This window comes from Plantactinospora sp. DSM 117369, from assembly GCF_053764795.1.
Map to the genome: position 1 here is coordinate 5775526 of NZ_CM132446.1, position 115343 is coordinate 5890868.

The window sequence follows — 115343 nt, forward strand, 5'->3', positions numbered from 1 at the left end:
CGGCGACCGTGGCGACGCCCTGCCGGAACCGATGGCCGCCACGAGCGCGACCGGGCGGATGCCGCCGGTCGGTGGCGGTCGTACCAGCGCGTCCACGCTGACGGGCGGTCCGAACGGCCGGTACCAGGCCCAGCGCCAAGCCCAGTACCGGCAACGCCCACAACAGCAGCCCCCAGCCCCGTACCGGCGGCGCAGCCAGCACCTCCGGCCCGTAGCGGTCGACCAGATAGGACCTGATTTCGTCCGGATCGCGGCCCTGGCGGAGTTGGGTGCCGATCACCTCGCGCATCGCGGCGGCGATCGGCGAACGCGAGTCCGCCACCGACTCGCCCTGACAGGCCGGGCAGCGCAGTTCGGCGGCGAGTCGCCGGGCCGGATCACCGTCGCCCCCCGTTGGGGTCACGGAGCGCCAGACGCCGAGCAGTGCGGCGACGACCAGAAAGGTCAGGCTGGCTGTGACGGCGAGCCGACGGAGGTTCATGATTCCAGCAACGGCGTCAGCCGCTCGTCGAGCCACCGAGCGGTGACCGGCCCGATCATCCGGTCGGCGATCCGTCCGGCGCGGTCCAGCAGGAACGTCTCCGGTACCCCGCGTACCCCCCAGTCCACCGCCGTGGTGCCGGCCGGATCGGGCAGCACGGGCAGGTCCCGGGCACCTGTCCGGTCGAGCAGCGCGCGGACGGCCACCTCGCTGTCCCGGACGGCTAGTCCGACCATCCGCAGGTCCCGCCCGGACCACCGGCGTTCTGCGTCGACCAGCAGCGGCAGTTCGTGCTGGCACGGGCCGCACCAGGACGCGAAGATGTTCACCAGCACCACCTGTCCCCGCAGCCCGGCGAGGTCGAACGGGGCGCCGGCCAGGGTCCGTCCGGCGAGTGCCGGTGCCGTCGTACCCGGGGTGCCCGGCGCGGCGGCCGGGCCACCGCCACGGGTGGCGGCCAACCCGACCGCCCCGAGCATCGTCACCAGGCCGAGCACCAACGTCAGGGTCAGCCTCCGCCGTCCGGGGCGAAAGAGCGGGAACGCCGGTCGTCGCCGGCGAACGAATGCGATCACGACGCATTCCCCGGACCGTCCGGTACCGCCGCGCCGGAGCGGCTGACCGGCGCCGGCGGCCCCGACCGGTCGCTGCGGGCACGTCTTCCGGTGACGGATCGGCGGCGCCCGAGCGGCCGGGCCAGGGCGAGCAGCCCGCCGAGTGCGCACAGCGATCCGCCGGCCCAGATCAGCGCGACCATCGGGTTGACCGCCAGCCGGATGGTGGCGGACCGGCCGTCGGTCGAGACGGCCAGCAGGGTGGTGTAGGTGTCCCGCAGCGGTCCCGACCGTACGGCGGGAAGACTCACCGTGGTGTCGTGGTGCGGGTGGTACGTCAGCTCCGGTACCAGCGTCCCGTCGGGGCGGCCCGGCGGTCCGAGCGTCAGCCGGGCCCGGACCGTCATGCCGGCGTCGGTACGGGCCCGATCAACCGCGGTCAGCCGTACCGTCGCACCCGGCACCCGCAGCGCCTCACCGACCGCCAGTTGCCGTTCCGTGGCGACGGTGTAGGCGGAGGAGGCGGCGACACCGACGGCGACGAGCGCGATCCCGAGATGGGCCGTCGTCCCGCCGACCCTCCCCCACCGGATGCTCCGGCGTCTGTCGTCGGGTGACCGGCGGCACAGTTCGGCCACGGTGGCGGCCAGGGAGAAGCCGGCACAGCCGAAGGCGGCCAAGGCCGTCGGCCCGGGACGGCTCGACAGGCCGGTCACCGCGACGACGGCCAGTCCGACAGCGGCTGGACCGACGGCGCGACGGGCGGTCTCCCGGGGTGACGTGCCGCTCGACGGCAGCAGGGCAGCCAGCCCCATCAGGGCCAGTACGGCGATTGCCAGCGGCACCGCTGTGCGGTGGTAATAGACCGGACCGACCGCGACGGCGGTGCCGGAGACGGCTTCGGCGACCGCTGGCAGGACGGTGCCGACCAGCACCACGGCGGCGACGGTGGTCAGCAGGATCCGGTTGCCGACCAGGGCGGTGGCCCGGGACAGCGGCGGCGCCGCGGGCGACGTGACCTGGGGATCGGCACCGCCTCCGGACCCACCCCGCCAACCGACCAGGACCACGGTGCCGATCGCCACCAGAAGGAGGAACCCGAGAAGCAGGGGGCCGAGCGTCGACTCGGTGAAGGCATGCACGCTGGCCACCACCCCGGACCGGGTGAGGAACGTGCCGACCAGGACGAGCAGGAAGCTGGCGCAGGCCAGCGCGATCGACCAGCCGGCCCGGGACGCGCCGCGACGGGTGAACACCGTGTGCAGGAAAGCCGTGGCGGTCAACCAGGGCAGCAACGAGGCGTTCTCCACCGGGTCCCAGGCCCAGTAGCCGCCCCAGCCGAGGACCGCGTACGACCACCAGGCGCCAAGTGCGATTCCGGCGGTGAGCAGCGCCCAGGCGGCCAGGGCCCACCGCCGGGCCGCACTGATCCAGTGCCGTCCCGCATCCCCGACCAGCAGCCCGGCGAGGGCGTAGCCGAACGGCACCACGAGTCCGACGTAGCCGGCGTACAGCAGCGGTGGATGCAGCCCCATCGCCGGGTGCACGCGCAGCAGCGGGTTGGGCCCCGGCCCGTCGGCCGGCACGGGCTCGACCGGCTGGAAGGGGTTGGCGGCGAAGTACGACAGGGCGAAGAAGAAGACCGCGACGAGGCTGACGACGGCCATCGCCCAGTGGTGCAGTCGCCGGTCCCCGGTCGGTACGGTGCGGGCGAGCAGGCCGGCGTAGCCAGCGAGGATCAGCAACCAGAGCAGCAGCGAACCGTCCAGCGCCGACCACAGACTGGTGACCGTGTAGTACAGCGGCACCTGCCGGCCGCCGTTTTCGGCGACGAACCGGACGCTGAAGTCGGGCCGCAGCAACGCCCACTCCAGTGCGCCGCAGGCGACGGCGGCGGCCAGCAGACCGGCCCCGCTGGCGGTCCGGGCCGGTCCGAGTGGCGCGTCCGGCTTCAGCGCGAGGCGCAGCCAGAGCAGGGTCGCCGCGACCGAGGCGGCGAGGCCGGCGCCGAGTGCCCAGGTGCCGAGCTGACCGGTCACCGGGCCGTCCGGGACGGTGCCGGTGACGGTGGCCGGTAGTCGTTGCCGTGCTTGACGAGCACCTGCTCGGCGTAGAAGACGCCGTCGGATCCCAGGACGCCCTCCACCACGGCGTCCTGACCAGCGCGGAAGGTGTCCGGCGGCACACCGGTCTGCCGTACGGTGATCTCGTGGCCGTCCGCGGCGAGCCGGAACACGGTCTGGCCGCCGTCCTGCTCGACAGAGCCGGGTACGACGGCGCCGCCCAGCCGGGTCCGGGTGGTTTGGGCGTCCGGATCGCCGGCCAGTTCGGTCGGGGTTCGGTAGTAGCTGAGCGTGCCCTGGAGACCGGCGTGGACCAGCAGTGCGGTGCCGGCAAGGACCACCGCGGCCAGGGCGAGCCGAGGGCGGCCCGGTCGGCTCATCGCCGGGTCCCGGCTGGTGGTGAGGCGGGAGCAGGGTACGGCGCGGTGCCGGCGCGGGATGTCGGGGTTGTCCGGGGACGGAAACCGCTCCACCGGACCGCCCAGGCGGTGGCGGCAGCGGTCAGGACGAGCCCGGTGCACACCGCCGGCCAGCCGTTCACCGCGCCTCCAGAAGCTCCGGTGTCGCCGCCGGAGCCGGACGGGCGACGGTGCGCTCAACGGCGTCCAGCCGGCGCAGGAAGATCCACATCGCGGTGGCGGTGAACGCAGCGACGCTCAGCAACAGCGCGGCCGCCATCAGCGGGTCGATCGGGGGACGCTGCGGGGCGAGGATCGTCGCGGGCTGGTGCAGGGACCGCCACCAGACGACGGAGAAGTGCACCAGCGGCACCAGCGCGAAGCCGGCCATTCCGACCAGCGCGGCGACCCGGGCGGCCCGGTGCGCGATCCGGATCTCACCGCCTCCGTCGGTCGGATCGAGGGCACGCCGCAGCGCCAGGTAACCGGCGTAGACGACGAGCAGCAGGGCGGTGCTGACCAGTCGCGGATCCCAGACCCACCAGGCGCCCCAGACCGCCCGTCCCCAGAGCGCGCCCAGACTGATGGTCAGCCCGGTCAGCCCGACGCCGAGTTCCGCGGCGACCCGCGCGCACCGGTCCCAGCGGAGGTCGCGGGTGGCAAGGTAGCCGAGACTGGCGGCGAGGACCGAGGCGAACGCCAGGTAGGCGGTCCAGGCGGCCGGCACATGCAGGTACATCAGTCGCTGGGCGTCGCCCTGGAGCGCGTCGGGTGGTGCGATCAGCAGGCCGGTCGCGGTGGCGGCGGCGGCCAGGCCGGCAGCCAGCCAGCCCAGGCTCCGCCGGTCGCCGCCCGCACGCCGTCCGCTGGTCAGCGGCGTACGAAGAGCGGCGGCCTGGTCGTTCTCGGATCTCGGTCTAGGAAGGCCCACGGTGTTGATGATGCAGGAGTGAGAGGAGATTACCGGATTGAATCCGCAAACGAGCTAATAATCTCCTTTGTCTGGTTAGCCTGGTTCGACGGACCGGGCGAGCGAGAGGTGGTGACGCGGTGGTGAGCGGGCACCGGGCGGGCCACCGACGCCGCCGCCTCGTCCTACTCGCCGGCTCCGGGCTCGTGCTGCTGGCGTCCGGCTGCGCCGCCGGCGCGCCCTCCACACTGGATCCGGCCGGCGCGGGTGCCCGGCGGGTGGAGGGCTTCTGGTGGCTGCTGTTCTGGATATCGGTCGCGGTGTTCGCCGAGGTCATGGCGCTGCTGGCCTGGGCACTGGTGTTCCGCCGCCGGCCGGACCGCCGGATCAACCACTCCGATCCGATCCGATTTGTCGTCGTCGCCGGCGCCGGCCTGCCCTTTGTGGTGCTGGTGGCGGTCTTCGGAGTCGGCCTGCGGGACCTGGCGGCGCTGGGTAAGCCGGACAGACCACCGGCGGCCACCATCGAGGTGACCGGGCACAAGTGGTGGTGGGAGGTGCGCTACCCGGGGGTTGACGGGGCGACCGCGAACGAAATCCACATCCCCGTGGGCGAACCGGTGCTGGTCCGGCTGCGCACCGTCGATGTCCTGCACAGCTTCTGGGTGCCGCAACTGATGCCGAAGACCGACCTCATCGCCGGCAAGGTACGGGAGACCTGGCTGCACGCCCAGCGGCCGGGCGAGTACCGAGGCCAGTGCGCCGAGTACTGCGGCCTGCAGCACGCACACATGGCGTTCCTGGTGGTGGCCCACCCCCGGGCCGACTTCGACGCCTGGCTGGGCCGGCTCGCCGCGCCGGCCCCGGTACCGGACAGCGACGCCGAGCGCCGCGGCCAGCAGGCGTTCCTCCAGAATGCCTGCGTCGCCTGCCACACCGTCCGGGGTACCGCCGCCGACGGCACCGTCGGACCGGACCTTTCCACGATCGGCTCCCGGTGGAGCCTCGGCGCGGGCGCGGTGCCGAACGACGGCGGACACCTGGGCGGCTGGATCGCCAACTCCCAGACGATCAAGCCGGGCAACGCCATGCCGCCGCAGCCGGTCGACGCGGCGGCCCTGCCCGACCTCATCGCCTACCTGCAATCACTGCGGTAGGAGCCGGATGCCATGTCGTCCAGCACCGCACAACACGACGCCGCGACCCAGGCGCGCGAGTCGCTGGCCCGACACTGGGCGGAGCCGGCCACCCTGCCCGCCTGGTTCACCACCGTCGACCATAAGAGGATCGGGCGCCGGTATCTGGTCACCGCGGCGGTGTTCTTCGCGTTCGCCGGGATCAGCGCGCTCGCCATGCGGACCCAGCTGGCCGGACCGGAGGCGCAACTGCTGTCGCCAGGCGAGTACAACCAGCTGTTCAGCATGCACGGCACGGCGATGATCTTCCTGTTCTCGACGCCGATGCTGTTCGGGTTCGGCAACTTCCTGATGCCGCTGATGCTCGGCACCCGGGACATGGCCTTTCCCCGGCTGAACGCCTTCGGCTACTGGGTGTTTCTGTTCGCCGGGCTGTTCATGTGGGCCAGCGTGCCGGCCGGCGCCGCGCCGAACGGCGGCTGGTTCGCGTACGTGCCGCTGACCGACGAGCGGAACACCCCCGGCCTGCACCTGGACGTCTACACCCTCGGTCTGCTCTTCCTCGGCATCTCCACCACGGCCGGCGCGATCAATTTCATCGTCACCGCGCTGAAGCTGCGCGCTCCCGGAATGTCGCTGAACCGGGTGCCGATCTTCGTCTGGGCGATCGTCGCCACCTCCTTCATGGTCATCTTCGCGCTCCCGGTGCTGAACCTGGACAACGCCCTGCTCTTCCTCGACCGCCGCTTCGACACCCGCTTCTTCGAACCGGAGCGGGGCGGGAACGTCCTACTCTGGCAGCATCTGTTCTGGATCTTCGGCCATCCGGACGTCTACATCATCGTGATGCCCGCCCTCGGCATCGTCTCGGCGGTGCTGCCGGTCTTCTGCCGGCGCGGCATCGTCGGCTACCCGCTGATCGTGTTCTCGATCGTCGCCATCGCGATCATCTCGTTCGGTGTGTGGGTGCACCACATGTTCGCCACCGGCCTGCCGCAGCTGTCGTACGGCTTCTTCAGCGCCGCCAGCACCATCATCACCATCCCGTCCGGTCTACAGATCTTCGCCTGGCTGGCCACCATGCTGCTCGGTCGCATCGTGCTGAGCGTGCCGTTCCTGTTTGTCCTCGGCTTCCTGGTCACCTTTGTCATCGGCGGCTTCACCGGCGTGATGTTCGCGTTCACCGCCTTCGACCAGCAGACCACCGACAGCTACTTCGTGGTGGCGCACTTCCACTACGTCCTGTTCGGCGGGGCGGTCTTCCCCATCCTCGCCGGGATCTACTACTGGCTGCCCAAGATGACCGGCCGGATGTTCAGCGAGCCGCTCGGCCGGTGGGCGTTCTGGCTGGTCTTCGTCGGCATGAACCTCACCTTCTTCCCGATGCACCTGTCCGGGCTGCTCGGCATGCCCCGGCGGGTCTACACCTATCCCGGCGATCTCGGCTGGGACCCGTGGAACCTGGCCGCCACCATCGGGGCGTACCTGCTGGGGGTCGGGTTGCTGCTGGTGGCGCTCGGCGTGGTACACGCGTTGCGCCGCGGCCGGCCGGCGCCGGACGACCCGTGGGACGGCGACAGCCTGGAGTGGACCACCAGCTCGCCGCCGCCGGCGTACAACTTCCCGGTCCTGCCCCGGGTCCACAGCCTGCATCCGGCCTGGGATCCGCGGACCGCCGAGTCGACCGGCGCGGGCGCGACCGAGGACCGGATCCTGGCCGACGGCCACCAGGCCGTGTTCACCAGTGAATTCGACGGCCACTACGAGCGGGCGGTGGAGATGCCGGAGCCGACGTTGCGACCGCTGGTCACCGCCGTCGGCCTGCTAGTCGTCTTCGTCGGTCTGCTCTTCGCCTGGTACTGGGTCGCCGCCGCCGGCGGTCTCCTCGCCGCCGGCACGCTGGCCGCCTGGCTCTGGCCGCCCCGGCGCACGCCGGAAGAGGCAGGGGTGCCGGCATGACCACCCGGAGCATGCACCTGGCCCTCGGCCCGCACGGGCTCGCCACCGAGGAGCCGGTCGGCCGGTCGACCGCGTGGTGGGGGGTGATGCTCTTCATCACCACCGAGAGCACCCTCTTCGCCGCCCTGTTCGGCAGCTACTTCTACCTGCGCTTCCAGCACGGGGCGCCATGGCCGCCGGACGGGATCGCGGAGCCGGAACTGTTCCTGCCGCTGATCATGACCGGGGTGCTGGTGCCCAGCAGCCTGCCGTTGCTCTGGGCCGAGGCCGGCATCCGACGGGGTCGCCGCTGGCAGCTGCGGGCCGGTCTGCTCGCCACCCTGGTCATGGGTGGCACGTTCCTCGGCCTGCAGGGTATGGAGTACTCCGAGATCCTGCGGGAGTACACCTTCACCAGCAACGCGTACGGGTCGTTGTTCTACACGATCACCACCTTCCACGGTGCGCACGTCACGATCGGCCTGCTCATGGTCGGCTGGCTGCTGATCGCGTCGATGCAGGGCAGTTTCGGCGCCTTACACGAACGAGTCCGGATCGTCGCCTACTACTGGCACTTCGTCGACGTGGTCTGGGTGGCGATTCTCTGCACTGTCTACCTCTCGCCGAGGCTGTGATGACCGAGCGACTGTCGCCCCGTACCGCCCTGTCCGGCGGGCTGCTGCTCTGGTTCGCCGTACTCGGCGGCGTGCTCTCCTGGACCGTGCACTCGTTGGCCGCCTGGAGCATCGACGAACTCACCTGCGAGGCCGGGCACGACGACCTGGCCGGGTTTCCGCTGACCGGCGCGATCGCCCTGACCGTGCTCGTCCCGGCGGCCGGTGCCGTGGCCGCGCTCGCCCTCTCGGTCCTCGCCTGGCGGCGCACCCGGGCCGACCTGCCGTCCGGCGGCGAGCGGTCGGTGGGCCGGACGCACCTGCTCGCCTTCGTCGGACTCTGGCTCAACCTGCTGGCGCTGTCCATGATCGTACTCGGCGGCGTGGCCGCCCTGGTGCTGCCGCCATGCCAGCGGTGACCGGTTGGCCCGCCCCGGGCACGCCGCTGGCCCACGGCGGCGCGACGGAGCAGGCGTGGACGAACCTGGGGCTGGTCACCGTGCTCGCGCTGGTCAGCGCCGGGTACGGCCGGGGGCTGCACGAGCTGTGGAGCCGACGCGGCCCCGGCGCGGTCGTCGCCCGGTGGCGCGCCGGGGCCTTCGTCCTCGGCGTCGGTGCGCTGCTGACCGCCTCGACCGGGCCGATCCACGAGGTGGCCGAGCGCTCCTTCGCCGGACACATGGCGCAGCACATGGTGCTGCTGGTGGTGGCCGGCCCGGCGCTGGGCGCCGCGGCGGTCGGGCTGCCCCTGGCGCTGGCCGCGCCCCGGCGGCTGCGTCGGTACTGGGCCCGGTGGCGTGCCTCGACCGTCGGCACGTGGCTGCGCCGGCCCGGCGGCCTGGCCGTGCTGGCCGGTGTCCTGCACGGCGCCGTGCTCTGGGGCTGGCACCTGCCCACCCCCTACCGGCTGGCGACCGAGAACGGGTTTGTCCACCTGGTCGAGCACGCCTCGTTCGTCGTGGCGGCGGCGCTGCTCTGGTCGGTGGTGCTCGGCACCGGCCGACACCGGGTTGAAGCCCCGGTCGCCGTGTTGCTACTGGTTGCCACGATGCTGGTGGCCTCCGCCCTTGGTGCGGCCCTCACCCTCGCGCCGGTTGCCGTCTATCCGGTCGGCACCCTGGCGCCCGGAGGTGGGGATCCGCTCATCGACCAGCAGCTCGCCGGCCTGCTGATGTGGATTCCGATGGACGTGGTTGTGCTGGTGGCGGCGGCGATGGTGTTCCTGCGCTGGTTCACCGGCCTGGACCGGGTCTCGCCACGCACCACCGGACTGTCACCCGGTGACCGGTTCGACGGGGACGGGCCGGAGCCGGCCGGTCGGGGCGGAACGACCGACGGGCCGCCGGTGGGTCCGGCGGTCGGGAGGGAGACTCGATGAACCGGAGCCTTCCGGGCTGGTCCCGGTCACCGTTGCTCGTGGTGCTCACTGCGCTGGCCGCCCTGGCCGCGTGCGCCCGGGTGCCGCCGCCACCGCCGCCGGAACTGCGTGAGGGACACCCCGACCGGGGGGCACGCCTCATCCAGCAGTACGGCTGCGGCGGTTGCCACGCCGTGCCCGGAGTGGATCGGGCGGACGGGCTGGTGGGGCCGCCGCTGGACCGGTTCGGCTCCCGGTCGTACATCGCCGGCGCGTTACCGAACAGCGCGGAGAACCTGATGCGGTGGATCCAGGACCCGCAGTCGGTGGAACCGGGTACCGCGATGCCCGATCTTGGGGTCACCGCGACCGATGCCCGAGACATCACCGCGTACCTGTTCACGCTGGAGTGAGGCGAGCACGGGTGAGTTGGCGAACGACAACAGCGCCGGGGCCCGTGGCGGGCGCTGCGGGCGGCCCACGTACCCGGGTGCCCGGCCCTGCTTCGGCATCCGGCCGCCGACTGCCCGGCCGACGCCGCCTGGTGATCGCGACCGTACTGGGCCTCGCCGCCGGGCCGGTGCCACTCACCGGACACGCGGCGCCGGCCCCCACCCCGACTCCCGGCGCCACCCCGACCTCCGCCGGCCCGGCGTCACCGGGCCCGACCAGCGCCGCGCCGGCTCCGCCGGCAGACCCGGCGACCGCCGGGGGCACCGATCTCTACCTGCGCAGCTGCGCGAGCTGCCACGGCCCCACCGGCCAGGGCAGCCAGCGCGGACCGGCCCTGGTCGGCGTCGGCCCGGCGTCGGTGGACTTCCAACTCAACACCGGCCGGATGCCGCTGGAAAAGGAGGCAGCCCAGCCGCCGCACCGCCGGCCCGCCTTCTCGGCAGACGAGATCCGGGCCATCGTCGCGCACGTGCGCAGCTTCGGCGGCGGCGGTCCGGAGATACCGTCGGTGGCTCCCGGCGACCTGCGTGACGGCCGGGAGCTGTACCTCGCCACCTGCGCCGCCTGCCACTCCGCCACCGGAATCGGCGCGACCCTGACCAACGGGTTCGTCGCCCCGTCGCTGGAGGGGTCCAGCCCGATCCAGGTGGCCGAGGCGGTCCGGGTCGGCCCTGGGCTGATGCCCGCATTCCCGGAGGGTGTGCTCAGCCAGGAGCAGGTCAACGCGCTGGCCAGCTACGTCCAGGAGCTGCGGGGCGACAAGCTGGACGAGGGCGGGGCGCCGTTGGGTCGGCTGGGTCCCACCACGGAGGGGCTGGTGGCCTGGGGGATCGGACTGGTGCTGCTGGTCCTGGTCGCCCGCTGGCTCGGTAGCAGGGCGGGCGAATGACGACCGAACGGGGACAACCGTGGTGAGCCGGGTGGACGGGCCACGTCCCGGCGAGCGGACCGCGTCCCGGGTCATCGGCGTCGCGTTTGGCATCAGCACGCTCGGGGCGGCCGGCTTCGCCATCGTGTACGCCACCGGTGGGCAGACCCAGCTGGAGGGGATCTGCCTGGCGGTCGCGTTCGCCGGGCTCGCCGCCGGACTCGGCGTGTGGTCCCGTCGGCTCCTGCCCACCGGCGGCTACGTCGAGGAACACGAACCGTTCGACTCGCCCCCGGCGGAACGGCACCTCGCCGACGAGGCGCTGCTCGGACCGGAGAGCCCGGCCCGGCGTGGTGGGCTGCTGGCCATGCTCACGCTGGCCCTCGGTGCGTTGGGCGGGGCGGCGCTGTTTCCGCTGCGTTCGTTGCTGCCGTTCGACCGTGGCCGGCCGGTCCACGAGTTGCGGACCACGCCGTGGGCCGCCGGTGTCCGGCTGGTCCGCTCCGACGGCACTCCGGTACGGCCCGACGACGTGCCGGGCGGCACGATGCTGCCGGTCTTTCCGGAGGGGCACCGGAACCGGGGCGATGTGCCGGCCTTCGCCGTCCGGCTGGACCCGGCCCGGTTCACCGTGCCGCCACCAGGCGGGGACGTCGGCGGCATCGTCGTCTACTCCCTGCTCTGCACCCACGCCGGCTGCCCGGTCGCCGTCTACATCCAGGGGACCGCCCGGATGCTCTGCCCGTGCCACCAGTCGAACTTCGACCTGCTCGCTGGTGCCCGACCGATCGCCGGCCCGGCCGCCCGGCCGCTGCCCGGCCTGCCGATCACTGTGGACGCTGCCGGTTTCCTCACCGCCACCGGCGACTTTACCGCTCCGCCCGGGCCTGGATTCTGGAGCCTGAAGTGATCACCCGCTGGTTGCTCCGCCGGCTGGCCCGCACCGTCGACGACCGGCTGCGCACCGCGCCGGTGCTGCGCAAGGCGCTCGCCAAGGTCTTCCCCGACCACTGGTCGTTCATGCTCGGGGAGATCGCCCTCTACTCGTTCGTCGTGTTGGTGCTGACCGGGGTCTTCCTGACCCTGTTCTTCGAACCGAGCACCGCGGAGACGGTCTACACCGGCTCGTACGAGCCTCTGGACGGCTCCCGCACCTCCTCCGCGTACGCCTCGACGGTGCGGCTCAGCTTCGACATCCGGGCCGGCCTGCTGATGCGGCAGACTCACCACTGGGCCGCGCTGCTCTTCGTCGGCGCGATCGTGCTCCACCTGCTACGGATCTTCTTCACCGGGGCCTTCCGCAAACCCCGCGAACTCAACTGGGTCATCGGGGTCACCATGTTGGCCCTCGCCCTGTTCAACGGCTTCACCGGCTACTCCATCCCGGACGACCTGCTCTCCGGCACTGGGCTGCGGATCCTCTACTCGGTGGCTCAGTCGATCCCGCTGGTGGGCGAGTGGCTGGTATTCCTCGCCTTCGGCGGAGAGTTCCCGACCGAGCAGATGGTGCCGCGGATGTTCGTCGCCCACGTGCTGCTCGTTCCCGCCGTGCTGGCCGCGCTGATCGCCGCACACCTCGGCATCCTGATCCGGCAGAAGCACAGCCAGTTCCCCGGTCCCGGACGGACCGAGAACAACGTGGTGGGTTCGCGGTTCTGGCCCAGCTACACCCTCCGTACCCTCGCGTTGTTCGCCTGGGTCCTCGCGGTGACCTTCGCCCTCGGCGGCCTGGCCCAGATCAACCCCGTCTGGATCTACGGACCGTTCGAGCCGGACCAGGTGACCTCACCCGCCCAACCCGACTGGTACATCGCCTGGGGTGACGGGGTGCTGCGACTCTTTCCAGCCGTCGAGTTCCGGGTCTTCGGGCATCTCGTCCCGTCGCCTTTCCTCCCCGGAGTGCTGTTCGGCGGCCTCACCTTCCTCGGCCTCTACCTCTGGCCGTTCCTCGAACGCCGGCACGGTGGCGACCGGCTGTCGCACCAACTGCTCGACCCGCCCCGCGACCACCCGGCCCGGCTCGGCGTCGGCGTCGGCGTACTGACCCTCTTCACCGTGCTGCTCGCTGCGGCCGCCGACGACATCATTGCCAAGATCCTCAAGGTTCCCGTGCTGGACGTGCTCTCGATCCTGCGGGTGCTCGCGCTGGCGCTGCCAGTGCCCGTCGGTGTGATGGCGTATCTGGTCGCCCGGACGCTGCCGGTCAGCGGTGGTCGAGAGCGCGGCGAGCTGAGCCGAGCGGACGTGCCGCGGGTGCGGCGGTCGAGCGGTGTGGGAAGTCGGACAGACAAGGTGGCAACGGGCGAAAAGCTGAGGTCACCCCCGGAAAAAGTGAAGCCTGCTGGACACGTTGGTCTCGACGACGAGACACGACCGGCCGGTGGTGGCGGCGGGGGCGCCCGGATCGAACTGTGGCAGGAACAGTCCGGCGTCTGGCGGTGGCGATACCGCGAGGAGAAGGTATCGCTCGTCGGCAACCAGGCCCACCTGTCCCGGCCGGAGGCGGAGCAGGCGGCGGAAACAGCCTACGGGAATCTGCCGGTGCTGCAGGTGGAAGCGCCCGGTCGACTGGTCGCCGCAGCGATCGGGGCAGCGGAACGGGCAGGACGCACGGTTGGTCGTACCGGCGGATTTCTAGCCCTGGCAGTCTTCACCTACTGGCGAAACCGCCGCTCTCGACGTGGCTGACCTCGACTGAGCGCCTCCACGTCGTCCGTAAGCGTCGTCAAGTATCCGGCGGCGTAGCGTTCAAGGGCATGTGGCTCCGTACGGTGCTGGGCGCGGTGTACACCGCGATGGCGGTGGGGCAGATGGTCTCGTGGTCGCGGATGCCGGACATGCTGCTGGGGTACGCCGCGCTGTTGGTCCGCGTGGCGCGCCGCGCTCGCGCCCGACCGGCGGCGCAGCCCGTCCCGGGGTGACTGAACGGCCTCTCCCAATTCAACACAACCAGGGGCCGCAGCCCGGAGAATCGGACACGTCAACACATTCGTCGACCAGGCCGGGGCCGTGGCAGGACGGTGCCGGCGACACCCGTCACCGCGAGGAGTCCCATGACCGCCGTCGAACCCGCTCCCGCAACCTCCGCCCGGCCGCTGAAGCGGGACCGAGACGAGATCTTCATCGAGTACACCAAGTCCATCTGCCCGGTCTGCAAGTTCGTCGTCGACGGCCAGGTCAACATCCGCGACGACAAGGTGTACCTGCGCAAGCGCTGCCGTGAACACGGCGAGTTCGAGGCGCTGGTCTACGGCGACGCGCAGATGTACCTGGACTCCGCTCGGTTCAACAAGCCAGGCACGATCCCGCTGACGTTCCAGACCGAGGTCCGGGACGGCTGCCCGTCGGACTGCGGGCTGTGCCCGGAGCACAAGCAGCACGCCTGCCTGGGCATCATCGAGGTGAACACCGGCTGCAACCTGGACTGCCCGATCTGTTTCGCCGACTCGGGCCACCAACCCGACGGATACTCCATCGACCTGGAGCAGTGCGAGCGGATGCTCGACACGTTTGTCGCCAGTGAGGGCGAGGCGGAGGTGGTGATGTTCTCGGGCGGCGAACCGACCATCCACAAGCAGATCCTGACCTTCATCGACGCCGCGCAGGCCCGCCCGATCAAGGCGGTCAACCTCAACACCAACGGCATCCGGCTGGCCTCCGACCGGCTGTTCGTCGCCGAGTTGGGGGCGCGCAACCGGCCCGGCCGGGCGGTGAACGTCTACCTGCAGTTCGACGGCTTCGACGAGCGCACCCACCGCGAGATCCGAGGCCGCGACCTGCGCGAGATCAAACAACGGGCGTTGGACAACTGCGCCGAGGTCGGACTCACCGTCACCCTCGTCGCTGCGGTCGAGCGTGGCCTCAACGACCACGAACTCGGCGCGATCGTCGAGTACGGCCTCGGCCACCCGGCGGTGCGCAGCGTGTCGTTCCAGCCCGTCACCCACTCCGGCCGGCACGTCGAGTTCGACCCGCTGACCCGGCTGACGAACTCCGACATTATCCACGGCATCGCCGCGCAGCGCCCCGACTGGTTCCGCGCCAGCGACTTCTTCCCCGTGCCATGCTGCTTCCCCACCTGCCGGTCGATCACCTATCTACTGACCGAAGGCACCCCGGGCATGCCCGGGTTCGGCCTGGTGGCGATCCCCCGGCTACTCAACGTCGCCGACCACCTCGACTACGTTGCCAACCGGGTCATGCCGGACAGTGCTGTGCGAGAGGCCCTCGAAAAACTGTGGTCCGCGTCGGCGTTCATGGGCACCGACTCCACCAGCGAGCAACTCTCCGCCGCGGCGGCCGCGCTGGACTGCGCCGACGCCTGCGGGATCAACCTGCCCGAGGCGATCGCCGACCTCGATGAGCGCGCCTTCATGATCGTTATTCAGGACTTTCAGGACCCCTACACGCTCAACGTCAAACAGTTGATGAAGTGCTGCGTGGAGGAGATCACCCCGGACGGGCGGCTGATCCCGTTCTGCGCGTACAACTCCGTCGGCTACCGGGAGCAGGTCCGCGAACAGATGTCCGGGGTACCAGTCGCCGACGTGGTGCCCAACGCGCTGCCCCTGCGGGCGGTGCTGGCCGACTCGCCGTACGGATCGAAGGTCGCCGCCACCACCGACGGCGCCGGCGCGGCGGGCAGTCGGCCGATCGCGGCGGACAGCACCAATGTCGGCGGGCGGCTCCGATGAACCAGCCGATGCCGGCGCTCCCCGCCGCCGAAACCAAGGCCTGTTGCGCCGCCGCCTACGGCTCGGACCTGGTAGCCCTGCTGCTCGGCGACTCCTACCATCCGGGCGGCCTCGTGCTGACCCGGCGCCTGGTCGACCGGCTCGCCCCGCGCCCCGGGGCGGCGGTGCTCGACGTGGCCGCCGGGCGGGGCGCCACCGCCCTGATGCTGGCCGCCCAGTACGGGGCAGAGGTCACCGGCGTCGACCTGTCCGAGGCGAACGTGACCGCGGCGGGCGCGGCAGCCCGGGACGCCGGGCTGGCCGACCGGGTCCGCTTCACCCACGGCGACGCCGAACGCCTCCCGACCGGCGACGGCGCGTTCGACGCGGTCGTGTGTGAGTGCGCCTTCTGCACCTTCCCCGACAAGCCGACCGCCGCCGCGGAACTCGCCCGGGTGCTGCGCCCCGGCGGGCGGCTCGGCATCACTGACGTCACCGTCGATTCCGGCCGGCTCCCGTCGGAGCTGACCGGCCTCGGCGGCTGGATCGCCTGCATCGCCGACGCCCGCCCCCTCGATGAGTACGCACGGATCCTCACCGCCGCCGGCTTACGGATCACCGGCACCGAACGCCACGACGCCGCAGTGACCACCATGCTCGACCAGATCGAAGCCCGCCTCACGCTGGTCCGGATGACCGCCCGTAACCAGGCCGAAGCGGCCGGCCTGGACTTCGACCGGGTTCCCGACGTGCTGGCCGCCACCCGCGCGGCGGTCGGTGACGGGATCATCGGCTACGGGTTGATCGTGGCGGAGAAGCCGTGACCGAGGGCTACGACCTTGTCGTCATCGGCGGCGGCGCCGCCGGCCTCGGAGCCGCTCGGGCCGGCGCGGGTGCTGGTGCCCGGACACTCTTGGTCAACGATGGCCCACCCGGCGGAGACTGCACCTTCACCGGCTGTGTCCCGTCGAAGGCGCTGATCGAAGCCGCCGCCCAACGGCTCACCTTCCCGGCCGCCGCGCAACGGGTCCGCGACGCGGTCGCCACCATCGCCGCTACGGAAGACGAGGCCGCGCTACGTGCCGAGGGCGTCGACGTCCGGCGCGGCCGGGCAAGGTTCACCGCGCCGAACCGCCTTGACATCGACGGCATCAACCTGCCGGCTCGCCGGATCGTCATCGCCACCGGCGCGTCCCCTGCCATCCCCCCGTTTCCCGACCTCTCCCACGTGCCGTACCTGACCACCGAAACCGTCTTCGACCTGACCGACCTGCCCCGCTCTCTGGCGGTGCTCGGCGGCGGCTCGGTCGGCTGTGAACTCGCCCAGGCGTTCGCCCGCCTCGGCAGCCGGGTCACCCTTGTCGAACCGGCCGACCGGCTCCTCGCGGCCGAGGAACCGCACGCCTCCCGCGTCATCGCCGACGTGTTCGCCCGCGAAGGCATCGACGTACGTGTCGGCACCCGTGCGCTCGACGCCGCCACAGGTCCGGCCGGGGGCGTCCGGCTCACCCTCGACAACGGCTCCGACGTCACGGCCGACGGACTCCTCGTCGCCACCGGCCGCCGCCCGACCATCGCCGGGCTTGACCTAGAGCGGGCCGGCGTCGCGGTCGACGAGCACGGCCACATAGTCACCGACCACCACCTCGCCACCACCACATCCGGGATCTACGCCGCCGGTGACGTCACCGGCCTCTTGCCGTTCACCCACGCCGCGTTCGCGATGGGGCGTCTCGCCGCCGGCAACGCCCTGTCCCGGCGCCGCCACCGCTACGACCCGCGCGCCACTCCCCGGATCACATTCACCGATCCCGAGGTCGCCCACGTCGGCATGACCAAAGCCGAGGCCGCCGCCCACGGTGCCCGGGTGGCGTACCTACCGATGAACGAGATGGACCGTGCCATCACCGCAGCCGCGACCGACGGCTTCATCCAACTGATCGCCGGACCACACCGTCTGCTCCGCAACCTCGGCGGCGGACGCGTCCTCGGCGCCACCATCGTCGCCACCCGCGCCGGCGAGATGATCCACGAACCAGCCCTGGCCATGGCCACCGGCATGTTCACCGGCCGCCTTGCCCAGGCCACCCACGCCTACCCCACCTGGTCCTACGGCATCCAACTAGCCACGGCCCAGTTCTTCACCACCATCGGCGGACGCAGCGCGAGACCGGCCCGAGCCGGCGACCGCCCTTCCCGGTTCTGACGGCCTCGCTCCGCCCCACCCCGGACGGTTTGTGTCCCGTCTCGGTGGAAGTGGTCCGACGCTTCACCGGGTCCTTCGCGGTCCGGCTGATCCGCTGCAACACGTTGAGGCGACCGTACTCCGGAAGCGCCCTGGTAGGACGCTTCCGGAGCATTTCGTGCCCGTCAGCCGGTCAGGTCGTGGTGCACAACTGGCCGTTCAGTCTGAACGCCGTCGGGTCGGCGTTAGTGCCGGAGTAGTTGGCGTTGAAGAAGGTTTGCACGCTCGCTCCGACGCCGAGGAAACCCGGCGTGCCCGCGTTCAGCGTGACGTTCTGCCCGGTCTGGGTGAACGAGCCCGGCCAACTGCTGTTGATTTGCTGGGTGCCGGGGAACGAGAACGTCAGTTGCCAGGTCGACAGGGCCGGACCGCTGGTGTTCGTGATGGTCAGGTCGGCGTTGAAGTTGTTGCCCCAGTCGCTCTTCGTGTACGCCACTGTGCACGAGGGGGCGGGGGGCGCGGTCTTGATGAGGAAGGCGCTGTTCGCGATGTTCCAGTGGGTGTCCAGGTAGCTGCCGGCGGGCGGGCTGACGTTGAAGTAGTCGTCGCCGTTGCAGTCGATCTGGTGCGGGACGCCCCCCAGGCAGGTGTCCACCGGAACGGTCAAGGGGTCCTCGTCGTCGTAGCACATCATGTCGTATTGGTCCCAGCAGTGGCTGGTGGCAGTGGCGTGCGGGGCGCTGCTCTGCACCGCCCCCAGGGTGTGCAGCAGCTCGTGGGCCATGGTGCTCCATGAGAAACAGCCGGCGTTGCGGAGGCCGACGAACGCGTGCCCGTAGAGATTGGTGTTGTTGTTGTGCAGGTTCGACGGGCCGGGCGAGTCGTCGTCTTCGCGGCCCCAGGCGTCGCCGCACCCGGTGCCCTCGTACCAGATGGCGTACTTACGGTCCACGCTGTTGTATCCGTTGGCCCTCAGCGAGTCCAGCACGCCGAACAGGTTGCCCATGATGGACTGCGGGACAACGACGCTGGTGATCGTGGGAAGGCAGTTGGCGTCGGTCACCCATCGCACCGCGCGGTACGCGTCCGGTCCGCCGGTGCGCCGCGCCGCCTCCAGGAACTGCTCGTCGATCCGGGCCGGGATGTCGAGCAGCGTGGAGCGCAAGTTGGGCAGGTCGTCCGGAGTCGCGTCGCCACGTACGTAGAGCATCTGGACGCGCTTGCCGGAGACGCCGTCGCCGTCGCAGTTCACCGTCGCGGCGGACGCCGGTGCGGCGAGGGTGCCGACGGCGCCCGTCGTGACCAGCGAACCGCCGGCGACGAGGCCCAGGATGAGCAACGCGCGCAGCCCTGCGCGGCGTCGGGATGTTGGGGTCAGCGATCGTGATCGCACGTTGGTGTCCCCTTCGTGAGATGCCACGCACTGGGTTGTGTGCGGCCCGGCCGGACTGGCCAGGTCGCACGGTACGAACAGGATGAATACGGAACCGATATTTTTCGTACAGCTATCGCGCTGGTCGCAGGCCGACGTCGCCGGCTGGCCGTCCCGCGGTCGCGACGCCGTCGACCCAGGATCGTGCGCGCGCCAGCGGCGCTCGTCCACACGCACATAGGCGACTTCCACCGATGCGAACGCGCCGCCACTGATGCGACCTTGGTCATGTCCGGTCCCACTGACCTGAAGGAGACATCTCTCGATGAGGACCATGGACAACACAGTTCCGATCACAGGCGGCACCTCGGGCATCGGGCTCGCCTGGGGCTGCGCCGTCGTGTGGGCGGCGACAAGGTGATCATCGCTGAACGGAACGTGGAGCTGTCCGACCAGTTCACGACCGACCACCCGGGAGTCGAGACGCTCGTCCTCGACGTCGCCGATCCCACGTCGATCACCTCCGTCAGGCGTCGTTCGTACCAATCGCCCCGACTCACAACGTCGCCAAGACGGCAACCCACAGTCGAAACGTTCGGTAAATGTTCCTTCGCTACTGTCGGATGCGGTGGGGAAAAGTTTCGCGGGACTGGGGAGCGGTAGTGAATGTCCACGTCCGTCTGCTTGGCCCGGTCGAGATAGTTCGGGACGGTGTCGCGGCCACACTCGGCCCGCCAAAGCAGCGCACGGCGGCGGTGATGCTCCTCGTGCACGCCAACCAGCCGGTCTCCATCGGCCGACTCGTCAACGAGGTCTGGCCCGACGAGCCGCCGCCCTCGGCGGTGGCCAACATCCGTACGTACCTCAACCGGCTCCGGGCGCTCTGCCGCGACTCACCGGCACTCTCCGTACGTCGATGTACGGGCGGGTACGCGCTTGACGCGGTACCCGATGCGGTCGATCTGGATCTCTTCGCGACGCGGACCGCGTGTGGCGATGTTGCCTTGGACAAGGGCGACATCGCCGCCGCCGCGACGCAGTACGCGGCGGCGCTGGACCTGTGGCGGGGCGAGCCGTTCGAGGGGGTGCCGCTCGGACCGGTCCTCGACGCGGCCCGGGCCGAGCTGAGCGAGCGTCGTAACGCGGTCGTCGAGCGGCACGCCGAACTGCGGCTGCGGCTGGGCGATGCCGCCAGCATCGTGGCTCCGCTGCGCCGGCAGGTCGTGGCGGAGCCGTTACGCGAGTCTGGGTGGCGGCTGCTCGCCATCGCGCTGTGGCTGAGCGGCAACCCGGCGGCGGCCTTGGAGACGCTCGGTGACGCCCGCGCCGTGCTCGCCGAGGAGCTCGGCGTCTCGCCCGGGCCGGCCCTGCGCGAGCTGTACCGCGCGGTTGTGAGCGGCGACGACGCCGCGGTGCGGGCGAATGTCGGGCCGGCCTCGCCGGGCATGGTGGAGCACGAGGCGGATCCCATCCGCGCACTCGTCGCCCAGCTCGCCCACGAGCTGGGTATGCTGCCTTTGCCTGGAATTCTCATCGCCAACAGCGGGCGACAAGGATCCTCCGGCGTTTCCCATCCGCACGGGCGGGGACGTGTGCCAGGCAGGGCTTCCGCCGCAACGCGGTCCTGCGATGCTCGACAGGCTCGCCGACCAGATCATCGTCCAGTTGCCGACGGGGCCGAGTCGGGATGCTCTCGGGATTCGTCGCCGGCTCGAAGGGGATGTTGAGGCGGGGGGCGTACCGGTTGCGCAGATAGCTAGTAGTGCTTTGTCCCGTTTTGCATAGGTCGCTGTCTGTTGCTGTGGCGACTCGTCGGCTCCAGTGTGGATCTGCGGGCAGTGGGACAGCCAACGCCATCACCATGGCGGACGGCAACAATCTTCGGACCCGCACGTACCGGACCTCCAGCTTGACGATGGGTTCAACCCATCTATGTGTCGGCGACCGCCGGATGGTTACCGCGAAAAGCCGCTCCTGTCTCAAACACGGTGGCGGCGGTGGACGCGGACGGGCCTTGTGGTCGGGCGTAGGGCTGTCAAGACCATCCCAGGGCTGGGAGCCGGTGAAGGGCGGCCTCGACGTCGGGGGCGGCCGCGCCGTCCGCGTCGATCCACGGCGACCAGTTCTGCGTAGCGGAGAGGTCCAGACGCGCCACCATCTCGCCTTCGCCGTGTCAGCTCCATGCTGGTTGGTGGCCAGCGGGTCCGTAGCCGGCAGGTGCCGGAAGACGTAGATGTCCGACGGGAGCACGTCCGGCAGGTGGGTCGCGTCGCCGGCCAGGACCATGCCCTGCACGGTCCCACCGGCCGGTTCGCGCGTTGCAGGTTCGCCTGGGCCAGCCGCACCCGGTGCGGTGAAAGGATGATCAGGGACCCGGAGTTTCCCGACCCGAGCCGTCCGGCGCGGAACACCGGACCGGTCATCGCTTGTAGATCATCATTGGCCGCACAGCGCGGCCACTCATGTGCTTCTTCCTGGTTGTGTGGCTAGCGTGCACAGGCACCCCGGGATCAAAGCCCATGGAGGAGTGTCCATGCCGCGACGTCGGTTCAACACCCACCTGCCAGCCGCCGGGTGCGCTGCCCTGGCACTCGTCGCGGCAACCGTTGCCGCCCCCGACGTCGCTGCCGCTGAACCAACCACCAGCGACGTCCGGTCCACGTCCTGCGACGCCGAGGCCGCGGGTTACCGGCCGGTACGCGGGCTCGACCTGCCCACCGCCGCGAACTGGCAGGAGGCGACACCGCCGTACACATTCGACGAGACCGCAAGCGTCGCCGGTGGTTTCGACCGGGTCGGCTACTGCCTGGAACTCACCACCGAAGCGGGTACGAATTGGGTGTGGACGTCGATGGAGGCGCTGAGCGGCAACCCCGACGACGTCGGCCTGCCGACCCGGATGGAACGGTCGCGGCACCAGTTCGTCGACGACCTGACGGTCGCCTCCAACGTGCCCGGCGTACCGGAGGTCGACGGCGGCTCCGGCTGGGTCGAGATGTGGCCCAACCAGTACGACGCGACGGGTTCGCGGCAGGTACCGGGAGCCTCCGAGACCGTCCGCGATGCCGACGACGCAGTCCTGTGGGCGAACGGGTACGGCTCGTTCCAGGTGCACGCGTTCGCCGACGCGGGCGACGCCCGTGGCCCGCGGACCGCCTACGCTGCGACCGCGACTCCGGTGCTGGCCGTCAATGCCTTCACCACCGCCGGTCCTCAGACGATGGACGTCGGCATCGGCGCCAGCCCGGGCGGAAACCCCGACTGGACGTTCGCCAGGAACGCCGGCGACTACACCGCCCGGCGGCTCACCTTCTACGCCCGGCCCTCGCTGGCCCGGGTGGACGCTGCCCCGATTTCGCGGCAGGTGGTCCCGCGCCCGGGCCGAACCGCCACCAGCGTGCCGGTGCGGGTCAGCGGGGTGGCACTCGACCCGGACGTCACCGCGGTCGAGCTGCGGACCACCCGCGGCGGCCGGCAGACGACCCGGCGGGCCGCCGTGTCGCCGGCGGCACCCCGGTTCTCGTTCACCGTCTCGCTGCCGGTGGCGCTGACGTCGACCGATCTGGAACTTGTCGCGCTCACCGCCGACGGCCGCAGCCACCGCTTCGGCCGCGCGGTCGACGTCGTCGCCGGTGACGTCATCGTGGTGCAGGGACAGTCGAACGCGCAGGCCGGCCAGCAGCCGAACTCGACGTCGTCGGAGGCGGACCGGTCCCGGTGGGTGCGTACCTTCGGTACTTCCAACAACAACAACTCGCGGCTGGCGGCCGCCATCGGCGGCTGGACCTACGCCATGGGCGACAACGTCCAGCGGGTAGGGGCGATCGGACAGTGGGCGGTCCGGATGGGACAGCTCATGTCGGCCGAACTCGGCATCCCGATCGCCATCGTCAACGGTGCCCGTGGTGGCCAGCCGATCAGCTACTTCGCGCGCAACGACAACGCTCCCACCGATGGTGCGACCAGCTACGGGATGCTGCTGCAACGCCTCGCCCGGGCCGGCCTGGCCGGGCCGGACGCCATCGACGTCATGCTGTGGTACCAGGGTGAGGCCGACCGCGACGACGCAGAGGTACACGTTGCCGGGTTCACCGAGCTGGTCGCGGACTGGCGCCAGGACTATGGTGCCAAGCTGCCGGTCTACGTCCACCAGGTCCGCAGCTCCCCCTGCGACCAGGCGACCCCGGTGGCGCTGCGGGACGCCCAACGGCGGCTGCCGGACACGATCGACAACCTGCGGGTGCAGTCGACGACCGGCCTCAACGGCCACGACGGTTGCCACTTCGACTACATCGACGGCTACCGCACTCTCGGTGAGCACAACGCCACCATGCTCCTCGACGACCTGTACCGTCCGGGCGCCCCGAGGGTGGCGCCACCGAACCCCAGAGCGGCACACCGGATCGACGACAACCCGAATCGGCTGGTGGTGAACCTCCGCTCCCCCGCGCGCCCGCTGACCGTCGAGGATGGTGCGGCCGCGGACTTCCGAGTACCGGGCACCGTCGTGGAATCCGTGCGCTGGCAACCCGGCCTTGGCCTGGTACTGACGCTGGACCGGCCGGTACCCGCCGACGCCACCGTGGCGTACCTCGCCCACCGTCGCGCCGGTCCCCGTGTCATCGATGGCCTCGGTATGGGGCTGCTCGCCTTCCAGCTCCCCGTCGAATAGCACCATGACCGTCGTCATGCCGGGTTTCACGTGTGGTGCCCGGCATGACGACAGTCAGTCGTCCCGACGACCACCGGGTGGGTCGGCAGCAGGTGCCGGACCAACCCGCACACCAGGACCGCGCCGGCCAACGCCGTCCGCGACCAGGCCAACGCGGTCCGCTCCGGCTGAACCTCCGGGCTCCACACCCGGGCGTCGGCATCCCGCCTCACCTGAGGACCGCCAACACCAGCACTACACCGGCCAGGCTCAATCCGGCCGCCATCGCGATGCCGAACACCATCGCCGGCAACGGCCGACCATGCCGCAACGCCCGCTCGCTGAGCGCCCACCGCAGGAACGCGAAAGCGGGCACGACGGCACCCGCTCCCACCGACACGACGGCGGCCACACCAACCGCTCCCGGGCCGTCCAGGCACCAGCCCGCGCAGCCCCGGGTTCATTCCGCAGGCCGGCTCTCCCTCAGCGTCAACGCAATGCCTGCCAGGTGTCGCGCAACGGCCGCTGCCCGACTCCGGGCTTCGTCCAGTCACACACGCCCGATGGGAAGATCTCCAACAGTCGAGCGCGCTCCTCCGGGCTGAAGCTGACCACATAGTCACGCCAGTCGATGGCCTTCCGGTGGCAGGTCACCACGTCGTCGGTCAGCGGAGCGCCGGCTACCAGCCGTGGGGTGGAGTAGGCGGGGAACAGCTGCCCGCACTCCCCGGCATTGTCCACGGTGAGCCGTTGCACGATCTTGCGGGGCGTGGCGTCGCGGCTCCAGCACGCGTCGGTGAGACCGGCCGGCTTGTTCCGCACCACCTTCTGGTGTGCGGGCACCGGCGCGTCATCGGCCACGAGCGCGGTCAGCCACTCCTCCATGCTGGTCAGGGCGTACCGCAGGGTTGGGCTGGTCAGACTGAAGCCGCCGAAACGGCTGTCCTCCACGAGGATCACCTGGTTGTCCGCGTCACCGTTCGCCGCCTCCAGCCGCGCCCGGGTGGCGTAGCCGTGAATCGTCATGTGGATGTCGCCGTTCGCGGCGTCCTCGGAGTACGACCGGTAGTCGATGATCGGTGTGCCGGCGAGGCCCGCCCCGCCGAAGAGAATGCGCCCGGTGCGGTAGGCGGCGTTCCTCGCGATCGGGTCCGCCGCGGTGCGTCGCGGCACCGGCCTGGCATCGAGGTCCAGACCCCCGATGCGCTCGTTGAGGTCGAGGAACTGCTGTGTGGTGATCGCGCCCGAGTGGAGCGCGGCCAGCCCGTACTGCACCCCCACGTTGTCCAGCGGCCGCCGGGCGAATCCGGTGGCCGGGTCACGCCCGTAGACGTTCACAGTGTGGTCGTAGACGTCCGCGCGTGCTCCGCCGGGGTTGGTCTGCGGGTGGTAGCGCAGTTCGGCGGGCAACTCGTCGGGGAACTCAGCGACCGGGTCCAGCCGTTTCGCCCCGTCGCTGAGGTTGCGGATGCTCTCCCACCGCAGGAAGCCGGCGACCTGGCGCTGCTCCTCGCGGCTGAACGTGCCCGGCGCGACCTCGGTGAAATAGTGCTCAAGCAGCCGGGTGTCGAACAGCGTGATGTTCGTCGCGGACGCGACGTCGGGAAACGTCCGCCCGACCACGATGCCGTCCAGCAGGCCCGGGTAGTTGTCCGCGATCTGGTGGCCCTGGTAGGAGCCTCCCGAAGAACCCCAGCCGATGGTGAACAGCGGATCGCCGTAGTGCTCAACGAACCGTTCCTTGACCATCATCATCGTCTCGGCCGCGAGCAGGTCGTTGCAGTTGTTGCCGAAGACGTTCAGCGACGCCGACGCGACCGCGTAGCCGCGGGCGAGCATCTGCGGGTCCAGGACACCGCCGGTTTCCGTGCCCTGGGTGTACCAGCCGCGCCGGCAGCCGCCGCCGAAGGTGTAGATGAGCCGGTCGTTCCAGCCGGGGCTGTGCCGGTGGAACGTGGGTTGTTCCGTTGCCGGGTCGTGCAGCATGGAGATCTGGTAGATCGACCGGTTGAGCGTGCCGGTCTCGATCCGGATGAGAAACGGGACCGTCTCGCCGGTGATGGTGGTCGTCCAGGCGAGGTCGTCGGGTCTGGCCGCCGGATCCGGCAGTGGCCTGGTCCTGCCGGCGGTGGATCGGTACGCGTAGTCGACCCGAGTAGCCACCGAGCAGTCGGCGTCGAGCGGATCGCCGAGCGGATCGCCGTCAACCAGACGGAACAGGTCGGTGGTGCAGACGTACGGCGTCTGGTGCGGACCGCTGATCACCGGCCCGGTGGCCGGATGGTTCGTCAGGACGAGGTGGTCGCGCAGCGGCCCGGCGATCGCGACGAGGTGGTTGCGCCCGGGGCGGACCCGATCGACCAGGCCGGTCAGGGCGTGTGCGTTCGCGTCGGCCCGGAAGGAGCCGGTGATGTCCGTGCCGTTGAGCGTGAGGCGTACCCCGTCCAACGGCCTGGCGCGCGGCACCACCGCGGTGACGAGCACGTCGTCCGCGGTCACCAGTTCGGGCCGGGCCGACAACGCCACCAGTCGCAGGCGTTCGTTGTCGGCCGCCGTTGCCGGTGCGGTGTGGGGTACGACGAGTGTGGCCGCGGCGACAACGGCCACGGCCGAGACCGCGGCGAGGACGGATCGTGGCGGGTGGTGCCTGGTGACAGGGCGCATCGCAGACCTCCGCTCTCAGACGCCGCCGGAGTAGACGGCGAACTCGGCCAACTGGGTGTTGTGACCCGGCGATGTGGGGTACCACCCCTCGGTGATGCGCAGCCGCACGTGGCGCGCCTGCGTCGGCGTGACCGCCGTGGTGGTCGCCGCATTCCCGGCGTCGTCCGTGACCGACAGCACGGTCGTCCACCGCTCGCCGTCCAGGGACGTCTGCACGTCGTACGACCGCGGGGCCCAGTTCTCCCGACCGCTCAACCGCACCGCACGCACCACCGTGGCGAGTCCGAGGTCGACGCCGATGAACTCCGGGGCCTCGGGCGTTGGGGCCTGTCCGGGCGTGTGACCGCCGGACACCCAGTACGTCGACGCCAACCCGTCGGTCAGGAACGACGGCGGCTGCTGGTACTGGTAGCTGGATGCCCAGACGCGCGGATACGGGCTGCCCGTCGCGTTGACCGCCAGGTTGTCGGAGTGTCGAAGCGTGACGTGCGCCTGCCCCCTCGCTCCGTTGGCCGCCACCGCGTCGATGACGAGGTCGGACGAGCCGGAGTCGCGCTGACCGCTCAGGCGTACCAGCGCTGTCGCCGACGACCGGCCGGGAATCCGCAACGTCGGCCGGTCCAACGTCGCCTCGACTCCGTCGTCGGTCGTCACGTCAACCGACACCGACACCGGTCTGGGTGAGTTGTTGGCGACCCGCACCCGTGCCTGGTTGGTGCCGCCGGCGGCCAACGGCAGTTCCCGTTCGAGGGCCTCCACCGCCAGGGTCGGCTGTCGGCTATCGCGCGGAATCAGGCGTACCGGCCCGAACAACCCGTAGTCCATGCGTGGCCGGTCGGCCGCGCCGGTGCCGGGTGCGACCCGGACCGCGTTGACGAGGGTCGACGCGACGCGCACCGTCAGGGCGTTGTCACCGGCCCGCAGATAGCGCCCCACCTCGATGTGCCGGAGATCCTGCGGGCTCCGCGCCGGGATGCGGGCGCCGTTCAGCGTCACGGTGACGGTGTCGACGGCGGTTCCCAGGTCCAGGTACGCCGTGCGGACCCCGTCCCACGAGTCGTCGAGGGTGAACGTCGAGGTGTAGGTCCCGACCCCGGACACGTCGCCAAGGTCGATGTCGTATCCGTTCGCCGGGGTGATCGCCGACCACGGTGGCAGCGCGCCACGCTCATCACCGGCCGGTTCAACGGCCGGAAGAGTGGTCTTGGCGGTGTCACCGGGCAGCCCCGATTCACCCCGGGTCCAGCTCTCCACCTGGAGAGTCCAATCGTCGAGAAGCACAGGACCCAACCCGGTATTGCGAGCGGTGGTCGGACCCTGTTCGACCGGGGTCGACCACCGGAACGTCTCGTCGCGGCGCGTCGACAGCGCGATGACCGCGGTGTCGGACGCCTCCAGGGCGACATCGACGACCACACCGCCCGAGGTCTGCCGGTAGTCGGTGAGCGGTGTGATCTCGCCGGTCCAGGTATCCAGCTTGTACGGTCGTCCCTCGCCGGTGAGCGTCAGCCGCTGTTCGGTCGCCCACGACCGCTGGTTGAACAGGTAGTAGTAGTCGGTGGTCGCGTCGGAGCGGCGGACACTCAACACGTCGGCGGACGGCGTCGCGTGCGCGGCGGACGGCGCTATCCCGAGCCGGGCGAGCAGCTCCGGCACGGCGGCGAGGTCGGCGACCCGGTGCACGTCACGCCGTGCGGTGAGCTGGGCGACCAGCCGACGCAGCTCGGCATCCTGCGCGGCCGCGTCGTGGAAGCCCGGGGTCGCCGAGGGCAGCTCACCGACGAAGACGACCGGCAGTCCGTCCCGGGCCAGGGCGAGCAACCGACGCGCGGTGTCGACCGCCATCGTCTGCTGATCCGCGAGGATGATCGCCTGGTGTGCGCCGGCCCTGGGGAACAGCCGCCCGTCCGACACCTTCGCCGAAGGCATCCGCAGGTGCGCCGGACTGAGGTACTCGTAGGTGTAGCCACGTTCGGCCAGCGGCGAGTCGCTCTCCAGGAGCGTCTCCGGTCCGGTGAGCGTGGTGGCCGGCGACCGCAGGCCGAAGTCCTGTAGGTACAGGGCCACGTCGAAGGTCGGCCTGCCCTGCCGGAGCACCAGTTGCAGCCGGGCGAGGTGGTCGTTGATCGCCCGGTAGTCCGCCCAGTTGGGTCCGCCCTTGGCACCCCACGCCTCGGCGAACGAGGTGTTGCCCCCGTACGACATGCCCGGCCACACCGCCTGGTCGGACGTCCCCTCCCCCTTGGTCAGGTACGGGTAGCCGTGCCAGACCACCTGCGTCACTCCACCCGCGTATCCGCGGTACACCGAGCGCAGGTTGGCCGACTCCTGCCAGCCTCCGGCGGTCGTCGCCCAGACGTCCGCCCGCGCCGCGCAACACTCGCTGGACACCACCGGGCTGCCGTTCAGATGCGCGCCGACCGACACCAACCGGTACGGCTCGATGTTGTCGTAGAACACCAGTGACTCGCCCTCGGGCACGTCGACATGGGTGGCCGCCTGCGGCGTGTCGACGGGTCCGCCGTACGGCTGGCTCCGCAGCGCCATGCCGCGTTCGTTCGCCCAGCGGCGCAACGGCACCAGCCGGGAGTCGATGTACAGGTCGTTCCAGGTCTGCCGGTAGTCCGTCCGGATGCGCGCGCCGCTGCCGTCGGTGAAGTCGAAGAAGGGTGCCGTGGTGAGGCCCCCGGATCCGGCGTCGGTGAGCGCCGGGAGTACCCGGATCGGCGAGTAGCCCCGCCGGCGCTCCCACTGGTCGGCGAAGTCCCACGTCCACTTCTGCGAGGCCCCGAGTTCGAGCGAATCCTCGAAGAGGTCGACCCTGCCGACGGCGTCGAGCGCCTCCCGCACCGGCGGGGTGAGAATCGACGAGTCGTAGAACTGCGTCGTCGCCCGGACTCCCTGTTCGCTGAGGTGGTCGAGGAAGTAGTTCGGTTTGGTCGTGGTGAAGTTGTTGCGAAGCTGGCCGTCGCCGGTCTGGAAGAAGCCGATCAGCGCATAGGTGTCGTCGGCGTCGCCCGGCACGTCGAGGCGCAGCGTGCCGTCGCCGCCGACGCTGCCGGTGAGGTCCCGCACGCTGTCGCGGTGGAGCATTCGTGGACCGCCGCCCGGGCGGTCACAGGCCGCGTCCGCGCACCGGGCGAGCAACACGGCGATCGGGGTGCGCCGCGCACCGACCGGGGGTTGCGGGCGGTAGTTGGTCGGCAAGGCGCCGCTGTATCTCGTACCGCCTTTGACGAAGGCGTGCGAGAACACCAACTGTTGCGACGCCCGCGGATCGTTGACATCGGTAACCGTGGGTACGATCGCCGGCCATCGCGGACTGATGGTGAAGTCCAGGGCCAGGTCGAACTCGGCCGCACTCTCCGACATCGTCTGGACCTTCCGCGCCCAGCGTGGTGAGCCCCAGCCGTACTCCGCCAGGAACTCGGGGTCGAAGGCCCGCGGGCCGACGGCGGTGGTCGTGGCGACCTCCGCGCCGCCGGCGCCGATGGCCTTCATGTCGGCGAGCTCCGCGCGTAGCTGCTCGTCCTCCGTGAAAGCCATCGGCATCCACCAGCGGTACTTCGGACGCACCGTCGAGGGCGGATCGGCGAATGTCCCCGCGGTCAACGTCGGGACGGATCCGGCAGGCGCCGCCGACGCCGACGCGGAGTGCAAGTCCGAGGCGGCAGTCGGTGCGATCGCGACAGGGGTGCCGGCGAGCGCCGCCGCGAGGAGCGGAACAGCGACGAGGCGGCTGCGGCGCTTACGGGACATCGCCAGTCTCCGATCTACTCGCCGGCCGGGATGAGGGCGTTCATCGGCAGGCGGGCGGTGAGGCCCGGGATGCCGGCGGTGTTGCTGGTGCCCAGCCGGGACACCTCGGTATTGGTCAGCGCGCGGTCGTAGACCCGGAACTCGTCCATGCTGCCGTGGAACCGGCTCGCCCCGTCGAGCCGCTGCCCGAGGTAGATGGGCGTGGGATCGTCGCCGTTGACCGCCCCGCCGGCACCGGATGCGGTGCCGACCTGGACACCGTCCACGAACAACGCCACGTTGCCCGCCTGGCGACGCAGCACGACGTGGTGCCAGGCACCATCGGCGTACGCGCCGGTGGAGGTGACGTTCGCCGAACCCGTGGCGGTGGTCACCGTGCCACGGATCCGGTTGTTGCCGGGTTCGGCGCGCAGCCACACCTCGGGCGCGCCGTTGACGCCGTACGCCCAGAACAGTGCCTGGTCCCTGCTGGTGTCGCGGTACCTGATCCAGGTCGACACGGTGAAGTCACCAGTGCCCAGGACCGGTGCGGTCCGGAAGGGCAGTTGTACCCGGCCGCGCTCCCCATCGAAGCTGAACGCCCGGCCGTACCGGCCCGCGGTGGTGGTGACGCCGTCGAACACCAGCGCCGACCGGCCCCGCACGTCCGGAGTGGTGGCCGGGGTGTGCAGGTCGCGGTCGTCGAGCCGGACGAAGGCGATCTCCGAGCGGTAGTCGGTGGTACCGCGCTCGTAGAGCAACCCGACGTCACCGCCCGGCAGTTCCACCATGTCGGAATAGCCGCCATAGCAAGCGCACTCCTGCACCGGGACGCTCCGGTCGTTGGTGCCGTACACCTGCACACCCTCGTCGGTGGAGTCCAGCGGCGTATCCACGCCCTGCCAGGTACGACCCTCGTCGAACGACGACCGGACCGTCGGCCGGATCCGCGGCTCCACGTTCACCGACGGCGCCATGGTCAGGATCAGGTTGTAGGCGTCACCCTCGTCGGTGGCCCGCAGCCGCAGCGACGACGACTGGATGTTCGGCGCCTCGAACCCGGGCAGCAGCGTGAAGTCGCTGTGGTACGTCGCCCCGCCGTCCTTGCTGGTCGCGACCGCCCGGTGTGGACGGATGTTCGGGTCGGCCTCCTCCTCGGGAGTACCTCCGACCCAGTTCTGCCGGGCCCACACCATGACGTCGCCGTTGGCCAGTTCCACCAGGCTGAGCTCCTGTGGGATCAGCCGGCGGTCGGCCGGGTAGTGCGCCCGGGCGCCCCGGTGCCAGGTGAGGCCGGCGTCGTCGCTGTAGACGAGCATGGCGCCGAATCCCCCGCCGTCGTAGTTGACGCCCGCGATGAGCCGGCCGGCGTGCGCGCCGCGGGTGAGCTGGATGGCGTGCACCGGCCCGGTCGCGTAGTGGCCCCAGGACGGGTCGTCCAGCTCGGTCAGCGTGCGCGGTGGAGCCCAGGTCACCCCGTTGTCGTCGCTGTGCACTACGTACGGGGTGCGCGGCGCGGTCCGGTGGTTGCTTCCGGGGGTGGCCGGGTTCACCGGGTTGTGCGTGCCCAGCAGCACGATCCGGCCGTCCGGCGCGTCGGCCGGCGGAGCGCCTGGCAGTCGCCGGTACACCACCGGGCCGGGGTTGCCGCGGGTCGCCGGCGCCACCGGGTCGCCCGGTTCGCCCCGCACCACCGTCTGCACCGGCAGCCATCGGCTGGCGCCGGCGGGCAGCCGCCGGACCACCGTCTCGATGTTGGACTTGTCGGCACACGTGTGGAACCGGTGCTCGGCGAAGGCCAGCAACGAACCGTCCACCGCCCTGATGATCGCCGGAATCCGGTAACACCCGGACGGCACGTTCGGGCTGGAAAACAGCACGGTGGTCCTCGCGGCGAACGGGTCGACCGGGGCTGCGGTGACGTCCGCCGCCGCGCCCTGGACCGGTACCAGCGCCGCCGCCGCGCTGACCCCGACGGCGAGCAGCGCCGCCTGGTACCTAGGTCTGCGATGAACGCGCCTGCTACGAACTTTCACGGTCGTCGCTCCTCTTTCTGGTGGGAAATGAGGGTTTCTCGGGATGACGAGGGTTCGCGTGGAGACGAGGATCAGGCGCCCGGTCGGACGATGGCGTTCATCGGACGACGGCGTTCATCGGACGACGGCGTTCATCGGACGACGGCGTTCATCGGACGATGACGCTCATCGGCAGGTGTGCGGTGCGGCCGGGGATGCCGTTGGTGTTGCTGATGCGCAACCAGGTCAGCTCGGCGGTGCTCAGCGCGCGGTCGTAGATCCGGAACTCGTCCATGCTGCCGTGGAACCGGTTCGCCCCGTCGGGGCGCTGCCCGAGGTAGATCGGGGTCGGATCGTCCCCGTGGACAGCACCGGCGGCGCCGGACCCGGAGCCGACCCGCACGCCGTCGACGAACAGGGCGACCGTGCCGCGTTGCCGGCGCAGCGCCACGTGGTGCCACGCCCCGTCGGCGTACGCGCCGGTGGATGTGACGGCCACCGATCCGGCAGCGGTGGTGACCATGCCACGGATGCGATCACTGCCCGGCTCGGCCCGCAACCACACCTGCGGCTCGCCATCCTGGCCGTACGCCCAGAAGATGGCCTGGTCCCTGGTGTCGTCGTCGTACCTGAGCCAGGTCGACACGGTGAAGTCACCAGTGCCCAGCACCGGTGCGGTCCGGTACGGCAACTGGACCCGGCCCCGCTGCCCGTCGAACGCGAACGCCCGGCCGTACACACCACGGGTGGTGGTGACGCCGTCGAACACCAGCGCCGACCGGCCCCGCACGTCCGGAGTGGTGGCCGGGGTGTGCAGGTCGCGGTCGTCGAGCCGGACGAAGGCGATCTCCGAGCGGTAGTCGGTGGTACCGCGCTCGTAGAGCAACCCGACGTCACCGCCCGGCAGTTCCACCATGTCGGAATAGCCGCCATAGCAAGCGCACTCCTGCACCGGGACGCTCCGGTCGTTGGTGCCGTACACCTGCACACCCTCGTCGGTGGAGTCCAGCGGCGTATCCACGCCCTGCCAGGTACGACCCTCGTCGAACGACGACCGCACCGTCGGCCGGATCCGCGGCTCCTGGTTCACCGACGGCGATGAGACGAGGATCCGGTTGTACGCGTCGCCCTCGTCGGTCGCGTCCGTCCGCAACGACGCCGACTGGATCGGGGGCGCCTCGAACCCGGGCAGGTTGGTGTAACCGCTGTGGTAGGTCTCGCCGCCGTCCTTGCTGATCGCGATCGACCGGTGCGGCACCACGTTGGGGTCGGCCAGCTCCTCCGGGGTTCCCGTGTTGGTGTTCTGCCGACCCCACACGAGAATGTCGCCGTTGGCCAGCTCGACCAGGCTCAGCTCCCCGACGTTCTGCCGGGCGGCGGGCGGGTACTCGACCTGGGCGCCCTTGTGCCACGTGGTGCCGGCGTCGTCGCTGTAGGCGATCATGAGGCCGAACATCGAGCCGACGCGGTAGTTGACGCCGACCGCCAGCCGGCCGGCGTGCGCGCCACGGGTGAGCTGGATGCCGTGCACCGGCGCGGTCTGCATGTGGCCCCAGGACGGGTCGTCCAGCTCCTCGTACAGGCTGCGCGCCGGACTCCAGGTCACCCCGTTGTCGTCGCTGTGCAGCACGTACGGGGTGCGCGGGTAGCCGTCGTGGTTCCTGCCGGGGGTGGCCGGGTCCACCGGATTGTGCGTACTCATCAGCACGATCCGGCCGTCCGGGACGCTGGTGGCCGGGGCGCCGGGCAGCTTCCGGTACACCACCGGTCCCGGGTTGCCCCAGGTCGCCGGCGCCTCCAGCGTGGACCCCTGCACGGTCTCCATCGGCAGCCACCGTGTGGCGCCGGGCGGCAGCCGCCGCACCACGAGGTCCATGTGGGACTTGTCGGCGCAGGTGTGGATCCTGCGCTCGGCGAAGGCCAGCAACGAGCCGTCCACGGCCCGCACGATGGCCGGGATCCGGTAGCACCCGGCGGGCACGTACGGGGTGGAGAACAGCACGGTGGTCTTCGCCTCCAACGGGTCGGCCGCCGCCGCCACGGCATCGGCCGCCGCCTGGGCCGGGATCAGCGCTGCCGCGGCGATCAGCCCGGCGGCGAGCAGCGCCGCCTGGTATCGGGGTCTGCGAAGAAGGCGCCTGGCAGGGATGGTCACGATCGTCACTCTCCTCGTGGGGATGAGGGTGTTCGTGCGGATCGCGCGTCAGGGACGGTGCCGTGCGACCGCGGTAGCGAACAGTTCCCGCCGCGCGGCCCGGTCGTCGTCAGTGACCTGGACGCGCGACGGAGCGGCGGGATCCAGATAGGTCGGTGGAGTCGCCTCGTGCAGCGCCCACCGCGCCACGGTCTCGCGCAACCGCCGGAGCGCGTCGGCGTGCGCCGGGTCGTCGACGAGGTTGGTCAGCTCGTACGGATCGGTGGCCAGGTCGAACAGGGCTTCCCCGGCGGCGTCGGACCACAGCAGCTTGTACCGGCCGGTGCGGGCCATGCCGGCGGCCTCCTGCCTGCGGTCCTCAGCGAAGACGCAATCGTGCCCGGCGGCCGGGTCGGTCAGGTCCTGGCCCGGCAGCGGCGTCGCCGGTGACACTCCGCAGGTCGCCAGGACCGTCGGGGCGACGTCGATCAGTGAGACCAGCCCGTCGGCGGTCTCGCCGCCACGCTGGCACCCCGGGAACTTGACCAGCAGCGGCACCTTCACCACCGGGTCGTACATCGGCCCGTCCTTGAGCAGCAGGTGGTGGAAGCCGAGGTACTCGCCGTGGTCAGCGGTGAAGACGATCAGCGTGTCGTCGTACAGCCCGCGCTGTCGCAGCGTGTCGAGCAGGAGTCCGACCTGGTGGTCCAGGTGCGAGATGGTGGCGTAGTAGTGCGCCATCACCCGCCGCAGCAGTGGCAGGGTCAGCGGCTCGTAGTCGAAGTACCGCTGCCGGTACCGCTGGTCGGCGGGCGGGATGGCGTCCGTCCATCCTGGCAACGGTGTCAGTGCCGCCGGGTCGTACATCGTGTCCCAGCCGGCCGGTGGGTCGAACGGGTGGTGTGGCTTGACGAACGACACGTGCAGCAGGTCGCCACCGCCGCCGGACCAGCCGGCCACGACCTTCCGCGCCCGCTCGCCGATCCAGGTGGTGGAGTGCCACTCCTCCGGCAGGTCCGACCGGCCGCTGCCGTACGTCTCCCAGTACGACCGTGGTGCCGTCGCGCGGAACTCCTGCTCCTGGTCGACGAGGTCGGCCACCGGCGCCAGCCCAGCCGCCGCCAGCTCCCGGTGGTAGTCGTCGTCGTACCGGCCGGGCCCGTCCTGCTCCGCCAGCTCGAGATGGTCGTAACCGACGTCGAGGTACGTCGGCGTGAAGTGCATCTTGCCGACCGCCGCCGTCCGGTACCCGGCCCGGCGCAACGCCCGGGGAAAGGTGTCGATACCAGGCGCGAGCGTGCATCGGTTCGTCCAGCCGGCATGCTGGCGGACATGCAGGCCGGAGAGGAGCGAGTACCGGGACGGGGTGCAGACCGGGAACGGGCAGTACGCGTTGCGGTACCGGACCCCGTCACCGGCCAACCGATCCAGGTGCGGGGTACGCACGTCCGGGTTGCCGGCCGCACCGAGGCAGTCCGCCCGGAACTGATCGGCCTGGATGACCAGTACATTCGGTGCCATCAGCAGCCGCCGACACCGAATCCGAGCCCGGTCACCTCGGCTCGCAGCGCGGCCAGCTGCTCCGGGTCGAGTGACGGCAACGGCGGCCGGCATGGTCCGCAGTCGACGCCGAAGACCGACCCCAGTGCCTTGAATCCGGGCAGCTCGCCGCCCGACCGCGCCGCCGCATCGATGACCTGCTGTGCGCGGAGCTGACACTCCTGCGCCCTAGCCAACTCGCCGCGGGCCGCGTGGGCGAGCATCTGCTGGAACAGCGGACTGGCGAAGTTGTACACCGAGCCGATCGCGGCCCGTGCCCCCCACTGCCAGGCGGCGAGCACCAGCTTGGCGACACCGACATAGACCTCCTGCTCGCCGGCCAGGTGCAGGCAGCGCTGGAGGTCCACCATGTCGTTGGCGGCGAACTTGACACCGGCGAACGACGGGATCCGTTCCCGCGCCGCCAGCAGCACGTCGCTGGCCCGCAGGTTCACCCCGGTGATCGAGGGGATGTGGTAGTAGGTGAACGGCAGTGTCGGGGCGGCCTCGGCGATGGCCGCGCAGGCGTCCACCAGCGCGTCCACCGTCTCGGGGCGGTGGAAGTACGGGGAGACCGCGGAGATCGCCTTCGCCCCCACCTGCTCGGCGTGGCCGGCGAGCCGGCGCGCTTCGGTGAGACTCGCGTGTCCGACATGGACGATGACGTCCAGTCGGCCGGCCGCGACCTCGCACCACCGCTCGACCAGCGCCATCCGCTCGGCCGTCGACAGCGCCGCGCCCTCTCCGGCGGTACCGCCGACGAACGCCGCCGGTGACCCCCACGCGAGCAGCGCGTCCGCCTGCTTCGCGACGGTGTCGAGGGCCAGCTCGCCGGCCTCGTCGAACGGCGTGAACACGGCGGTCAGCAGCGCCATTCCCGGTCCGTCGGTGGAGTAGCGCAACGCTGTCATGGGGTTCCTTTCGATTGGCCGGTGGGGCGGGTCAGGCCCTCGTGTTGACGAGGGTGACGAAGTCGCGAGGATCGGTGGCCAGGCCGGTGACTCGCTTGTGCAGCGCGAAGAGCGACGGCTGGGTGGAGATCCCGATCGCCCAGGACTCGTCGGCCAGTACCTTGTTCAGCGCCGCGTACGCGGCCTTCTGGTCCGCCGGCGTGATCGCGGAGCCGGCCGCGGCCACCGCGTCGACGTACGCGGGTGGCACCCTGTCGCGGAACGTCGTGTTCTCCTTGCCCGGCAGCATCTGCCGGCCTCGGGCGATCAGCGACGGGCTTTGCAGGTTGTTTGGCTGGTTGGCGACCGTGCACTGCAGTTTGCTGGCGAACAACGCCTCGAGGTACGCGGCCTCCTCCTGCGGGGCGATCTCCAACTCGAACCCGATCTTCTTCAGGTCCGCCTGGATGATCTGAAGCGCCTCCACCGCGACGGTCCCCGAAGCGACGCCCGCGACCGCCTTGCGCGCGCCACCGGACTGCGCCAGCATCGCGGCCGCGGCGTCCAGGTCGAACCCGTGCGAGTCAAGGTAGGCCCGGTCGAACGCGGGCGACGGCGGCATGAACGCCGTGTAGATGGGGTCGCCGATGCCGAAGTTGACCTGCTTGATGATCCGCTCGCGGTCGATGGCCCGCGCCAATGCCTGCCGCAGCAGCTTGTTGTCGAAGGGCGGGATGGTGGCGTTCATGAAGAACAGGGTCATCCGGCCGCCGCCCTCCACCAGGGTGAACCGACCCTTGAGCCGCTCGGAGTGCCGGAACCCGATGTATGCGGCGCCGTCGACGGACCCCGACTCCAGCGCGGCCACCAACGCGTCCTCGTCGGTGAAGAACCGGTACTCGACCTCGTCGAGGTACGGCTTGCCCGCATCGTAGAAGTCGGGGTTCTTCGTCAGCTTCAGGCGCTGGTTGCGCTGGAACTCCCCGAGCCGGAACGCCCCGGAGCCGGCCGGCTCGTGTTCCAGCTGGGTCGGGGTGTTCTTGTCCGCCGGAATCAGCGGGAACGCGAACATCCAGTCGATGACGAGCGACTCCGGGGTGGGCGCCTTGAAGGTGACGCGTACGGTGCGGTCGTCGACCGCGGTGGCCGTGGCGATGAACGCGGACGGCTGCGCGAGGGTGAATGCGGTGTCGGGGTTCTGCGCCCGCTTGATGCCGGCGACGACATCCGCTGCGCTGACCGCCGCACCGGAGTGGTACCTCGCCTCCCGCAGGGTGACGGTGACCGACGCGTGGTCGGCGGCGAACTCCCACTTCTCGGCTCCGGCGGGAATGGCCTGGTACGTGCCGTCGGTCGGGTAGTCGACCAGGTACGTGTAGAAGGCATGGATATGGATGTCGGTGTTGGTCAGGTACGGGTCGAACTGCATGATCTTCGTCGTACCGAGCGTGAGCTTGCCGGTGCCGGCACCGGTGCTCCCGTTGTCGCCGGAACCGCAGGCGCTCAGCAGCGGCGCGGTGGCGAGCGCGCCGGTGGCCGCCAGGCCGGTCCGTAGCAGCGCGCGGCGGGAAACGAGGCGGGACTGTCGCGGAGAAATGCCCATGGGGATGCCCTCTGAAGTGGGGTGGGGTGGATGTCAGGTGAGTCGGATACGCGGATCGAGGACGCCGTAGGCCACGTCCACCAGGAGATTCAGCAGCAGGAACGTGGCGACGACGAACAGCACCCCGCCCTGGACCAGGGCGTAGTCGCGTTCCCCGATAGCGGTGTAGAGCAGCCGCCCGAGTCCGGGGTAGTTGAAGACGGCCTCGATGACGACGGTGCCGCCGAGAAAGCTGCCGAGTTGGAGCCCGACGACGGTGACGGTCGGCAGTGCGGCGTTCCGCACGGCGTGCCGGCGGATCACGTCCCGTTCCGGCACGCCCTTGGCACGGGCGGTACGGATGTAGTCCTTGCCCATCACCTCGCCCAGCGAGTTCGCGAGGAACCGGGCGGTGACGCTGGAGGTGTGCACGGCGATGGCGGCCGCCGGCAGGATGGTGCTGCGCAGCGCGGCACCGGGGTTCTGCCACACCGGCACGAAATCGCTGGAGGCGGGCAGCCATCGCAACTGCACGGCGAGCACGATGATGAGCAGCAGACCGAGCCAGAACGCCGGCACCGCCAGGCCCACCGTGAGGTAGCCCTGGAGGACCCGGCCGACGACCGAGTACGGCCGCAGCGCCACCACGATGCCGACCGGCACCGCGATGAGCAGCGTGAGCACCAGCGTGAAACCGGCCAGCTGCACCGTCGCCGGGATCCGGTCCATCAGCTCGGTGAGCACCGGCTGGCCCGAGTAGTACGACGTGCCGAGGTCACCGGTGAGCGCGTGGCCCAGCCAGACCCCGTACTGCGCCAGGAAGGGCTGGTCCAACCCCATCCGGGCGCGGATCGCGGCCAACTCGGCATCACTCGCGTCCGGGCCGATCAACACCGTCGCCGGGTCGCCGGGCAGCAGGAACACGAAGGCCCACACCGCGACCGAGCCGAGCAGCAGCACCACCGCGAACTGCAACAGCCGACGAACCAGGTAGCCGTACATCTACACCGCTCCTCTGCCGATCCCGCGCTCCGCCGAGCGCGGCCCGCCGCCACCGACCGCACGTTGCAGGCCACGCCCGATCCGTTCCAGGAAGAACACGGTGGCGGCCAGGCAGATCCCCGGGAACAGTCCATAGGTCGGGCTCTGGTACAGGTACGAACGGGCGTCCTGGAGCATGCCGCCCCACGACGGCGCCGGCGGTGGGGTACCGAGCCCGAGGAAGCTCAGCCCCGCCTCGATCACGATCGCCATCGACGCGGTGATGACGAACTGGACCACGACCGGACCGAGCACGTTCGGCAGTACCGTGCGGGTCATCGTGTCCGGCGTGCTCGCGCCCATCCCACGGGCCGCCAGCACGAAGTCGCGCTCGCGCACCTCCAGGGTCGCCACCCGGGTCAGCCGGGCGAACTCCGGTATCGCGCCGATCCCGATCGCCAGGATCAGGTTGAGCCGGCCCGGCCCCAGCACCGCGATGATGACCAGCGAGAGCAGGATCCCGGGCACCGCCAGCAGCAGGTCGACCACCCGCATCGCGACCGCGTCGGCCCACCGCCCCAGGTACCCGGCGACAAGCCCCAGCGGGACCCCGACGCCCGCGCCGACCGCGGCGGCACCGGCCGCGACGAGCAGTGAGGCGCGAGCACCGTAGATCATCCGGGAGACGATGTCCCGGCCGAGCTGATCGGTGCCGAGCAGGTGCGTCCCGGACGGGCCGAGCAACGGCTCGCCGCCCTGCGCGGCCGGGTCGAACGGCGCGACGATCGGCGCGAGCAGCGCCATCACCGCGAGCGTGGCCAACCCGACCGCACCGACGACGGCGGACCGGGACCGGGCGAACCGGCGCGCCGCCGCCAGCCGGCGCCGTTGCGGCGCGACCATGGAAGCCTCGGCGGCTGGCGCGCTCATGCGCTCACCTGCGGTACGAGATCGGGAACTTCGTCGGCGTAGTGGCAGGCCGTGTGTCCACCGGCGACGGGACGGAGCAACGGTTCCTCCTCGGCGCAACGGGCCGCCGCGATCGGGCACCGGGTCCGGAAGCGGCACCCCGACGGCGGGCTCACCGGACTGGGGACGTCACCGCCCAACGGCACCCGGCGCCGGGTCTCGCGACCGACCGGATCCGGTACCGGCACCGACGCCAGCAGCGAACGGGTGTACGGGTGGCGCGGGTCGTCGTACACCCGGGTCACCGACCCGGACTCGACGACCTTCCCGAGGTACATGACCGCGACCTGGTCGGCGACCTGGCGGATGACCGAAAGATCGTGGCTGACGAACAGGTACGCCATCCCGGACTCCCGCTGCAGGTCCGCCAGCAGGTTCAGCACCTGCGCCTGCACCGACACGTCCAGGGCGGACACCGGCTCGTCGAGGATCAGCAGCCGGGGGCGAGATGCCAGGGCGCGCGCGATCGCCACCCGCTGCCGCTGGCCGCCGGAGAACTCCGCCGGGAACCGGTCGACGTGCTCCGGCCGCAGGCCCACGCGGCTGAACAGCTCGCGTACGTCTTCCCGGCGCCGCGCGCGGGGCAGGCGCTGTAGCCGCAGCGGCTCGGCAACGTTGTCACCGACGGTCAGGCGCGGGTTCAGCGACGCGTACGGATCCTGGAAGACCATTTGCGCGCGCCGCCGGATCCGCCGCAGGCCGGCCCGGCCCGCCCGCCCGACGTCGTCGCCCTCCACGAGGACCTGCCCACCGGTCGGATCCACCAGCCGCAGGACGAGCCGCGCAAGAGTTGTCTTGCCACAGCCGGACTCGCCGACCAGGCCAAGCGTTCCCCCGGCCGGGATACGCAGCGAAACCCCGTCGACCGCGTGCACCCAGGCGGTCGCCCGCGCGAAGACCCCGGATCGCACCGGGAACCAGCTCACCGCGTCCCGGACCTCCAGGACCGGCACCGCCGACTCCGGTGCTGCCTCGCCGGCACCGACCGGCGCGGCCACCGGCTGCGCCACGTCGCTGCCCAGTGCCGCCGCGCCGTCTCCCGTGCCGGGCCGCGCCGCCGCCTCGTCCGGGAAGTGACAGGCGCTCGCGCCGGTACCGGCATCGTCGGCCCGCAACTCCGGCCGGGTCTGTACGCAGACACTGCGGCCGCGAGTAGTCGGGCAGCGCGGCGCGAACGCACACCCCGGCGGTATCTCGGTGAGGTCGGGCGGCTGTCCCGGGATCGGGAGCAGCCGTTCCGCCGTGCTGTCGAGCCGGGGCAGCGCGCGCATCAGGGCGGCGGTGTAGGGGTGTCGCGGCCGACTGAAGATCGATGTGACCTCGCCGGTCTCCACGATCCGACCGCCGTAGGTCACGGCGACCCGGTCGGCGGTCTCGGCGACCACTCCGAGGTCGTGGGTGATCAGTACGACGCCGGCGCCGGTCTCCTCCCGCGCCAGCCGGAGTACGTCGAGGATCTGCGCCTGGACGCTCACGTCCAGCGCCGTGGTGGGCTCGTCCGCGATCAGGACCGTCGGGCGGTTGGCGATCGCCATGGCGATCATCACCCGCTGGCACATCCCCCCGGAGAACTGGTGGGGGTATTGGTCGTAGCGGGCCCGCGGATGAGGCACGCCCACCATCTCGAGCAGTTCCACGACGCGCTCCCGCGCCGTGTTGGCCGGCAGGGCCCGGTCATGCACCCGCAGCGCCTCGGCGATCTGGTCGCCGACCCGCTGGACCGGGTTGAGGGCGGAGATGGCGTCCTGGAAGATCATCGCCACGTCACGTCCGAGCCGCCGCCGGAGCGCCGCCTCCGGCAGGCTCAGCAGATCCACGCCGGCGAGCATCACCTCGCCGGAGACCCGCCGCAGGTTCGGCGCCTGGAGCAGGCCCAGCGCGGCGAGCACCGAGACGCTCTTGCCCGAACCGGTCTCCCCCACCACACTGAGCGTCTCGCCGCCGTAGACGTCGTAGCTCATCCCGTCGACCGCGCGCACCACACCCGCCGGCGTCGAGAACTCGACGACCAGGTTGCGCACGCTCAGCACCGGCTGGCCGGCACCGCGATCCGGCACGACGGGCGTGGTGCCGCTGTGGGCGATCACGTCTCGGACCACGCCATCCAGGGCTCCACCTGACACCGACGACCTCCTCGCACCGGGGATGCCAGCACGTTGCTGCAAGATGTCCTACAGATTTCGTTACCGTAGGCGGCACCCGATCATGGTGTCAAGGGTGGCAAGATATCCTACAAGTTGGCGCGAACGGGAGGTCGATCGACAGCGTGGCAACTCGGCAGAACGACGTGCAGCCGGAGTTCCGGCGGCTTGGCAACACCCCTCCGCTGCACCAGGTCGTGCAGCAGGAGATCAGGAACTACATCCTCAAACAGCGGCTGCGCCCCGGTGACCCGCTCAAGCCCGAGTCCGAGCTTGCCCGGCTGTTCGGGGTCAGTCGCAACTCGGTCCGCGAGGCGGTCAAGGCGCTGGAGTCCACCGGTGTGCTGGAGACGCGACGCGGCAGCGGCGTCTACGTATGCGACTTCTCCTTCACTCCGCTGCTCGAGCACCTCCCCTACGGCCTCATGCAGGACTATCGGGCCCTGCGGGAGTTGGTCGCGTTGCGGAAGACCCTCGAGGCCAACCTGGTCGCCGACGCGATGCGGGCCATGTCGCCCACGAGCGTCGCCGCGCTGCGGGAAAACCTGGAGACGATGCGCAGGCTCGCCGAACAGGGGGAGGGCTTCGCCGAGCAGGACCGCCAGTTCCACCAGCTGCTGTTCCGCGATCTCGGCAACGGGATGCTGCTGAGGCTGTTCGACCAGTTCTGGCTCGCCTTCCACGCCGCGGCGCCACCGTCACGCGGTCGCACGCCGATGGATGCCTACCACGGTCACGCCGCCATCTTCGACGCGATCCTCAGCGGCGACCCGGACCAGGCGCGTACGGCGATCCAGGACCACTACATCGGCATCGAGTCCAAACTCACCGAGGACCCGCCGGCGAAGACGCCGCCGCCCACAGAGACACCCACGGAATCAGGTTCCGCCCCGACATTGGAGGTTTGACCGTGAGATCCCGCGCGCTGTGGAGCAGACTGTCCGTACTGCTGCTGATGGCCAGCACGTTGCTGGTGGTTGCGCCGCCGGCATCGTCCGATGCGGCGATCCCCAACCCGACGGTGCTGTTCACCCGGGGCATGGGGGGATACGACTGCATCCGGGGTGCCAAGCTGGTGCCCGCCCGTGACGGCACTCTCATCGCCATCGGCAGTGCGAAGTACCGGAACGAAACAGGCGAGTGCCCGGACCTGACCCACACCGACATCGTGATGCGGCGGCGGGCCCTGGACGGCACCTGGGGTCCGCTGGTGAAGATCCGCTCCAACCCCAAGGGCGACGGCAGGATGCTCTCCGCGACTCCCGTCGTCGACCAGCGCACCGGCAACATCATGCTGTTCGTCCGCGACGGTTCGGACACCGACTTCGACGAGTCCGTATCGTACGTGCTGACCAGCGACGACAACGGCCAGACATGGCCGGAGACCGCCAGGTACCCGTGGGTGACCCGCCCCGGCCCCAGCCACGGCATCCAACTGGAGCACGGACCACATGCCAGGCGGCTGGTCGTCGCCATGTGGCTCGACACGACACCGCAGAAGACCCAGTTGATCTACAGCGACGACGGCGGCGTGAGCTGGACTCGTGGCGCCACGTCCACCGGGGAGTGGTCGGGCGAACCGAGCATCTTCGAGCGCAACGACGGCGCCATCTACGTCATGGCGCGCAACCAGGGCGCCGAGGACCTGGGCGACACCAAGACCTTCGGCATCAGCGCCGACGGCGGCGAGACGTTCACCGGCCCGTTCCAGGTCGTCGACAACCTGGTGGCGCCGAAGGTGTACGGCACCGTACTGCGCCTGCGGTCCACCTTGGACGGTGACAAGTACGACCGCGTGCTGTTCTCCTCCCCCGCCGAATACCGGGAACGGGCCGGGAGCAACACGAAGGACCGCCATCGGATGGTGATCCGGTCGAGCTACACCGAGGGCCGCACATGGCAGGGCGTCAACGACTCCGACAGCCAGACGATCCACACCGGTCCCGCCAGCTATACCAGCATGGCGGAGCTGCCCGACGGCAGGATCGCCCTGGCCTTCGAAGCGGGCGACGAGGGACAGGTGTCCCACCACGAGGTCCGGTTCACTACGTTCACCGAAGCGGACCTCGGCCTGCCGGACGACTACTCGGGCGGCACCGGCACCCCGGACACGTCCGGGCTGGGCAACACTGCCCGCATCCGGGGCACGACGCACGGCGGCGACGGCCGGTTCGACGGAGGCGTGACCCTCGACGGTGTCGACGACCACGTGCAGGTCCCGTTCGCGGAGTCGCTCGCGGTCGACGACGCCGACTTCACCACGATGGCGTGGCTGAAGTACAACGCCACCACAGGCAACCACCCGATCTTCTGGGCGTACGGCGTCGGCGACGACCGCTCCCAGATGTGGCTGCGGGCCGAACCGGGGAGCAACCGCATCCAGGGCCGCGTCCAGAGTGGCGCCAACGGCGGCTCGGTCATGTCGAGCAGCGCGTACAACGACGGCACGTGGCACCACATCGCGTTCCAGCGACAGGGCACCACATTGCGATTGTTCGTCGACGGCACGCTCACCGGCACAGCCACCGGTCCGACCAGTACGGTCAGCCCTGGCCGACCGTTCCAGATGGACATCGGACAGCGAATCGACGGTGCCCAGCACCTCGCCGGGTCACTGGATGAGGTTCGGCTCTACCAGAGGGCGCTCACCGAAGCCGAGATCGACCGCATCCACGCCAACAACGCCGTCAACGTCCCCGGCGCACTGTTGCGGCTGCCGTTCCACCCGAACTTCAAGACCACCGACGACACCTCGGCCAACAACAACGACGGTTTCGTCCGGCAGGCGGTGCCCGGTCCCGGCAGGTTCGGCAACGCGATGACCTTCGACGGCGTCGAGGACCGGGTCCACATCCCGTACAGCAACGCGACAAACCTCGGATCATCCCAGTTCACCATCACCACCTGGGTCAAGTACTCCGGCGGCACCGCCAGGCAGACACTGTTGTGGGCCTACGGCGTCAACGAGTCGAACAGCCAGTTGTGGATCCGCGCCGATCCCGCCAACAACACGATCACCACATCCGCCAGAACCCCCACCGGCGTCGTCCGCATCGACACCGACAAGGCATACGCCGACAACGCCTGGCATTTCCTCGCCCTGCGCCGTACCGACAGCCAACTGATCCTCTCCATCGACGGGGAAAACGTCGGCACTGCACCAGCCCCAACGGGATCGCTCACCGCCGGCCACACAGACGGCGTTCAGGGCATCCACCTCGGCGAAAAGCTTGACGGCACCGACACGTTCACCGGTGCCCTCGACGAGTTGCACCTGTACAGCCGGGCGCTGTCGGACGCCGAACTCGACGCGATGCGCGCCGACAACACCACACCTACCAACGGACTAGCCCTGCACCTTCCGCTGAACGACACCAACGTCCCGGCACCCTGACCCGAGCCACGTCGTTCGGGAACCGCGAGCGCGCTTCGAGTGGATACGGTCGTACCTGCACTGAACCTTTTTCAACCTGAACTGCGCGGCGCTCACACACCGCGGCGGACCTCGCCTCCGACGGACCGCAAGGGGAGGTTGAAAAAGGTTCACTGGACGTGGAGGTACGACCGCCCTCGGTCGCCAGTCCTGACGACCGGGCCGACCTGGCCGCCGAGCGATCCGAGGTCGGCACCCGAACGCACGAGCTGCTGGTGCGCTGGCTCGACAACACCAAGCCGCTGGCGCCCGAGGCCAACCGGCAACCGGAAGCTTCATGGTGGACTGGCCGGCCACGGCGATGGTGACGTCGGCGACGGGGTTGCCCTGACAGGTAACCGCTCCGGCGAGCGTGCCGGTGCCGGGCGGGTTGGGCGCGAAGGGCACGCCCTGGCCGCTGGCCAGTGCCTGCTCGTTGAAGGCGTACTGGAAGCCGATGGTTCCCGGGTGACCCCCAGCTCAGCGCCAGTTGGCCACACCGTCCCCGTTGAAAGGGAACCCGGACCGCAGGGCAGGCAAGTGGATCCGTCACCGTACTGGGCGGGCGGCTCGATCCCGCACCAGTGTGAACAGCTTTTCGTGCTCGTCCAGGCTTCGCTCGGCCGCGAAGAGTTCCCGCGCCTCGCGGGACTTGGCCTCCCGCCAGTCCGCCGGGGTGGCCGCCTGCTCCAGGATCGCCCGGTGCAGCGCGTCCGGGTCGCGGAGCGGGACCATCGAGCCGAACTGCGTCGCCTGGACGGGATACCGCCCGCCGGGCAGGTCGGTGGTCACCGACGGTACGCCGCACATCATCGCCTCGGCCTGCACGATACCGAACGACTCTGCGTTGGACGGCAGTGCGAACACGTCGATCGAGGCGTAGAAGTCATCGATCTCCTGGCCTCGTAGCTCGCCGAGCACCTTGACGCGGTTGTCCGCGCCGATCTCCGCCCTGATGTCCGCGAGGTTGTTGCCGCCCATCACGGTCTGGTAGTTGCCACCGATCAGCAGCCGGGCGTCGGGGTCGGCGATCCGGCGGAAGGCCCGGACGAGGTAGGGAATCCCTTTGTCCTCGACGATGCGGCCGAGGAAGCCGATGTGCAGCCCGCCGGTGCGGCGGTAACGCGGCTGGCCGCCACGGCGGTCGAGACATGGTGCGGCAATAGCGCGGAACTCCCGCCCCTTCATCAGCGGCCAGAACTTCGACGCATGGGCCTGGTCCTCGCTGTAGGCGACCACCGCCGCGGAACGGCGGATCGCGGCTCGGGTCGTCAGGTCAGACACGGCGACCGCGATCCGGCTCAGCCCGCCAGGAGGCAGGTACAGGTCGATGTGCAACATGCTCACAATCGGGGTGGGCCCGGCGAGTCTGGCCACCAGCGCGGCCTCGGCCATCGGCAGGTTTAGGTGGAGCAGGTCGGAGCGGCGGACGATCCGGGCTACCTCGAACGGGTACGCCGGGCTGATCTGCGTCCGGGAGATCCGGCCGAGCACCGGTGACCGGTAGACATCCACCCCATTGATGGTCTCCCGGCGCGGGGTGGACCGGTCGTGCTGGCTGGCCACCACCGCCACCCGCCAGCCACGCGCCGCCATCCCCTCGGCGACGGTACTAGCCGTATGGGTCAGGCCGCTCATGTACGGCAGGTAGTAGGTCAGGGCGACGGTGAGATCGTACCGTTGGTCTGAGTTGTTCATCGACGAGACGTCCTTTCTCGACAGTCTGGGATCGACACGACGACGAGCTTCCCGCTGAGGTCCGAAAGGCTGCCCTGGGACACCGCGGGAACCGCCCGAAGGTGGATGGTCAGCCGGCTGCGGTCGACGCGCTGATCTCCCACGACCAGCACGTGTCCGGCCCGGTGGCTACCAGCTCGGGTATGACCCGCGCCGGGTGGGTGGCCTGACGGCCGCGGTTTCCGGACCTCACGGTGTTCGCCCAAGATCCGGTACATGGTCGACACCGAGGCCACTTCGTCCATCGACCGCTCTGCGCCCTACTGGCCTGTCCCCCTCTCAGCCACGTGGCCCCGAGCCCAGGATGTGGTTCGCGCGATTCTTCAGGGCTCACCGCCGGACCACCTCCGCGTACGCCTGCAGCGTGCGGGCGGCCGCCGTATCCCAGGAATGGCGGCCGAGGATGTACCGGCGGGCACGGTCACCCAGCCCTGGGTCGTCGTCGCTCAGCACCCGGAGCAGCGCGGCCGCCAGTTCGTCTGGATCAAGTGTCTCGGTCCGCACGCACGCCCCCTCGGCGCTACCGACCACGTCCGGGTCGAAGCCGGGGCCGACCACCGCGCGGGCCCGCAGCGCCATCGCCTCCACGGCGGCGAACCCGAACGGCTCGTACGTCGACGGGAAGACGCAGGCGTCGGCCGCCACCACGTGGGCACGGAGCTCGTCGGTGTCCAGGTACCGCCCGAGTACGTGCACGCGCCCGGCCAGCCCTGCCTCCTCGACCCGCTCGCGCAGCCGCTGGTCGATGGAGGTGTCGTCGGGCCAGCCGGTGCCGGCCAGGATCAAGGTGACGTCGGCGCCATCGGCGAGCATCCGACGGACCGCCTCGATCAGCTCGTTCACCCCCTTGTGTGCCCCGTACCGGCCGGCGAACATGATCATCCGTCGTTTGTCCGGGATCCCGTACAGCGCCCGGATCTTGTCCCTTACGGCGCCGCGTTCGATGTCGTCCGGGCATTCCATCCGCCATGCCTTCCCGGGGCCGTGTGAGACCACGGCGATGTCGTCACGGCCGGCCAGGTGGGGGATGCCAGCTACGGTGTGCGTCGACGGGACCATGATCAACCGAGCTCGACGACTCAGCGCCCGGTTCAGTGTCCGTCCGAGCGCGGCGACCAGGCCCCGATCCCGGAGAAAGATCTCGGCTGAGTGCACGTGATAACAGACGGGCATCCGAAACAGGACGGCACAGATCAGCCCGGCTGGCGCACACATCCAGTCGTGCACCGCGACCAGGTCGACCTTCTCCCGGGCGTGCAGCCGGCGGGCGTACCAAGCCCCGACCATGTTCAGCCGGGCGACCGCGGCCATCATCCCGATTCGGGACCGCGGCAGTGAGGTTCGGGCCCATGGCGGCGTGACCAACACCCGGCGGATGGTCGCCTCGTGGTACTGGAACACGCGCTTCAGGCGGTGGTGCCGGGACGCACCTACCAGATGGACCTCGGCATCCTGGGAGGCCAGGGCACCGAGCAGCCCCTCTATGTAGGTACCGATCCCGCCAAATGGATCGGGCGGCGCGCCGGTGGAGACGATGACGATCCTCACGTCACCCTGCCTTTCTGATCATCCGGAACGACCACCCGGAACACCTGGGCCGCATGGTCGGAGAAGGCCTCACCGCCGCTGCCGAGCCGATAGTCGAGCGCGGTCAGGTCTCCGGTCGTGAACAGCCAGTCGAGCCGCCACAGCCGAGGCAGTGGATAGTCGGAGGCGGGCCACGTGCCGGGCGGCGCGAGAGACCCCGTGGGGACATGCACCCGGATATCGGCGCCGGGCGGGGACAACTCCATCCAGGGCGAGTTGAAATCACCGGCCAACACGGCCGCGTGGGGGTTTCCAGCCAGATCGGCGCGCAGCTTGCGTAGCTCGCGGAGCCGCCAGACGCCCTGCTCCTTGAGTGCCCGATAGAAACCGCCGCTCAAGGGGTTGCCGTTGATCCGGAAGGGCACCGGGAGGTGCACATTGTAGAAGGAGACTATGCGCCCCCCGACTTGGATGTCGGTACGTTGCGCCTTGGTCCCCTTTCTGAACCATTCCATGCCCGTACCGGGAACTGGATGGTGGTACGCCGCGACGATGGGCAATCGGGACAGCGTGACCAACTCGCCCTCGACCGACATCTGGTAGCCAGGGAACTCCGTGCGGAGCCGGGCCGAGTCGTCGATACGGACCGGCTCCCCCCGCCGATACACGTATTCCTGCAAGAGATAGATATCGGCGTCCTGCTGGCGCAGGAAGGCGTAGAAGGCGTCCTCGTCGTTCACCATCTCCCAGTAGTCCGTGTTCCAGGCGAAGACCTTGACCGTCCTACCTCCGGGACCGCCGGTAGCGGTGTCCGCACACGCCGGGCCATAGCCTGCCAACTGAGTCCCGGAAAGCAGCACAAGAACCAGGACCACGGAAAGCCGACAGCGCATCTGCCGCGCGAACGGCACCAGCGTGAGAAAGAGCAGTGGCACCGTCACCACGGCAAGCGGTGGGGTGGCCTCGAAGATGAACCATGGCCACCAGCGGCCGACGAGCAGAACATGTAAGAGGAGGAACGTGATCCATGCCGCGGTGGCCGCGACGAGGAGCCGTGTTCCCCTGCCCCAGAGGCCGGTCACCGTGTCCGGGTCAGGAACCGCAACAGTGCCTCTCTTCCGAAGCCACGGCCACGGCCGCTGGCGATCTCCACTGTGGTGCTCTTCAGGGGGAACGGCTCCGCCGGCACCGGGACACCGAGAAACTCGCACAGTGGTCCCCATTCATCACGGATATCATAAATGAGCAGGCGACCAGCGGGGACAGTCTCGATGACCTGATCCGTGTGTGCCTGAAATTGCTCGACGGCGCGTTCTGGTTTCCCTTCGGCCACCAGTTTCAGGGCCTGGCCTTCGAGCGTACGCTGAAACAGCTCAATCAGTGGGGCAAGGTCCGTACCGAGCGTCGACGACACTCGTATGGCGCCCCTGCCGTACCACGTGTTTATGTGCCGTCGCCGCTTGAGTAGTGTCCTTTGGATGCTGCTTATCCATTGCTCCGGGTCGCGTACCGTGTGGACGACTTTCACCTCCGGGCAATACTCGACAAGTCTCCGCCAGCAGGGCGTGACCGGCTCGCACACGATTGATCTATAACCAGCGAATATCTCCTCCCAGGCCGACGCCTTGCCTTCAACGGCCCCGAGCAATGGCCGGATCAGCCGGGGATTCCTGAATACCTCCCCGGCCTCAAGACACGGCCCGAAGCCGAGTTGCACCAGCGCGGCAGTGAGGGATGTCGTCCCCGTCCGGCCGTACCCGGTACCTATGACGTGCATCATTGCCTACTCCCTAGTAAGCGATTGGGCAGGTGACGCTTGAGCTGCCCCTCGTCTGGCTGTCACGAAGCGAGTCCCGGCCAGCACTCCCAGCACTCCGAGGGTCGCGATCACATGCCCCAAAGTGGTGACGAACCGGCTCAGCAGCAGCAGTACGATGAGGTCCGGGCCACTGACCAGGACGCCGAGCGTGAGGCCGAGCACGACCTCACGCACGCCGAGGCCGGCAGGTGCCTGCGACAGCGCTCCGGCGATCGCGCTGAGGACGAAACCGCCTAGGCCAAGTGTCATCGCGGATGCGGGAGGTGCGCCGAGGGCGACCGCGAGGATCACCGCGTGCGTGCCGTTGCAGCACCACCCGAGGACGTTGAGTGCGACCACCCCCATAGTGGTCCTACCGCTGGGCAGCACGATCTCGTGTTCACCACGTCGCAAGATGCGTTGTCCGAGGCCGAGCAGTCTGGTGAGCAGGCGTGGCACCAGGATGACCGCGCCGGCGGCGGAGAGCACGAGCGGCACCGACAGCCACCACATTGGATCGTCCGTCGCCAGGTGCGGAACCGCCACCAAGCCGACGATGCCCCCGCTGAGCATGGTCATAACGAGCGTGATCAGACCAGCCGCCATGAGCCGGGACGCTGGCGCTCCGACCCTCCTCGCGAGCGCGGCCTGCACGATCGGGGGCCAGATCCCGCCGGGAAGATAGACCGTCACTCCAGACAGGAAGTACACCCAGGCCGCATCGGAAATCGTGAGTCGTACACCGGTGCCGGCGACCAGCAGTCTCCACCCGAAGAATCCCGGAGCGGTTCCCACCACGGTGAATCCGACCGCGAGACCGACGGCGCTCCAGCCCACAGAACTCAGACTGTCGCCGAGCCCATTTCGTACACGCCAGATCTGCCAAGACAGAAATACGACGATGATCGAATAGACGATGGTTCGGAGGACCTTGAGCAGACACCGACGGCCGTTCGGTGAATTCGTCACTACCGCACCAGCGTCCCCGGCAGCCGGGCACCGATCGCCGGCGAGTAATCCTCCATCGGGGGCGGCCACTTCGGCTCCTCACGGTAGACGGATTGCATTGATGGAGGGGACGTTGATCACGAGTACGAGTGCGCCGATCGCGCAGACCCAGCTCCCGATGGACACGATGAGGGCACGGTCCCGCAGGAGCAACCGGACCGGGTCACCGCCTTCCTTCAGCACCAGGACCACCTGGAGGTACCGGAAGAGCGTGTACAGCACGAAAGGCAAGGAGATCAGCAGCACCTCCTGTCTGTACGGTGCGATCGGCGCCTCGGTGGCCAGGTACGTCAACGTGGCGGCGAGACAGAGCACGCTGGCGAGCAGCAGCAGATGGTTCAGGAATTCCACCGAGTAGCCACGGAGCGAGGGGCGGTGCTCAACTCCCACCTCCACCAGTTCGTACCGGCGTTTTCCGAGGATCAGCAGGAGCGATCCGGAGAAGACAGCAATGAGCATCCAACTGGATGCCGCGACGCCGGTGGCCAGGTATCCCTGAACGACCCGCAACACGAACCCACCGGAGATCGCGCCCATTTCGATCAACGGCACATGCTTGAGGCCGGCGGTGTAGACGAGGTTCAGACCCAGATATCCGAGTATCGGCCAGGAACTGCCGTGCGGAGCGAACGCGAACAGCAGGCCCAGACCGCCGGTCAGCACTGCGCCGTACAGGACGAGCGCGGTGACGGAGAGCCGGCCAGCGGCGATCGGACGCCGGCTCTTTCCCGAGTGCAGTCGGTCGAGGCGCCGGTCGACCACGTCGTTGACGAGGTAGACCACGGCGGCGGCGAGGATGAACGCCACGATGGACCAGGCCACGCGCTCGAGAGCGGGCCACGACCACACCTCCAGGTCCACCAGCGCAATCGGCACCACCAGCACGTTCTTGATCCAGTGCGCCGGCCGGGCCAGCAGGAAGAGGTCCATGACCTGCCGCCGTACACCGGCCCGTTCCCGCTTGGTGGGTTGTTCCCGCTTGGTGGGTTGTTCCCACACGACATTGACGCTGTCCACGCGGCCCCCTGCCTGCCTTAGAAGAAGACTCTCGCCAACGACAGGGCTCCCTGGCGCCAGGCGTCCCGGCTGGTTCGGCCTACACCCGCCGGGCGCTGTTGGCACCACCAGTCATAAGAGCGCAGAATCGCGTCCTCATTGGAGAACCGTGGCGAGAATCCGAGTCGTTCACGTGCCTTGTCGATGGACACGTACGAGTCAATCAGCAGTTTGTGTGTCAGCCGGCGATAGACCGGCGAGAGGTGGCTACGCTCCAGCAGCCGCAGAAGCGGCAGGGCAGGCCATACCGGCAGCGATACGACACGCTTACCGTGCCCCGCGGCATCGAGTACCGACTGAAATGCGGCGCGCAGCGTTCCGAACTCGGCGGCACCTAGATTGTACGTATCGCTGGCGGCCTCGTCGGGTGCCGACAGCAGCAGCATGATGAACTCGACGAGGTCCTCCACGGCGAGCATCTGACTCAGAATGTCGCCGCGCCCGAGAACGGGAAAGTTGCGGCCGTCCGCGGCCCATTCGAAAAGCATCGCGAACAGGCCCATGCGGCCGGGGCCGAGAAAGGTCTTCGGGCGAACAATCGACACGCACATTCCATTGTCGCGAAATTCCTCCGCGATCTCCTCCGCCTCCGCCTTGGCCCGGCTGTAGGCGTCCACCGGCCGGCGCGGATGGGTCTCCGAAGTCGGCACCTCTAACGGCAGGCCGTACACCGCGGCCGAGGAGACATGGATGACACGAGGCACATCGGCGGCCCGGGCGGTCTCGAAGACATTGCGGGTGCCGTCGACGCTGATTTCCCGGAGCCGTCCCTTCGAATAGCTCGGCAATCCGCTCGCACAGTGCACGACGGCGGCGGCACCGGAGAACAGGTCGGTCAGGAACACCTTATCGCCGATGTCTCCGATCGTGTGCTCCACGCCGTTCGTCGGCTCCACGGGCGGGCGTAGGTCGACGCTGTGAACCACATATCCCGCACGCGCCAACCGGCGAACCAGGTTGTCCCCCAGCATTCCGGATCCGCCTGTCACCACGATCCGATCGCCCACCGAATCGCCCCCTTCTTACGCTGAACTGAGTTGTTTTGCTCGCGGTGGCGCAGTCCCACGTCCTGAACGATTCCCGAAAAGCCGCCGGACGTCTCTGGCGGGCCGAACAAATGCCCTGAGATAGCCACGCATCGCGGCGGCTACGTCAGCTCGGATCACATTAAGACCGATGAACGACGGATCGATCTTCCCCGGGACACTGGTTTCCTGGTGTCCACGGGCATAGCTTGCGTCTCGGCCGAGTTCTCGCAGGACGGCCGCGGTCGCGGTGACGGATGCCCTGTACTGTGCATCGGTCACGGCCTGGCCGGCGCCGGATTTGCGGGGCTCGAATACCGCCGCAGTGTGATGCATAGGACGCCGATGGGGTTAAACGGCCCGCTCGCACCTCGTACTGTTGTCTGACCTTCGCGGGGATGATCGGTTTTGGTCGAATCTCATCAAACCGTCTCCTTATATCCAAGATCTTTGGTGCGCGAGAGTCGCATGCGCCAACCCGATGAACCGAGCACATTGAAGCACACCACACGGCTGTTTCAATCTGGCTTCACCCCGGAAAGTAGTCGTCTGGTCTCTGTCTCTAACCGGGAAAAGACCCTCCCGACTTGGCTCATTTAGTGCGTGCCGTGGATGTCATCGAGGGCGGTGCGGAGGTCGTCGGGTACTGGGTCGGCTGCCGGTGAGGGTGTGGTCGCCGGTCCGGATTTTCGATGGTGCGGTAGCGGCGGGCGGTGGTGACGAAGCGCCTGATCGATGTGCTGCGGGACGCGGAGCCGGAACACCTCGGCCTCTGCGAAGGCCGCCGAGGCGGCCCGGGCGCACTCGATGTTGCCCACCTGGCCGGCCTCCTGCCGGTACACCCCGGAGACGGCTACCCCGACGCTGGTGCGACGCTGCGGCGTCGCCCCGCGCTTGTGGCTGGCGCCGCCCGTGCCCCTGCGGTCGGTCAGCATCGCTTCCCGCGATGCCTGGACCCTCTGTTGCCATGCCGGACCTGGGGATCGAACCTCGATGCCTGCCAGCACAGCCCACACGTCACGGGTGTGGGCTGGGTTACGAGCCCCAGATGGTCGGGACGACGGCATCGCACGTGGTCGCGTGGCGACGCATTGACTGTCTCCTATTCGGTCGGCTAACGTATGACGTCTGATGAATGTTGGACACAGTGACACCCTCGAAGGATTCCCGCGATGTCCTCGTCAACGTTTCGGTTCTCCTGCCGTGCGACCGTCACGACCGGGGCGGCTGGGGCCGCCGCTGCCACTGGACTGTGGACGGTAGGCGCGGCCGCTGCCACCGACGGTCCGAGCAGCTACCCGGCGATGAGGGCGTCGGTTGACCAGCATCCACCGGCCCCCGCGTGGTTTCCGGATGCCAGGTTCGGCATCTACTACCACTGGCGCTTGTAGGGCCAACCACTGACGGCCACGCTGAGCCCCGTCCTGCGCCAGCTAGCGGCCGTTTCAGTCCTCCCCCGGTAGGGGCGTGTGTGGGTCCGCTCGATGGCAAGGCGGACCCGGGCCCTGATCCCGAAGTACCCGTATGCCCGAGCAAAAGCCGACGACCAAGGGTGTGACCGTCCTATGAAAACACGCGCGATCGCCGCGACAGCCGCCGCTGTCCTCCTCGCCGCCGGCACGGCGGCGGCCATTGTCAACCCCGGGTCACCGGCCGCCGCGCACCCGGTGAACTCGGCCGACTTCCAGCAGGTCGAGCTCGCCCGGGGGGTGGCCGAGCTGGGTGAGCCGATGTCCATGGCGGTACTGCCGGACCGCTCGGTGCTGCACACCGCCCGTAATGGGGTGCTGCGTCGAACCACTGCCACCGGGGTCACCAACGTGATCGGCACCCTGCAGGTCTACACGCACGACGAGGAGGGCCTGCAGGGCGTGGCGGTGGACCCGGGTTTTTCCAGCAACCGGTTCATCTACCTCTACTACGCACCGCCACTGTCCACTCCGGGCGGCGACGCGCCGGCCACCGGGACGGACTTCTCGGCGTGGAACGGGGTGAACCGGCTGGCCAGGTTCACGCTCAACGCTGACTTCACACTCAACACGGCCAGCCAGGTGACCGTGTTGGAGGTCTCGACCAACCGCGGCATGTGCTGCCATGTCGGCGGCGACATCGACTTTGACGCGGCCGGCAACCTGTATCTGTCCACAGGGGATGACTCGAACCCCTTCGACTCGGGCGGTTACACCCCCATCGACGAACGCACCAACCGCAACCCGGTCTACGACGCGCAGCGCAGCGCGGGCAACACCAACGACCTGCGTGGCAAGGTACTGCGGATCAAGGTAAACCCGAACGGGACGTACTCCATTCCGGCCGGCAACCTGTTCCCGCCCGGCACCGCCGGCACCCGGCCGGAAATCTACGCGATGGGCCTCCGCAACCCGTTCCGGCTCAGCGTGGACAAGTCGACCGGCGCGGTGTACGTCAGCGACTACGGACCCGATGCCGGCACGACCAGCGCCACCCGTGGCCCGGCGGGCCAGGTCGAGTTCAACCGGATCACGTCGGCCGGCAACTACGGCTGGCCCTACTGCACCGGGTCGAACACCACGTCCGAGACCTATGTGGACTACGTGTTTCCGAACGGGCCGTCCGGAAACAGGTTCAACTGCGCCGCGCCGGTAAACAACTCTCCGCGCAACACGGGGCTGACCAACCTGCCGGCCGCGCGCCCGGCGTGGATCAAGTACGACAACTGTTCGCTGGCCGCGTTCGGCTGCGGCTCGGAATCACCGATGGGCGGCGTGGTGTACCGCTACGACGCGGCCAACCCGTCCGCGGTCAAGTTCCCGGCCTCCCTCGACGGGCACTACTTCGCCATGGAGTTCGGTCGGCGCTGGATCAAGACCATCGACGTCAACGCCGACGGGTCGGCCGGGCAGATCAGCGAGTTCCCGTGGCGCGGCACGCAGATCATTGACAGCGACTTCGGCCCCGACGGAGCGCTGTACGTGTTGGACTACGGCACCGGCTGGGGCAGCGGCGACGCCAGCTCCGCGCTGTACCGCATCGAGTACAACCCGGCCGGCAACCAGGCGCCGGTCGCCCGCGCCAGCGCCAACCGCACGTCCGGCATCGCGCCGCTGACCGTCGACTTCTCCTCGGCCGGATCCTCGGACCCCGAGGGCGGTGCGCTGACCTACTCGTGGAACTTCGGTGACGGCGGCACCTCCACGGCGGCCAACCCCAGTCACACCTTCACCGGCGACGGCCAGCGTACGGTCACGCTGACCGTGACCGATCCCGCGGGTCGCACCGGCGCCGCGTCGGTGGTGATCACGGTCGGCAACACCGCACCCACGGTCACGATGAGTACGCCGATCGACGGAAGCCTGTTCAACTTCGGCGACAACGTGCCGTACACCATCACGGTGTCGGACCCCGAGGACGGCACGGTCGACTGCGAGCGGGTGAAGCTGACCTATTTCCTCGGGCACGACGATCACGGGCATTCGATCACCTCGCGTACCGGGTGCTCGGGAACGCTGCAGATCCCGGTGGACGGTGAGCACGACACGGCGGCCAACCTGTTCGCGGTGTTCGACGCCGAGTACACCGACGGAGGTGCAAACGGTCAGCCGGCGCTGACCACGCACCAGCAGCACGTCCTTCAGCCACGGCACCGGCAGGCCGAGCACCGTGACACCCAGTCGGGTACCGGGCTGTTCAACAAGGCGACCGCGGAGGGCGGGCAGACCGTCGGCGACATCAGCAACGGCGACTGGATCGCGTTCCAGCGCTACGGGCTCGCGGGAGAGACCCAATTTACCGCCCGGGTGTCCTCCGGCGGCTCGGGTGGCACGCTCTCGGTCCGCGCCGGCTCGCCGACCGGCACGGTGCTCGGCTCGGTCACCGTGCCGGCCACGGGCGGTTGGGACATCTTCACCGAGGTTTCCACGGCGCTCTCCGCGGTTCCGGCCGGCACCACCACGTTGTACCTGACCTTCCACGGCGGCACCGGAACGCTGTTCGACGTGGACGCCTTCACGTTCGGCACGGCCCCCAGTGGCGGCGGCACCGGACGGATCGTCGGCGCCGGCGGCGCATGCGTCGACGTCAACGGGGGCAGCACCGCCGACGGCGCCAAGATCCAGCTGTGGGCCTGCAACGGCGGCACGAACCAGCAATGGACCCGCAACGGCAACACCTGGCGGTCACTCGGCAAGTGCATGGGCGTGGCCGGCGGCGCCACCGCCGACGGCAGCCTGGTGCAGCTGTCGACCTGCAACGGCGCCGGCGGGCAGAACTGGACGGCGGGAGCCAACGGCTCCCTGGTCAACGCTCAGTCAGGCAAATGTCTCGACGCCAACGGCGGCAGCTCCGCCAACGGCACCCAGCTCATCATCTGGAGCTGCCACGGCGGCACCAACCAACGCTGGACCCTGCCATGAGAGGAATCCCAGCCATGCGACCAACAACACGTAACATCCTCGGCGTCGCGGCGGCGGCGTTGGTGATCCTGGCGAGTACCGGCAACACGCCGGCGAATGCCGCGGACGCGCCGTACGACGTGCTGGTGTTCTCCAAGACCGCCGGCTTCCGGCACGACTCGATCCCGGCCGGCATCCAGCTGATCCGAGACCTGGGCACCGCCAACAACTTCACGGTGACCGCGACGGAGGACTCGAACCAGTTCAACGCCACCAACCTCGCCCAGTTCGAGGCCGTTGTCTTCCTCAACACCACCGGTGACGTGCTGAACGCCACCCAGCAAACCGCCTTCGAGAACTACATCCGGGCCGGCGGCGGGTACGTGGGCGTGCATTCAGCCTCGGACACCGAGTACGACTGGCCGTTCTACGGCGAGCTGGTCGGCGCGTATTTCGCCTCGCACCCGGCGATCCAGCAGGCCACCGTCCGAGTGGAGAACCGGGCGCATGCGGCGACGGCCGGGCTGAGCCCGACCTGGGTGCGTACCGACGAGTGGTACAACTTCCGGACCAACCCCCGGTCGTCGGCCCGGGTGCTGTCCACCCTCGACGAGTCGAGCTACTCCGGCGGCGGGATGGGGGCCGACCACCCGCACACCTGGTGCAAGACTCTCCAGGGCGGACGCTCGTTCTACACCGGAAGCGGCCACACCCAGGCCAGCTACACCGAGGCGGGCTTCCGGTCGCTGGTGCTCGGCGGCATCAGGTACGCAGCCAACCGGACCAGGGCGGACTGCCGCGCGGAAACCGGCTACACCACCCTCTACGACGGCGCCACCACCGGCTGGTCCCAGGCAGGGCCGGGCGGGTTCAGCAACAGCAACGGCACGCTGACGTCTTCCGGCGGGCTGGGCATGCTGTGGTACAGCACCAAGGAGTTTCGCTCCTACTCCCTGAAGCTCGACTGGATGATGCCGGGCGACGACAACTCCGGCGTGCTCGTCGGATTTCCGGCGAGCAGCGACCCGAACTCGGCCATGAGCAACGGGTACGAGGTGCAGGTCGATGCCACCGACACCGCGGACAGGACCACTGGCGCGGTGTACGGGGTCAAGTCGGCGGACATCGCCGCCCGCGACGCCGCGCTGAACCCACCCGGCGAGTGGAACACCTACGAGCTGCTGGTGGAGGGAGAGCGGCTGCAGGTCTTCCTGAACGGCGTCAAGATCAACGATTTCACCAACACGGATCCGGCGCGATCGCTGACATCCGGCTACATCGGCATCCAGAACCACGGCACCGGCGATGACGTGTCGTTCCGCAACATCCGGATCAAGGAGTTGGGCGGCACCGCGCCCCGGGTCGGCCCGATCACCAGCGCCACCGGCAAGTGCGTCGACGTCAGCGGTTCCAGCTCCGCCGACGGCGCGAAGATCCAGCTCTGGAGCTGCCACGGCGGCACCAACCAGCAATGGACGGTCAACGGGGACACGCTGCGCGCGTCCAACAAGTGCATGGGCGTCGCCGGCGGCGGCACGGCGAACGGCGGCCTGGTCCAGCTGTCGACCTGCAACGGTAGCGGTGCGCAGAACTGGACCCCCGGAGCCAACGGCGCCCTGGTGAACTCGCAGTCGGGCAGATGCCTGGACGCCAACGGCGGCAGCTCCGCCGACGGTACCCAGCTGATCATCTGGACCTGCCACGGCGGCACCAACCAGCGCTGGACCCTTCCGTAACGGCATCGCTCGGCTGCTTGGAGGAGACAAGATGCCTGAAGTGACACGAAGGAAACTACTCGGAGTCGGGGCGGCGGGGGCTGGCGTCATGCTGCTGCCGGCGGGTTGGACCGCAGCCGCTCGGGCCGGGTCGATTGCACCGCCACAGGTGCTGGCAGCCAATGACATGGCGTTGTGGTACGACGAGCCGGCGGGTTCGGATTGGTTGCGGGCCCTGCCGATCGGTAACGGCCGGTTGGGCGCGATGGTGTTCGGGAATGTCGACACCGATCGGCTTCAGCTGAACGAGGACACTGTGTGGGCCGGTGGCCCGTACGACTCGGCCAACACCCGTGGTGCGGCCAACCTGGCGGAAATCCGGCGGCGGGTCTTCGCCGATCAGTGGACGCAGGCGCAGGATCTGATCAACCAGGCGATGCTGGGCAGCCCCGCCGGGCAGTTGGCCTATCAGCCGGTCGGCGACCTGCGGCTGGCCTTCGGTAGTGCCAGCGGGGCGTCGCAGTACCAGCGGACCCTCGATCTGACCACGGCCACCGCGACCACCAGCTACGTGCTCAACGGGGTGCGGTTTCAGCGCGAGGTGTTCGCGAGCGCACCGGACCAGGTGATCGTGATCCGGTTGACCGCTGACCGGGCCAACGCGATCACCTTCACCGCCACGTTCGGCAGCCCGCAACGGACGACCGTGTCCAGCCCGGACGCCGCCACGATCGGCCTCGACGGTGTCTCCGGCAGCATGGAGGGGATCAACGGGCAGGTCCGGTTCCTCGCTCTGGCCAATGCCGCCGTGAGCGGCGGTACGGTCAGCAGTTCTGGTGGCACGCTGCGGGTCTCCGGCGCGACCAGCGTCACCGTGTTGGTGTCGATCGGATCCAGTTACGTCAACTACCGGACGGTCAACGGCGACTACCAGGGCATCGCGCGCCGGCACCTCGACGCGGCCCGCAACATCGGCTTCGACCAGCTGCGCGGCCGGCATGTGGCCGACTATCAGGCGCTGTTCAACCGGGTGTCGATCGACCTGGGACGCACGGCGGCGGCCGACCAGACCACCGACGTGCGGATCGCACAGCACGCGAGCGTCAACGATCCGCAGTTTTCCGCGCTGCTGTTCCAGTACGGCCGCTACCTGCTGATCTCCTCCTCGCGGCCGGGCAGCCAGCCGGCGAACTTGCAGGGGATCTGGAATGACCAGATGGCCCCGTCCTGGGATTCGAAGTACACCATCAACGCGAACCTGCCGATGAACTACTGGCCGGCCGACACCACCAACCTGTCCGAGTGTTACCTACCGGTCTTCGACATGATCAAAGACTTGACGGTGACCGGCGCCCGCACCGCTCAGGCGCAGTACGGCGCCGGGGGTTGGGTCACCCACCACAACACCGACGCGTGGCGCGGCTCGTCGGTGGTCGACGGTGCCCTGTGGGGGATGTGGCAGACCGGGGGCGCCTGGCTGGCCACCATGATCTGGGACCACTACCAGTTCACCGGAGACGTCGAGTTCCTGCGCGCCAACTACCCGGCCATGAAAGGCGCTGCCCAGTTCTTCCTCGACACGCTGGTCACCCACCCGACGCTCGGCTACCTGGTCACCAATCCGTCGAACTCGCCGGAGCTGCCTCATCACGCGAATGCCAGCGTGTGCGCGGGGCCGACGATGGACAACCAGATCCTGCGTGACCTCTTCAACGGCGTCGCACGGGCCGCCGAAGTCCTCAATGTGGATGCCAGCTACCGCACCCAGGTACTGGCTGCCCGGGACCGGCTGCCACCGACGCGGGTCGGGTCCCGCGGCAACATCCAGGAATGGCTCGCCGACTGGGTGGAGACCGAGCGGACTCACCGGCACGTTTCCCACCTGTACGGGCTGCACCCCAGCAACCAGATCACCAAACGCGGCACCCCACAACTGCACCAGGCCGCACGTCAAACCCTGGAACTGCGGGGCGACGACGGCACCGGCTGGTCACTCGCCTGGAAGATCAACTACTGGGCTCGGCTGGAAGACGCCGCACGCGCCCATAAGCTCCTCGGCGACCTGGTACGCACCGACCGGCTCGCACCGAACATGTTCGACCTGCACCCGCCTTTCCAGATCGACGGCAACTTCGGCGCTACCTCCGGCATCGCCGAAATGCTGCTGCAAAGCCACAACAACGAACTACACCTACTACCCGCCCTACCATCCGCCTGGCCGACCGGGCAGGTTGCCGGGCTCCGGGGCCGCGGCGGATACACCGTCGGCGCCGCTTGGAGCAGCAGCCGGATCGAGCTCGTCGTCACTCCCGACCGCACCGGGCCCGTACGCGTTCGCAGCCGGATCTTCGCCGGCACCTTCGAACTGCGCGACGAGACGAGCGGCGCCGCCGTCCAGCCGACGCGGATCGAGGCCGATCTCGTCGAGTTCGCCGGCCAGGCCGGCCACACCTACCGCGCGTCCGGGGTCATGTCGGGACCGGTCGAGGCTGGTGTGCACTACCGGCTCGTGGCCCAGCACAGCGGCAAGGCCGCCGACATCAACGGTGCGTCCACCGCCGCCGGTGCGTCGCTCATCCAGTGGCAGGCCGGCAGCGGACAGAACCAGCAGTTCGAGTTTCTGCCGGCGGACGGCGGCCACTTCCGGATCAGGGCGCGGCACAGCGGTCTGTTCCTGCAGGTCGCCAGCAACAGCACTGGCGCCGACATCACTCAGCAACCCGACACCCCCAACGCCGCCAGCCAGCAATGGCGAGTAGACGACCAGGGCGGCGGGGTGGCCAGACTGATCAACCGGCAAAGCGGTCTGGCGATGGACGTTTGGCAGGCCTCGACCGCCGACGGTGGCCGCATCTCCCAGTGGACACCCGGCACGGGCGCCAACCAGCGATTCCAACTTCAACGAATCTAGCTCGCGAAAGGAGTCACGTGATGACAGGCCGTCGATCAATTCTCGGATTTTCCGCAGTAGTGGCACTGATCGTCCTGGCAGCGGGTGGCGCGGCGCACGGCGGCGCTGTCGGCGGGCGCTCGTCACCTACCGATATCGTGGTAGCTGCGGCAACCGCCGGTTGCGGGAAGGCCCCGACACTGACGAGCGGCACGCATACGATCCAGAGTAGCGGTAAGAACCGATCCTTCATCCTGAGCATTCCCACCAACTACGACAACAACCGTCAATATCGGTTGATATTCGGGTTTCACTGGTGGGGTGGCACCGCCGAGGCGGTCGCCTCGGGCGGAAGCGATGGGGACGTCTACGCCCACTACGGACTGCGGCGCCTTGCGAACGACAGCGCGATCTTCGTCGCGCCCCAGGGCATCGGCAACGGCTGGGCCAACTCCGGCAGCGAAGACGTGACCTTCGTCGACGACATGATCCAACGGATCGACGCAGCCCTTTGCATCGACACGACGCAGCGCTTCTCCCTGGGCTTCAGCTACGGCGGCGCCATGAGCTACGCACTCGCATGTGCCCGACCGACGGTTTTCCGCGCGGTCGCGGCCATAGCCGCCCCCGGACCCATCAGCGGGTGCAGCGGCGGTACCCAGCCCTTCGCGTACATGGGTATCCACGGCATCGGCGACAACATCGGTGCCGGACGGGCGCTGCGGGACAGGTTCGTGAACAACAACGGCTGCACTCCCCAGAACCCGCCAGAGCCGGCCGCGGGTAGCCGTACTCACATCACCACCGCCTACAGCGGGTGCCGGGAGGGGTACCCGGTTGTCTGGGCCGCCTTCGACGGAGGGCACCAGCAAGGCCCCGTGGACGGGTGCGCCGGCTGTGAGAGCGGCGCCAGGAGCTGGGTCAAGGACGAGGTGTGGAAGTTCTTCACGGGCGAGACGAACCCCAACCCGAACCCCACCGCCTTCCGGCTGCGGAGCGAGTCCGCGGGCCGGTGCCTGGACGTCAACGGCGCGAGCTCGGCCAACGGCGCCCAGATGATCGTCTGGGACTGCCACACCAACGCCAACCAGCAGTTCAGCCAGAGTGGACAGACCCTGCAGGTGTTGGGCAAGTGCCTGGACCTGCCTGCCAACGCCGCCGCTGGCACCCAGGTGCGGATCTGGGACTGCGGCGGAGGCACCAACCAGCAGTGGAACGTGAACAGCAACGGCACGATCAGCAACGCGCAGAACGGGCTGTGCCTGGACGTCAACGGCGCCGGCACCGCAAACGGCACCCCCGTGGTGGTCTGGAACTGCCACACCGGCACCAACCAGCGCTGGGCCCGAGCGTAGGCAGAGGCGTGCAGGCGGCCGTGGTAGCACACGGCCGCCTGCACCCACCAGGTGTCAGGTAGCGGTGCAGGTCGCGCCGGGCGGTCGATACCGGTGGAGTTCAGCCGGTCGGCTCGGTTCTACCGTTCTTCGGGTAGGTGGGCGCGTAACCAGGTCTCGGTCGTGGTGATGTGCATCAGGGCGGCCGCTTGGGCCTGGATGGCGTCCCCGGCGGCCAGTGCCAGGTAGATCGCCTCGTGTTCGCGCAATGTGTGCCCGGCGGCGTCTGCGTCGACCAGCCCGCGCCACACCCGGGCGCGTAGGGTCCGGCTGGAGATGCCTTCCAGGACCATCGTCAGCGTCTCGTTGCCGGTAGCGGCGACGACCGCGCGGTGGAAGGCCAGGTCGTGCTGGTTGAGTAGCTCCACGTCGTCGGCGGCGGCGCGCATGGCCTCCAGATGGCCCTCGACCTCGGCGAGCTGCTGTGCCGAGATGCGGGTGGCGGCGAGCCCGGTCGCGGCGGTCTCGAACAGCCGGCGCACCTCGGTGAGCTCCAGCATGGTGTCGCCCTGCAGCAGTTCGACCGCACCGCCGATGCCTTCCAGCAGCACCCGTGGTTGCAGGCTGGTGACGAAAGTACCGTTGCCCCGTCGCACTTCCAGCACCCGGGCCGCCACGAGTGCCCGTACCGCCTCCCGCATGATGTTGCGCCCCACACCCAGCTCGGCGGCGAGCTGCTGCTCCGGCGGAAGCTTGGTGCCAGGCGGGAGCTCACCCGACTGGATCAACTCGCGAAGGCGTGTCATCGCCTTCTCGGTCAACGACATGTCGTGACCCCTTGGTGGTCTCCCGCACGGGAAGGGAGCGGGTTGAGATCGCCTGCGAGTCTAACCCTAGCAGGTGATCCCATGTCTGGAGCATGAAGGTTCGCTGATCTACAGATGCGCACTGTCATCACCCGTCGAAACCAGCCCCAGAGCGCATGTTTCCGGCTCGTGTCTAGACGGAGGCTACGAGTGAGGCTATAAAGACATCCCATGGCAGACGGTTCAGCGGGCGATGGAAGATCGCCGCGACGGACGGCGACACCCCGGCCGACCGGACCAGCGAGCGGACGAGGCAGATGGTCATGACCGAGGTGATCACGGCGGTCGACGCGGTCGACATCCGGTTTCCCACCTCCCGCGAGCTCGACGGCTCCGACGCGATGAACCCGGAACCTGACTATTCGGCGGCCTACGTGACGGTCCGCACGAGTACCGGGCAGGAAGGATTCGGGCTGGCTTTCACCGTGGGACGCGGGAACGACGTACAGGTGGCCGCGGTTCACGCGTTGGCCCCCCTTGTCATCGGCCTGCCGATCGCGGACATCCTCGCCGACATGCGCGGGTTCTCGGAGACGATGACCGGCGACAGCCAGCTACGGTGGCTGGGCCCGAACAAGGGCGCCATCCACATGGCCGCCGGAGCGATCGTCAACGCGACCTGGGATCTGTACGCGCGCCGGGAGCGCAAGCCGCTGTGGCGGCTGCTGGCCGAGATGTCGCCGACGCAGCTCGTCAGCCTCATCGACTTCCGGTACCTACGGGACGCTCTCACTCCCGAAGAGGCGCTGGACATCCTCCAACGCGCCCAGCCGGGACGAGCGCAACGCCAGCGGCAACTGCTGGACAGCGGATACCCGGCGTACACCACCACACCGGGTTGGCTCGGCTATACCGACGACAAACTGGTCCGACTGTCGAAGGAGGCCGTCAACGACGGCTTCGACCTGATCAAGCTGAAGGTCGGCGCCGACAACGAAGCCGACGTACGACGGCTGGCCCTGGCCCGCGAGGCGGTGGGCTCCGAGGTCCGGATCGCCGTCGACGCCAATCAGGCGTGGGGGGTCGACCAGGCGGTCGCCTGGCTGGAGTCCCTCGCGCCGTACGACCCCTACTGGATCGAGGAACCGACCTCGCCGGACGACATACTCGGCCACGCCGCGATCCGCAGAGCGGTCGCACCGATCAAGGTCGCCACCGGCGAGCACTGTCACAACCAGGTCATGTTCAAACAGCTACTGCAAGCGGAGGCGATCGATGTCCTGCAGCTCGACGCCACCCGCGTCGCCGGGGTGAACGAGAACGTCGCGATCCTACTGCTCGCCGCCAAGTTCGGCGTGCCGGTCTGCCCGCACGCCGGCGGCGTCGGCCTGTGCGAGATGGTGCAGCACCTGGCAATGTTCGACTATGTCGCCGTCAGCGGCAGCACCGACGGCCGCGTGATCGAGTATGTCGACCACCTGCATCAGCACTTCGTCGATCCCGTCGTCATCCGGAACGGAAACTACGTGGCGCCGCGGGCCCCCGGTATCGGCGCGCGCATGCGTCCCGAGTCGATCGCCGCATACCGCTTCTCGACCGGTCCGAAGTCCACACACGCACGCTGGTGGGTCGGCCGGTGACACGCTCTCGGGTCGGCCGGTGAACAGAAGCATCGGCGCGACAGGCAGCTGAGCCGTCGGCTGGCTGCTCCGCGAGCTGACGGCCGGCACCTTCGAAACCGTACGTTCGGGCATCTTCCAAACAGGAGCTGTGATGAACCGTAGCTCAATCGCCGCGACCGCGGCCGTCGTCATGTCCGTCGTGGCACTCGGCGGATGCGCTGGCGGCGAGAACTCCACCGGTGCCGACGGCAGCGCCGCGGTGGTCGGTGTCGACTACCCGCGGTCGGACACCGACTTCTGGAACTCCTACATCAAGTACACCCCGCAGTTCGCCACCGAGCTGGGGTTGGACCTGAAGACGACCAACTCGCAGAACGATGTCGCGAAGCTGACCTCCAACGTGCAGTCGTTCATCAGCCAGGGCGTCCAGGGCATCGCCATGGCACCGCAGGACACCGCCGCGATCGCCCCGGCGCTGCAGACTCTGGCCAGCAAGAAGATCCCGGTGGTGACCATCGACACCCGCCCCGACCAGGGTGAGGTGTTCATGGTCGTACGCGCGGACAACCGCGCCTACGGCGAGAAGGCGTGCCAGTTCCTCGGCACCAAGCTCAAGGGCGCCGGCAAGGTCGTCATGCTCCAGGGCGACCTTGCCTCCATCAACGGGCGTGACCGCACCGAGGCGTTCAGCGAGTGCATGAAGAAGAACTACCCGGGGATCACGGTCTTCGGCGAGGCGACGAACTGGGACGGCGCGATCGCCTCGCAGAAGCTGCAGATCCGGCTCACCGAGCACCCCGACATCAAGGGCGTCTACATGCAGTCCAGCTTCGCGCTGGCCGGGACGCTTCAGCTACTGAAGCAGCGCGACCTGCTCACCGCGCCGGACGACCCGAAGCACGTCTTCGTCGTCTCCAATGACGGCATTCCGAAGGAGCTGCAGGACATCGCCGCCGGCAACATCGACGCCACCGTCTCACAGCCGGCCGACCTCTACGCCAAGTACGCGCTCTACTACCTCAAGGCGGCCATCGAAGGAAAGACGTTCCAGCCGGGCCCGACCGACCACGAGAGCACCATCATCCAGGTACGCGACGGAGTGCTCGAAGACCAGCTTTCCGCACCGCTGGTGACCCTCGACGGCGGAACCTACGGCGGCGTACCGAGCCTCAAGCCCGACGACAAGTCCCTCTGGGGCAACAACATCGGCTGACCGGCCCCGGAGGAGAAACCGGCACATGAGCGGCAACGAGAAGTCATCGAGGCACTCGTCATCCGCCCAGAACGGCCACGGGCGGACCCGGTCGGGCCCGCCCGTGGCGGAGGCGACCGACATCACCAAACGGTACGGGCCGACGGTGGCACTCGACCAGGCGCGGATCACCGTACGTAGCGGCGAGACGCACGCACTGGTCGGCCGGAACGGGGCCGGCAAGTCCACCCTCGTCTCGATCCTGACCGGCTTGCAGCCCGCCGACTCCGGAGAGATCCGGTTCTCCGGGCAGGCGGCACCACGCCTGTCCGACCGGGACGGCTGGCGGCAGCGGGTCGCCTGTGTCTACCAGAAGTCGACCATCATCCCCCAGCTGACCGTGGCCGAAAACCTCCTGCTCAACCGGTACGACAGGGGTCGCAGCGGGCTGATCAGCTGGCGTTCGCTGCGCCGTCGGGCGCGGGACCTGCTCGCCGTCTGGTCCGTCGACGTGGACGTCGATGCCAGGGCCAAGGATCTCAGCGTCGAGCAGCGGCAGTTCGTCGAGATCGCCCGGGCCCTGTCGTTCGGTGCCCGGTTCATCATCCTCGACGAGCCGACCGCCCAACTGGACGCCGGCGCGATCGCCCGGCTGTTCGACCACATCCGCGACCTGCAGACCCAGGACGTCACCTTCCTGTTCATCAGCCACCATCTGCAAGAGATCTACGAGATCTGCGACATGGTGACCGTGTTCCGCGACGCCCGCCACATCGTCACCGCCCCGGTCGCCGAGCTGCCGCGCGACGAGCTCGTCGCCGCGATGACCGGCGAAGCCACCACACTCGAGGCCCCGCGCTCCCGGCAGGCGCCAGCCGGGCACGCCGACGTGGTCCTCGACGTGGCCGCCCTGTCCCTCGACGGCGTGTTCGAGGACGTGTCGTTCCAGGTCCGGTCCGGCGAGATCGTCGGCCTCGCCGGCTCCGGCGGCAGCGGGCGGACCGAGGTGGCCGAAACCATTGTCGGACTCCGCGCGCCGCAGGCCGGGACCGTCGCGGTCGGCGGTCGGCACCCGCGCCCCGGCCACGTCGGTGCCGCCCTGGCCAGCGGCGTGGGATTCGTCCCCCAGGACCGCCACCACCAGGGCCTGGTCGCCGGCATGTCGATTGCGGACAACGCCACCATGACCATCCCGGAGCGACTCGGCTCAGCCGGCTTCCTCAGCACCCGCCGGCGGGACGCCGTCGCCACCACCCTGATCGACGACCTGGCCATCAAGACGCCCGGACCCGACCTGCCCGTCTCCGGACTCTCCGGCGGCAACCAGCAGAAGGTCGTCATGGCACGTGCACTCGCCAATGACCCCCGAGTGCTCATCCTCATCACGCCCACGGCGGGCGTGGACGTACGGTCCAAAGAATTTCTCCTCGACAAGGTCGACGAGGTCGCCGGCACCGGCACCGGGGTCGTCGTCGCCTCCGACGAACTCGACGACCTGCGCATCTGCGATCGCGTCCTGGTGATGGTCCAGGGCCGCATCGTCGCCGACATGCCCAGCGGCTGGCGTGACCACGACCTCGTTGCCGCAATGGAAGGACTGACCGTCGATGCCTCAGACCCTGACCTCGGCTGACACCGCCGCCGACGGCACCGCCGGTACGGCCGGCCCGGTCACTCGCCGTCCGCTCGGCAAGCTGGCCGTCGCCCGGCTGCGGGACCTCGCGCTGGTACCCGCGATCGTGCTCATCGCCATCGTCGGGCAGATCGTCAACCCTGTCTTCCTCAAGCCCGACAATCTGATCAACATTGTCCAGACCATGTCGGAGATCGCGCTGCTCGTCCTGGCCCAGACCATCGTCCTGGTCGCCGGCAAGATGGATCTGTCGCTGGAATCCACCTTCGGCCTCGCCCCGGGAGTGGCCGCATGGCTGACCGTCGCCGTCGGCACCGGCCATGGCATCGGGCTCGTACCCGGCGCCTGGAGCATACCGATCACCCTGGCGGTCGGCGCGCTCATCGGCGTCGCCAACGCCGCGCTGATCGTCCGGTTCGGCCTGCACGGCTTCATCGTCACTCTCGGGATGCTCATCGTGCTGCGCGGCCTGCTCACCGGCATCTCCGGCGGCCAGACGTTCTTCAACCTCCCCGCGTCGATGATGTACCTCGGCACCGCCATGTGGTTCGGCGTTCCCGCCTCCATCTGGCTCTGTGTCGCCCTGTTCGCGGCCGGGATCATCCTGCTCGGCTACACCGGTTTCGGACGATCCCTCTACGCCATCGGCGGCAACGTCGACGCGGCCAAGGCGGCTGGCATCCGCACCGACCGCGTCCTCTGGATCGCCCTCGTCGGTGCCAGCGTCCTTGCGGCCCTGGGCGGCCTCATGCTCTCCGGCCGCCTCGCCTCCGTCGCGGCGTCCCAGGGCAACGGTGCGATCTTCACCGTCTTCGCCGCAGCGGTCATCGGGGGCGTCAGCCTGAATGGCGGCAAGGGCACGATGTTCGGCGCGTTCACCGGCATCCTGCTGCTTTTCATGATCCAGAACGTGCTGACGCTCGCCGGTGTCCCGGCACAGTGGATCGGCGCGCTCAACGGCGCGATCATCCTCATCGCGCTCGTCGTTTCCCGAATCACCGGAGGCAAGGCGCAGGAGTGAACCTTTTTCAACCTGGACCGCGCGGCGCTCACGCACCGCGTCCGCCCTTGCGGTCCGCCGGACGCAAGGGGGATCGGAAAGGTTCAGTGAGCCTTTTCCAACCTCAGAGACGAAGGTTCTGAGGTCGGTGAGGACCGGGTGAGGGCTGCTCGTGTCAGACTTCGCGGGTGCAGGTGAACGAGTTCTGGTCGCTGGTCGAGAGGGCCCGCGAGGACGTGCTCGGCGACGGCGGGGATTGGCCGTCAGGCTCGGTGATTGGTAGAGCGCTGGCGGCGAGGCTGGCGCAGTTGCCGGCGGAGCGCATCGTGGAGTTCTACCACTGCTACGAGCGGGTAGCCGCACGTGCGCATCAGTGGGGCTTGTGCGCGGCGGCGTTCGTGATCTGGGGGTACATCTCCGATGACACGTTCAGTGACTTCAAGGCCGGACTGGTCGGCTTGGGGCGCAAGGCGTTCGAGCAGGCGGTAGCCGATGCGGATGCATTGGCGGAGCACCCGACGGTGCAAGCAATCGCCGCTGGCCACGTCGACCGATTCGCGCTAGCGGCCGGAGAGATCCAGTTCGCGGCGTCGAGTGCGTTCGAGCAGCACAGCGATGATGCCGACGGGTTCTGGGAGGCGTTGGAAGCCCAGCCCGACGAGCCTGGTGACGAGGAAGAACCCTCGGCCGAGGATCAGTGGTCGGGGTGGTTCGGCAGCGCCGACGATGCTGCCCAGATTCCCCTGCGGCTGCCCCGCCTACTCGCCCTGTTCCCTGAGCGCGGACGCGGCGAGCGCTGACCCATGAGGGTCTTCCATCGCGATTATGCTGGCCACGATTGGTGCAGCAGGCCCGGAGATCGATAAGGGCGAGGCTCCAGGTAAGACAGCAGTCGACCAAGATCCGATGCCCCAACACGGGAGCCTCGCCTGTGCTGTCTTACCCCGCCACGATCCCGCTGTCCAGTCGAACCCTGAACCACCTCGCAGACCGTATTCGCACCCGCCGCCGGCGGCATCGCTCGCGGTGGCGGCGCCTCGACCCCGGCCGGCAAGCCCTGCTCACCCTTGCTCACCTGCGCAACGGCGACACCTACGCCCGCCTCGCCGCCGGGTTCGGCATCGGCGTCACCACTGCCTGGCGCTACGTCCGCGAAGCCGTCGACCTGCTCGCCGCAGCCGCCGACGACCTGGCCACCGCCATGGACCGTATCCGCGGCCGGGCATCACGCGTGGGGTAAGCCGCCGTGTCGATCGCGCCTCCTGGCCACCGCGGACATCAGGAACAGCGGCGGCGTCTGCCCGACAACGGCGGTCAGGTAGTTCCGGCCTTGCCCACGCTCGCGTTGAAACCGGGCAGTTTGATCCCGAGCGCGGCCGGCAGTTTGTTACGGCTGGTCACGCGGAGCTTCCGGTAGACCTTGGTCAGGTGCTGCTCGACGGTGCTGACGGTGATGTAGAGGCGACCGGCGATCTCACGGTTGCTGTATCCCTGCACGGCCAACGTCGCCACCCGCAGTTCCGCCTCGCTGAGCTCGTCGGTCCCGTCGGTGTCGGCGGCTGTCACCCGGTACGGCACCACGGTCGCGCCGTTCGACCCGACTGGGCCGTCCGACGGGAGGGGCGTGGAGGCCACCACCGCCACCCGCTCGCGCACGGCCGTCCGCCTGGGCGCGACCGGCACCAGGTGCGACGATCCCGGTCTACGCACCCGGCGGTTGTTGAACGTGGCCTGGACAGGCGGCACGGGGACCGAGTAGCCGAGTCGCGCGACCTGGTGGTACAGGGCCTTCCGTTCCTCGCCGGTGAGGGACGCCGCCAGGCCCGCCCGCACCTGCGGATGCCGGAAGGTGCCGTGGTCGAGCAGCCCAGCGCGGTCCAACAGGAGCACCGCGCGCGTCGCGAGCCCGTCGGCCACGCCGAGCAGTCGACCCAGCAGCTCGGACGGGAGCCGGGTGCCGAACACGGCCAGTGCCCGGGCCGCCGAGACAACGGTCGGCTCGAGTCCGTGGAAAATGCTCAGGACCGCCTCGCCGAACGCGTCGCCGACAACCGGGGAGCCCGACGACCCGGCGTCCTCGATCGCCGCCCGCAGCAGCAGCGGGCTGCCACCGGTGAGCGCGTGGTATTCGTCGGCGAGTTGACCGAAGCGCGGATTGCCGTGCTGATTCAGGACCCGGGCGACTCCGTTGCGGGTGAACGGCTCCACGTGCATCCGTCGGCAGTACGGGTGGTGCAGCAACTCCGCGCGATCCGCGCAGTCACTGGGAGCCATCCTGAGGCTCTCCGTCATAACCACCATCACCCGCGCCCCGCGCAGGCGTCGTACGAGCATCGACAGCCAGCGCCGCGACGGCGCATCGGCGTGTTCGAGGTCGTCGATGGTGATCACCAGTGGCGTCTGCTCGGCAAGTTCCAGCAGGGTCTGGCCGAGCCCCCGCAGCACCCAACCCTTCTCCCGGGCGGCCTCCGGGGATTGGTCGTGCCACCGGAGCAACGACGCGTCGTTGAGCTGGGTCGCCAGAGGCTCCACGGTTCCGCGTCGCGGGTACGTACCGCGGGCCAACTGGTCGACCACTCCCAACGACAGCGGCTGCTCGGCACGTGCGGCGACGGCCGTAAGAACCAGTGCACCCGAATTCGCGGCCTGATCGGCGAACGCGTGCAGCAGTTCGGTCTTGCCTCCTGCCACCGATCCGCTGATCAGCGTCGCGCTGCCCATACCCTCCACAGCTGCGGCCAGGCGTAGGTTCAGCATCCGCATCTGCTGCGTACGCTCGACCAGCTCCGCTGCACCAACGGTCATGAAGGCTCACCTCCCCCGTGGCGGCCATACGGCCGTCGGCCCTGTCCCCCCGGCGAGACAGGGCGGAACCAGAAAATCCCAGATCTCCACCGTTCACAAGGCGCGGCGGCTGTTCCGAACGATCTCGAACACGCCGTTCCGATCGAGACAAGGCCACCGGCCCGCGCGGGTGAGGAGGATTCCTGGTCATGGCATCGACGAATACCCCGCCGGACGGCGCGGTCCTTCCTCGGTCGAGGACGCGTTCCGGCTCGCCGGCGCGGTCGTCACCACCACCGCAGTAGGGCGAGTCCCGCTGCCATGCCTCCGCCGAACCCGGCGAGAAGGACAACGTCGTCAGAGCGAATGGCTCCGGACCGCGCCGCCATGTCCAATGTGATGGGGACCGACGCGGCACCGGTATTGCCGTACTCGCCGACCGTCGTGTGCATCCGCGCTGCCGGCAGGTTCAGTTGGCGTTCGAGGTCGGCCAACATGTGTACGTTGGCCTGGTGCGGCACGAGATGCGACACCTCGGCGCCGGCAACTCCGGAGTCCAGCAGGAAGGCGTTCACGGCGGGCGGCACCTGCGCGACGACGAATTCGCGTACCGCGCGACCGTCCATTGCGAAGTAGTGCAACCCGCCGTCGATCGTCTGTGGAGAGGTCGGGAGTCGACTGCCCCCGGCGGGTACCCGGATGAGGTCGGCGGTCGAGCCGAAGGTGAGCAGCCGAGTGGCCAGCACGCCGCCGGCCGGTACGGGCCCGAGCACCACGGCACCCGCGCCGTCGCCGAAGAGGATCGCGGTCCGTCGGTCCGTCGGGTCGAGGATCCGGGAGTAGATGTCGGCGCCGACCACGAGGGCGTAGCCCCCGGAGGCCAGTAGCGACCGCTGCGCGACGGCAAGGGCGAAGACAAACCCGCTGCACACCGCGTTCAGATCGAAGGCGGCCGCGGCGGGAGTGGTGCCCAACCGGCCAGCGACCGTGGACGCGGTAGGGGGCTGCGGGCTGTCCGGGGTCGACGTCGCCACCACCACCATCGAAAGCGCCGTGGCGGGGATACCGGCCTGCTCCAGAGCCGCACGCCCGGCGACGACAGCGAGGTCGGAGGTGGCTTCCCACGACTGCGCCCAACGACGGCTGCCGATTCCGGTCTTTCGCCGGATCCACGCGCCGTCCACCCCGGCGCGGGTCGCTACCTCCTCGTTGCTCACCACGTTGTCGGGGAGGCAGGAACCCGTACCGATGATCCCGATCCCCGCCCCCGGCAGCGGCTCGGCGTCCGGCCACGCCTCCAAATCCGGTCGCGACGGGTCCGGCGACTCGCGACACTGACACTCCCAGTTCGCCGCAAGCTCATCCGGCATCGACCAGGAGGCGACCGCGCAGCCACGCCGGCAATGCTTGCCGTCGTCGGCACCACCATCGCCGGTCGCCTCTTCGCGCCGTCCAGAATTCGACCGTTGTATTCGTGTCATCGGGTCCCCTTCATCACCGGCAGCGCCGGGTCCGGCCCACATTGCCGTATACGCCGTGCGATGACTTGCGATGCGATCCGGTACGGCCCCGGTGCCGCACGCCGCCACACCATAGAGCTATTGGGCAATTCCCCCCGACATCTTGCGGGAGAGCGCAGGTTCAGCACACCCGTAGATAGGAGTGGTCCTCTCTCCGAATAGGGGTTTCCGGCGCAACGCGATCAGGGGTGCCGGTAGGGGTGCCTAGGGGTTACTCAGGGGCTGACGGTCGTACCGGGGTGTCGCTAGGGTGGCCGCAGACCGATTGGCGCAGCACGGCCGATACGGTTGTTCATTCGGCCCGGCAGTCTGTTGCCGGCCGGAAAACATCTCGGACGATTCCTTCGCGGAGCGGTGGCACACGTGGACAACATGGCTGAAATCCTCGAAGCGATCGTCACGGGCGAACGGAAAGCGCTTGGCGCTCTTCCCGTTCCCGAGTTCTACCGAGGCATTACCGTGCACGCCGACGAGGTCGAGATGTTCGCCGGAATGCCGACGCGCCAGAAGGATCCCCGGCGGAGCCTCCACCTCGACCACATACGGACACCCGAGGTCGGGCCGGGCGAGGCGCTGATCGCGGTCATGGCCAGCTCGATCAATTTCAACACGGTGTGGTCGGCGATTTTCGAACCACGGCCGACGTTCGCGTTCCTCAAACGGTACGGCCAGACGTCGGCCTCGGCCGGACGGCACGACCAGCCGTTCCACGTCGTCGGCTCCGACCTCTCCGGCGTCGTGCTGCGCGTCGGTCCCGGGGTCAACGCTTGGCGGCCGGGGGACGAGGTGGTCGCACACTGCCTCGATGTGGAATTGGAGCGCCCGGACGGGCACGACGACAGCATGCTCGACCCGCAGCAGCGGATCTGGGGATTCGAGACCAACTATGGCGGGTTGGCCGAGCTGGCGCTGGTCAAGGCCAACCAGCTCATGCACAAGGCGGACCACCTCACCTGGGAGGAGGCGGCCTCCCCCGGCCTGGTGAACTCGACCGCTTACCGGCAGCTCGTGTCCCGCAACGGCGCCTGCATGAAGCAGGGCGACGTCGTGCTGATCTGGGGCGCCTCGGGCGGACTCGGTTCCTTCGCGACCCAGCTGGTGCTGCGCGGTGGCGGAATCCCGGTGTGTGTGGTCTCCAGTGCTGCCAAGGCCAACGTCTGCCGGGCGATGGGCGCCGAGCTCATCATCGACCGCGCCGCCGAGGACTACCGGTTCTGGGCCGACGAGGACACCCAGAATCCGAAGGAGTGGAAGCGGTTCGGCACCCGAATCCGCGAGCTCACCGGCGGTGAGGACCCGGACATCGTCTTCGAGCACCCGGGGCGTGAGACCTTCGGTGCCAGCGTCTACGTCGCCCGTCGTGGCGGCACCATCATCACCTGCGCCTCCACCAGCGGGTACAACCACCAGTACGACAACAGGTACCTGTGGATGAGCCTCAAGCGCATCGTCGGCACCCACTTCGCCAACTACCGCGAGGCGTGGGAGGCCAACCGCCTCATCATGAAGGGTCGGATCCACCCGACGCTGTCCGTCGTGTACCCGTTGGAACGCTCGGGCCAGGCCACCTACGACCTCCACCGCAATCTGCACCAGGGCAAGGTGGGCGTCCGGTGCCTGGCCCCACAGGAGGGCCTGGGCGTGCGGAACCCCGAGATGCGGGCCCAACACCTCGACGACATCAACCGGTTCCGCCTCGACTGACGAGGACTGGTCGGCAGCGCGTACCCGGTCGCAGGTCGTGGCGTCGCTGGCGGCCAGGGACGTCCAACCCGGTCCGCGCGGCTTACCGTGCCCCCGCACCAACCGGGATCCGCTCCGCAACTCACATGTGCAGGCCACCGTTGACGGCATAGACCTGTCCGGTGATGTAGGCCGACTCCGGGTCGGCGAGGAACTCCACCACCCGTGCCACCTCGTCCGGATCACCGAGACGTCCCACCGGGATCCTGCCGACGATCCGCTGCAGGGCGGCGTCCGGTACGGCGGCTGTCATGTCGGTGGCAATGAACCCCGGGGTCACGGCGTTCACCGTGATCCCCTTGGCCGCTGTCTCCTGGGCGAGACTCATCGTGAACCCGAACATCCCTGACTTCGCCGCGGCGTAGTTCGCCTGCCCGAACCCGCCGGTCGAGCCGATGATCGAGCTGATGTTCACGATACGGCCGGACCCACGGGCCAACATGTGCGGCAGGCTGGCCCGGGAGAGGTAGAACGCGCCGGAGAGGTTCACGGTGATCACCCTGTCCCAGTCCGGCGCCTCCATCTTGCGTACGGTCCGGTCGACCGTGATCCCGGCGTTGTTGACCAGGATGTCCAACCGACCGTGCCGTTCGAGGACCTCGTCCACGACCCGTACGCAGTCGTCGTTGATTCCCACGTTGCCCTGGTGGACACTCACGTCGCGGTCGGCGTACAGGTCAAGGAAGCGCCCGGCGGCGTCCTTGTCCTGCCAGTAGCCGGCCGCGACCCGCACCCCACGCTCGATCAGCCGAAGGCAGATGGCGTGGCCGATGCCACGGATCCCGCCGGTGACGAGGGCCACCTGACCATTCATGTCTCCCATTACCGCGTTTCCTTTGCTGCTCGTGACGGGAACCAACGTGCCGGCACCAAAACGCGTTCAGTACCCGAACTCCTCGCCGATCAGGTCCATCAGCTCGTCCGCGGTCGCGGCGTCGAGGTCACCCTCCACCTGCGCGTCGACCGCCTCCAGCTTCGTCAGCAGCGTCCGGAGCCGGCCGGCCAGGACGCCCCGGTCACCGTCCACGGCGGTCATTTCCGCGACGGATGTCTCCAGCGCGTGCAACGCCGTCAGCGCCGCATTTCCACCCGTGGCCGGGCCGAGCGCCAGCCGGGCGGCGAGATGTCCGGCCAAGGCCAGCGGCGTGGGCTGGTCGAAGATCAGAGTCGCCGGTAGCCGTACGCCGGTCATCACGCTGAGGCGGTTACGCAGTTCCACCGCCATGAGCGAGTCGAAGCCGAGGCTCTTGAACGCCTTGCCCGTGGGTACCGAGCCGATCGACGGCAGGCCCGCGGCGGACGCCGCCTCCGCCCGTACCAGATCGACCAGAACCTGATCGCGCTCGGCCTCGGGCATCCGACGTAGGCGGTCGAGCAGTTCCGGCCCGCCCGCGTCACCGCCGCCGCCGTCGCGCGGCGTTGGTGCCGGCGGGACCAGGCCGCGCAGCATCGCCGGTGGTACGGCGCCGGAGGCGCGGAAGGCACGGGCGTCGAACCGGAACGGCAGCACGACCCCGGCACCGACGGCGCCGGCCGCGTCGAACAGGTCCAGCCCGTCCGCCGCCCCGAGCCGCACGAATCCGGCACGGGCGATCCGCTTGATGTCGGTCTCGGCGAGCTTCGCGGTCATGCCGCCGCTGTTCTCCCAGGGGCCCCAGCCGAGCGCGAGCGCCGGTCTGCCCGCCGCCCGGCGCCGTTGGCACAGCGCGTCGACGAACGCGTTCGCCGCCGCGTAGTTGGCCTGCCCGGCGCCTCCCAGGGTCCCGGCCAGCGACGAGAACACCACGAAGGCGGCGAGGTCGAGATGGGCGGTGAGCTGGTCCAGGTGTACGGTCGCGTCGACCTTCGCCCGCAGTACCCGATCGATCTGGTCGTCGGTGAGGGAGCCGACCAACCCGTCGTCCACGACGCCGGCGGCGTGCACGACCGCGGAGAGCGGGTGGCCGGCGGGCGCCTCGGTCAGCGTCTTGCGCAACGCGGACCGGTCGGCCACGTCGCACTTCACGGTACGCACATGGGCACCCATTTCCACCAGCGCGTCCTCCAGCTCGCGCGCTGCGGGGGCGTCCGCACCCCGGCGGCTGGCCAGGATAAGGTGCCGCACCCCGTGCTCGGCGACCAGGTGCCGGGCCACCAGGCCACCGAGCATGCCGGAGGCGCCGGTGACAAGTACCGTCCCGGTGCCCAGCCACCCGGACGCGGCCCGTTCGGACGCGGCGGTCCGGACCAGACGGGGTACCAGGAGTTCACCGTCGCGGATCGCGACCTGTGGTTCGTCGCCGGCACGCAGCATCGCCACCGCGCCGGGCAGGGCCCGGACGGCGCTGGGATCGTCGTCGAGGTCGATCAGACCCAGCCGGCCCGGGTTCTCCAACTGCGCCGAGCGGGCCAGCCCCCACACGGCGGCGTGTGCCATGTCGCGTACGCCCTCGCCGTCACGGGCCTCGACCGCCCGCCGGGTGCAGAGCACCAGGTATGACTCGGTCAGCCGGTCGTCGTCGAGCCATTCCCGGATCACGTCGCGGGCCCGGCGCACCGCCGCCCGCGTCGCCGATGCCTCGTCGGCTCCTGCCGCGTCGCCGCTGTCGAGGCCGCATGCCACCACAACCACGTCGGGTACCGGTTCGGCCCGGTCGAGTTCGCCGCGCAGGGTGGCGAGGTCCGGGTAGATTCCAGCCGGCGGGGCGTCCGCACCGAGGTCGACTCCACCCGTGGCGGCCCACCGGCCCGCCCCGGTCACCGGCCCCGCCGCGGCGTGCGCCCAGGAGACGCCGAACAGCGAGACCGGCCGGCCGCCGAGACGCCTGACCTGGTCCCCGGAGAGCCTTCGCAGGGCCAGTTCCGCCACGGCCACGATCGGGCGACCGGCCGGGTCGGAGATCGACACCGAGACTGTGTCCGGCCCGATCTCGGTCAGCCGGATCCGCACCGACCTGGCCCCCCGGCGGTGGACGGAGACACCACGCCACGCGAACGGCAACCGGGGGTCGCCCGCGCCGTCGTCGGTGACCGGTCGGAAGGCCAGGGTGTGCAGCGCGGCGTCGAGAAGGGCCGGGTGCAGGACGAATCCGTCGACCCCGCCGGCCGCCTCGGGCGGCAGGCTCGCTTCGCCGAACACCTCCGTGCCCCGACGCCACGCCGCCGTCAGGCCACGGAACGCCGTACCATAGCCGAACCCGGCCTCGGAGAACCGGTCGTAGCAGTCGGTCAGGTCGATCGGTTCCGCACCGGCCGGCGGCCACACCTCGACCACGGGCGGCGGTGGCGGGTCGTTCTCCGCCGCCACCACGCCCTCCGCGTACGACGTCCAGGTGTCGTCGGACCCGCTCCGCGCGTACACCGTCAGCGGGCGGCGACCGGACCCGTCCGGGCCTCCGACCAACACCTGCACCGGAACCCCGCCCCGCTCGGGCAGGACGAGCGGGCTCCGCACGACCAGCTCCTCCAGCACGCCGCAGCCCATCCGCTCACCGGCCGAGAGCGCGAGTTCGAGAAAGCCGGTGCCCGGGAACAGAACCGTGCCCAGTACGACGTGTCCGGAGAGCCAGCGCTGTACGGTCGTCGCCAGGCGGCCGGTGAACATTGCCTCGTCGCGACCGGCCGATTCGACCCACGCGCCCAGCAACGGGTGGCCGGTGTCCCGCAGTCCCACCGTGGCGGGATCGCCCCGGTCGGTCGCCACCGTGTCGGGCCAGTAATCGCGCCGCTGGAACGCGTACGACGGCAGGTCGACCCGGACCGCGCCGCTGCCGGCGAACACGGCCCGCCAGTCCACCGCAACGCCCCACAGGTGTACCGAGGTCACGGCGGTCAGCAGTGACTCCGCCTCCGGACGCCCCCGGCGCAGCGCCGGTACGCAGACTGCCCGCGTACCGCCCGCGGCGAGGGTGTCCTGGGCCAGTGCGGCGAGCACCGCGTCCGGCCCCAACTCGACCAGGGTGCTGACGCCCTCGGCGGCCAGGGTGGCCACCCCGTCGGCGAAACGCACCGCCTCACGCGCGTGCCGCACCCAGTACCCGGGGGTGCGGATCTCGTCGGCGTCGGCGATGGCGCCGGTCACGTTGGACACCACCGGCATCCGTGGCCGCCCGATCGACAGCCCGGCGACGACCGTCGCGAACTCGGCGAGCATCGGCTCCATCAGCGACGAGTGGAAGGCATGGCTGACGGTCAGCCGCCGGGTGCGGTACCCGGCGGCTGCCAGGTGTGCCTCCACCCGGGCCACCTGCTCGTCCGGTCCGGACAGTACGACCGAGGAGGGGCCGTTGACCGCCGCCACGCCCACCGCCGGCGCACCGTCCGGCACCTCGGCCAACGCGTGAACCGCAGTGGCCTCGTCGGCGTCGACCGCCAGCATCGCGCCGCCGCTGGGCAGGGCCTGCATCAACCGTCCCCGTGCGGCCACGAGCGCGCAGGCGTCAGGCAGCGAGAGCGCCCCGGCGACGTGCGCCGCCGAGATCTCGCCCACCGAGTGACCGAGCAGGTAGTCGGGGCGTACGCCCCACGACTCGACGAGCCGGTACAGGGCCACCTCCACGGCGAACAGGGCCGCCTGGGTGTAGCCGGTCCGGTTCAGCTCGTCGGCGGCCTCGGGATCTTCGGCCGCGAACACCACGTCGCGCAGCGGCCGGTCCAGGCTCTGGTCGAGGTACGCGCAGACAGCGTCGAACGCCGTGGCGAACACCGGGAACGTGTCGTACAGTTCCCGCCCCATGCCGGGCCGCTGCGCACCCTGACCGGAGAACAGCACCGCGAGCCTGCCGTCGCCGGCGGAACCGCGCAGGGTCACCGGCCCGGTCGCCTCGCCAGCCCCGGGGGTACCCGCTGGTGGCGTCGGACGAACCCCGGGCGACGCCGCCGCGGCCGGTGCGCCGGCGAGCACGGCCAGACCGGCCAACGCGTCCGCCCGGTCCCGGACCAGCACCGCCGCCCGCTCGCCGAGGGCGGCGCGGCTGGCGGCAAGCGAGTACCCGACGTCGCGCGTTTCCCAGTTCTGGTGCTCCTCCAGGTACGCCAACAGCCGCCCCGCCTGGGCCCGCATCCCGGCCTCGTCCGCCCCGCTGATCAGCCACGGCTGCACCGGCAGTACCGAGCCGTCGGCCACGGGCGGGGCCGGTACCGGCTCCGCCGGCTGCTCCAGGATCACGTGGGCGTTGGTCCCGCTGATGCCGAACGAGGACACCGCCGCCCGTCGCGGCCGGTCACGGTCCGGCCACTCCCGTGCCTCGACCAGCAGTTCGACCGCGCCGGACGTCCAGTCCACCTGGGGCGTCGGCTCGTCGACGTGCAGGGTGCGCGGCAGCAGCCCGTGCCGGATCGCCTGTACGACCTTGATGACGCCGCCGACCCCGGCCGCGGCCTGGGCATGACCGATGTTCGACTTGAGCGAGCCCAGCCACAACGGATCGTCGGCGGGCCGGTCCTGTCCGTACGTGGCGAGCACCGCCTGCGCCTCGATCGGATCGCCGAGCCGGGTACCGGTGCCGTGCGCCTCCACCAGGTCGACGTCGGCCGTGGCCAGCCCGGCGTTCGCGAGTGCCTGGCGGATCACCCGCTGCTGCGACGGCCCGCTGGGCGCGGTCAACCCGTTCGAGGCACCGTCCTGGTTGATCGCCGAGCCACGCAGTACCGCCAGTACGGGATGGTCGTTGCGTCGGGCGTCGGAGAGCCGCTCGATCAGCACCAGACCGGCCCCCTCCGACCAGCCCGTGCCGTCCGCCGCACCGGCGAACGCCTTGCACCGGCCGTCCGGCGCCAAGCCGCCTTGCTTGGCGAAGTCGTCGAACAGAAACGGGCTGGCCATGATGGCCACACCGCCGGCCAGGGCCAGGTCGCACTCCCCGTTGCGCAGCGACTGCGCCGCCGTGTGCAGCGCCACCAGCGACGAGGAGCAGGCGGTGTCGATCGTGACCGCAGGACCTTCCAGGCCCAGCACGTACGACACCCGACCGGACACCACGCTGGTCGCCGCGCTGGTCACGCCGTACCCGGCGATGGTCTCCGAGCCACGCCCGAACAGCGCCGCGTAGCCCTGCGTGGAGGCGCCGACGAACACACCGGTACGACTGCCGCGCAGCGAGGTCGGATCGATGCCGGCCCGCTCCACGGCCTCCCACGAGATCTCCAGCAGCAGCCGCTGCTGCGGGTCCATGGTCAGCGCCTCGCGCGGGGTGATGCCGAAGAAGGCGGCGTCGAACCCGGCCGCGTCGCGGACGAAGCCGCCCTGCTGTGGCGCCGGGTTCCCGGCTGCGCCAAGGGCACCGACCGGGATCTCCCAGCCACGGTCGGCGGGGAAGACCGAGATCTCGTCCCGCTCCTCGACCACCAGGTTCCACAGATCCTCCGGAGAGGTCACGCCACCCGGGTACCGGCAGGCCATGCCGACGATCACGAGCGGGTCACCGTCCACCGATGGCGCCGGTGTCGGCGCGGCCCTGTCCGGCTCCGCCGTACCGGGGTCGCCCACGAGTTCGGCGTACAGGAGCCGGGCCAGGTGGACAGGGCTCGGGTGGTCGAAGACCAGGCTCACCGGCAGCCGCAGGCCGGTGGCTGACGCCAGCCGGTTACGGAGCTCGACGGCGGTCAGCGAGTCGAACCCCAGGTCCTTGAAGGGCTTGGCGGTGTGGACCGAGTCGGCATCGGAGTGACCGAGCACCGCGGCCACGTGCTCGCGGATCAGTCGCAGCAGGATCCGGTTACGTTCGGTGTCGGTCAGCGCGGTCAGCCGCTGCCGCAGCGACCCGTCCCCGCCGCCGGACGCGGTGTTCGCCGCCCGCCGGACCGTCGGCCGTACCAGCGCGCGCAGCATCGGCGGCGGCACCGCCGTCTGGCCGGCGAGACCGGTCACGTCGAGCCGGATCGGGACGACCGCGGCCTCACCGGACCGGACGGCGTCGTCGAACAGCGCCAGTCCCTCGTCGCTGGCGATCGGAAGCACGCCGCCGCGCCGGTACCGCCGCATGTCGCGCTCGTCCAGGTGCTCGGACATCTCGCTGCGCTGCTCCCAGAAGCCCCAGGCCAGGGCGAGTCCGGTCTGGCCACGGGCACGCCGCCACTGGGCCAACGCGTCGAGCATCGTGTTGGCGGCGGCGTAGTTGCCCTGGCCCGGTGCGCCCATCGTGCCCGCCGCCGACGAGAACAACACGAACGCGGACAGTTCGAGATGGCTGGTCAGCTCGTGCAGGTTGAGCGCGCCGAGGACCTTCGGCCGGAACACCCGCTCGATCCGTTCCGGGGTCAGCGACTCGATCAGCCCGTCGTCGAGCGCCCCGGCGGTGTGTACCACACCGCGCAGCGGGGCGTCCGGCGGGATCGTGTCGAGCACCCGGGCGAGCGCCGTGCGGTCGGCCACGTCGCAGGCCTCGACGACCACCCGGGCACCGGCGGCGGTCAGCTCCTCGACCAGCTCGGCGGCGCCCGGGGAGTCGAGTCCACGCCGGCTGGTGAGCACGAGGCTGGTGACCCCGTGCGCGGACACCAGATGCCGGGCGACCAACGAGCCGAGGGTGCCGGTTCCCCCGGTGACCAGGACCGTCGCCCCGGTTGGCCAGGGATCGGGCGGGAACGTCAGCACGGCTTTGCCGACCAGCCGCGCCTGGCTGAGCGCGCGGAACGCCTCGCGTGCCCGCCGGATGTCCCAGGTGGTCGCGGGTGGATGTCGCAGTACGCCCTGTCCGAAAAGTTCGACGATCGCCAGCAGCATCTCGTGGATACGGTCCGGCCCGGCCTCCGGTAGGTCGTACGCCTGGTACCGCACACCGGGGTACCGGGCGGCCACGGCGTCGGGATCACGCTTGTCGGTCTTGCCCATCTCCAGGAAGCGCCCGCCCCTGGGCAACAGCCGCAGACCCGCGTCGACGAACTCACCGGCCAGGCAGTCGAGCACGACGTCGACACCCCGGCCACCGGTGGACTCGCGGAAACGGTGCTCGAAATCGAGGGTACGGGAGTTCGCCAGGTGGTCGTCGGGCACGCCGTTGTCCCGCAGGACACCCCACTTCGGCGGGCTGGCCGTGCCGTACACGTCCGCGCCGAGGTGGCGTGCCAGCTGGACGGCCGCGGTGCCTACGCCGCCGGCCGCCGCATGGATCAGCACAGCCTCCCCGGCGTGCAAACCGGCCAGGTCGACCAGACCGTAGTACGCGGTGAGGTACGCGACCGGGACGGCGGCGGCCTGCGCGAACGACCAATCTGCCGGTATCCGGACGAGCAGCCGCTCGTCGGTGACCTCGACCGGACCGAACGTCTCGGCGCACAGGCCCATCACCCTGTCGCCCACGGTCAACCCGGTGACCTCCGGACCGGTCTCGGTGATTACCCCGGCCACCTCGCCACCGAGGCCGGTCAGCCCCGGTACCAGGTTCAGGGCCACCACGACGTCCTTGAAGTTGATCCCGGCGGCGTGGATGGCGACGCGTACCTGCCGCTTCCGCAACGGCTCGCGGGCCTGCGGGTACGGCACCAGGTCGAGGCCGTCGAGCGTGCCGGGCCGGGTACTCTCCAGGCGCCAGGTCGGCTCGTCCGTCGGGGGCAGCACCACCGCGTCCCGGTCCCAGCGGACCAGCCGTGGTACCAGCACCGTCCCGGCGCGGATGGCGGACTGTTCCTCTCCCCCGGCCAGCACCGCGCCGAGCGCCCCGGCGGTCTCGTCCCCGCCGTCGAGGTCGACCAGAACAAACCTGCCCGGATGCTCCGACTGCGCCGAACGCACCAGGCCCCACACCCCGGCGGCGGCGACATCCGGTAGGTCCTCGCCGGTCCGTACCGCCACCGCCCCCTCGGTCACCACGACGAGACGGGTATGGCCGCGCCGCTCGTCGGACAACCAGCTCTGAAGCACCGGCAGGATCGCCGGTACGGGCCCCCACGCCCGGTTGTCCGGGTCGCCGTCGTCGGGTTCGACCCGCGCGGGGACCGGGTACACGACCGCCTCGGGCATCCCGTCCGGGTCGGTGCGCCCCAGCAGCGCGTCCAACTCCGCCAGATCGGCCACCACGGTGCTGCCCGGCAGCGTGTCGGCCAGCCGTGACCCGGCCGTACCGAGGACCACGCAGCGCGGCGCGGTCCCGGTCCCGGCCGCCGGAGCCGGGCGCCAGTCCACCCGGTAGAGCAGGTCCCGCCGGGCGGCCAGCGGGCCGCTAACGCCCAGCGGGCGTACGACCAGCGCCTCGACGTCGGCGACCGGCGCGCCGGTGCCGTCCATCAGGAGCAGCGTGAACGTGTCGCCGTGCCGGGTGATCCGCACCCGCAGCGCGGTGGCACCGGTGCCGTGCAACTCCACCCCGGTCCACGAGAACGGCAGCCGGACGTCGGTCTGGCCGGTACCCAGCACAAACATCGAGTGCAGCGCCGCGTCGAACAGCGCCGGGTGCAGGCGGAAACCCGCCGCCTCGGCGTGGTGCTCCTCGGGCAGCAGCACGTCGGCGTACACCTCGTTCTCGTGGCGCCACGCGGCGGCCAGACCACGGAACTGCGGTCCGTACTGGTAGCCGATCTCGTCGAGCCGGTCGTACAGGCCGCCGACATCGACCGCGACCGCCTGCACGGGTGGCCACTGGGCGGGGACCGTGGTCGGGTCGCCCGACCGTCGTGGACCCACCGCCCCGGAGGCGTGCCGTACCCACACCAGGTCCATGCTCTCGTCGTCAGCCCGCGAGGACACACTCAGCGCCCGCAGGCCCGCCTCGTCGGGCGCCTCCACCCGCACCTGTACGACAACCGCGCCGCTTTTCGGCACGATCAGCGGCGTATGCAGAGTCAGCTCCTCGACCCGGCCGCTGCCGACCTGGTCGCCGGCGACGACCGCCAGCTCGACCAGCCCGGTGCCGGGAAACACGACCTGGCCGGAGAGGGCATGGCCGGACAGCCACGGGTGCGTACCGAGGCTGATCCGGCCGGTGAGCACCACCCCGTCACCGTCGGCCATCGGCACCAGCGCGCCGAGCAGCGAATGGTCCACCGAGGTGAGTCCGATCGCCGTCACGTCCCCGGGCGACGGCCTGGTCCGGATCCAGTACCGGTCACGTTGGAACGGATAGGTGGGCAGGTCCACCTGACGGCCGCCTGCGGGCAGTACCGTCGACCAGTCCACCCCTATCCCGCCCGCGCCGGCCTGGCCCAACGCGGTGAGCATCCGGTCCGGACCGCCCTCACCCCGACGCAGGGTGCCGGACACCGACGCGTCGACGTCGCCTTCCTCGGTGGTCTCCTGCACCGCCCCGGTCAGTACCGGATGAGCGCTGACCTCGATGAACAGCCGGTGTTCGGCGGCGAGCAGAGCCCGTACCGCCGGCTCGAAGGCCACCGGCTCGCGCATGTTGCGGTACCAGTACCCGGCGTCCAGTCCCACGGTGTCCAGCCGGCTGCCGGTGACGGTGGAGTAGAACGGGATCGATCCGGTGCGCGGTGTGACCGGGGCCAACTCGGCGAGCAACCGGGCGCGCATCGCGTCCACGTGTGCCGAGTGTCCGGCGGTGTCCACGCCCGGGATCCGCCGTGCCCGGATGCCGTCGGCCGCACACCGGGCGACGAACTCGTCGCACGCGTCCGGGTCGCCCGCGACCGAGCACATGCCCGGGCTGTTGACCGCCGCCAGCGACAGCCGTCCCGTCCAGTTCGCGAGCAGGCGCCTGACCTCGCCGGCCGGCAGCATCACGCTGGCCATCGCACCCCGTCCGGCGAGAGCGAGCCAGGCACGGCTACGCAGGGCCACCACCCGCGCCGCGTCCGCCAGGGACAGTCCGCCGGCGACGTACGCGGCCGCGATCTCGCCCTGGGAGTGGCCGACCACGGCGGCCGGGCGTACGCCGTGCGAGCCCCAGAGGGCGGCCAGCGACACCATCATGGTGAACAGGACCGGCTGGACGACGTCGACCCGCTCCAGCGGCGCCGCGGCCGGGTCACCACGCAGCACGTCCAGGACGGACCAGTCGACGAACCGCTCGATCGCGCTGGCGCACTCCTGAGCGGTCTCGGCGAAGACGGCCGACGACTCGAGTAGTTCCCGGCCCATGCCGGGCCACTGCGGACCCTGACCGGGGAAGACGAACGCCACCCGGCCGGGAACGGCCACGGCCCGGAGCACGTCCGGTGCCGGACGGTCGTCGGCGAGCGCGTCCAGGCTCGCGAGGAAGTCGTCGGAATCGCCACCCAGCAGGACCGCACGATGCTCGAACCGGGTCCGGGTGTCGGCCAGCGACTGGGCCACGTCGGCCGTGCCCAGGTCCGGTCGCTCCCGCAGGTGCGCCGACAACCGGCGGGCCTGCTCGCGCAGCGCCGACTCGGTACGGGCGGCGAGCAGCCACGGTACCCGGACCGGCGGCTCCGGCCGTGGTGCCGGAGCGGCGGTCCCGGCCGGTTCGGGGGTGTGTTCCAGAATCACGTGTGCGTTGGTGCCGCTGATGCCGAACGACGACACGGCGGCGCGGCGGGCCCGGTCGGCGTCCGGCCACGGTCGCGCCTCGGTCAACAACTCGACCGCGCCGCTGGACCAGTCGATGAACGGCGACCTCTCGGCCGCGTGCAACGTCTTCGGCAGGACCCCGTGGCGCATCGCCATCACCATCTTGATGACACCACCGACGCCCGCGGCGGCCTGGCTGTGGCCGATGTTCGACTTGAGCGACCCCAGCCACAGCGGCTGGTCCGTCGGCCGGGCCTGCCCGTACGTGGCCAGCAGCGCCTCCGCCTCGATCGGGTCGCCGAGCCTGGTCCCGGTACCGTGCGCCTCCACCGCGTCCACTTCCGCCGGGGACAGCCCGGCGGCGGCCAGCGCCTCCCGGATCACCCGCTGCTGTGCCGGGCCGCTCGGCGCGGTGAGCCCGTTGGACGCCCCGTCCTGGTTGACCGCGCTGCCCCGCAGTACGGCCAGGATCCGATGGCCCTGGCGGACCGCGTCGGAGAGCCGCTCGACGAGCAGCACCCCGACGCCCTCGCTCCACCCGGCCCCGTCGGCCGAGGCGGCGAACGCCTTGGACCGCCCGTCCGGGGCGAGCGCGCGCTGCCGCGACAGCGCGGTCAGTACGGCCGGCGTGGACATCACCGTCGCCCCGCCGGCAAGGGCCAGGTCGCATTCGCCGCTGCGCAGTGCCTGGGCGGCCAGGTGCAGCGCCACCAGGGACGAGGAGCACGCGGTGTCCACCGTGACCGCCGGCCCCTCCAGGCCCAGCGTGTACGAAATCCGGCCGGACAGGACGCTGTTGGAGCTGCCGGTCCCGGCGTACATGTCCACGCCGTCGACCGAGTTGGCCAGCAGTACGCTGTAGTCCAGTTGGGACAGACCGACGTAGACGCCGGTACGGCTCCCGCGCAGGGACGTCACATCGAACCGGGCCCGTTCGAACGCCTCCCACGACGACTCCAACAGCAGGCGCTGCTGCGGGTCCATCGCCACCGCCTCGCGCGGTGAGATCCCGAAGAAGGCGGCGTCGAACCCGGACACGTCATCGAGGAACCCGGCCTCGCGGACGTAGCAGGTGCCGACTCGTTCGGGGTCCGGGTCGTAGAGACGATCCAGATCCCAGCCACGATCGGTCGGGAACGCCTGGATCACGTCCCGCTCGGTCAGCACGAGCCGCCACAGGTCCTCCGGCGAGCGCACCCCGCCGGGATAGCGGCAGGCCATGCCGACGATGGCAATCGGTTCGGTCTCGCGCGACTCCAGCTTCGCCAGTTGCTGGCGAGTCCGGTGCAGGTCCGCGGTAACCCACTTCAGGTAGTCCCGAAGCTCCGTCTCACTCGCCATTCGCGTTACTCCCGGATCGTCGCCGTGATGCACTGCGGAACGGAACTCGGTGGCCCATCAGTCACGCCCGAGCTCGCTACGGATGAACTCGAACAATTCCTGGTCGCTGGCATCGCCGAGCCGGTCGGAGACGTCGGCGTCGGTGTCGTCGGCCGGCTTGTCCCACCAGGCGACCAGGTCGCGGAGCCGGCCCCCGACCCGGGCCCGCAGGCCGTCGTCGGGCGCCATACCAGCCAGGGCGGCCTCCAGGCGGTCGAGCTGGACGAGTACCGGCAACCGGGGGCCGCCGAGCTTGGTCAGGATCCGGGCGTCGAGATACTCGGCCAGCGCCGTGGGCGTCGGGTGGTCGAAGACCAGCGCGGCCGGTAGGGACAAGCCGGTTGCCGCGGCCAGGCCGTTACGCAGCTCCACCGCGGTCAACGAGTCGAACCCCAGGTCCCGGAACGACTGCCCCGGATCAAGTTCGTTCGGCGTGCGGTGGCCGACGACGGCCGCCGCACGTGTCCGAACCAGGTTGACCAGTATCTCCCTCCGCTCCTCGTCGTGCCGACCGGCGAGTTGCTGGAGTAGGGACTCCCCGGCGGGTTTTCCGTCGCCGGCCACGACCCGCCTGACGTCGGCACGAACCAGACCACGCAGCGCCGCCGGCAACGATCCGTCGCCGCCCCGGCCCGCCAGTACGGCCAGGTCGAACCGCACCGGCACCAGCACCGCGTCGGCCCGCTCCCAGGCCGCGTCGAAGTGCGCCATGGCGTGCTCGGCGGTGAAGGCGACCACGCCGGACTTCGTCATCCGGCGGAGGTGCACCTCGGACAGCTCCCCGACCATCCCACCCGTCGTCCCCCACAGGCCCCAGGCGAGCGCGGTGCCGGGCAGTCCCGCACCGGCACGTCGACGGGCCAGGGCGGCGAGGAACGCGTTGGCTGCGGCGTAGTTGGCCTGGCCGGCACCGCCGAGCACTCCCACCGCCGAGGAGAACAGGACGAACCGGGACAGGCCAAGGTGCGCGGTCAGCTCGTGCAGGTGTACCGCCCCGTCCACCTTCGGCCGCATCGCGGTGTCGACCTGGTCCGGGGTGAGCGTGCCGACCACCCCGTCGTCGACCACCCCGGCAACGTGGACCACCGCGACGAGCGGATACTCCGCCGGAACCGTGTCGAGGACCGCCGCCAGGGCATCGCGGTCGGCGACGTCGCACGCGGCGAAGGTGACCCGCGCGCCGGCCCGCGCCAGATCGTCACGCAGATCCGTGGCGCCGGGCGCGTCGGCGCCCTGCCGGCTCAGCAGAAGCAGGTGGCCGAACTGGTGCGCGGTGGCGAGGTGCCGGGCCACAAGCTGGCCGATCGCGCCGGTGGCCCCGGTGACGAGTACGGTTCCGGTCGCCGCCACCGGCGCCGTCGTCGGCGCTGGCGGAAGCCCGTTCGGTGCCGCGTGGGCGGGCACCAACCTCGGCACCAGCACCACACCGTCGCGTACCGCGACCTGCGGCTCGGCCTGGGCCAGTGCGGCAGCGACCGCCCCGGCCAGCAGATCCGCCCCGCCGTCCCGGTCGTCGAGGTCCACCAGGACGAACCGGTCCGGGGTCTCCTCCTGCGCCGACTGCATCAGGGCCCACGCTGCGGCCTGGGCCGGGTCCGGGCCCGATGGTGCCGTCCCGGCTCCGGTCGCGCCCCTGGTCACCATCACGAACCAGGAATCGGACAGCCGGTCGTCGGCGAGCGCGGACTGGACCAGGGCGAGCGTCCGGTGGGTGGTGTGCCGCACCGAGTCGACGAGCCCGCCGGGCGCGGTGTCGACGGCGACCACCACGACCCGTGGTGCCGGCGCGTCTCGGTCCTTCGCTCGGTGCAGCGCGGCGAGGCCGGGCACGGTCGGCACGGCGGCGTGGAGCGCGCTGGCCAACGCATCGGCCAGATATTCGCCACGGACGCCGGGGGAACCGACGACAGCCCAGTCTCCGGCCGGTGGCGTGGCCGCCCCGGACGGCAGCGCGGTCCACGTCAACCGGTACAGCGAGTCGGGCAGCTCCACAGGCCGTGCCGGGACCGGCCGGTCGACGGGTACCGCACGCATGGCCAGCCGCCGCACCGACAGCACCGGAAGACCGTCGACGTCGACGGCATCGACGGCGTATCCGTCGGCGTCGTCCGGGCTCAGGCGTACCCGTAGCACCGTGGCGCCGCTGGCGTGCAGTGTCGCCCCGGCCCAGGTCTCCGGAATCCGCTCGGGCCGGCCGGACAGCCGGTCGGCGGTCGCCGCAAGCCGCGCCAGTCCGGCGAGCAGCCCCGGGTGTACGGCGTACCGGTCCGCCTCGCCGGATGGTTCCTCGGGCAGCGCCAGTTCGGCGAAGAACGCGCCGTCGCCCTGCCAGACCCGGTCGGGCCCGACAGCCGGACCACCGGTGGCGTCGGCCGTGGTGCCCGCCGGCAGCCAGTCAACCGAGACGTCGGCCGTGGACGGCGCACCGGGTGCCAGGGCGCCCACAGCCGCGCAGGTCCATGGCGACGAGTCCGCGTCCTCGGACCGGTAGTGCACGGTGAGGGCCCGACCGCCCCGCTCGTCCGGCGCGGCCACCACCACCTGGAGTCGCACGTCCACGTCGTCCACCGCGACGATCGGGGCACGCTCGACCAGCTCGGCGATCTGCGTACGGCCCATCCGCCAGCCGGTCCACAGCGCCAGCTCCAGTACCAACCCGGACGCGTCCGCCGGGCCACCGGCCAGTGACGACGCCGGCAGTCGGCCGCTGAACAGGAACCCGCCGAGTTCCGGCAGGTCCACACCGGCGCCGAGCAGCGGATGCCCGGTCTCACTGAGCCCGACGGCCGACAGGTCGGCCGACCCGTGCGGTGCCCGCAGCCAGAACCGCTCGTGCTGGAACGGGTAAGTGGGCAGATCCACCCGCCGGGCCCCGCTGCCGGCGAACACGGCCGACCAGTCGACGCCCCCGTGCCGGACGTGTACCCGCCCGACGGCGGCCAGCACGGTACGCGACTCGTCCGCGTTCCGGCGCATCGTGGCGACGCAGGCCGACCGCCCGGCCGGGTCACCCGAGGCCGCCACGGTCTCGGCGGCCATCGCCGTCAGCACCCCGTCCGGCCCCACCTCCAGGAAGGTGGCCACGCCCAGTGCCCGGAGGGCCGAAACGCCGGCGGCGAACCGCACCTCGTGGCGTACCTGCTCCACCCAGTACGCCGGCTGGCAGAGTTGTTCGGCCGTGGCCGGCTCGCCGGTCACGTTCGACACCACCGGCAGCACCGGCGTGGCGTACGCGACGCCGGACAGGACCTCGGCGAACTCGGCCAGCATGGGCTCCATCAGCGGCGAGTGGAACGCGTGGCTAACCGCCAGTCGACGGGTACGTACACCGGACGCGGCGAACTCGGCGGCGATCTCCATGACGGCCGGCTCGGGCCCCGATATCACCACCGACGACGGGCCGTTGACTGCCGCGACGGCGACCTGGCCGGTGTGGCCGGCGAGTTCCTGTCGCACCCGGTTCTCGTCTGTCGCGACGGCCACCATCGCCCCGCCGGGCGGCAGGGCCTGCATGAGCCGGCCCCGGGCGGCCACTACCCGAGCCGCGTCCGGCAGCGACCAGACGCCGGCGACGTACCCGGCGACCAGCTCACCGATCGAGTGCCCGAGCAGGAACGCGGGCCGCACGCCCCAGTGTTCGAGGGTGCGGAACGTGGCCACCTCGACGGCGAACAGCGCTGCCTGGGTGTAGTCCGTCCGGTCCAGCAGGGCGGCCTCGACCGAGCCCGGCTCGGCGAACACCACCTCCGCGAGCGGTTGCCCCAGATACGGATCCAGCTCACGGCACACCTCGTCGAACGCCGCCGCGAACACCGGCACCGCGTCGTACAGTCGCCGGCCCATGCCCGGCCGTTGGGCGCCCTGCCCGGTGAACAGGATCGCCAGTTCGCCCTCGACCGGGCCATCCACCGGAACACCGGTCCCGTCGGCGGTGGACAGCGTGGTCAGGCTCTCCCGCAACTCGTCCCGGTCCGCCTCCACCAGCACGGCGGATCGGTTCAGCACGGTTCGGGTGGTCGCCAGCGACCAGGCCAGATCCACGACCCGGCCGGTCGGTTCCTCGTCGAGCCGGGCGACCAGCTGCCGAGCCTGTGCCCGCAGCCCCGCGTCGGTACGCGCCGAGACGACCAGCGGAACCGGAGAGCCTCCCGCGAGTCCCATCCCGTCCGGTGCGCGCCCGGCGTCATCGGTGTCCCCGTCCGGCGCCTCCTCCAGGATCACATGCGCGTTGGTACCGCTGATCCCGAACGACGACACGCCGGCCCGGCGCGGCCCGGCGGCCGGCGACCAGTCCCGGGACCGGGTCAGCAGGTTGACCGCGCCGGCCGACCAGTCCACGTGCGGCGTCGGCTCGTCCACGTGCAGCGTCCTGGGCATCAGTCCATGCCGCATCGCCATGATCGTCTTGATCACGCCGGCGATTCCGGCGGCGGCCTGTGGATGTCCGATGTTGGACTTGACCGACCCCAGCCACAGCGGGTTCTCCACGGGGCGCGCGGCCCCGTACGTCGCCAGGATCGCCTGCGCCTCGATCGGATCGCCGAGGGTGGTGCCGGTGCCGTGCGCCTCCACGACGTCCACATCGGCGGCGGTGATCCCGGCGTCGGCCAACGCCTGCCGGATCACCCGCTCCTGTGCCGGCCCGTTCGGCGCGGTCAGGCCGTTGGACGCACCGTCGGAGTTGACCGAGCTGCCGCGCAGCACGGCGAGCATCGGGTGGCCCAGCCGCCGCGCGTCCGACATTCGTTCCAGCACGAGCACACCGACGCCCTCGGCGAGGGCGAAGCCGTCGGCGGCGGCGGCGAACGACTTGCACCGGCCGTCCCGCGCGAGTCCGCGCTGCCGGCTGAACGCGAGGAACGTCGTCGGGTCCGACATCACCATGACCCCGCCGACCAGGGCCAGGTCGCAGTCGCCAGCGCGCAGGGCCTGTCCGGCGAGGTGCAGCGCGACCAGCGAGGACGAGCAGGCGGTGTCGACCGTCAGGGCAGGACCCTCGAGTCCGAACGTGTACGCGACGCGGCCCGACGCCACACTGGTCGAGGTGATGACGAGGTAGCCCTCCATGTCCTCGCCGACATCACGCAACCGGCTGCCGTACGCCTGGTCGGTCATGCCGACGTATACGCCGGTCCGCGTGCCCCGCAGCGACTTCGGGTCGACACCGGCCCGCTCAAGCGCCTCCCACGACGTCTCCAGCAGCAGCCGCTGCTGCGGATCCATGGCCAGTGCCTCGCGGTGGGAGATGCCGAAGTGACCGGCGTCGAAGGAGGCCGCGCCATCCAGGAACCCGCCCCGGTCGACGTAACTGCGCGCGGGTTTGTCCGGGTCGGCGTCCAGCAACTGGTCCAGCGGCCAGCCCCGGTCGGTGGGGAACGACGTGGTCAGGTCGACCTCGTCGCGTACCGCCCGCCACAGGTCCTCGGCCGAGGCGATGCCGCCGGGGAACCGGCAGGACATCGCGACGATCACCAGCGGGTCGGAGTGGTCGACCGTCCCGACCGGTCCGACGGCCACCGCCGGCTTCCGGTCGCCGAACAGTTCGCGGCCGAGGAAGTCGGCGAGCGCGGTCAGCGTGGGGTGGTCGAACGCCATCGTCGCGGGCAGTCGACGACCGGCCAGCTTACTCAACCCGTTACGCAGTTCCACCGCGGTCATCGAGTCGAATCCCAGGTCTCTGAATGACCGGGCCGGGTCGAGGGCGTCCGGCTGATGTCCGAGAACCACCGCGACGTGTTCCCGCACCAGATCGCGCAGCGCGCGTACACGCTGCCCCTCGGGCAGGTCCACCAGTCGTCGGACCAGCGCCGACGAGCCGGCCTCGGCACCGCCCGCGGCCGACACGGGCTCCGTGTCCGGGTACGCCTCGGGCAGCTCGTCCAGCAGGTGTGTCGGCCGACTGATGGTGAACTGCGGGACGAACCTGTCCCAGTACACCTCGGCCAGCAACGAGGTCGTCTCGTCGTCGGCGAGCAGTTGACCCAGGCCGGCGATGGCCACGGCCGGGTCGACCCGCGGCAGTCCCTTGCGGGCCAGCGAGTCGTACGCCGGGTCGTCGACCATTCCGCCGCCCGCCCACGGGCTCCAGGCCACCGACAGCGTCGGGTACCCGTCGGCGCGCCGCCGCTCGGCACGGGCGTCGAGTACGGCGTTGGCGGCCGCGTAGACCCCGTGATCGCCCGCTCCCCAGGTCGCCGAGATGGACGAGTAGTAGACAGCGATGTCGAGCTGCCCGGGGTGGAGTGACGCCTCCAGGTGCTCGATGCCGGCCACCTTGCCCTCGAACACGGTGGCCATGTCGGCGAGGGTGGTCACCAGCAGCGGCCCGCCCGCAGGGGCCCCGGCGGTGTGGATCACCGCCCGGATGAGCTCGCCGTCACGCTGCACGCCGGCGACGAGCGCCGCCGCCGCCTCCGGGTCGGTCAGGTCGCACGCCAGCACGCTGACCCGGGCGCCCAGTTCGGTCAGCTCGGCGGCCAGCTCCCGGGCACCGGGGCTCGCCGGCCCACGCCGGCTGATCAGCACCAGCCGTTCCGCGCCGAGCCGTGCCAGCCAGCGGGCGGCGTGCCCACCCAACGCCCCGGTGCCGCCGGTGACGACGACGGTGCCGCGCGGGCGCCAGTCGTCGCGGCCCGTTCCCGGCGCGCGGAGCAGCCTCCGTACGTACACCCCACCCGGGCGCACCGCGACCTGGTCCTCGCCATCCGATCCGGCCAGCACGGCGACCAGCCGGTCCGCGGCCGACGGATCCATCGTCGCGGGCAGGTCGACCAGTCCGCCCCAGCGGTCCGAATGTTCCAGCGCGGCGACCCGCCCCAACGCCCAGGCCGCGGCCTGCGGCGGGCTGGTCGGGGCGTCGTCCTCGGGCGTACCCACCGCTCCCCGGGTGGCGCACCACAGGGGGGCGTCGACGGCGGCCGCGCCGAGCGCGTTCAGCAGTGCGAGAGTCAGCGCCAGCCCGACCGGTACCACCGGCCGGGTGGGGTGCCCGGTGGTGTCCAGCGCGGCCAGGGAAAACACTCCCGCGAGTCGCCCGTCGTCCGGTACCGAGGCCAGGATCCGGGCGGTGAGCCGGGCGACGCCGCCATCGCATCCGTCCTGCGCCTCGGTCCCCCGGGCCTCGGTGTCCCGCGCCTCGGTCGCCTTGATTCCGTACGCCTCGGTCTCTTCGGCGTCACTGTCGTCCAGAACAAGTAGCGCCACGTCGGCAGCCCGTTCGCGCATCACCTCGACGGTGCCGGTGACCCCGGGATCGTCCCGGAGCCGGGCCGGTACGACGACGAGCCAGGTACCGTCCAGGTTGCCCGGGGGGTCCTGGGCGTCCTGGGTGGCGCGACGCCACACGATCCGGTACCGCCACGAGTCCGCGACCGACCGTGTCCGTCGGCGGCGTCGCCAGGTCGACATCGCCGGTAGCGCACCGCGCAGCGGCTCCGGATCGGCCAGACCGAGCGTGCCGGCCAGCGCGGCGAGGTCCTCCCGGTCGACGGCGTGCCAGAACTCGTCGTCCGCCTGGTCGGCCCGACCGCGGGACGGCGGGTTCTCCGGCCAGAAACGGCGACGCTGGAACGCGTACGTCGGTAGCCGTACCGGCGTCGGTCGGCCGCCCGCGTAACACACCGACCAGTCCACCCCGACACCCGACACGTGCAGCTCGGCGAGCGAGGTCAGCAATCGGTCCAGGCCACCGTCGTCACGTCGCAGGGTGCCCACCGCCACCGCCGCCGCGCCGGACTGCTCGGCCGTCTCGACTATCGGCCCGGTGAGGACCGGATGCGGGCTGACCTCGACGAATGTCCGGTACCCGTGCTCCACCAGGCCGGCGACGGCACGGTCCAGGCGCACCGGCTCGCGCAGGTTGCGGTACCAGTAGTCGGCGTCGAGACCCGAGTCGTTCAGCCAGTCGCCGTTCAGCGTCGAGAAGAAGGGTACCCGGGGCGGCACCGGGCGGACCGGCTCCAGCACCGCGAGCAGCTCGTCGCGGACGCCTTCGACCTGCGGCGTGTGCGACGCGTAGTCCACGATGTGTCGGGCACGGATGTCGCGTCTCGCCGCCTCGGTCATCACCTCGTCCAGCGCCGCCGACTCGCCGGCTACCACGACCGCCGAGGGACCGTTGACCACGGCCACCGACACCCGACCGTCCCAACGTCCCAACCACTGCTCCACCTCGGGCAGCGGGGCCGACAGGGATACCATGGCGCCTTCGCCGGTGATGGCGTCCAGCGCACGCGCGCGTAGTGCCACCACCCGGGCACCGTCGTCCAGCGAGAGCGCACCGGCGACACAGGCTGCGGCTATCTCGCCCTGGGACTGTCCGACCACCGCCGCCGGCACCACGCCGTGCGAGCGCCACAGTTCGGCCAGCGACACGGTCATCGCGAACAGCACCGTCTGGATCACGTCGTTGCGGCCCAGCGTCGGGGCGTCCGGATCGCCCCGGACGACCGCCGTCGGTGACCAGTCGATGAAGGGGGCGAGCGCCGCCTCGCACTGCGCCCAGCGGGTGGCGAAGACCGGAGAGGTGTCCAGCAGTTCGACGGCCATGCCGCTCCACTGCGTGCCCTGCCCGGAGAATACCCACACCGGTCCCCGGCCGGCTGGGCCCGCCACGCCCGTCGTGACGCTGGCGTGCGGTTCGCCGGCGGCTACCGCGCGCACGCCGGCGAGCAGCGTGTCGGCGTCCCGGCCGATCACGACCGCGCGGTGCTCGAACAGCGCCCGGGAGGTGAGTAGCGCCCGGCCGATGTCCGCAGCCGGCAACTCCGCGCGGGCGGTAAGGTCCGTGGCGAGCCGGGCGGCCTGGGCGCACAGCGCCTCGGCCGAACGCGCTGAGATCACCCAGGGCCAGGGGCCGTCCGGACCGGCGACGGGTTCTTTCGCGTCCTCCTGACCGGCGGGGGCACCGTCCGGACCGGCCGTCGCCGGCTCGGGGGCCGGGGCGGGTGGCTCCTCGATCACTACGTGCGCGTTGGTACCGCTGACGCCGAAGGACGAGATCCCGGCCCGGCGGGGTCGCCCGTTCGCGGGCCAGTCCCTGGCCTCGGTCAGCAGCCGCACGTTCCCCGCTGCCCAGTCGACCTTCGGGGTGGGCCGATCGACGTGGAGGGTCTGCGGGAGCCGGTTGTGCGCGATCGCCAGGACCATTTTGATCACCCCGGCGACGCCGGCGGCGGCACCGGTGTGGCCGATGTTCGACTTCACCGATCCCAGCCACAGCGGGAGGTCGGCCGCACGGTCCCGGCCGTACGTCGCCAGCAGCGCCTGCGCCTCGATCGGGTCGCCGAGACTCGTGCCGGTGCCGTGCGCCTCGACCACGTCCACCTGGCCAGGCCCGAGTCCCGCGTCGGCCAGCGCCTGTCGGATGACCCGCTGCTGGGACGGCCCGTTCGGCGCGGTCAGCCCGTTCGAGGCGCCGTCGGAGTTGACCGCGCTGCCCCGGACCACGGCGAGCACTTCGTGTCCGTTGCGGCGAGCGTCGGAGAGCCGCTCGACCACCACGACGCCCACGCCCTCCGACCAGCCGGTTCCGTCGGCCGCGTCAGCGAACGACTTGCACCGCCCGTCGGCCGCCAGGCCGTTCTGGTGGGAGAAGTCCACGAAACCGCGTGGCGTGGAGAGCACGGCCACGCCCGCGGCCAGCGCCAGGTCGCATTCGCCGCCGCGCAGCGACCGCGCGGCGAGGTGCAGGGCGACCAGCGACGAGGAGCAGGCGGTGTCCACGGTGACCGCCGGTCCCTCCAGCCCCATCGCGTACGCGACACGACCGGAGACGACGCTGGCCGCCGTCCCCGTCATCATGTAGCCGTCGGCTTCGTCCGTACCCGACAGCGCCTCGCCGTAGTCCGAGCCCGCCACCCCGGCGAAGATCCCGGTACGGCTGCCCCGCAGGGTCGTCGGGTCGATCCCGGTCCGTTCCAGCGCCTCCCACGACGTCTCCAGCAGCAGCCGCTGCTGCGGGTCCATCGCGAGCGCCTCGCGCGGCGAGATGCCGAAGAAGTCGGCGTCGAAGTCGGCGGCATCCGGCAGGAAGCCGCCGACCAGCGCCAACGAGCCGTCCCGACGTAGCTCGGGCAGGTCCCAGTGCCGGTCGGTCGGGAAGGCGCTGAGTCCCTCACCGGCCGACGCCAGCAGCTTCCAGAACGCCTCCGGGTCGTCCGCCCCCGGGTACCGGCAGCCCACGCCGACAATCACGACCGGGTCGTCGGTGGACGCGGCGGACGGCGCCGGGGCCGCCGGAACGTCGTCGGCGCCGAGCAACCCGTCACGCAGGTACCGGACGACCGCGAGCGGCGTCGGATGGTCGAAGACCAGCGTCGTCGGTAGCGGCAGCCCGGTCTCGTTGGCGAGCCGGTCACGGAACCGTACGGCGATCAGTGAATCGAACCCCAGTTCGCGGAACGACCGGTCCGGGTACAGCTCGTCCACCGTGAGGTGCCCCAGTACCCCGGCGGCGTGGGTGCGGACCAGCGTCAGCAGACGGTCGTCCAACTCGGCCGGGTCCCGGGCGACGAACGAACGTCGGTCGGGTCCGTCGATCTCCGGTCCGGAGCGGGGCAGCAGCGCGGGCCGGTCGGCAACGGACGCCTCCGCCGTCCCCGGCCCGGCGGCACCCGGCCCGGCGGCATCCGTCGTGTCCCCGCCGCCCCGGGCCGGCACGAGCGCCGGCAGCCAGTACCGCTGCCGCTGGAACGGGTAGGTGGGCAGCGCGACCCGCCGCCCGCCCCGGTCGGCGAGGATGGCGTCCCAGCCTACCGGCACGCCACGCACGTGCAGCTCGGCCAGCGCCGCGAGGAGCGCGGTCGGCTCGTGCCGGTCGTTCTGCATCGCGGCGCTCAGGGCGACCTCGTCGATGGTGCCGTCCAGGCAGTCGCGGGCCATCGCGGTGAGCGTGCCGCCAGGCCCGAGTTCCAGGCACATCGTGACGCCGTTCTCGGCCAGGCAGCGGATTCCGTCGCTGAAACGCACCGTCTCGCGGAGCTGGCGGACCCAGTAGTCCGGCGACCCGATTACGTCGCCCCCGACCAGGGCACCGGTCAGCGTGGACACGATCGGGACGCGCGGCTCGTGGAAGTCCAACGCCTCGGCGGCCACCCGGAGTCGGCCCAGCACCGGCTCCATCCGGGCGCTGTGCACCGCGACCGCGATGCGCAACCGCCGGACCCGGTACCCACGCCGGAGGCACGCCTCGGACACCCGCCCGACCGTGTCCTCCTCCCCGGACAGGACGATCGACCGGGGCCCGTTGAGCGCGGCGATGGTCACCTCGTCACCGGTGCCCGCCTCGGCAAAGACGGCCGGCAACTCGTCGAACGGCACGTCGACGGCGATCGCCGCGCCGCCGGGCGGCACGGACTGCATCAGGCGGCCCCGGGCGGCCACCAGTTGGCAGGCGTGCTCGAGCGACAGCACCCCGGCGACGTACGCGGCACTCAACTCGCCGGTGGAGTGACCGAGGACGAAGTCGGGCCTGACCCCCCAGTGTTCGAGCAGGCGGAACAGCGCCACCTCGACGGCGAACAGTGCGGGGACCGTGTATACCGTCTGGTCGAGCAGCGGGGTGCCGTCGACCTCGAGCCCACCGAGCACGACGTCCGCCAGCGGGGCGGCGATCAGCGGGTCGATTCCCGCGCACACCTCGTCGAACGCGGCGGCGAACACCGGGTACGCCCGGTACAGTTCCCGGCCCATCCCGACGCGCTGCGTGCCCAACCCGCTGAACAGGAACGCGACGGTGGTCACCGGCCTGGTCCGGCCGTGCACGACCCGCGGATCCGCCTGGCCCGAAGCCAACGCCGCCAGCCCGCCCAGAAGCTGCTCGCGGTCGCCGGCCAGGACCACCGCACGGTGGCCGAGGTGAGCCCGGGTGGTGGCCAGCGACATCGCCAGGTCGAGCGGGCGTACCTCGGGGTCGTCCTCGGCGAACCGGTGCAGCTGTTGCGCCTGGGCGCGCAACGCCGACTCGCCACGGGCGGACACCAACCACGGGATCGGTCCAGCGGGCTCGTCGTCCGCCGGACCGGTCTCCCGGACTGTCCCGGCGTTCTGGACGGTCTCGGCGTCGTTGTCGGCGGGCTCCGTCTGCTCCAGGATCACGTGGGCGTTGGTGCCGCTGATGCCGAACGACGACACGGCGGAGCGGCGTCGCCGGTCCGCCGGCCACGCCCGCTCCTCGGTCAGCAGCCGGACGGCACCGGCCGACCAGTCCACCCGCGGGCTCGGCTCGTCGACGTGCAGCGTGGCGGGCAGTACGCCGTGGCGCATCGCCATCACCATCTTGATGATGCCGGCGATCCCCGCCGCCGCCTGGGTGTGCCCGATGTTGGACTTGACCGACCCGAGCCACAACGGCTGGTCGGCGGGACGGTCCCGCCCGTACGTCTCGATCAGCGCCTGCGCCTCGACCGGATCGCCCAGCCGGGTGCCGGTACCGTGCGCCTCGACCGCGTCGACCTGGCCAGCGCCGAGCCGGGCGTCGGCCAGTGCCTGGCGGATCACCCGCTGCTGGGACGGCCCGTTCGGCGCGGTCAGGCCGTTCGAGGCCCCGTCGGAGTTGACCGCGCTGCCGCGCACGACACCGAGTACCGGGTGTCCCGCGCGCCGGGCGTCGTCGAGCCGCTCCAGGAGCAGTACGCCGACCCCCTCGCCCCAACCGGTGCCGTCCGCGGCGGCGGCGAACGCCTTGCACCTGCCGTCGCCGGCCATCCCGCCCTGCGTCCCGAAGTCGGCAAACAGCTCGGTGTTGGCCATCACGGCAGCGCCACCGGCGAGTGCGAACCCGCACTCCCGCGCCCGCAGCGCGCGTACCGCCAGGTGTACGGCCACCAGCGACGACGAGCAGGCGGTGTCGACGGTGATGGCCGGACCCTCGAGGCCCAGCGTGTAGGCGATCCGGCCGGACGCGACGCTGCTGATGGTCCCGGTGAGGACGTGCCCCTCGACCTCCCGGAGCGCCTCCTCGTCGCGGGGACCGTACCGTTGGTCGGTCATGCCGACGAAGACGCCGCCGTCGCTGCCCCGCAGAGCGGTGGGATCGATGCCCGCCCGCTCCAACGCCTCCCACGAGGTCTCCAGGAGGAGCCGCTGCTGCGGGTCCATGGCCAGCGCCTCGCGCGGCGAGATGCCGAAGAACCCGGCGTCGAACTCGGCCGCGTCGTAGAGGAAGCCGCCCTCCTGGTGGACCGTGTCGGACAGGTGCCCGGTCTGCCAGTGCCGGTCGTCCGGGAACGCCGAGATCGCGTCGCGCCCCGCGTGGACCAGGTCCCACAGCTGCTCGGGCGACGTGACTCCGCCCGGGAACCGGCACGCCATGCCGACGATCGCGATCGGCTCGGCGCCCGCCGACTCGAGTTCGAACAGGCGCTGCCGGGTCCGCTTCAGGTCCGCGGTAACCCGCTTCAGGTAGTCGACAAGCGTTTCGTCGTTCACCAAATTGATCACTCCCTGGAGACCCGGTAGTCGCGGGATCGGGCGTCGGTTGAACTACTTGAGGTCGCCGAACTCGCTGTCGATGAAGGCGAGCAGCTCGGCCGCCGTGGCCGAGCCGAGCAGGGCCTCGTCGGTTTCCGCGGGTGGGTCGGCCGGGCCGTCGAGTCTGTGCAGGATCCCGCGCAGCCGCAGAACGATCTCACCGTGGCCGGCCTCCCCCGCGCCGATCGTGGCGGCGGTCTGCTCCAGCCGGTCTAGGTCGCGCATGACCCGCGCCAGCGGGCTCTCCTCCTCGGGTACGGCCAGGCTCACGAGTCGGGCGGCCAGGGCGACCGGAGTCGGGTGGTCGAACACGAGGGTGGCGGGTACCGCCAGACCGGTCGACGCACGGATACGGTTGCGCAACTCCACACCGGTCAGCGAGTCGAAGCCCATCTCCTTGAACGCCTGCTCCGGCTCAACCGCGTCGGCGGTGGTGTGCCCGAGTACGGCGGCGGTGTGGGTCCGGACCAGGTTCACCGCCAGACGTTGCCGGGCTGGTGGCGGCAGTTCCCGCAGCCGGGCGTCGAAGGTCTGCGCCGTGGCCATGCCCTCGACCCGCGCGATGACCGGCCGGCGGGCCCGTACCAACCCGTGGAACAGGGCCGGAACCGTCTCGGTGGCCGACCGGGTACGCAGCGACGCGAGGTCCAGCCGGATCGGCACCAGTGCGGCGCGGCCGCTGTCGAGGGCGGCGTCGAACAGCGCGACGCCCTGCGCCGTGCTCAGCGGCACCACTCCGTCCCGGCTCATCCGCCGCCGGTCGCGCCCGTCCAGCCCGGCGGTCATGCCGCCGGCCTGCTCCCACATACCCCACGCCAGCGAGGTCGCGGGGAGGCCGCGCGACCTCCGATACTCGGCGAGCCCGTCGAGAAACGCGTTCGCGGCGGCGTAGTTGCCCTGCCCGGCGCCGCCGAGCGTCGCCGACGCGGACGAGAACAGCACGAACATGTCGAGGTCGAGGTGTTCCGTCAGCCGGTGCAGATGCCACGCGCCGTCGAGCTTCGGGCGCAGCACGGCGGCGAGCCGTCCCGGGTTCAGGGAGGTCAACACGCCGTCGTCGAGCACGCCGGCGGCGTGTACCACGCCGGCTAGGCGGTGGTGTTCGCGGATCGAGTCCAGCATCCGCGCGACGGCGCGCTCGTCGCCGACGTCGCACCGGACCACCGTCACCTCGGCGCCCATCCGGGCCAGGTCGACGCGCAGCCTGTCCACCTCCGCCCCGGCCGTCGCCCGGCGGCCGGCCAGGACCACGTGCCGCAGGCCGTGGCCGGTGGCGAGGTGCCCGGCGATCAGGACGCCGAGGGAACCGGTACCGCCGGTGACCAGTACCGCGTCGTCCGGGCCGAACCGATGGCCCGGGTTGAGCACTGCCTTGCCCACGATGCCGGCCTGACTGAGTGCCCGGAACGCCTCGGGCGCCCGGCGGGCGTCCCAGCGCGTGACCGGAAGAGGGCGCAACGCGCCGCGCTCGAACAACTCGAGCAGTTCGGTGAGTATCTCGCCGACCCGGTCGGGGCCGGCGTCACTTAGGTCGAATGTGCGGTACCGGACGCCGGGGTGGGCCGCCGCGACGTCGGCGCCGTCCCGGATGTCGGCCTTGCCCATCTCGACGAACCGGCCGGCGCCGTCGAGCAGTCCGAGTGACGCGTCGACGTACGCGCCCGCCAGCGAGTTGAGTACCACGTCGACGCCACGACCGCCGGTTGTCTCCCGGATCCGTTCGGCGAACGTCAGATCCCGCGACGAGGCGATGTGCGCGTCGTCGAGGCCCGCCTTTCGCAGGGTGTCCCACTTGGGCGTGCTCGCCGTGCCGAAGACCTCGGCACCGAGATGGCCGGCGATCTGCGTGGCGGCCATACCGACGCCACCGGCGGCGGCGTGGACCAGCACCGTCTCCCCCGCCCGGAGCCCGGCCAGGTCGCACAGCCCGTAGTAGGCGGTCACGAACGCCACCGGCACCGATGCCGCCTGTTCGAAGGACCAACCCTCCGGGATCCGGACCACTGTGCGGTGGTCGGCCACGGCGACCGGGCCGAACGCGCCGCCGAACAGACCCATCACCCGGTCTCCGGGCGCCAGCCCGGTCACGCCGACGCCGACCGCCGAGACCACACCGGCGCCTTCGATGCCGAGGCCGCCCTCACCGGGATACATGTCCAGCGCGATCAGCACGTCGCGGAAGTTGACCCCGGCCGCCAGGACGTCGACGCGTACCTCGCCGGGGGCCAGCGACCGCTCCACCTCCGGCGCCGGCACCAGGCGCAGGTTGGCCAGGCTGCCGCGCCCGGTGGTGTCGAGACGCCACGGCCCCGTCGTTGCCGGGGCCGGCAGGGCGGCTGGCTGGTCCACCCGGGCCAGCCGTCGGGCGTACCGCCGGCCGTCACGTACCGCCACCTCGGGTTCGGCGCCGTGCAACGTCGCGACCAGTGACTGCGCCGACCACCGGTTGTCGACATCGATCAACGAGATCCGGTCCGGGTTCTCCGTCCGCGCCGACCGCACCAGGCCGGTGACCGGAAGGTGCACCAGGTTGACCGGAACATCGGATTCGACGGCGGCGGCATTGCGGGTCACCACGGTCAGCCCGCCGGACGACAGGCGCCCGTCGGCGAGCCAACCCTGGATCGCGGCGAGGACCTGTCCGGTGAGGTCGTGCGCCGCCGAGGTGAGGCCATCGCCGCCGGCGTCCACCGGTGGACAGAGCACGACCACCCGTCCGGGCGTGGGCGCGCCGGCATCGAGCGCCGCGGAGAGCGCGCCGAGGTCGGGGTACCGGGCGACGGATCCGTCCACGTCGTCTGGTACCTCACCGGTGCCGACGAGCGCCCACGACAGCGCCGGCAGCGGTTCGTCGGCCGGTTCCAGCGGCTTCCATTCGACCTGGAACAGGCAGTCGTCCAGCGCGACGGAGCCCGGCCGGATCTGCTCCGGTGTGACGGGCCGGAGCGCCAGGGATCCGACGGTCACCACCGGCGAGCCGGTGGTGTCGCTGGCCGTCAACGTCACCGTGCCCGCACCACGCTTTTCCAGGCGTACCCGCAACGCGCCCGCCCCCGTCGCGTGCAGCCGTACTCCGCTCCAGCAGAACGGCATCCGGGCCGGCGCGTCCGGGTCGCCCTGGCCGATCGGGTGCAGGGCAGCGTCGAGCAGTGCCGGGTGGATGCCGAACCGGGCTGCGTCCGGCGCGACGTCGGCGGGAAGTTCCACCTCGGCGAAGAACTCGTCGCCTCGTCGCCAGGCTCGGCGCAGTCCCCGGAACCCGGGACCGTAGTGGAACCCGGCCGCCGCCAACCGCTCGTAGTAACCGTCGAGCGTGACCGGTCGGGCATCGCGCGGGGGCCACACGTCGTCGGCGGGCGGCGGTGGGGGGTCCGCCGGTGTCGGGGCGAGCGTCCCGGTGGCGTGCCGGATCCAGGGTTCCTCGCCCGGATCGTCGGAGCGGGAGTACACACCGACCGATCGCCGGCCGTTGTTGTCGTCGGCGTGCGCAACGACGAGTTGCACACGCACGGCACCGCGCTCCGGCAGGACGAGGGGTGCCTCCAGGGTGAGTTCCTCCATCTCGTCACAGCCGAGCCGCTCGCCCGCCGACAACGCCAGTTCCACGAAGGCGGTGCCGGGCAGCAGGACCGAGCCGAGTACCTCGTGGTGCGCCAGCCACGGATGGTCGGCGGCCGACAGCCGGCCGGTGAACAGCGTCTCGCCGCCGGTCGCCGACGAGATCCAGGCGCCGAGCATCGGATGTCCGGACGGGGCGAGGCCGGCGGCGGCCACTTCGCTGGCGGCGCCGGACGGGCGGGGCCAGTAGCGTTCGTGCCGGAAGGCGTAGGTGGGCAGCTCGACCGGTTCGGAAACGGACTCGGGCAGCACCGCCGACCAGTCCACCCGGGCACCCCGGACGAACACGCCGGCCAGTGCGGACAGCAGGGCGGGGATCTCCGGCTGGCCGGTGCGCAGCAGGGGCGCGACGGCTACCTTCTCGCCTTCGTCGTCGAGGCAGTCACGGACCAGCGCCGCGAGGACCCCGTCCGGACCTAACTCGACAAAGCCGCCGATGGCCTGCCCGGCCAGCGTCCGGACCCCGTCGGCGAACCGTACGGCGCCGCGCACCTGGCGCACCCAGTAGTCGGGAGAGCACAACTCGTCGGCTGTCGCGACCCGGCCGGACAGGTTCGACACGACCGGTAGTACCGGCGGCGCGAACGTCACGCCGGCCAGCACCTCGCGGAACCCGGCGAGCATCGGCTCCATCAACGGCGAGTGGAAGGCGTGGCTCACGGTGAGACGTTTCGTGCGCCGGCCCAGGTCGGCGAAGCGCCGCTCGACCCCGTCCACCGCCTCCTCGGTGCCGGACAGCACCACCGACCGCGGGGCGTTGACCGCTGCCAACGACAGGTCACCGTCGTGCCGGGCCAGCACCGGCCCGACCTCGGTCTCGTCGGCCTCGATCGCGACCATCGCGCCGCCGTCCGGCAGCGCCTGCATGAACCGGCCACGCGCCGCGACCACGGCACAGGCGTCCGGGAGCGTCCACACCCCGGCCAGATAGGCGGCCACCAGTTCGCCGACCGAGTGCCCCAACAGGTACTCCGGTCGTACTCCGGCGTGTTCGAGCAGCCGGAACAGCGCCACCTCCAGGGCGAACAGACCGGCCTGGGCGTACTCGGTACGGTCGAGCGGACTCTCGTCGTCCTGATGGCCGAACACCACGTCCCGCAAGGGGCGGTGCAGGTGACCGTCCATTTCCAGGCACACCTCGTCGAAGGCGGACGCGAACACGGGGAACCGCTGGTACAGCTCCCGCCCCATCCCCACGCGCTGCGAGCCCTGGCCGGTGAACAGGAACGCGAGGCCGCCCGGGCGGCTCTCACCCACCGTCAGGCCAGCCGCCTCCGTACCCTGGGACAGCGCGTTCAGGCCGGCGAGCAGGTCGTCCCGACGGTCGCCGACCAGCACTGCGCGGTGTTCGAGCGCCGCGCGGGTCGTCGCCAGGGCCCAGCCGACGGCGGTCGCCGTGGCACCCCCGTCGCCGCTCACCGCAGCGGCGAGCCGGGCCCCCTGTGCCCGCAGGCCGTTCGCGGTCCGGCCGGAGACGATCCAGGCGGTGACGCCCTTCTCCGGCCCGCTCTCCTCCGGCCCGCTCTCCTCCGGCCCGCTCTCCTCCGGCGCCTGCTCAACAATCACATGAGCATTAGTCCCACTAATACCAAAAGACGACACACCCGCCCGCCGCGGCCGACCCGACACCGGCCACTCCCGCGCCTCCGACAACAACCGCACCCCACCAGAAGACCAATCCACAAACGACGACGGAACACCCACAAACAACGTCGACGGCAACACCCCGAAACGCATCGCCAACACCATCTTGATCACACCAGCAACACCCGCAGCCGCCTGCGTATGACCCAAATTCGACTTCACCGACCCCAACCACAACGGCCGATCAACAGCCCGACCCCGCCCATACGTCGCCAACAACGCCTGCGCCTCAACCGGATCACCCAACGCCGTACCCGTACCATGCCCCTCCACCACATCCACATCCCCCGACACCAAACCCGCACCCGCCAACGCCTCCCGAATCACCCGCTGCTGCGCCAAACCACTCGGCGCCGACAACCCATTCGACGCCCCATCCTGATTCACCGCCGAACCCCGAACCACCCCCAACACACGCCGACCACCACGACGCGCATCCGACAACCGCTCCAACAACAAAACCCCCACACCCTCCCCCCAACCCGTACCATCCGCACCATCCCCGAACGCCTTACACCGACCATCAGGAGCAAGACCGCCCTGCCGGGAGAACGCGACGAAGGCATTTGGCGTGGCCATCACCGCCACCCCGCCCACCAGTGCCAGGTCGGACTCGCCGGATCGCAGTGAGCCGGCGGCGGTGTGCAGGGCGACCAGCGAGGACGAGCAGGCCGTGTCGATCGTCACCGCCGGACCCTCCAGGCCCAGCGCGTACGCGACCCGGCCGGACAACACGCTGCCGGCCGCGCCGGTGAGCAGGTAGTCGTAGCCGTCGTCGGTGCCGGTGAGCAGCCCCGCGTAGTCCTGCGACGAGCCGCCCACGAACACTCCGGTGCGGCTGCCGCGCAACGAGAGCGGATCGATTCCAGCCCGCTCCAACGCCTCCCAGGACGTCTCCAACAACAGCCGCTGCTGCGGGTCCATCGCCACCGCCTCTCGCGGCGACACGCCGAAGAAGCCGGCGTCGAACCCTGTCGCGTCGTCCAGGAAGGAACCCCGGCGTACCGAGGGTCCCCCGGTCCGACCGGCCTCCAACTCGTCGAGGCGGGCAAGGTCCCAGCCACGGTCGGAGGGGAACGGACCGACCGTGTCACGCTCCTCGACCAGCAGCTGCCACAACTCCTCGGGACTGTTCACCCCGCCGGGGAACCGGCATCCGATCCCGATGATCGCCAACGGCTCATCGGGTACCCGCTCGACCGGTACCGGCGCCACCTCGTCGGCCTCGACGGCGCCGACCAGCTCGGCCTGTAGGTACGCGGCCACGGCCGCCGGAACGGGATGATCGAAGACCAACGTCGCGGGCAGCCGCAGACCGCTCGCGGCGTTCAGCCGGTTCCGCAGCTCGATGGCGGTCAGCGAGTCCAGACCGAGGTCCCTGAAGGGCTTGGACTCGCCCACCGCGTCGACATCGGTGTGCCCGAGGACGGCCGCCGTCTCCGACCGCACCAGGTCGAGCAGTACCCGGCCGCGCTCCGTCCCGGTCAGCTCGGCGATCCGCCGGCGCAGCTCGTGGCCAACCGTCGAGGCCACGTCGCCGTCCCGGTCGTCCACGTTCAGGATGGCGGCGACCTCGGGGATGCCCTCGATCAGGGGGCGGCGGCGAGCCAGCGTGAAGGTCGAGACGAAACTGGCCCAGTCCATGTCGGTCACCGTCACCGACGTCTCGTCGGACTCCAGCACCCGGCGGAGTGCCGCGAGTGCCAGCGCCGGAGCCATCATCCGCACCCCGATACGAGTCAGTACCGAGCCGAGCCTGTCGTCGACCATTCCGCCGTCCGCCCAGCCGCCCCACGACACGCAGGTGGCGGGCTCGCCCCGGCCGCGACGGTGGCCGGCGAGCGCGTCGAGATAGGCGTTCGCGGCGGCGTACGCGCCGTTGCCGGCGCTGCCCCACACCGCCGCCCCGGACGAGAACAACACGAAGGCGTCCAGTGGCTGCCCGGCGAGCAACTCGTCGAGATTCCGGGCACCGGCCACCTTCGCCGACATCGTGTCAGCCAGCTCGTCGAGACCGGTGTCGGCGACGGGCAGCGACCGGCTCACCCCGGCCGCGTGAAACACGGCGGTCGGCGGGTGATCGGCCAGCAGTCCCGCCAGGGCCCGTCGATCGGTCACGTCGCAGGCCGCGATGGCCACCTCGGCACCCAGTTCGCGCAGCTGGGCGGCGAGTCCGGGCGCCCCCGGCGATTCCATCCCCCGCCGGCTGACCAGCACCAGTCGGGACGCGCCGTTTCCGGCGAGCCAGCGGGCGAGGTGGGCACCGACGCCGCCGGTACCGCCGGTGACGAGGATGGTGCCCCGTGGCCGCCAGGCCGGGGCGGGCCGCTGGTGCGGCGCACGCACCAGGCGACGAACATAGACGCCGGAGGGGCGTACGGCGATTTCCTGTTCGTCGTAGTCGCCGACGAGCAGGGCGCAGAACCGGTCCGCCGCCCGTTCGTCCCAGCCGCCGGCCACGTCGACCAGCCCGATCCACCGTTGCGGCTGTTCCAGTCCGGCCACCCGGCCCAACGCCCACACCGGGGCCTGGACCCAGCCGGTCCCCGGATCGGCTGGTTCGACCAGCATCGCGTCCCGGGTGACCCACCACAGCGGTACGGTGATCCCGGCACGGTCCAGGGCCCGGGTAAGTACCAGGGACGCCGCCAGTCCGGCCGGGACTACAGCGCGGCCGGGGTGGGGTTCCTCGGCCCACGGCAGCAGGGAGACGATGCCCGCCACCCCGGACCCGCCCACCATAGCCGCTTCCAGCGCACCGGCCATGTCGTCCACGTCGACCGACGCGGCGTCCACCACCACCGGCCGGACATCGGCCCCGCGCGCGGCCATCGCCTCCGCCAGGGCCTCCACCGTCGGCGTGCCGGCCGACGAGGTTTCGCCGGGCGACCGCGCGGCGAGCAGGAGCCAGCTACCCGACAGTGCGGCTGTCGACGTCGGCACGACCTTCCAGGTCACCCGGTACCGCCAGGAGTCCACCACCGACGTCTCGCGCTGCCGGTGCCGCCACGACGACAGCACCGGAAGCGCCGCCTCCACCACATCACGCTGATCCGGACCGGCGCCGAGGAGCTCGGTCAGGGCGGCCGGGTCGGACTGCTCCACCGCCGCCCAGAACGGCGCGTCGGCCGCGTCCGTACCGTCGCCGCCGGTCGCGTCCCGATCGTCCGGACGGGCCCAGAACCGTCGCCGTTGGAAGGCGTACGTCGGCAGTTCCACCTGCCTCGCTCCGGTGCCGTCGAACACCGGTGCCCAGTCGACCTCGACCCCTCGGACGAAGACCTCGGCCAGCGACCGGAGCAGCCGGTACGAGTCGTCCTCGTCGCGGCGGAGGGACCCCAGCGCCGCGCTCCGGTCCGGCGCGATTTCGTCCAGGACCTCCTGGAGCCCGGGCACCAGCACCGGGTGCGGACTGACCTCCACGTACGTGCGCAGGTCCGCGCCGACCATCGTCCGTACCGCGTGGTCGAACCCGACCGTCGCCCGCAGGTTGCGGTACCAGTACTCGGCGTCCAGGGCGGTGGTGTCCAGCCAATCACCGGTCACCGTGGAGAAGAAGGGCACCTGCCCGGGGTTCGGACGGATCTCCGCGAGCACTTGGACCAGCTCGTCACGGATCGCCTCCACCTGACCGGAGTGGGAGGCGTAGTCGACCGTCACCCGCCGTGTCCGGAGGCCCTCGACGGAACACCGTTCGACCAGTTCGTCGAGCGCGTCGGGATCGCCTGAGACCACGACGGAACGGGGACCGTTGACCACCGCGAGCGACAGCCGACCTTCGGAGCGGTCGAGCAGGTCACGGAGCTGGTCAGCCGGTGCGGCGACGGCGACCATCCCGCCACGGCCGGCCAGTTCCCGCGCGATGAGTCGTGCGCGCAGCGCCACCACCCGGGCGCCGTCCTCGATCGACAGCGCCCCGGCGACGCACGCCGCGGCGATCTCACCCTGCGAGTGCCCGACCACCGCCGCCGGTGCTACGCCGTGCGCGCGCCACCAGTCCGCCAACGAGACCATCACGGCCCACAGGGCGGGCTGGACGACGTCGACCCGGTCGAGCGGGGGCGCCCCGGCGGCACCTCGGATCACGTCGACCAGCGACCAGTCGACCAGTGGCGCCAGGGCACGCGCGCACGCGTCCATCCGGGCGGCGAACGCCGGCGAGGACTCCAGCAGTCCAACCGCCATGCCGATCCACTGGGCGCCCTGGCCGGGGAAGACGAAGACGACCCGCCCGTCCGAGTCCGCCTGTCCGCGTACGACGTCGGGTGCGAGGGTACCGTCGGCGAGTGCCGTCAGACCGGCCGTCAACCGGGCCCGGTCACCGATCACGACCGCGCGGAAACCCATCCGGGTACGGGTGGTGGCGAGCGAGTAGCCGATGTCGACATGACGCGGTGCGGGTTCGATGGACGTGACAGGGGCGCTGGGCCTGACGGATTCGGCGTGGACGTGTTCGATCAGTCGCCGGGCCTGCGCGCGTAGCGCGGCTTCGTCGTGACCGGAGACGATCCAGGCGGTGACGCCCTTCTCCGGCCCACTCTCCTCCGGCCCGCTCTCCTCCGGCCCGCTCTCCTCCGGCGCCTGCTCAACAATCACATGAGCATTAGTCCCACTAATACCAAAAGACGACACACCCGCCCGCCGCGGCCGACCCGACACCGGCCACTCCCGCGCCTCCGACAACAACCGCACCCCACCAGAAGACCAATCCACAAACGACGACGGAACACCCACAAACAACGTCGACGGCAACACCCCGAAACGCATCGCCAACACCATCTTGATCACACCAGCAACACCCGCAGCCGCCTGCGTATGACCCAAATTCGACTTCACCGACCCCAACCACAACGGCCGATCAACAGCCCGACCCCGCCCATACGTCGCCAACAACGCCTGCGCCTCAACCGGATCACCCAACGCCGTCCCCGTACCATGCCCCTCCACCACATCCACATCCCCCGACACCAAACCCGCACCCGCCAACGCCTCCCGAATCACCCGCTGCTGCGCCAAACCACTCGGCGCCGACAACCCATTCGACGCCCCATCCTGATTCACCGCCGAACCCCGAACCACCCCCAACACACGCCGACCACCACGACGCGCATCCGACAACCGCTCCAACAACAAAACCCCCACACCCTCCCCCCAACCCGTACCATCCGCACCATCCCCGAACGCCTTACACCGACCATCAGGAGCAAGACCGCGCTGTTCGGCGAACGACACGAACAGGCCGGGTCCCGACATGATCATTGCGCCGGCGGCGATGCCCAGGGTGGATTCCCCCCGCCGGAGCGACTGGACCGCCAGGTGCAGGGCGACCAGCGAGGACGAGCAGGCCGTGTCGATCGTCACCGCCGGACCCTCCAGGCCGAACGTGTACGCGATCCGGCCGGAGGCCACGCTCGTCAGGTTGCCGGTCAGCAGGTGTCCGCTCAGCTCACGCGACGCGTCGTGCAGACGGGGGGCGTAGTCCTGGGAGGCGAGACCGGCGAACACACCGGTACGCGTCCCACGCAACGAGAGTGGATCGATCCCGGCGCGCTCGAACGCCTCCCAGGACGTCTCCAACAGCAGCCGCTGCTGCGGGTCCATCGCGAGCGCCTCGCGCGGGCTGATGCCGAAGGGTGCCGGGTCGAACTCGTCCGCGTCGTGCACGAAGCCGCCGCGCCAGGTGTAGGTCCGCCCGGGGGTGCCGGGTTCGGGCGAGTACAGCGCGTCGAGGTCCCAGCCACGGTTGCGCGGCGGGTCGGAGATGGCGCAACCCTCGTTGATCACCAAATCCCAGAGCTGTTCCGGGGTGCTGATCCCGCCGGGCAGCCGGCAACTCATTCCGATGATCGCGATCGGCTCGTCGTCGTCGACCCTGACCTCGGACACGGTGGCCGCCGCAGGGCCGGTACCGGTAAGGACACCGTCGAGATACTCGGCCACCGCTCGCGGCGTCGGGTAGTCGAACACCAGCGTGGTCGGCAGCCGCAGCCCGGTCGCGCCGCCGAGCCGGTTACGCAGGTCCACGGCCATCAGGGAGTCGATACCCGCCGATCCGAACGTGGTGCCCGGTGACGGTACCCCGTCCGTCCCCCGGCCGACCAGGGCGGCGACGCCCGCACGAACGAGTTCAACCAACTCGCGGTGACGCTCTCCGGTGGACAGCGGTGCCAGCCGGGCACGCAACGCCTGCCCGGCGTCGGCCGCTGCGCCGGGGCGTCCGTCGGCCGGTACCGGTCCGTTGGTCGCCGGTGGCTCCGCCTGGCTACGGAACGGGTAGCCGGGCAGCCGGACCCTGCGGGCGGCGGTGTCGGCGAACGGGGCTCGCAGGTCGACGTCGGCACCGTGCGTGTACGCCTCGGCCAGGGAGCTCAGGAACCGTCCGAAACCAGGATCCGACCTGCGCAGCGTCCCTAGTACGAGCGTGCCGACACCGGCCGTGTCGCAGGTTTCCTCGACGTCGGGGGCAACGACCGGATGTGGGCTGACCTCGACGAGCATCCGGAAGCCTGCGGCGAGGACGGCGCGCGTGGTCGTCTCGAACTCGAACGGGTCGCGCAGGTTCCGCGCCCAGTACCGGGCGTCGAGTTCGCCGGTGTCGACCGGACCGCCGACGGCGCACGAGTAGAACGGCGTGTGCGAGGCGCGTGGCCGGATCGGCGCCAGGAGTTCCACCAGGCGCTCTTCGATCGCGTCGATGTGCCCGGAGTGCGCGGCGTACCCGAGCGACAGCCGGCGGGCTTGGACGGACATCGCCTCCGCCTGGGCGAGCACGGCATCGAGCGCCTCCGTGTCGCCGGAGATGACGACGCTGCCGGGGCCGTTCACGCCGGCGACCGTGAGCCGTTCACCCCAGGGCCGCAGCAGCGGGACCACCCGGTCCGGCGCGATCCGGAGGGCCGCCATGTCCCCACGACCGGCGACCTCCATCAGCGTGTGCCCGATGACGGTGGCGACCCGGGCGCCGTCGTCCAGCGACAGCGCGCCGGTGAAACAGGCGGCCGAGATCTCACCGATGCTGTGCCCCACGACGGCATCCGGTGTGAAGCCGAAGCTGCGCCACAGCTCGGCCAGGGCGAGCGTGACGGCGAACCACACCGGCTGGAGCACGCCCACCTGGCCGATCGGCGGTGCGCCGGGCGAACCGCGGAGCACGTCCGGGAGGGACCAGTCGACCAGCGGCGCCAGCGCTGCGGCGCACTCGTCGATCTGTGCGCGGAACACGGGCACCGCGTCGAGAAGTTCCGTGGCCATGCCCGGCCAGTGCGACCCGATACCCGGGAACACGAGAGCGGCCGGAACCCGATCTGGCGCATCGCCACGTGACACGCCAGCAGCGTCCTCCCCGGAGGCCA

At 70.5% G+C, this 115343-nt stretch carries 59 protein-coding genes and 3 pseudogenes (2 of these 62 only partly in view); 29 read left to right on the plus strand and 33 right to left on the minus strand.

All coding sequences use genetic code 11. The features are described from left to right. From ACSMXO_RS25230 to ccsA, 5 genes are all read right to left on the minus strand, one after another. Positions 1–481, minus strand: partial view of a cytochrome c-type biogenesis protein CcmH gene (locus ACSMXO_RS25230; RefSeq protein WP_455414035.1) — the 5' portion only. It extends 452 nt beyond the left edge of the window; 481 of the gene's 933 nt are visible here — the first part of the coding sequence; its start codon is at positions 479–481; its stop codon lies beyond the left edge, outside the window. Continuing rightward, entirely contained in the window at positions 478–1056 is a 579-nt protein-coding gene (locus tag ACSMXO_RS25235; protein ID WP_346262196.1) for a TlpA family protein disulfide reductase, read from the minus strand. The genes ACSMXO_RS25230 and ACSMXO_RS25235 overlap by 4 nt, the downstream gene beginning before the upstream one ends. Next, the gene (locus ACSMXO_RS25240; RefSeq protein WP_455414036.1) at positions 1053–3074 is read right to left on the minus strand and encodes a heme lyase CcmF/NrfE family subunit; all 2022 of its coding nucleotides are present in this window, start codon (positions 3072–3074) and stop codon (positions 1053–1055) included. Before ACSMXO_RS25240 ends, ACSMXO_RS25235 begins: the two co-directional genes overlap by 4 nt. After that, the gene (locus ACSMXO_RS25245; RefSeq protein WP_455414037.1) at positions 3071–3571 is read right to left on the minus strand and encodes a cytochrome c maturation protein CcmE; all 501 of its coding nucleotides are present in this window, start codon (positions 3569–3571) and stop codon (positions 3071–3073) included. Before ACSMXO_RS25245 ends, ACSMXO_RS25240 begins: the two co-directional genes overlap by 4 nt. A gap of 64 nt (positions 3572–3635) precedes the next feature. Continuing rightward, the gene (ccsA, locus tag ACSMXO_RS25250) at positions 3636–4427 is read right to left on the minus strand and encodes a cytochrome c biogenesis protein CcsA (protein ID WP_455414038.1); all 792 of its coding nucleotides are present in this window, start codon (positions 4425–4427) and stop codon (positions 3636–3638) included. A gap of 119 nt (positions 4428–4546) precedes the next feature. On the opposite strand from ccsA, the gene coxB reads away from it, so the two are divergent. The 13 genes from coxB to ACSMXO_RS25315 all read left to right on the plus strand — a co-directional run bounded on the left by coxB (position 4547) and on the right by ACSMXO_RS25315 (position 17651). Then, positions 4547–5563, plus strand: a complete 1017-nt coding sequence (gene coxB, locus ACSMXO_RS25255; RefSeq protein ID WP_455414039.1) for a cytochrome c oxidase subunit II — start codon at positions 4547–4549, stop codon at positions 5561–5563. Positions 5564–5575: 12 nt separating this feature from the next. Further along, positions 5576–7501: a cytochrome c oxidase subunit I gene (ctaD, locus tag ACSMXO_RS25260; RefSeq protein ID WP_455414040.1), complete on the plus strand. Its 1926-nt coding sequence runs from the start codon at positions 5576–5578 to the stop codon at positions 7499–7501. Next, on the plus strand, positions 7498–8115 hold the full coding sequence (locus ACSMXO_RS25265) for a cytochrome c oxidase subunit 3 (protein ID WP_455414041.1): 618 nt from the start codon (positions 7498–7500) through the stop codon (positions 8113–8115). The genes ctaD and ACSMXO_RS25265 overlap by 4 nt, the downstream gene beginning before the upstream one ends. Continuing rightward, positions 8115–8513: a hypothetical protein gene (locus ACSMXO_RS25270; protein ID WP_455414042.1), complete on the plus strand. Its 399-nt coding sequence runs from the start codon at positions 8115–8117 to the stop codon at positions 8511–8513. Before ACSMXO_RS25265 ends, ACSMXO_RS25270 begins: the two co-directional genes overlap by 1 nt. Beyond that, positions 8501–9472: a cytochrome c oxidase assembly protein gene (locus ACSMXO_RS25275; protein ID WP_455414043.1), complete on the plus strand. Its 972-nt coding sequence runs from the start codon at positions 8501–8503 to the stop codon at positions 9470–9472. Before ACSMXO_RS25270 ends, ACSMXO_RS25275 begins: the two co-directional genes overlap by 13 nt. Next, positions 9469–9864, plus strand: coding sequence for a c-type cytochrome (locus tag ACSMXO_RS25280; RefSeq protein ID WP_455414044.1), 396 nt, complete (start codon positions 9469–9471; stop codon positions 9862–9864). Before ACSMXO_RS25275 ends, ACSMXO_RS25280 begins: the two co-directional genes overlap by 4 nt. 131 nt (positions 9865–9995) lie before the next feature. Beyond that, positions 9996–10793, plus strand: coding sequence for a cytochrome bc1 complex diheme cytochrome c subunit (qcrC, locus tag ACSMXO_RS25285; RefSeq protein WP_455414045.1), 798 nt, complete (start codon positions 9996–9998; stop codon positions 10791–10793). A gap of 31 nt (positions 10794–10824) precedes the next feature. Continuing rightward, positions 10825–11682 (plus strand): QcrA and Rieske domain-containing protein, encoded by an 858-nt coding sequence (locus ACSMXO_RS25290; RefSeq protein ID WP_455414046.1) that lies wholly within the window; start codon positions 10825–10827, stop codon positions 11680–11682. Then, on the plus strand, positions 11679–13460 hold the full coding sequence (qcrB, locus tag ACSMXO_RS25295) for a cytochrome bc1 complex cytochrome b subunit (RefSeq protein ID WP_455414047.1): 1782 nt from the start codon (positions 11679–11681) through the stop codon (positions 13458–13460). Before ACSMXO_RS25290 ends, qcrB begins: the two co-directional genes overlap by 4 nt. A 68-nt stretch (positions 13461–13528) precedes the next feature. Beyond that, positions 13529–13693, plus strand: a complete 165-nt coding sequence (locus ACSMXO_RS25300) for a hypothetical protein (RefSeq protein WP_455414048.1) — start codon at positions 13529–13531, stop codon at positions 13691–13693. 174 nt (positions 13694–13867) lie between these two features. Beyond that, on the plus strand, positions 13868–15466 hold the full coding sequence (locus ACSMXO_RS25305; RefSeq protein ID WP_455419308.1) for a radical SAM protein: 1599 nt from the start codon (positions 13868–13870) through the stop codon (positions 15464–15466). Then, a complete protein-coding gene (locus tag ACSMXO_RS25310) occupies positions 15463–16269 on the plus strand; it encodes a class I SAM-dependent methyltransferase (RefSeq protein ID WP_455414049.1) in 807 nt (268 codons plus the stop codon). The genes ACSMXO_RS25305 and ACSMXO_RS25310 overlap by 4 nt, the downstream gene beginning before the upstream one ends. Further along, positions 16266–17651, plus strand: a complete 1386-nt coding sequence (locus tag ACSMXO_RS25315) for a dihydrolipoyl dehydrogenase family protein (protein WP_455414050.1) — start codon at positions 16266–16268, stop codon at positions 17649–17651. The genes ACSMXO_RS25310 and ACSMXO_RS25315 overlap by 4 nt, the downstream gene beginning before the upstream one ends. Before the next feature lie 172 nt (positions 17652–17823). Here the strand turns inward: ACSMXO_RS25315 and ACSMXO_RS25320 are convergent, their stop codons facing one another. Further along, complete coding sequence (locus ACSMXO_RS25320; RefSeq protein ID WP_455414051.1) at positions 17824–19473, minus strand: cellulose binding domain-containing protein; 1650 nt, start codon at positions 19471–19473, stop codon at positions 17824–17826. Between the two features lie 191 nt (positions 19474–19664). Here ACSMXO_RS25320 and ACSMXO_RS25325 point away from each other — a divergent pair, with 191 nt between their 5' ends. Both ACSMXO_RS25325 and ACSMXO_RS25330 read left to right on the plus strand, forming a co-directional pair. Beyond that, positions 19665–20729 carry an AfsR/SARP family transcriptional regulator gene (locus ACSMXO_RS25325; protein WP_455414052.1) on the plus strand — a complete coding sequence of 355 codons (1065 nt, stop codon included), beginning with the start codon at positions 19665–19667 and terminating at the stop codon, positions 20727–20729. 806 nt (positions 20730–21535) lie between these two features. Continuing rightward, positions 21536–23674, plus strand: a complete 2139-nt coding sequence (locus tag ACSMXO_RS25330; protein WP_455414053.1) for a sialate O-acetylesterase — start codon at positions 21536–21538, stop codon at positions 23672–23674. A 26-nt stretch (positions 23675–23700) separates the two neighbouring features. Here ACSMXO_RS25330 and ACSMXO_RS25335 read toward each other — a convergent pair whose 3' ends face one another. The 12 genes from ACSMXO_RS25335 to ACSMXO_RS25390 all read right to left on the minus strand — a co-directional run bounded on the left by ACSMXO_RS25335 (position 23701) and on the right by ACSMXO_RS25390 (position 42288). Beyond that, positions 23701–23886 (minus strand): DUF202 domain-containing protein, encoded by a 186-nt coding sequence (locus tag ACSMXO_RS25335; protein WP_455414054.1) that lies wholly within the window; start codon positions 23884–23886, stop codon positions 23701–23703. Next, positions 23883–24065 (minus strand): YidH family protein, encoded by a 183-nt coding sequence (locus ACSMXO_RS25340; protein WP_346262176.1) that lies wholly within the window; start codon positions 24063–24065, stop codon positions 23883–23885. Before ACSMXO_RS25340 ends, ACSMXO_RS25335 begins: the two co-directional genes overlap by 4 nt. Before the next feature lie 77 nt (positions 24066–24142). Then, positions 24143–26317, minus strand: coding sequence for a DUF6351 family protein (locus ACSMXO_RS25345; RefSeq protein ID WP_455414055.1), 2175 nt, complete (start codon positions 26315–26317; stop codon positions 24143–24145). A 15-nt stretch (positions 26318–26332) separates the two neighbouring features. Next, entirely contained in the window at positions 26333–29863 is a 3531-nt protein-coding gene (locus tag ACSMXO_RS25350) for a glycosyl hydrolase (protein ID WP_455414056.1), read from the minus strand. A 227-nt stretch (positions 29864–30090) separates the two neighbouring features. Continuing rightward, positions 30091–32091 carry a LamG-like jellyroll fold domain-containing protein gene (locus ACSMXO_RS25355; RefSeq protein ID WP_455414057.1) on the minus strand — a complete coding sequence of 667 codons (2001 nt, stop codon included), beginning with the start codon at positions 32089–32091 and terminating at the stop codon, positions 30091–30093. A gap of 148 nt (positions 32092–32239) precedes the next feature. Further along, on the minus strand, positions 32240–34225 hold the full coding sequence (locus ACSMXO_RS25360; RefSeq protein WP_455414058.1) for a LamG-like jellyroll fold domain-containing protein: 1986 nt from the start codon (positions 34223–34225) through the stop codon (positions 32240–32242). A 48-nt stretch (positions 34226–34273) separates the two neighbouring features. Then, complete coding sequence (locus ACSMXO_RS25365; RefSeq protein ID WP_455414059.1) at positions 34274–35725, minus strand: sulfatase-like hydrolase/transferase; 1452 nt, start codon at positions 35723–35725, stop codon at positions 34274–34276. Further along, entirely contained in the window at positions 35725–36654 is a 930-nt protein-coding gene (locus ACSMXO_RS25370) for a dihydrodipicolinate synthase family protein (protein WP_455414060.1), read from the minus strand. The genes ACSMXO_RS25365 and ACSMXO_RS25370 overlap by 1 nt, the downstream gene beginning before the upstream one ends. 31 nt (positions 36655–36685) lie before the next feature. Next, complete coding sequence (locus tag ACSMXO_RS25375) at positions 36686–38236, minus strand: ABC transporter substrate-binding protein (protein ID WP_455414061.1); 1551 nt, start codon at positions 38234–38236, stop codon at positions 36686–36688. Positions 38237–38269: 33 nt separating this feature from the next. Beyond that, on the minus strand, positions 38270–39217 hold the full coding sequence (locus tag ACSMXO_RS25380) for an ABC transporter permease (RefSeq protein WP_455414062.1): 948 nt from the start codon (positions 39215–39217) through the stop codon (positions 38270–38272). Continuing rightward, positions 39218–40126: an ABC transporter permease gene (locus tag ACSMXO_RS25385; protein ID WP_455414063.1), complete on the minus strand. Its 909-nt coding sequence runs from the start codon at positions 40124–40126 to the stop codon at positions 39218–39220. It abuts the gene before it with no gap. Next, positions 40123–42288, minus strand: a complete 2166-nt coding sequence (locus ACSMXO_RS25390; protein ID WP_455414064.1) for a dipeptide ABC transporter ATP-binding protein — start codon at positions 42286–42288, stop codon at positions 40123–40125. The genes ACSMXO_RS25385 and ACSMXO_RS25390 overlap by 4 nt, the downstream gene beginning before the upstream one ends. A 143-nt stretch (positions 42289–42431) precedes the next feature. On the opposite strand from ACSMXO_RS25390, the gene ACSMXO_RS25395 reads away from it, so the two are divergent. The 3 genes from ACSMXO_RS25395 to ACSMXO_RS25405 all read left to right on the plus strand — a co-directional run bounded on the left by ACSMXO_RS25395 (position 42432) and on the right by ACSMXO_RS25405 (position 46047). Next, a complete protein-coding gene (locus ACSMXO_RS25395; RefSeq protein ID WP_346262341.1) occupies positions 42432–43214 on the plus strand; it encodes a FadR/GntR family transcriptional regulator in 783 nt (260 codons plus the stop codon). Between the two features lie 2 nt (positions 43215–43216). Further along, positions 43217–45700, plus strand: coding sequence for a LamG-like jellyroll fold domain-containing protein (locus ACSMXO_RS25400; RefSeq protein WP_455414065.1), 2484 nt, complete (start codon positions 43217–43219; stop codon positions 45698–45700). A 158-nt stretch (positions 45701–45858) separates the two neighbouring features. Further along, on the plus strand, positions 45859–46047 hold the full coding sequence (locus ACSMXO_RS25405; RefSeq protein ID WP_455414066.1) for a hypothetical protein: 189 nt from the start codon (positions 45859–45861) through the stop codon (positions 46045–46047). A gap of 220 nt (positions 46048–46267) precedes the next feature. On the opposite strand, the gene ACSMXO_RS25410 is transcribed toward ACSMXO_RS25405, so the two are convergent. The 8 genes from ACSMXO_RS25410 to ACSMXO_RS25445 form a co-directional block, all read right to left on the minus strand. Then, complete coding sequence (locus tag ACSMXO_RS25410; RefSeq protein WP_455414067.1) at positions 46268–47416, minus strand: glycosyltransferase family 4 protein; 1149 nt, start codon at positions 47414–47416, stop codon at positions 46268–46270. 369 nt (positions 47417–47785) lie between these two features. Beyond that, a complete protein-coding gene (locus tag ACSMXO_RS25415; protein WP_455414068.1) occupies positions 47786–49003 on the minus strand; it encodes a glycosyltransferase family 4 protein in 1218 nt (405 codons plus the stop codon). Continuing rightward, the gene (locus ACSMXO_RS25420; RefSeq protein ID WP_455414069.1) at positions 49000–50064 is read right to left on the minus strand and encodes an endonuclease/exonuclease/phosphatase family protein; all 1065 of its coding nucleotides are present in this window, start codon (positions 50062–50064) and stop codon (positions 49000–49002) included. Before ACSMXO_RS25420 ends, ACSMXO_RS25415 begins: the two co-directional genes overlap by 4 nt. After that, entirely contained in the window at positions 50061–50762 is a 702-nt protein-coding gene (locus ACSMXO_RS25425; protein WP_455414070.1) for a sulfotransferase family protein, read from the minus strand. Before ACSMXO_RS25425 ends, ACSMXO_RS25420 begins: the two co-directional genes overlap by 4 nt. A 3-nt stretch (positions 50763–50765) precedes the next feature. Then, the gene (locus ACSMXO_RS25430; RefSeq protein WP_455414071.1) at positions 50766–51749 is read right to left on the minus strand and encodes a lysylphosphatidylglycerol synthase domain-containing protein; all 984 of its coding nucleotides are present in this window, start codon (positions 51747–51749) and stop codon (positions 50766–50768) included. Between the two features lie 78 nt (positions 51750–51827). Further along, positions 51828–52787: a UbiA prenyltransferase family protein gene (locus ACSMXO_RS25435; RefSeq protein WP_455414072.1), complete on the minus strand. Its 960-nt coding sequence runs from the start codon at positions 52785–52787 to the stop codon at positions 51828–51830. Between the two features lie 35 nt (positions 52788–52822). Next, on the minus strand, positions 52823–53851 hold the full coding sequence (locus tag ACSMXO_RS25440; RefSeq protein ID WP_346262350.1) for an NAD-dependent epimerase/dehydratase family protein: 1029 nt from the start codon (positions 53849–53851) through the stop codon (positions 52823–52825). Between the two features lie 614 nt (positions 53852–54465). Continuing rightward, the gene (locus tag ACSMXO_RS25445; RefSeq protein ID WP_455414073.1) at positions 54466–54804 is read right to left on the minus strand and encodes a hypothetical protein; all 339 of its coding nucleotides are present in this window, start codon (positions 54802–54804) and stop codon (positions 54466–54468) included. 630 nt (positions 54805–55434) lie between these two features. On the opposite strand from ACSMXO_RS25445, the gene ACSMXO_RS25450 reads away from it, so the two are divergent. The 4 genes from ACSMXO_RS25450 to ACSMXO_RS25465 are packed head-to-tail and all read left to right on the plus strand — an operon-like array spanning position 55435 to position 64199. Beyond that, on the plus strand, positions 55435–58260 hold the full coding sequence (locus tag ACSMXO_RS25450) for a PQQ-dependent sugar dehydrogenase (protein WP_455414074.1): 2826 nt from the start codon (positions 55435–55437) through the stop codon (positions 58258–58260). 14 nt (positions 58261–58274) lie between these two features. Further along, positions 58275–59975 carry a ThuA domain-containing protein gene (locus tag ACSMXO_RS25455; RefSeq protein ID WP_455414075.1) on the plus strand — a complete coding sequence of 567 codons (1701 nt, stop codon included), beginning with the start codon at positions 58275–58277 and terminating at the stop codon, positions 59973–59975. Between the two features lie 31 nt (positions 59976–60006). Further along, complete coding sequence (locus tag ACSMXO_RS25460) at positions 60007–62865, plus strand: glycosyl hydrolase family 95 catalytic domain-containing protein (protein ID WP_455414076.1); 2859 nt, start codon at positions 60007–60009, stop codon at positions 62863–62865. Positions 62866–62885: 20 nt separating this feature from the next. Further along, positions 62886–64199: an RICIN domain-containing protein gene (locus ACSMXO_RS25465; protein WP_455414077.1), complete on the plus strand. Its 1314-nt coding sequence runs from the start codon at positions 62886–62888 to the stop codon at positions 64197–64199. A gap of 119 nt (positions 64200–64318) precedes the next feature. Here ACSMXO_RS25465 and ACSMXO_RS25470 read toward each other — a convergent pair whose 3' ends face one another. Further along, complete coding sequence (locus ACSMXO_RS25470; RefSeq protein WP_455414078.1) at positions 64319–65005, minus strand: FadR/GntR family transcriptional regulator; 687 nt, start codon at positions 65003–65005, stop codon at positions 64319–64321. A gap of 302 nt (positions 65006–65307) precedes the next feature. Between ACSMXO_RS25470 and ACSMXO_RS25475 the strand changes: the two genes are divergently transcribed. From ACSMXO_RS25475 to ACSMXO_RS25500, 6 genes and pseudogenes are all read left to right on the plus strand, one after another. Beyond that, positions 65308–66624, plus strand: coding sequence for an enolase C-terminal domain-like protein (locus ACSMXO_RS25475; RefSeq protein ID WP_455414079.1), 1317 nt, complete (start codon positions 65308–65310; stop codon positions 66622–66624). A 133-nt stretch (positions 66625–66757) separates the two neighbouring features. Beyond that, positions 66758–67819 (plus strand): sugar ABC transporter substrate-binding protein, encoded by a 1062-nt coding sequence (locus ACSMXO_RS25480; protein ID WP_455414080.1) that lies wholly within the window; start codon positions 66758–66760, stop codon positions 67817–67819. 25 nt (positions 67820–67844) lie between these two features. After that, on the plus strand, positions 67845–69431 hold the full coding sequence (locus ACSMXO_RS25485) for a sugar ABC transporter ATP-binding protein (RefSeq protein ID WP_455414081.1): 1587 nt from the start codon (positions 67845–67847) through the stop codon (positions 69429–69431). Between the two features lie 106 nt (positions 69432–69537). Continuing rightward, positions 69538–70452 (plus strand): ABC transporter permease, encoded by a 915-nt coding sequence (locus tag ACSMXO_RS25490; RefSeq protein WP_455414082.1) that lies wholly within the window; start codon positions 69538–69540, stop codon positions 70450–70452. 167 nt (positions 70453–70619) lie between these two features. Continuing rightward, positions 70620–71231, plus strand: a complete 612-nt coding sequence (locus ACSMXO_RS25495) for a DUF4240 domain-containing protein (RefSeq protein ID WP_455414083.1) — start codon at positions 70620–70622, stop codon at positions 71229–71231. A gap of 131 nt (positions 71232–71362) precedes the next feature. Next, positions 71363–71647, plus strand: a pseudogene (locus ACSMXO_RS25500) (helix-turn-helix domain-containing protein); the annotation flags it as partial. Positions 71648–71745: 98 nt separating this feature from the next. On the opposite strand, the gene ACSMXO_RS25505 reads toward ACSMXO_RS25500, so the two are convergent. Together ACSMXO_RS25505 and ACSMXO_RS25510 are read right to left on the minus strand one after the other, a co-directional pair. Continuing rightward, entirely contained in the window at positions 71746–73236 is a 1491-nt protein-coding gene (locus tag ACSMXO_RS25505; protein WP_455414084.1) for an AAA family ATPase, read from the minus strand. A 266-nt stretch (positions 73237–73502) separates the two neighbouring features. Next, positions 73503–74585, minus strand: a complete 1083-nt coding sequence (locus tag ACSMXO_RS25510) for a 3-oxoacyl-ACP synthase III family protein (protein ID WP_346262361.1) — start codon at positions 74583–74585, stop codon at positions 73503–73505. 522 nt (positions 74586–75107) lie between these two features. On the opposite strand from ACSMXO_RS25510, the gene ccrA reads away from it, so the two are divergent. Next, the gene (gene ccrA / locus ACSMXO_RS25515) at positions 75108–76439 is read left to right on the plus strand and encodes a crotonyl-CoA carboxylase/reductase (protein WP_455414085.1); all 1332 of its coding nucleotides are present in this window, start codon (positions 75108–75110) and stop codon (positions 76437–76439) included. A 121-nt stretch (positions 76440–76560) separates the two neighbouring features. Here the strand turns inward: ccrA and fabG are convergent, their stop codons facing one another. The 4 genes and pseudogenes from fabG to ACSMXO_RS25535 all read right to left on the minus strand — a co-directional run. Next, positions 76561–77301, minus strand: coding sequence for a 3-oxoacyl-ACP reductase FabG (gene fabG, locus ACSMXO_RS25520; RefSeq protein ID WP_346262363.1), 741 nt, complete (start codon positions 77299–77301; stop codon positions 76561–76563). A 57-nt stretch (positions 77302–77358) separates the two neighbouring features. Next, a pseudogene (locus tag ACSMXO_RS25525) lies at positions 77359–89181 on the minus strand (SDR family NAD(P)-dependent oxidoreductase); the annotation flags it as partial. A 96-nt stretch (positions 89182–89277) separates the two neighbouring features. Next, the gene (locus tag ACSMXO_RS25530) at positions 89278–102687 is read right to left on the minus strand and encodes a type I polyketide synthase (protein WP_455414086.1); all 13410 of its coding nucleotides are present in this window, start codon (positions 102685–102687) and stop codon (positions 89278–89280) included. Between the two features lie 54 nt (positions 102688–102741). Next, a pseudogene (locus ACSMXO_RS25535) lies at positions 102742–115343 on the minus strand (type I polyketide synthase) (its annotated part continues 943 nt past the right edge of the window); the annotation flags it as partial.

Coding starts and splice junctions, on each gene's coding strand:
- ctaD (WP_455414040.1), top strand. CDS start 5,576: ATGTCGTCCAGCACCGCACAACACGACGCCGCGACCCAGGCGCGCGAG.
- ACSMXO_RS25265 (WP_455414041.1), top strand. CDS start 7,498: ATGACCACCCGGAGCATGCACCTGGCCCTCGGCCCGCACGGGCTCGCC.
- ACSMXO_RS25270 (WP_455414042.1), top strand. CDS start 8,115: ATGACCGAGCGACTGTCGCCCCGTACCGCCCTGTCCGGCGGGCTGCTG.
- ACSMXO_RS25275 (WP_455414043.1), top strand. CDS start 8,501: ATGCCAGCGGTGACCGGTTGGCCCGCCCCGGGCACGCCGCTGGCCCAC.
- ACSMXO_RS25280 (WP_455414044.1), top strand. CDS start 9,469: ATGAACCGGAGCCTTCCGGGCTGGTCCCGGTCACCGTTGCTCGTGGTG.
- ACSMXO_RS25300 (WP_455414048.1), top strand. CDS start 13,529: ATGTGGCTCCGTACGGTGCTGGGCGCGGTGTACACCGCGATGGCGGTG.
- ACSMXO_RS25310 (WP_455414049.1), top strand. CDS start 15,463: ATGAACCAGCCGATGCCGGCGCTCCCCGCCGCCGAAACCAAGGCCTGT.
- ACSMXO_RS25330 (WP_455414053.1), top strand. CDS start 21,536: ATGCCGCGACGTCGGTTCAACACCCACCTGCCAGCCGCCGGGTGCGCT.
- ACSMXO_RS25345 (WP_455414055.1), bottom strand. CDS start 26,317: ATGCGCCCTGTCACCAGGCACCACCCGCCACGATCCGTCCTCGCCGCG.
- ACSMXO_RS25350 (WP_455414056.1), bottom strand. CDS start 29,863: ATGGCTTTCACGGAGGACGAGCAGCTACGCGCGGAGCTCGCCGACATG.
- ACSMXO_RS25365 (WP_455414059.1), bottom strand. CDS start 35,725: ATGGCACCGAATGTACTGGTCATCCAGGCCGATCAGTTCCGGGCGGAC.
- ACSMXO_RS25370 (WP_455414060.1), bottom strand. CDS start 36,654: ATGACAGCGTTGCGCTACTCCACCGACGGACCGGGAATGGCGCTGCTG.
- ACSMXO_RS25375 (WP_455414061.1), bottom strand. CDS start 38,236: ATGGGCATTTCTCCGCGACAGTCCCGCCTCGTTTCCCGCCGCGCGCTG.
- ACSMXO_RS25380 (WP_455414062.1), bottom strand. CDS start 39,217: ATGTACGGCTACCTGGTTCGTCGGCTGTTGCAGTTCGCGGTGGTGCTG.
- ACSMXO_RS25385 (WP_455414063.1), bottom strand. CDS start 40,126: ATGAGCGCGCCAGCCGCCGAGGCTTCCATGGTCGCGCCGCAACGGCGC.
- ACSMXO_RS25410 (WP_455414067.1), bottom strand. CDS start 47,416: ATGAACAACTCAGACCAACGGTACGATCTCACCGTCGCCCTGACCTAC.
- ACSMXO_RS25425 (WP_455414070.1), bottom strand. CDS start 50,762: ATGATGCACGTCATAGGTACCGGGTACGGCCGGACGGGGACGACATCC.
- ACSMXO_RS25445 (WP_455414073.1), bottom strand. CDS start 54,804: ATGCTGACCGACCGCAGGGGCACGGGCGGCGCCAGCCACAAGCGCGGG.
- ACSMXO_RS25450 (WP_455414074.1), top strand. CDS start 55,435: ATGAAAACACGCGCGATCGCCGCGACAGCCGCCGCTGTCCTCCTCGCC.
- ACSMXO_RS25455 (WP_455414075.1), top strand. CDS start 58,275: ATGCGACCAACAACACGTAACATCCTCGGCGTCGCGGCGGCGGCGTTG.
- ACSMXO_RS25460 (WP_455414076.1), top strand. CDS start 60,007: ATGCCTGAAGTGACACGAAGGAAACTACTCGGAGTCGGGGCGGCGGGG.
- ACSMXO_RS25465 (WP_455414077.1), top strand. CDS start 62,886: ATGACAGGCCGTCGATCAATTCTCGGATTTTCCGCAGTAGTGGCACTG.
- ACSMXO_RS25470 (WP_455414078.1), bottom strand. CDS start 65,005: ATGTCGTTGACCGAGAAGGCGATGACACGCCTTCGCGAGTTGATCCAG.
- ACSMXO_RS25475 (WP_455414079.1), top strand. CDS start 65,308: ATGACCGAGGTGATCACGGCGGTCGACGCGGTCGACATCCGGTTTCCC.
- ACSMXO_RS25480 (WP_455414080.1), top strand. CDS start 66,758: ATGAACCGTAGCTCAATCGCCGCGACCGCGGCCGTCGTCATGTCCGTC.
- ACSMXO_RS25485 (WP_455414081.1), top strand. CDS start 67,845: ATGAGCGGCAACGAGAAGTCATCGAGGCACTCGTCATCCGCCCAGAAC.
- ACSMXO_RS25505 (WP_455414084.1), bottom strand. CDS start 73,236: ATGACCGTTGGTGCAGCGGAGCTGGTCGAGCGTACGCAGCAGATGCGG.
- ACSMXO_RS25510 (WP_346262361.1), bottom strand. CDS start 74,585: ATGCCGGATGAGCTTGCGGCGAACTGGGAGTGTCAGTGTCGCGAGTCG.
- ccrA (WP_455414085.1), top strand. CDS start 75,108: ATGGCTGAAATCCTCGAAGCGATCGTCACGGGCGAACGGAAAGCGCTT.
- fabG (WP_346262363.1), bottom strand. CDS start 77,301: ATGGGAGACATGAATGGTCAGGTGGCCCTCGTCACCGGCGGGATCCGT.